Below are 115343 nucleotides of genomic sequence, written 5' to 3'. Positions count from 1 at the left end.
GATCCTGCAATTGCAGGATCTCGGTTTGATCCTGACCATAGCTGATTACCCTAACGAGGTGACCTTCCTTATTAAAAATGGGATAGCCAGTCGACATGACAACATGACCCGTTTTTGTTTCTTGCATTATGCGTTTCGCTTTCTTTTCCTTTAAAACAATCGCATTGATGGAAGGTGCAAGAAGGCCCTCGCTTTCTAATTGATAGACGGAGGTACCGATATAAGAGTCGCTTTTCATACCATAAATCTCCCAAAGCTTTGGGTTGGAATATAAAATGATTCCATCTTGATCGGTAATGAGAATGTTATTATTCGATGTTTCAATAATTTTATTTAGTTCTTCCTCCAGCATATCATCGTACATACGTTACGCTCCTTTGGGTTTTGGGATGCTGCTTAATTAAAATATAAATCAAAAAGTCTAAATAATCAAAATTTAAATCAAAAAACAAGAAAATGATTAAGTTTTTAATCATTTGGTGAAACAAAATAATGAAAAGCCTTATATAACGCAGCGAAATAGTTGGCCTGAATCTTGCTTATGTAAAAGGTAAGAAGAGAATTTCCAAACAAGGGTGTTATGAATATCCATTCTATTAGAATAGATGGAAGTTTGTATGACATCTGCAAATGCAATGGAGTGAAAAAACTAATAGTAGAATTAGAATTTAGGAGGATGTTACATGACGAAGTATCAACCGAAAGACTCATTCAAATCACCCCGTTTTTGTGGAGTGCGTACGTTTATGCGGCTCCCATTTGTTGAACAGATAGATGAAAATATGGATTTTGTCATTACGGGAATTCCATTTGATTCCGGGCAATCGTTTAGGACGGGTGCGAGATTCGGACCAGAAGCCATTCGCGATTTTTCAATCCTTTTACGTCCTTATAATCCAGAACAAGATATTAATATTTTTGACTATATATCAGGAATAGATTATGGGGATGTTCCGATCATCCCGGGGTATATTTCGGAAACATATAAAAAGATCGAAGAAGAGCTTACCCCCGTCATTGAAAAAGGGATCATTCCGATTTCATTGGGAGGCGATCATTCCATTACACTAGGGGAGTTACGTGCAATCGCAAAAAAACATGGACCCGTTGCCCTGCTTCAGTTCGATGCCCACTCTGACACTTGGGATAGTTATTTTGATCAAAAGTATAATCACGGAACCGTTTTTCGCCGCGCAATAGAAGAGGGGCTCATCGATGTATCGCGATCTCTTCAAATTGGTATGAGGGGCGGTCTGTACGGACCCGAAGATCTTCAGGATGCCCGGGATTTAGGTTTGGGAGTTTACACGACAAACGATTATAAGCGTATCGGGGTCGAAAAGATGCTAAGGGTCATTCATGAGCGTGTTGCGAATGGTCCGGTGTTTTTATCTTTTGACATTGATTTTTTAGATCCGGTTTATGCTCCGGGGACGGGGACTCCAGAAGTTTCCGGTGCCAGCATTGATGATGCTTTAGCCTTGGTGAGAGGATTGACGAATATAGATTTTGTTGGATTCGATCTTGTTGAGGTTTTACCATCATACGATCACGGACAAATCACGGCTGCCGCAGCTGCTAATATTGTCTATGAATTCATCACACTCATCGCACTCGCAAAAAAAGGGAAAATGGAGAAGAAAGAGAGAGTAGGAGATTTGGAAACGCAGCTTAATAATTAGTTTCCTCATTTAACTGTAGAGAAGGAAGGAAGCGGTAAAGTCCTTTCTTCCCTCTTTACAAAGCGATAAGAACAATACAAGCCCAAAAGGAGATGTGTACATGCATATTTTGGATATATCGATCATGATTCTATATTTTTCTGTTTTAATCATTGTGGGAGTAATCGGATCCAAACGGGCAAAAACAGCAGATGATTTCATTGTGGCAGGACGCAATCTTGGTCATTTTATGTATTTATCCTGTTTAGCTGCTGTTATATTAGGGGGGGCTTCCACTCTAGGAACAGCAAAGTTAGGTTATCAGTTTGGGATATCCGGTATTTGGCTAGTGGTGATGATCGGGCTCGGCATTATCGCTATTGGGCTGTTTTTAACAAATAAGATATTTAATTTAAAAGTATTGACGATCAGTGAAATGCTTGAGAAGCGCTACAACTCTCAGACAAGATTGATCAGTGCCCTTGTCTCTGTTATCTATACATTCATGCTGACTGTAACGCAAGTGATAGGGATGGGGACAATTTTACATGTTTTGGCTGGTTGGAATTTAACGGTTTCCATGATAGTCGGGGGCGGGATCGTTTTATTTTATACAATATTAGGAGGTATGTGGTCAGTCACCATGACTGATGTCGTGCAATTCGTCATCATGACGATCGGTATTTTCTTTATCATGCTTCCGATGAGCATCTCTAAGGCAGGAGGGTGGGGCTCTCTTAAAGGGAATCTCCCGGCATCACATTTTGAGTTAGGAAATATTGGCGGAGAGACGATTTTTCAATATTTCCTATTATTTACCCTCGGGGTAGTTGTTGGCCAAGATATTTGGCAGCGTTTATTCACCGCACGAACCAAAGCTGTTTCTCGTGGCGGAACGATTGGAGCGGGGTTATATAGTGTTTTTTATGCGATTGCAATCAGTATCATTGGAATGTGCGCCTTTATTATCCTTCCTGATTTAGGCGATCCCCAAAATGCATTTACCAGTATAGCGATGGTAACTTTACCTGCTGGTCTATTGGGGGTTGTCATTGCGAGTGTGGTATCTGCCCTTATGTCCACAGCTTCAGGTACTTTGCTTGCTTCGTCCACTTTAGTTGTTAATGACATCATTAAAAAATATATTGGTCCAAAAATGAGTGAACGACAATTTTTAAAAACATCCCGAATTACAACTTTAACGATTGGTGTATTGACCATAATCGTTTCGATATGGATTCAAGATATTTTAGTTGCATTGGATGTAGCTTACGCAATTTTATCCGGTGCGGTGTTCTTTCCGATCATCCTTGGTTTCTTTTGGAAAAGGGTCACGGCTACAGCGGCATTTTACTCGATTCTCGCCAGCATGATCGTTATCATTGTCGGATTGGTGATTAATGGACCTTCCTCCACTCAACCAATTCTGTACGGGCTCGCTACTAGTTTTGTCGTCATTACTACGATCACTCTCCTAAGTCCGAATAATGATCACAGAAACAAATGTGAAGTACAGCAAGATATAAAGGGCAAAGCAGACATGGACACAATGGCTAATTGATGTTTCAGCAAAAAAACGGAAAAAGATTCGAGGAGGAAAGAAATATGACAAAGACAATTTCCCTGCAACCGGCAACATTCAATACAATGGAAGAAGAACGCAATCACCGGAAGGAACGTTTGGCAGCTTCATTCCGCCTTTTTTCAAAGTTTGGTTTCGATGAAGGGATAGCAGGCCATATTACGGTCCGTGATCCTAAATATACAGACCATTTCTGGGTCAATCCGTTTGGGATGCATTTTAGTCAAATTTCCGTTTCGGATCTTATATTGGTTAATCATAAAGGTGATATTGTAGAGGGTGAACATTCAGTTAATGGTGCAGCCTTTGCCATTCATTCTGAAATTCATAAAGCGCGGCCGGATGCGATTGCAGCGGCACATGCTCATTCGGTCTATGGAAAGACATGGTCTTCCTTAGGGAGATTGTTAGATCCGATTACGCAAGATGCCTGCCAATTTTACAATGATCATGCATTATTTGATGATTTTACAGGTGTGGTTTATGCATCCGAAGAAGGTAAACGCATCGCTAAGGCTTTAGGTCAATTCAAAGCTGTCATCCTCCGCAATCATGGATTGTTAACGGTCGGACAATCTGTAGATTCAGCTGCTTGGTGGTTCATAACGATGGAACGTTCATGTCAAGCACAGATAATGGCTGAATCTGTAGGTAAGCCGATTTTTATAGAAGAAGAGTATGCAAAATTGACTGCAGAACAAACGGGAACGGAATATGAGGGATGGCTGAGTTTCCAGCCTCTGTGGGAAAGGATCAGAAAAGAGCAACCAGATTTCTTGAAGTGACCATGAAGCACGGCATGGTATAATCCCAACGGATTGCCTTCCCGTAAAAGAGGGAAAAAGGAATCGTAGGTTCTTGAGGAGGTTTTATAATGTCCGCTTCTAAGAAAACAGCACCTTCACTTTATATCAGGGTCGATATACCGGAAAAATACATCAATCAGTTTAAGGAGATTTGTTCAGAAGTTGTTGTCGAGCCATGGGAATTCGGCGAACCCGAACCACAGCCAACGGTTGATTTAACAAAGTTTGATGTCCTATATACGCTGGGGCTTCATGATAATCTTAACATTATAAAAAAAGCTCCAAAGATTAAATGGGTCCATTCAGACAGTGCTGGAGTGGAGGCCATGCTGAATGAAGATATACAAAACAGCGATGTCATCATCACCAATGTCAAAGGCTGCACATCTGTCCCGATAGCCGAGCATACAATTGCGATGCTATCTTCGTTAGCAAGAGGCGTACCGACAATGATCAGAAATCAAATAAACAAAATGTGGGTTGAAATTCCAGTGAAAGATCTTGAAAATGCGACAGTGGGGATAATTGGGTATGGTGATATTGGCTATGAGATAGCAAAGAGATGTAAAGCACTGGGTATGACCGTTATTGGGTGCCGTCGGAACCCCTCCAAGAGGAACACAGAATATGAACCTGCTGATTTGATAATGGGAATGGATCAAGTGGATGATGTCCTTTCAAGGTCCGACTTTGTCGTCTTGGCCCTTCCGTTTACAAAAGATACTTCATACTTTTTTAATAAAGAACGCTTAAATAAAATGAAAAAAGGCAGCTATGTAATTAATGTCGGCCGAGGTAATACGATTGTGGATGAAGATTTAATTCATTCCTTGAGCAATGGGCACATAGCAGGAGCGGCTCTGGATGTGTTTGAAGTAGAACCTTTACCTAAGGAACACCCTTTCTGGCAGCTGGAAAATGTCATGGTTTCCCCACATAATGCTTACAACTCTTCCAAGCACCTAGACCGCGTGATGGAATTATTCCTGAGAAATTTAAAGCTTTTTTCTGACGGTAAACCCCTAATGAACGTTGTAGAAAAAAAACTTGGTTATTAACAGCAATCCGTCTTTTGAAAAGAAATTCGAATGGAGTACAAGGGCAGACCCTGATTGGGTTTGCTTATTTTTTGTTTAAAAGCCGCTGCTTCATCTTTTTCTTGTATAGGACAATCTCTGATCAGGAGAAGCTGGATATAAGGAGGCGATGTATGAATGGGTACTTTCGAAGTTATTTCCCTGATGCTAAGCTTTGGCATGTTTGTAATTGCTATTCTTGATTTCAAAAATCATGACAAGAATCCTTGATAATATTGAGGCAGGACGATGTGTTTGATTAATAATGGAAGCGTTTTAAAAAATTCCGGGTTGTTTAGAGAAGGTATTGATTTTCTCGATTTTTTAAACTTGCAGAGAACACCATTATGAGGTGTTCTTTTTTGTTTTGTTTCCAATGAGTTTTAATCGATATTCCATGCATACATAAGTTTCATCTTTGACAAAACAATGATATACAAGTATAGTCTCTAATAGACCGGTTGATATAATTTCAAGGAGTGATCCAGCTATGGCAGAGAAACGAAACTCGAAAGACATTCTTATTGAAGCTGCTTCCAGACTTTTTCGTATACGTGGATATTACGGTGTGGGGCTTAAGGACATTATTGAGGAAAGTGGTATCCCAAAAGGTTCGCTGTATCATTATTTTCCGAAAGGCAAAGAAGAATTGGCGATCGAGGCGATTATTCATACAAAAGAATTCGTGATAGATGAAATTATACGGGGGTTTGATGAAATTGAAGACCCTATTAAAGCCATTCAGTCTCATATTTTTCATTTATCCGAGGTTTTTGGTCATAGTGAAAATCTATTAGGACTGCCAATCGGGACGATTGCAGCGGAAACATATACGACGAGTGAGCAGATAAGAATGGCCTGTCAAGAAGCGATGGAAGATTGGCAATCCATTTATGTGAAGAAATTACTCGAAGCAGACTTCAGTGAGAAACGGGCAAAAGAATTGAGTATCGTAATTAATGCTTTGATTGAAGGCGGTATCCTTTTATCCTTAACGGCGAAAAACGGGGAACCTCTCCAAGCCATTGCGGAACAGATACCATTATTGCTGATAAATAAATAAGTCATGCGGAAAAATTATCTTAAGCTTAGGTCGAACAGTTAGTAATTGGAGGAATTATTTTATGTCAGCAGATGCAACACAGCAACAAAACCCAGTCATTAGGACGACCCCTATATTAATTGCATTTTTAATTGCAGGGTTCATCGGGTTATTCAGCGAGACGGCATTAAACATGGCGCTGGGGGATCTAATTCAAGAATTCAATGTCAGTCCTTCAACCGTGCAATGGCTAACAACGGGTTATCTATTGACATTGGGGATACTGGTTCCCGTTTCGGGACTCTTGATTCAGTGGTTCAATACTCGTCAATTATTCATTGCCTCAATGGTGTTCTCCATCATTGGGACGCTCATTGCAGCAATTGCACCCGGGTTCGGCATCTTGATGCTAGCCCGTGTCATCCAGGCAATCGGAACGGGTCTTTTATTGCCTCTCATGTTCAATACCATTTTATTGATTTTCCCTATTCATAAAAGGGGAGCGACGATGGGATTGATGGGGCTGGTGATCATGTTTGCCCCAGCCATCGGACCGACAGTTTCAGGCTTGATTATTGAAAATCTAAAATGGAACTACATTTTCTGGGTGTCTTTGCCGTTCTTTGTGATCGCTTTACTATTCGGTCTCAAGTATATGCAAAACGTTTCAATAATCACCAAACCTAAAATCGATGTACCATCCATTATTTTATCGACCATTGGTTTTGGGGGAATTGTTTATGGCTTTAGTATTGTCGGAGAGCAAGGATGGAGCAATGCGATCGTTTTATCCTCGATCATTGTTGGACTTATAGCGTTATTCCTGTTTGCTGTGAGGCAATTCAATATGGATATACCGATGATTGACTTGCGCGTTTTTAAATACCCGATGTTCACGTTAGGGTTAATAACCGTCTTCATCACCTTCATGGTCATCATGTCATCCATGATTCTCTTACCGTTATACCTGCAAACCGGGCTTGCATTAGCTGCGTTTTCTGCTGGGCTGGTACTATTGCCGGGTGGAGTGCTTAATGGTATCATGTCTCCGGTTACGGGGCGCATTTTTGATAAGTTCGGTCCAAGAGGGTTAGTGGTTCCAGGCTTCATTATTATGATTGTCATGTTATGGACTTTGACGAACGTAACGACTGAAACGACGATCATAATGGTAATCGTCATGCATTCCCTCCTTATGATTGGTGTTTCGATGGTCATGATGCCGGCCCAGACAAATGGCCTGAATCAACTGCCAAAAAATCTTTATCCGGATGGAACGGCTCTAATGAATACATTGCAACAAGTATCGGGGGCCATCGGTACAACCGTTGCCATTACGATCATGTCAGCATCCCAAAAAAATTATATGGCAAATGCAGAAGATCCGTTCGATCCATCTGCCATTAGCGGTTCATTGACTGCAGGCGTTCAAGATGCCTTTATTTTCGGCCTTGTCCTTGCAATCATTGGTTTGATCGTATCGTTTTTTATCAGAACAGCACGAGACTAATAAGATAAATTAGCCAGCAGGGAATGGAGTTTCTCTGTCTGGCTTTTTTTCTGGTCTTTATTACCATATTTCATCAAAAGTGAAAAAATCAGAGTGAATTATTTGAAAATTAACCACTTATCGGATAATCTTACACAATGAAAGTTACTAAAATTCAGCTCAGGTAAAGCGGTTAACAGGAGGAACTCAAATGAAAACAATAAAAACCAAAATGTTTGAACCTGTAACAATAGGTGCATGGAACTTAAAAACAAGAACGGCAATGGCTCCTATGACTCGGTCGTTTGCCGATAACGAAACTGGTGTTGTGAATGACCTGACCGTAGAATATTACCGAAAGCGGGCTCAAGATGGAATCGGACTCATCATTACTGAAGGTGTAGTGATTTCACCAAGAGCAAAGGGCAATCCTGGGGTTCCCGGAATATATACTCAAGAGCAAATCGACGGGTGGAAAAAAGTAACGGAAGCAGTACATGCAGAAGGCGGAACGATTATTGCGCAAATCTGGCATGTGGGCCGTGCAAGCCACCATGAAATTGCAGGAGGACTTCCTCCGCAGGCTCCGTCACCTATCGCTGCGGAAGGGAAGGTTTCACGATTCGGCAAACCTTTTGGCATTCCTGAAGAAATGACAGAGACGGATATTGCTGAAGTTGTGGACCAATATAAACAAGCTGCAAAGAATGCAATGGATGCTGGCTTTGACGGCGTAGAAATTCATGGTGCACACGGCTACTTAATAGACCAGTTCAATTCTGACACCTCCAATAAAAGGACCGATCGGTACGGTGGTGATTTAAAACAGCGTCTGACATTTATGAAGGAAGTGCTAAAAGCAGTTATTGATGCGGTAGGAGCGGAACGTACCCTTATTCGTTTCTCGGCTTTGAAAATTGACCAGCCGTCTTATATGTGGGAAGACCCTGAAAAAGCGATCCAAACATTTATTGAAGCGTTCAATGAAACAGGAGTCAAAATGATTCACCCATCCACGATGGAATTTACCAAACCGATTGCAAGAGGATTGACCATGCATGAATTGGTACGCAGCCACTGGGATGGAATCATAGTCGGTGTGGGCGGGCTTGATCCTGAAACAGCGGAAGCAGCACTGGAAAAAGGCATCATTGATATTGCGGCGATTGGACGTCCGCTTATCGCCAACCCGGATTATCTGGCACGAATTAAGAAGGATGAAGGACTTGTTGATTACGAGGCAAAGAAACATTTAGGGCAACTGATTTAATAGCGATAAGATAAAAGGCAGGCTTGTTCATGACAGGACAATGCAGTACCCATATTTCCGTTTCTATGACTGATGCGATTCTTCTTCAAGAAGGGTCGCCTTTTCTTATGAACATAAAAGGGGAGAGTGGATGGTATATCAATGGAACGTATCATGGTTATCGGAGTGTCCGCAGGTGTCGGAAAATCTACTTTTGCAAGAAGGCTTGGAGATCTTTTGAATATCGAAGTATATCATTTGGATACATTCTACTGGAAACCTGGCTGGGTGGAGGCTCCTTTAGAGGCTTTTATTTCTGCCCAGAAGAAGGTATTGGGTCATGACAAGTGGATCATGGAAGGCAACTATAGTCATTCTTTTAACCTACGTTCGGAGCTAGCCGATACGATTATTTATTTAGAACTTCCTCTCCGTGTTTGCTTTTACCGTGTGATAAAACGCTTGTTGTCTAATCTAGGTAAAACAAGGCCTGATATGGCTAAAGGCTGCAATGAAAAACTAGACTGGCAGTTTATTAAATTTATCATATCCACTTACTTTCCTCGCAAGAAAGAAATGAAAGCCAGATTTGCCGATCTTCAAAAGAGTGACCCTGAAAAGCTAATAGTTATTTTAAAAAGCAAGCACGAAATTGAAGGATATCTGTTGAATGTGATGGGATAAGCTTTTTACCATTAATTTTTATGACCCTTAGAGATTTGCGAAACTGGGGCTTTCCTGATCTTAACAGCGAGCTCATAAGCACAAATGGAAAAGGGATCTTCCAATCGAAGATCCCTGAGACTTTAGACAAATTCGAAGAAATCGAGTTTGGCTGCGAACAATTTACGATTACGGCAACTCAGTAATCTAGTCTTCATCTTTTTTACTAAAGGTTTTACATCTTGCGGGATAGGGGAGATATAGCTTTTTCCTTGTAATCGTTCTTTTAGTTCCGTTTTTGCCTTTTCAATTAATTCCGGATTTTGAAGTACTTCTACTGCAGTTGCCGCAATAACCTTGCCAGCATGAAGCATTCCTTTATGGGCAATGGATGTTGATCCCAGTGTAACCCACTGCCAGCTATGCAAAGGTGACCCAAGTACAAAACAAGCTGTTGTGCATTGGGCAGTAGGTACAATCCAGCTAACATCACCCACCTCCGAGGAACCTGTTAATGGCGCTTGGATGCCCTCAATGGGTTCTAACCAATTTGCCAGTGCACCATCAATACTGAGAACCCAACGCTAATCGTTGTATGAGCAACGGATAAAACCTGTTCGTGCATCATTTCTACCTAATTACGAAAGCTAAAGTTCCCATCTTACTGTTTGCAAAAAAATATCATGATGATAATGTTTCCACTCTAATAAATATTCTGACGAACCTTTATTAGAGTAATAGTATCAGTATTACAAAAATTCAGAGATTGATTGCAATTATCTTGAAGTTTTCGCACCAGAACTTTATTGGCTACAATGAAGCTGTCTCATCCGTTGACTAGCAGCTTTTCGGCCAGCCTCTTTGTATGCTATTTTTTCATACTAGCCAAATACATTAGCATGTGGAATTTTTCGTTTATTACATGATAATCAAAAAAAGGTCCTGGGTCTGTACAGTAACCGATATTTTCACTCTGCGTGATTTGAAATCCGTTGCCTGATAAATTTTCTTCTAAGTATTTTGGATATAAAATATGCTCGTGGGAATTTGGATATAAGGCAGAAATATTTTTCAAGGATTTGCCCGAGCTATCATAATATGAATACCCGCCGACAATTGTTGAACTGCTATGGAAATAGTTTTTTAGAACATGAATTGGGAACTGCGGATTGAGCAGTGAAAAATCATTTGCAGTAAAACTATCCACAAAAACATCGATGCTAAGCGGCTTCAATGGCAAATTTAAATCAGAATTCAAAATATACAGTACATTTGGCTCTGGATTCATGCGCTCCATTCTTTTTCTAACCTTCTTGAGCATCGCAAGCGAATAGCCACTGAATACATAGGATGCGCTCGTTTCAAGAACATCGATATATTTGGGTAGTGACACAAAAGCGTCAACGTTTGTTTCCACGATTAATTTGTTTTTCAAATCTACATTTTGCAGAACTTTTTGAAACCAAAAATTACTTTTTTCAAATAAGTTAATCATTTTGGGATTGATCTCTTTAATCGTTTCTTTATCGTAAAAGTAAGATGGATAAGGAGAAGTCTCGTACAAGTTCGCGGTAATGATGATACCTTCCTCGATAGCAGCCTCGTATCCACAGGTACAAGTTAAACTCCCCGTTTGAATGTAAACTTTTTTAATCGTTACATCTTTCATTTCAAGTGGAATGTGGCACATCGGACAATAGAGCAGATTTACAAAGGAAAGTGGGACCCCTGTAAAATTCTCCTCTTTGGATGAAGGTAAACTGGTTTGAACCGCTTTTTCAATCAATTTGATAGTTTTTGATATGTCTTCTTTTTTCTTAATCAGATGGTTCTTTTTATCAATGAGTAAGTTGTTGTAGTAGTTGATATCATCATGATCAGAGAAGTTTGTGACTCGCCGATACGATAAAATTTGTTGAATTTCTAGAAGTGAAAAGTGAAATTTTTTCAGCTCAGCAATAAAAGCCATGTCGTCGAGACAAAATTGGTTCATTTGATACTGGGTGTTTTTTTTGTCTGGAATTAATAATCCAAGTTCAATGTAATAACGAACGGTATCGGCCGTAACATGAAAAAGCTTTGCAAATGTACCTATTTTCATATATGCCCCCAATGAAAAAAAGTGGAGTTACTCCACTTTTTTACGAAAATGAATTCAAAAAACTCTCAAATGGCTATTGACGTGGAGGAAACACCAAGTCATATGATGGACTTAATAAGTGTGAATATTGTGAATAAAATTTGACTGTATTATAGCATACATGTCACATAAGGAGAATAACGAGCATGGATAAGATGGATCGAATGGATACTCTATCACTGTGGGCAGCGACTGCAAAAAGCTATGAAAAAGGAAAGTTTCTTAAAGGAAATGAAGAGGCGGATGTTGTCATTATTGGCGCAGGTTTCACAGGTCTTTCTTCTGCGTATCATTTGCAAAAATTAGGGAAGAGTGTCATTGTCCTTGAGCAAGAAACGATCGGATATGGTGCCAGCGGCCGTAACGGCGGGATGGTATTGCCAGGCTATAAGCCAACGATGAAGGAGCTTGCCAAAAAGTATGGTGCCGACGAGGCAAGACAGCTTAACGATCTCTCCCTGTTTAGCGTTGAACTGGTAAAAAAAATCATTGACGAGCATCAAATCAACTGTGACTTTAGAAAGACAGGTCACATTGTGGCGGCTTACAAAGCCAAGCATTTTGAAGAATTGAAAAATGAAAGCGAATTCTTAAACGAAAATTTTGGGTATGATTCAAGCGTGCTTGATCGAAGTCAGTTGCATCAAGAGATCGATTCCCCGATTTATTATGGATGCTTGGTCGACAACTCGAGTTACTCGTTCCAGCCACTGAATTATGCAATTGGTTTGGGAGAAGCAGCTAAATCGATCGGTGCAAAAATCTTTGAGCATTCGAAAGCACTATCTATTGAGTACGGTCAAAACAGAGTGAAAGTTGTAACAGAAAAAGGAGCTGTTACTGCGAAAGACATTATTGTCGCTACAGATGGGTACTCCGGAAAAATCATGAATGAACTGAACAAAGGCGTACTGCCAATTTCGGCACGTATCATTGCTACTGAACAGCTACCAGAATCAGTGGTGAATACCATCATTCCTAAAGATCGCATGGTTTTTGATACAAGCAATTTCCTTTACTATTTCCGACGTACACCAGATAATCGGATCGTATTCGGCGGTGGCGATATTCGTCCAAACTTAGGCGATGCCGTTTATCAAAGTGTTTACGATGCCATGGTTAAAATAATGCCAAAACTAGCAGGAAGCAAGATTGATTTCAGTTGGGGTGGATTTATCGGGGTTACAATTGATACGTTCCCTGTTATCGGCAAATCCAAAGAAGGCGCATATTTCGCAACGGGTTATACGGGCCACGGCGCTTCTCTCTCGACATTGTTTGGCAAGTTATTGGCACAATGGATCGTTACGGGGAGTGCAGGTGGATATCGGTTTGAAAAGGAACGCCTCAAATCATTCCCATTCTATAATCAGAAAACCATTCTGGTAAATCTAGCACATATTGGTTTTAAACTAGTAGATATTATTGCTTAAAGGAGAGTTGTTTATGAAAATAAACATGTTCATTGACGGGAAATGGGTAGAAGCGTTATCCGCTGATAGACGAAACATTATCAATCCTGCAACCGGAGAGGTGATCGCAACATCTGCTGATGGATCAGCAGACGATGCGAAGATAGCAATCAAGGCGGCTCGTAAAGCGTTTGACAGCGGGATCTGGTCGGATTTATCAGCTGATGAAAGAGCTGACTATCTCTATAAGATTGCAAACCGTCTTGAAGAGAAGGCAGCTGAAATTGCACGTTTGGAAACTGCTAATAACGGTAAGGTCATTCGTGCAACCACCTATGTGGATATTCCGGTATCGATTCAATGCTTCCGCTATTATGCTGACTTGATCAAAGGCATGAAAAAGGAATCTTACACTCGTGCTGATTCTTCAGAAACATTTATTATTCATGAACCGATTGGTGTTTGTGGACTTATTGTACCTTGGAACTTCCCGCTTATGTTAGCTGTTTGGCAAATCGCTCCTGCACTCGCCGCAGGGAATACAATTGTACTTAAGCCTGCTGAGGTCACTCCTGTAAGCGCATACATGTTATTTGGAATTTTCGAAGAGATTGGACTTCCGGCCGGAGTGGCAAACTTGGTATTGGGACCTGGATCAAAAGTTGGGAATGAGCTTGCCGAGAACCATGATGTTGATAAGATTGCCTTTACCGGCGGAACAAAAACAGGTCAAAGCATTATGCGTGCAGCTGCGGGCAATATGAAAAAAATCACACTTGAACTGGGTGGTAAATCTCCACTTATTGTGTTTGACGATGTGGATTTTGAAACTGCAGTCGAGAATGCGATGTTTGGTATTTTCCACAATGCTGGGCAGGTTTGTTCAGCTGCATCTCGTTTGCTTGTACAAGAGACGATTTATGATAAGTTTGTTGAAAGATTAGCCGAACGCGCAAACAAAATTGTAGTTGGCAACGGGGAAAGCGAAAACATTGAAATGGGAGCCCTCACAAACGAGCCTCATATGAATGAAGTTTTACATTACATTAAGAGCGGAATCGAAGAAGGGGCAAAATTAGTTTGTGGTGGTAAGCGCTTAACGGAAAATGGGCTTGATCGAGGATTTTTTATTGCCCCAACGATCTTTGCTGATGTAAATGCGAATATGCGTATTGTTAAGGAAGAGATTTTTGGTCCGGTCCTTGTTGTACAGAAATTTAAAGATGAGGAAGATGCCATCCAAAAAGCGAATGATTCCATTTATGGATTAGCTGGTGCGGTATTTACTGAAGATATGGATCGTGCAAAACGTGTCATTAGTAAATTGCGTGCGGGAATTACTTGGATTAATAGTTATCATCTCGCTTATGTTGAAGGTCCTTGGGGAGGATATAAGCAAAGTGGAATCGGCAGAGCGTTAGGTACTGTTGGGCTGGAACACTTTATGGAAACGAAGCAAATCAATATCCACCAGTATGCCAAGCCTGTAGGTTGGTATGCGAATTAATTGAGCTTAACTTACTACATCAATTATTTATAGGGGGACATGCTCATGGAAATAGCAGACAACCGTCCGTCATCGAAGAAAGAGCAAGTAGAAGTAATGAATAAGCCAGCGCATGATTCAGTGCTGGGAACCAAAAGTATTCCGTTACTATATTTACGATTTGCTTTGGCAGGAATTATGGCTAACGCAATTCTAGGAGTTGCAGCGGTTGTCGATGGCTATTTCGTCAGTGGCTTTCAGGAGCTGGAAGTCGAAGGGATTGGAATTGGATTTACGGTCATGGTTATTACCCGTATGCTTGGCGTACTTTTGGGTGTGGGAGCCGGAGCGGTCATTTCACTTCGCCTTGGAAAAGGGAAAATCGAAGAAGCTAGAGGTATTATGGGACAAACCTTATGGTTTACTCTTTTCTTCTCCACTTTGCTAGCTGTAATTGGAGTGGTCTTTGAAAATCAAATCATGACCTTATTCGGAGCAAGTGATGAAGCGCTTCCATATGCGGTGCAATATAGCCGACTGCTATGGATTTCATTGCCATTAACGATATTGGCCGTTGTATTAAGTGTTTTAACCAATATCGATGAAAAACCTGTATTATCAATGAACAGTTGGTTAGTCGCAGCAGTTGTTGGTGGGATTACAGAATGGATTATGGTAACGAAGTATGACATGGGGATGATGGGTTCCTCATGGGCCAATACGATTTCGCAATCGATCCCTGTTTTCCTGATCTTTTATTTCTGGTTTGGTAAAACAAAACTTAAGCCAAAAATGAAAGATATGATGATTAATCTCAAGACGATCGGTGAAGTGGCTTGGACAGGCTTTGCATCTTTCTCGAGTCTGTTCATGATGTTCATTGCCATTATTTTCTTCAACAACATGCTGCAAAGGTACGGTGGTGGGCTGCATGTCGCCGCTTTCACGATTCAAAACGGTTACATCACCAATATGCTCGCCTTAGCAGCGCTCGGTGGGATGACAGGGCTTCAACCGATCATTAGTTATAACTACGGTGCGGGCAATCTTGATCGTGTTAAACAAGCAATTAAGATGGGACTCATTTTTACGGTTGCCTTCTTTGTGATTGTGACATCCATACTAATCATTTTTGCAAATCCAATTGTGTCATTTTTTTCCGTTGGTAATCCTGAATTGCAGAAACTGGGCATTTGGACGACAGTTGTATTCAATTCTTTGTTTACGCTTAATGCAGTCAGCTTGCTTATCTCCGGTTATTTTGAAGCACAAGAGAGAAACTGGTCCGCAACGTTTATTAGTGTTAGCAAAATGCTGTTGTTCATGTTCCCGTTTCTATTTATTTTCCCGAAATTCTGGGGTGTAGAAGGTATATGGTACGCAGGTCCTGCCGCAGAAATTCCAGGCCTTCTCATTGCCATATACTTTATGAAAAAAGAGTTCAAACGTTTAAAAGATACAAATGTTAAGACAGTAAGTTTATAAAACCTATTCCTTCAAAATTACCTATAAGAAAGAGAGAGGATCATCATGTTTTTTGCGAAAAAACTTACAGCCGAAGAAGCACAACAACTTGGTGTTGACACGTGGGAACCATGGGTGGGCGAACCGAATAAAGGAACGTGGCATCTAGAAGAACAGGAAGTTTTCTATGTGACAGACGGTGAAGTGTTTATTACTGTTGATGGAGAAAAGTGTCATATTACAAAGGACTGGGTCGTTTCCTTGGCTAAGGACCTTGTTTGTGAGTGGGATTGTCCAGTATTTTTGAAAAAGAATTATAAAATGAACCATGAGATCAATCTGAAATAATGTGAAATGGGAAGTGGGCATATTTTAAGCAGGTGAATGCTAAATACTGAACTGATCACTCTAAAAGAGTAATTTCGAAAGGGATGAGTGTATGAAAGCTGATGTTGTATTGATAAATGGAGAGGTTATTACAGTAGACCAAAAGAATACAGTAGTCGAAGCTGTAGCAATAAAAGAGAATCGTATCGCAGTTGTTGGTTCAAATCAGGAGGTTAAGAGTTTTATAGGAGAAAAAACGGATGTAATTGACTTGAAAGGAAAAACGCTTCTTCCTGGATTCATTGATTCTCATATTCACCTCATTTTTTATGGGTTGAATCAGTTGGCGGTAAGTTGTAAAGCTGAACATATCGATTCCATCGAGGCTTTGTTAGCTGACCTGAAAAAGAAAGCCTTAGAAACTCCTAAAGGTGAATGGATACGTGCTTGGGGCTTTAATGAAGCCGCAGTGAAGGAAAAGCGTTATCCATCAATCGCTGAACTGGATGGAATTTCAGATGAACACCCCATTATTGTATCCCGTACTTGCAACCATATAAGCGTGGTGAACAGCAAAGCATTAGAAATAGCGCAAATTAATGAGAACACCCCGAATCCTAATGGGGGAGTCATTGAAAAGAATAAGGCAGGAAGGCTTACAGGGAAATTAATTGAAGCAGTAAATATGAGTATGAACGAGTTTGCAAGTTATACAGAAAGTGAACTGATGAAGGCTGTGAAAATTGCATCAGATCATTTCGTTGCAGCGGGCATAACAAGTATACATGAGGCAGGAGGAAATGGTCCTGAGAATTACCGTTTACTGCAACAAGCTGTGAAGAGTAAGGATATTCGTGTCCGAATATATGCAATGATATGTCAGGTAAATAACTCCCATGAATTTGTTAATAAAATGGTCGAAGCTGGTGTGGTAACTGGTACTGGAGATGAGAGATTCAAAGTTGGACCAGTTAAATTGTTTACAGATGGAAGTAGTACCGGGCCTACAATTGCAACTCGTGAGTCGTACTCCAGTGACTCTAACAATTATGGCATTCTTTATTATAGTGAGGAAGAAATCTATCAGGTTTTAGGTGAAGCACATAAAAAAGGCTATCAAATCACTGTACATGCACAAGGTGATAAAGCCATTGAAATGTATTTGAATTGTGTGGAAAAGGCGTTGGAGGAATCACCAAGAAAAAACCATCGTCATCGGATTGAGCACGCGGGAATTTCTTCACCGGATTTACAAGAGAGAATGAAAAAACTCGAGATGGTTCCTATTCCAAATCCTCCATTTCCATATGAATTCGGAGAGATATATGTCCAACACTATGGTGATCGTGTTAATCACATGTATGCTGTTCGTGATTATATTGATTGTGGCATCATGGCTGCAGGTGGATCGGACGCGCCAGTTACTGACTATAATCCTTTATTAGGAATTCATGTTGCTGTCAATAGAAAAAGCCAGTCTGGAATGGAGTTTGGTGCTAATCAATCCATAAACGTAATGGAAGCTATTAAACTATACACCTGGAATGGCGCTTATGCTAGTTTTGAAGAAGAGATAAAAGGAAGCATAGAGGTCGGAAAGTTGGCGGATTTAGTTATATTAAATGACAGCATTTTAAGTGTCAACCCAAACCAAATTAAAGATTTAAAAGTAGAAACAACTATTATTAATGGTGAAATTATCTATCAAGAAGAACTATCAGTGAAAATTTAATATATCATAGTTTGCAAACCACGTAGCCCTTGTAAAGTTACGTGGTTTTTTATCGAAATAGGTACCCAAAATTATATATGTGCTGAAAACCGAATGAGATGGAAAAGTAGTTATGAATCACTTGAATAACGTATACAACGTATTTTTACTTCATGTTGCATGATAAAATGATACATAAGAGAAAAAATTTGGCGTGGGTATGAATACAACTATATATTATAGCATTGGCTACCACATTTTTCTTTTTGCTGCTGATATGATCAAGAGGTAACAAAAAATAAAAACAAGGGCTCATACAAATTGAAACAATAGTTAGACAGCAGAAGAAATAGGATTACGATATCATGACTTGGATTAAACCAGGATATTCTACAAATAACAATGAATCTATTACAGATGGTAAAGGAAGTCGATTACTGGATGTATAAAATCGGACTTGTCGGTCTAAAAACTTCTATAGAACAAATTTTAGTTTTGGCAGAAGAATATAAACATGAGTTGGAATTCATCTCATTGCCCTATGTAAGGACCGAAGAGGTGGAGAATATTGTAAAGGAACATGAATCTCACGTACATGCATGGCTTTTTTCTGGTCCACTTCCCTATGAAATTGCGGGAAAAACAATACGTACAGATAAAATAATGGTCCATGTTCCTGCTACGGAATCAGGTTTTTATAAATCTTTTTTAGAGATGATCTACGAACAAGGGAAAATCATTGAGCATCTAAGTATCGATACTATGTCCTCAAATAATATAAGTGAGGAAGCTTTGTCACAGTTGAATATAAAAACCAAAAAGATTTATACGAAAGTGTTTGAGACAGATGTTGATACCGATGAATTGGTACATTTTCACTTGGATTTATGGAATACGGGAAAGACAGAAGGCGCTTTTTCTTGTTTTCCGTCCGTGTGTGAAGCTTTAAGGGAATATGGCATTCCAGCTTACCGTATGTCGATGAGTAAGATGGAAGTGAGGCAAACGCTTCGAATTCTTTCTGAAAAAGTAAAGACTTCCTACTTTAAGGATACACAAATCGGAGTTGAAATCATTGAAGTCGAATATTTTAACAAAGTTGCAGAGGAAATGAAAACTCCTTATCATTTACAGTACTTGGAGCTACGGCTAAAAGAAATGTTGATTCAACTTGGAGAAAAAATAAATGGTTCCTTTTCAGAGAAAGGGAATGGAAGATACATGATTTTTAGTTCTCGCGGCGCAATTGAACGAGAAATCATTACGCTAGAAGAAACGATTGAAAAATTGGCTTTTGAAGCAGATACAACCGTTGCCGTCGGAATTGGCTTCGGTGAGACTGCCTATTCGGCGGAAATCAATGCTTTTCGTGCTATTCAACATTCAAAAGAGATGAAGAAGCGAGAAATTGTGATTATTCAAGATGATGGCAAAGTTATCGAATCACCAGGCAAAAAGAAAGAACTGCAATATGGTACCCGTACCCACAATAAACCCCTTATAGAAAAGTTGAAAAACGGAAATATCAGTGTTAAAACGTATAAGAAGATATCGGCTCTCGTTCAAAGAATGGGCTGGAGTGATTTTACTACAAAGGACTTAGCGACACATCTTGAGATGACAGAGCGGAATGTACGGCGTATTGTTGCGGATATGTGCGAAGTTGAGTTGGCACAATGTGTTGGTGAAGAGGCTAATGCCACCCGTGGAAGACCGAGTAAAATTTATCGATTATTATAAATTGCAGGCACCCATAATTTGGGTGCTTTTTTAGTGTGAAAAAACAGTTTGGAATTTTCAAAAAATATTGTTATGAAGATCGTATGAGATTATACTCTATTTAAGGAATTTTTTCCTTAAACTAACCTAAATTAAGGGTTGCTGTGTAAAATCAAACGAAAAGGGGTTGTAGCGTATGTCTCAAACCATAATGATTCATGATTTGATCGAGGCTGTTAAAGATGAAGTGATTGCTTGGAGAAGATATTTACATAAGTATCCGGAGCTGTCTTTTCAGGAGGAAAAAACAGCACAATTTGTTTATGAAAAGCTGCAAACTTTTGGTGAATTGGAAATTTCACGTCCGACAAAAACGAGTATAATGGCTCGTTTGATCGGTCAGCAGCCTGGGAAGGTTATTGCACTGCGGGCAGATATGGATGCGCTTCCAATTGTAGAAGAGAATGATTTTGACTTTGTGTCACAGAATTCAGGAGTTATGCATGCTTGCGGACATGATGGGCATACGGCATTGCTGCTTGGCACAGCAAAAACTCTTACACAGTTAAAGGATCAAATTAAAGGGGAGGTGCGCTTTTTATTTCAACATGCCGAGGAACTGCCGCCCGGTGGAGCTCAAGAAATGGTTAGAGCCGGTGTGCTGGATGGGGTGGATATGATCATTGGATCCCATCTCTTGTCGACTCTTCCTTTAGGGAAAATTAGTTTGGGTTACGGTCCAGTGTTGGCTGGAGCTGATACTTTTAACATTACTGTGGTGGGTAAAGGGGGGCACGCCTCACAGCCTGAACTTACCGTCGATCCCATAGCAATTGGAACTCAGGTTGTATCAAATCTCCAGCACATTGTTTCGAGGTATCGAGATGCCCAGGAAGCCCTGGTGATTTCAGTGACTCAGTTCCATGCGGGAAGTGCGATTAATGTTATTCCAAGTAAGGTAAGCATTGGTGGATCAGTTCGCAGCTTCAATCCGGAACTGCGGGAAGAAATCCCGAATTTTATCGAACGGATAGTAAAAGGGATTACTGAAGCGCATGGAGCTACTTATGAATTCGATTATCAGTTTGGTTATGCTCCTACCATTAATGATGAAGAAGTTACCCGATTTATGGACGAAACAGTCTGTGAAATATTTGGTGAAGAAAGTCGAGAAATTTCAAAGCCAATTATGGGAAGTGAAGACTTCTCTGCTTTTCAAAAAGTAGTTCCGGGATCTTATATTGGAATAGGAGCTCGTAATGAAGAAAAAGGGATTATATATCCTCACCATCATCCCCAATTTACAGTCGATGAACAGGCTCTACAAATTGGGGTGAAGTTATTTGTTCATGGGACTTTAAAAATGTTAAATCTAATATACTAGGGGGCTAAGAGAATGAAAAAAATATATTGGCTCGGAATTATCCCGTTTCTTGGTTTTATCGTAGGCACCTTGTTTACAAATAAAGTGACTCCCTATGTTCTGGGTATGCCATTTTTTCATTTTTGGATTGTACTTTGGTCTGTGCTGACCACAGGTATAATGGGGATTATTTATCTACTCGATCCTGCTAATCAGAAGGGAGATTCAAGATGAACATTGCCGTTTTTTTCATCCTGTTTTTTTTCGTCATTTCCGTTTTGATCGGTATCCAGGCCAAAAAAGGGAAAGAAATGAACTTAGAACAATGGTCGGTTGGAGGTCGCGGGATGGGGGCCCTATTGATTTTCCTCTTATCCGCAGGTGAAATGTATACTACCTTTACCTTTTTGGGGGCAAGCGGATCGGCTTATGGGGAAGGCGGTTCCATCTTTAGTATCGTGACATATGGCTGTCTGGCTACAGTCATCTCCTATTGGACATTTCCGGCAATCTGGAGGTATGCAAAGAAACACCAATTAGTTTCCCAATCTGATTTTTTTGTGAAAAAATATCAAAGTCCATATCTTGGTGTGCTTGTTGCTGTAATAGGTGTTATAGCTTGTACTTGCTACTTAGTCCTGCAATTGAAGGGTTTAGGATATATCGTTTCTGCAACATCCTATGGGGTCATTTCTTCTACAGCTGCCATTTGGGTTGGAGCAATTGGTGTTACCATTTTTGTAATGGTTTCCGGTATTCACGGTTCTGCCAGGACAGCTATTTTGAAGGATATTCTGATTCTTGGCGTTGTTGTATTTTTAGGAGTTTATTTCCCACTTCATTATTATGGCGGTCTTCAACCTATGTATGAGGCCGTTGAACAGGCAAAGCCGAACTATACCATACTTCCAAATCAGGGAAAGAGCGTTTCATGGTATATATCGACCGTTGTATTAAGCTCTATTGGATTTTATATGTGGCCGCACGGGTTTTCTCCTATTTATGCTGCCTCTAGCGAGAAAGCACTGCGAAAAAATGCAATCCTAATGCCAATGTACCAATTGATTTTATTGTTTGCCTTTTTTGTCGGGTTTGCAGCGATCTTACAGATGCCTGGATTAAAAGGCGGCGACGCCGACCTTATCTTGCTACAGCTTTCTAAACAAGAATTTGATCCATGGTTTGTAGGCTTAATCGGTGGTACTGGCGTGTTAGCCGCTCTAGTCCCAAGTTCCATGCTGTTGATGTCTATATCAACATTGCTTGCGAAAAATGTATACAGCGTATTCACTCCATCTGCAACGGAAAATCAAATTGCAAAACTGGTGAAATATTTGGTTCCGCTTATTTCTCTAGTAGGGATTTACTTGACCTTTAAAGGTGGAAACACCCTCTTTAGTCTCGCTTTAATCGCCTATAATTTTATTACACAACTTGCTCCTGCCTTTTTCGCAAGTTTGATGAGAAAGAATTTTGTAACCAAACATGGAGCATTTGCAGGGATAATAACAGGAGGAGTACTAGTCTCCATTATGGAACTAGGGAACATAAAAATCAGTCAACTATTTCCTTATCTTCCTCAAGCAATAAAAGACCTGAATGTGGGTATTATCGCCCTATTTGTTAACATTGTTGTTTTAGTGGTGGTCAGTTTGATGACAAAAAACTTTACTTATACTCATCAAGATACTGATGATTTGGAGACATCAACACTAGAGCAGAAGATCTAATGCAAAAAGAATCAAATAGCTAACTCAACATGATTTTTACATTCACTTCCGGTATAAATATGTAACACGAATTCCTTCCAATTAAAACTTTCCTGGGGGCAGTTTTGCAGCACGCCATTTACAGTTTGGAACGCTTTTAAAGAATTGGGCTTTTTGGAATCAAAGTTGGTCCAGTGGACACAGGATAATTCAATGATCGCCCTTTTTTGAAGGGGACCCTTGAGAATTGTTCTTTTTAACAATGAAGAGTGTGCAAATGAAACAAACCGGTCTGAATATGACCGGTTTGTTTCATTTAGTTACTCTGATTTAGAGCTCTGATCTTTATTTCTTTTATTTCCTTTGCTATTGTCCCCACTAACAGGGGTTTGTCCGTGTAATTGCGGCGAATTTTGGTTACGGCTGCCTTTATTGAATTTTTTTGTCATGTCTCACATCTCCTTTCTTTTTTCAAATACAGTTTGTCCCTTTTTGGTGAACTTATGTTTTTCACTTGAAAGGAACAACTTTGTAATATTTTTCATTCACGGCTAGTAAGGTAGCTCAGTAGGGGATAGGTAGAATAATCATTACCTGTTGAAAAAAGCTCAGCCCTATATCGTCATGTTGGTAGGAATGGAGTTACAGAGGACTGAGTTAATGTCTTAAAACGCTTGTCGGGCATCCAGTTTATCAATCTGGAACCAGTAAGGGGAATTGTCATTTCGTCCTTGGGGGATCTTGCACAGACAAGGCGCACAAATTGGCTGTTATGATGGTTGAAAGTGCTAATTATGAAGATAAAATAATCGTAAGGGAATGTTCGAAAACTTGAGGATCCTTTAACATAGTTCATTCAAGGGGTTTTAATTACATAATTCTTACTTTATTTTTAAAAAGCTTACAGTAGTAGTTTGTAGCTCTGAAAAAAAGAACAGTATATACAGATAACTGATTTCAAGGATACATGTGGCATTCTTTTTTAAAGCATGCATGAGTGATCCTTCCTTTCTTATTGTAATTTCATCAATTATACTAATGAATTTATACAAAATCTTCCTCTTTGTTAGATTACCTGCCATTGTTTTTCTGGATGTACGATTTTATTGAAACAGGATCGTTCACATGGCCAACTGATGCCATGTATATGAAGGAGGGCTTTTTTACTTGGCTCAATAAACGCCTCGGTAGAATATATTTAGCTTGCTATTTTGGGAATGACAAAAAATGATTTAGGCTTGTACAAATTTGGACGTTGATTTCCACTTCAGGCACCGCTTTCCGCGGGCGGTCGGGGAGCCTCCTCGGCTTGCGCCTGCGGGGTCTCCCCTGGACGCGCTTTTTCGGCAGGAGTCTCGCACCTTCCGTTCCAATCAACTATGTTTTAATTTTTAGATAGAACCCTATAGAATTTATTTAAAATGCTTTTAACTCATCCAATAAACTATTCAATTCAAGTTCTTAATGATCTTCATTTCTTTTAGTAATACAAACACTTATGGGATAACCAGGGCTAAGATGATATAACCTAAAAAGATTATTCACCCTAGTATTGAAGGCACGAGAATCATTTGAGTGATCTTTGCAAACCCGGGGGAGACACAATTCTCAATTGGTATTTTTATTTTTACTGGTGATGTCATTTTTGTTTAAAAATTCAATGATTCCACTCACCAATCCAGAGGATAATGCCAGTTCAGGATTTGTATAGGTTGCTAAATTCCCTGCTCGATCTGCAGGGGCTTCTTTCAATACATGATTCATCTTTTCGATTATAAGTAATTCTGAATCGCTTTTTTCCTCATGTAACGCTTTTGCATTAGTTGCCGGCACTTGAATGTCTCTATTGCCGTTTACGATTAGAACAGGGATATTCAGTTCCTTTACTGTTTCTAGCGGGTTATATTGAATCCAAGAAATCATGTAAGGTTGAACAGAGGGGCGGAATACACTTTGCAGATGAGCACTGACAGTCTCGACTTGTTTTCCTTGTTTTAGCTTTGCCAGTATATCTTTGGATTCCGTTAATAACGACGGTGTAAGCTGCTCTTCAAGCTGTTTCATGAGAACTTGGTCAATAGGTTCCCCTGCACCCGCCAATGAAATGAATATGTCTGTTTCTGTTTTCTTTGCGGCTGCCATTCCAATTAAAGAGCCTTCGCTATGGCCGATGATGCCGACTTTGGAAAAACGGCCATCCTTTTTGGTAAATTGGACCCAGGCAGCTGCATCATCAATATACTGTTCAAATCTCAGGTCCTCTTCTTTTCCTGCCAATTGCATATTTTCACCAATTCCGCGCTTATCATACCTGATGCTTGCAATCCCTTTTTCTGCAAGACTTTCGGCTAACATTTTCAAACTATTATTTTTTCCGGGAGTTGCAATGGTGTTACCATCTTTATCGGTCGGCCCGGAACCCGCAATTATAATCATCACAGGAAAAGGCCCTGCATGTTTTGGTGTTTCTAAAAGGCCTTTAATGGTTCCGTTCTTTAAGTCGGCCTGCACGATTTCACCTGATTCTTTTTCTTCAACTGCCTGAACGGATTTCTTGAGCAATTCAAAGGGGAAGGCTTGCCCTTTTTGAACAAATGTTCCTGAAATCTTATCCTGATTTACTTTCCCATCAAACGTAATTTGCTGATTTTGGATTTTCATATCAAAAAACAAGTCTGATCCACTTAACCTTACACTTGTTAAGGGGAATTCGTTCAACCCTTGTACAGGAATACTTATCGTTCCATCTTTCTTTGTAAAATGAACAATGATTGGAAGCGGTTGATTTGGGATCTTAATATCTCCTTCCCATCTGCCTTCAATAGCATTCAATGAGCTCACTTCCTTCGATTTCTCTTCCACCTGTACCTCGTCCTTGGTTCTGCAACCTGCCATTAATAAAGCAGCACTTACGATAATACATATAATCGACAAAAGTCTTTTCATTTGAGCCAGTTCCTTTCTTAAAATAATTAGACTCAGTCATTGGATATCCGTCTTCATTATAAGGAGTTTTTAATATAAAATTCCAATATTTCCCCTTGTGTCGCGTTTGTTTCTCTACACTTTTAATTTTTTTGAAGAGGTAGGGACATTCAATCACCATCTTAATCCGGGCGCAAAAGTCGGTGTTGTTTTCATTAGAGATCGGAAAACCAGGTCAAAATTAGAATGATTTGAATCAAATATTGACATCTAAAAGAAACTCTTTTAGAGTGAATGTGTAAATTAAATATCCTCGTTAGGTGAGGCTCCTGTGTAGGAGATACGCTACTGCCCAAAAATGTCGAAAGACGCCAATGGGTCAACAGAAACCATCGACATAAGGTGGTTTTTAATGTAGCTGGCTTTGTCCTATGCCACACAGTGCTAAAGCTCTACGAATGGAGGAACTGGATTTATGCTTGTATTTGTCATTCAGTCATATAAGGCTGTTTGTATTTGTCATCCAGACAATGTACGCATATATACCGTATTTAACACCTTCATTTGTAATGGAGGTGTTTTTATTTTTTTCCTGGAGGTGTGGGATTTGGATAACTATTCACGACGACATACTCGTGAATGGAAGCAAGATTTTGGAAGGGGAATAATAATATTTTTTTTATTCTTAATATTTAAGGGAAATATTTTTTGGCTCCCCTAAAAAGGAGTGAGAGACAAGATGATAAAAGTCCTGACGGAAGATCAAATGACTTTACAAATCATAAAGGTATTAAAAGAAGGAAAAAAGAAAGAATTTCAAGCGATATTGGAAGAACTCCAACCATATGACATTGCGCGAATTTTTGAAGGGCTCCCAGAAAAACACCATACACGCTTCTTGTTGTTACTCGATTCAGAACAAATCGCTGAACTGATTCAAGAAGTTGAGAAAGTCCATCAATTAAAAATTCTTAGTAAATTGGGAATAGAGAAATCCGGCCATGTAATGGATTTAATGGATAATGATGATCTAGCTTCATTGTTAGAGGACCTATCCCCTGGAAAAATCGAAGAACTTCTTTCTGGCATGAAACAAGAAGAATCAAAAATCGTTCAAAATATCATGAATTACCCCCCTGAAACGGCAGGGCGAATCATGACAAACCGTTTTGTATGGATCCCCCAACATTATTCGGTGCGTGAATCAGTTGAAAAACTGAAAATCTTTGCGGAGTTTTCGGAAACGATCAACTATCTTTATGTAATAGATAATGATAAAAAATTAGTAGGTGTTGTCTCATATCGGGATTTAATAATAAATGATGAATCTGAAAAAATTCAAGATATTATGTACAGCCGGGTTATCTCCGTATCCGCATATGAAGACCAAGAAGAGGTAGCTCGTGTTATTGAGCGATATGATTTTTTAGCAATTCCAGTAGTTGAAAAAAATAATGAGTTACTAGGAATTGTAACCGTCGATGATATTATTGATGTTGTCATTAAGGAAGCGAATGAAGATATTGAAAAATTATCGGCATCCGGTAAAGCTATAGACTTTGACACGAAGGCGCACGTGGCCGCGTATCGTCGGCTGCCCTGGCTTATTTTGCTTTTATTTATCGGATTAGTGTCTGGAACCATTATAAGCGGTTTTGAAGAAACCTTGTCCAAAGTTGTTGCACTTGCCTTCTTTATGCCGATGATCGCAGGGATGACTGGAAATACAGGTACTCAATCTTTAGCCGTTGTTGTAAGGGGTCTAATCACTAGTGATACGGATAAAGGAGTCGTGACCAGGCTCATTATACGGGAACTGAAAGTTGGCTTGATAATAGGCATCACCTGCGGAATATTAATTTCCATCATAGCTTATGTTTGGCAGGGAAATCCCGTTCTGGGATTAGTGGTTGGAAGTTCGTTGGTGATGACCCTGATTATCGGGACTTTAGCTGGGACCATTATTCCTTTGATATTATATAAATTCAACATCGATCCCGCAGTTGCTTCTGGTCCGCTAATTACAACACTGAATGATATACTCTCGTTACTTATTTACTTTGGAATGGCAACGATGTTCATTTCAAAATTGATGTAGACTATCCACGAATTAGTTCATTAAACTGGTTAATGAGAAGAAGGGGCAGTAACCCTGCCAAGCAGACAATAAAAATAGATTATTTCAAGCTGCGGCCTTTTCCCGGTATTCAATCGGGGAAAGGCCGTTTAATTTTTCTGGTGAGCGAACCGTTTATCGAAATGAAAAACATTGGACATAATAGGCTGTAGCAAGTTTGAGGTTTTCAGGAAAGGCTACATAAATAGTGTTATGGAAGCGATAGCCAATCATATTCTTTGACCTATGAACTTCATCAGTGATACGCTTCTTTTCGAAATTACGTATTCAAACCAAGGAGGAACAATGATGACACAAACCAAACAACAAATAATCACCCTGGCAAACCGTCCGAAAGGTATGCCTTCGAAAGGGGATTTTAACTTTGTTGAAAGTGAAGTTCCCACACCGAAGGATAATGAGATTTTAGTACGTACACTATATTTATCTGTCGATCCATACATGCGTGGCAGAATGCAAGATACCAAATCATATATTGCTCCATTTGAATTGAATAAGGTCATCACGGGCGGCGTTGTTGCCGAAGTTGTTGAGTCCAAATCGAATTCCTTCAAACAAGGGGATGTCGTTGTTGGGAATATCGACTGGGCAGAATACACAGTTGTCACTGAAAAGGAAATCCGTGTGATTGATCCCAAGGTGGCTCCGGTCACAACTCATTTAGGGATTCTTGGAATGACCGGTTTAACTGCTTACTTTGGTTTGCTTGATATTGGTAAACCTCAAGAAGGTGAAACGGTAGTCGTTTCAGGAGCGGCTGGAGCAGTCGGTTCAGTAGTCGGACAAATTGCTAAGATTAAAGGTGCGAAGGTTGTTGGCATCGCTGGTTCAGATGAAAAACTTGAGTATTTAACGAAAGAGCTAGGATTTGATGGAGCCGTAAATTATAAAAGTGATAGTTTTGCAACAGATTTAGCCAATGCTGTTCCTGATGGAGTCGATGTTTATTTCGATAATGTGGGCGGCGAGGTGTCCGATGCTGTTTTTACACTTTTGAATGCGAATGCCCGAATTCCATTATGCGGGGCGATTTCCTCATATAACGCGGAAGGAAAAGATCTAGGACCGCGTCTGCAATCGGCAATGATCAAAACCAGTGCACTAATGAAAGGTTTCACAGTTGGAAATTATGCCGCTAGATTCCAGGAGGGTGCTACGGAATTAGGTAAGTGGCTTCAAGAAGGAAAGCTGAAGTATGAAGAAACGATTATTGAAGGGTTCGAAAACACACCGGATGCATTTTTAGGTTTGTTTAAAGGAACGAACCTCGGAAAACAGCTTGTAAAAGTTGCGGAACCCGAATTCGCTCAACTATAAGTTTTATGGAAATAAAGCTGAGGAAGGCCCTTCGTTGTGATTTTTAAGCAGCTTATAACAAAAGCGGCCTTTTTTCGTATTCAATCGGGAAAAGGCCGTTTTCCTTTCAAGTTAAAATATGATCCTTCTTACCCTTAGTGGTATCTTTTGATCCATATGAAGGATATTGCTTTGTGCTTGGACATATATACCCTTTGAAGGATGCTCAAAAATCCGCCAGGAAATTTTGGACCTGCAAGGAGCGCTTCAGTTTTGCGGAGAAGCAACTGGCTAATCAATCCAGGAAGGGAGCTCATATTTGACTCCCTTCCTTTTAATGTCGCCCCTGTTAATAGGAGGAAATTGGCAGAATGTTAGAAAAGTCTGTAAAAATGCTGGTTTTCATTATAAAATGTACTTATAAACAGAAAGGTGATGAACCATGTCAAACGTTGCTAAATTTCGTGATTTTTTAACTAGTGAGAAAATCTATATGAATGAGTTGAATGAAGATGGCACCACCTTTTTTAGAGCCGAGCAAAAGTTAAAGGACGGGTGGAAGGTCCTTTTAGTATTTGCTTTCAATCAAGATGAAAATGTGGCGGACTTATTTTGCTTTAATGTCGCCGAGTTGAAGAATCCTGAAAAGAAACAGGATGTACATACACTATTGAATGAATATAATGCTAATTTCAGGTATTCCAAACTGTATGAAGAAAATGGGACCATTTCCATTCGTTATTCATACTCCATTGAGGGGGATATCGTACCTGATCTGGCGTTCAGGAAGTTAATCATGCTGCTTGAAACGGCACAGCAGGTTTATCCGCGGTTAATGGAAGTCATTTGGTCTTAAATCACCATATAGGATGAAAAAGTTCTCTTCAATCAGGGGACTTTTTAACATTTTTACTAGAGTGAATGAATATATTAATTTTACAATACGCTAATTATTATTTTTTTTTTAAAAGAACTATTGCATTTTTTTATATTAGACTATATAATTAATTTTGTTGATTGGTAATTCGACAAACTTCTACAAGAATATGCGGGTGTAGTTTAGTGGTAAAACCTCAGCCTTCCAAGCTGATGATGAGGGTTCGATTCCCTTCACCCGCTCCAATACATACTCATAACGTAGGGTTTCGTTACCTGGAGAACGAAGCTTTGCGTTTAAATATTATTACAAGAATTCTACTGTTTACAGTGGGATTTTTTTTGCATTTCATCGAAGCGGTAATACAGTATGTCATACCCGAAAAATGGACTTTAATTTTTGATTATCCTTCATCCGGGAGTGTGGGGATTTCGATGCACCACAAACTTAGTCAATTTGATTAACTACGTTAGTAGAATCAGTTTGACTAAGTTTGTGCTTTTTTTGTTAATGGGGAAGAGAAAGGCGTGCCAGGCTTATGTAGCATCGATGATTATCAATCGAAAGGCAGAAAGTAACCATTGTAAACCGGCTAGCCGAGACCCCGGAGACGTTTACGTCAAGGAGGCTTGGCGGACAGTCGGCGGAAAGGGAGCGGATTTCTGGAATCGACTGAAATGTAATTTAAGAAAAAACCGTAGGGTGGGCACACCCTAACAAAGTTTAAGACGAGGTGATCCTTGAGGTTTTTTACATTAATCCTTAAAAGATGGAAGAAATTTGCGACACTCCAGCCGAATAACTGGCTAGTCGAGACCCCAGAGGCGCTTGCGCCGAGGAGGCTTGGCAGACAGTCGGCGGAAAGGGAGAGGATTTCTGGAATCGACTGGAATGTAAATTAAGAATAGTCCGTAGGCTAGATTCATCCCAAATCAAGTTTAAGACTTTGTGATCCTTTATGCTCTTAAATTCCAGTGATCTTTATTGCCTTTTTGGTAGGGATCGATTCGGTTGAATAAAAGGATACTAGCGGACTGGTTTTATTAATTGGAAAAATCATAAAAAACCCCTTCCGATTGTGGAAAGGGTTTAATTTCGTTCAATTTTTAATTATCCTTCTACAATCGAGTAAGTCCCTTCACCACCATGGATTTCAAGGAACATGTCCATCAGGGATTTCGTCAGCTGATCTGCTTCCGTGATTGGAGTATTGGGTTGTAAATAAATGATTTGGATAGCTTTTTTCGTTTCTTCGGTGACTTTCGTGCGTTCTGAATCAACGTAAGGACTTCCGAATGCGCCAGCATGATCGGCTGAGGTAATCATATTTTCCATGGAATTCAAGCGGCCGTTCAAACCGTCATACCCATCTGAACCCTCGCCAATCTTAATCGAGATGTCTCCTGTTAATTTTTCAGCATCATAAATGCCGATCGGAACTTCATATAACAGTGAGAAGAAGTTATTCAAATCGATGGCGGAATGGATGGGTGTCAAGTAATTCTGTTTTTTTACGCGGCGGTAAAGGGCTTCCACGGAGGGACGATACCGTGACGGGTTCGTTCCTGTAGCCTTGAAAATTTCCCGCCACACTTTAATGCCGGAAAAGTCGGTCAATTCCTTTTCTTCAAGGTCGAAGAAAAGAGCTTCCTGAAATAGTTGAAGTCTTCCTTTCACCATTTGCGGGGAGGGACCTACTTCGATGTTTTCATATGTAATGACCCCGACTTTGAATTCAGGGATTTTACTGCTAAGATTAGCTGATACGGTAATTTCCAACCGTTTCACCTCCAAAAATGATTGCAATTAGTTTATCATAGATAGCAATGGTTTGAAATGGATTCAAGCTTCAATGGGAATACTGAATGAACGTAGGTGATTAATATGGATATGAACTCATTCAAGCAAGAAGTGATTTTATATAGTAAGGAAATCGGCATCGATAAAATTGGCTTTACTTCGGCTACGGCTTTCACCGAACTGAAAGGTCGGCTGATACGTCAACAGGAACTGGATTACCAGTCAGGGTTTGAAGAAGCCGATATAGAAAAAAGGGTGAGGCCTGAATTGATATTCGATAAACCGCAATCCATCATTTCGATTGCACTTGCTTATCCTTCGAAATTGAAGGATGCTCCGCAAAGTACAAAAAGTGAACGCCGCGGGATCTTTTGCCGGGCGTCTTGGGGAACGGATTATCATACCGTTCTCCGTAATAAATTGCAGTTACTTGAGAATTTCATTAAAGATAAAGTGCCAGGGGCAATGATGAAGTCCATGGTTGATACGGGTGAGTTATCCGATAGGGCAGTGGCTGAGCGTGCAGGTATTGGCTGGAGTGCAAAAAACAGTATGATCATCACACCGGAATTCGGTTCTTATGTATACTTGGGAGACATGATAACCAACCTGCCATTTGAACCGGATCAACCGATGGAAGATCAATGCGGGACATGCAATAAATGTGTCGATGTTTGCCCGACTGGAGCGCTCGTTCAGGGCGGGCAGCTAAATTCCAAGCGTTGCATTGCGTTCTTGACACAGACAAAAGGTTTCCTTCCGGATGAGTTCAGGACGAAAATAGGCAATCGTTTGTATGGATGTGATACATGCCAGACCGTTTGTCCGAAAAACAAAGGAATGGATTTTCATTTTCATGAAGAGATGGAACCCGACCCCGAGCTGGCGAAACCGCTGTTAAAACCCCTGCTTACGATTTCAAATCGGGACTTCAAAGAGACATACGGCCATGTATCTGGCTCTTGGCGCGGTAAAAAACCAATCCAACGAAATGCCATTTTAGCATTGGCCCATTTCAAAGATGAAACGGCATTGCCTCTATTGATACAGGTCATGAAGAATGATCCGCGGCCCGTCATCAGGGGGACGGCTGCCTGGGCAGTTGGGAAAATTGGCCGGGAGCAGGCTGTTTCCGCATTGGAAGAAGCTCGAATGAAGGAAAAGGATGAAGAGGTATTGGCGGAAATTGAGAAAGGACTGCAGTTTACCTTGGAAACAAAATAATATTTAAAATGCAGCCGCCTCGTAAATATAACGGGGCGGCTTTTTTGCTTAAGATATTCCGGCAGCTTCAAGGAAAATCTATATAAAAAGTTTCATTATGGGTAAGGATTGAAACTCCCGCATTTATGAAGTTGTGTTTTTGTCCATGCCCTCGTACATACACATTAGCATAGATGGTAAGAAGGAGGGCATGAACTTGAGGGAACAATTGCAACGCCTTTTACAAGAAAGAGTGGAGTTTTATACTTCAGATGATCTGGAACGGGGTGAAAGGAAGTTACATTTGAAGAAGGAAATGATGAGGAACCGCGCTGCCGAAATTGTTCGGGTGAATGCGGCAGGCAAGGTACATTCGAAAAGAAAGGAAGACAGGGATACAGTCCTGACCTATCATGTCCATCTGCAATATTTATTGAAACAGGAAGATTCATTTTATATAGAAGAAGAAATGGAAGAAAGGGAGGCACGGTTTCGAAATGGGTATATAGTGGATGAAATTGAGTTGATTCCCAGCTTTGAAACTGAAGAGGCACCGCCAAAATGTGATCCAGGCGCAGATCGTCTCGCATATAAGTATGATCGAATGAAGGCCGTTCAATATGCCGAGCGTTGGTGGAATGAATTTAATCCGGCTTATTATAAATTCACCGATGATTGTACGAATTACATTTCACAATGTTTACATGCAGGGGGAATACCGATGTGGGGGGCGCCAAATAAAAATAAGGGCTGGTGGATAAGGGGGAAAAGCTGGAGTTATACATGGACGACAGCCCATTCTTTATATCATCTGCTTAAAGCCGGGAATGCCATCAGGACAAAGCAGGTGGAGTCGGCCAAGGAATTGAATTTGGGCGACATCCTCTGCATAGATTTCGAAGGGAACGGACGGTTTGACCATAACTTGATTGTAACGGCGAAGGATCAGGACGGGATGCCGCTTGTGAATGCACATACGATGAACAGCCGTCACCGATATTGGACGTATGAGGATTCAACCAGATATACACCGAACATCGTTTATAAATTCTTTGTGATTTTGGATGGAGGGTGATTGGTTTTTAGTCTTTTTTGTTTAATGCTATAATTAAGGTGAAGTTCAAACTAGAGGTGAAAATGAAGTGTCAATACATGTAGTTTTATATCAACCACAGATTCCAGCAAATACAGGAAATATCGCAAGAACATGTGCAGGGACGGATACGTCTTTACATCTCATTCGCCCGCTCGGTTTCTCGACGGATGACAAACAGCTCAAACGGGCCGGGCTCGATTACTGGGAGAATGTAAAGATCCATTATTATGATTCGTTAGAAGAGTTTTTTGAAAGAAACGCCGGCGGTGAATTTTATTACTTGACGAAATTCGGGGAGCAGCCGCATTCGAGCTTCGATTACAGTGATCAAGACAGTGAGATATTTTTCATTTTTGGCCGTGAAACGACGGGTCTCCCGAAAGATCTGATCCAAGAGAATATGGATCGGTGCCTGCGGATTCCAATGACGGATAAAGTACGTTCCCTTAATCTGTCGAACACGGCAGCCATCTTGGTTTATGAAGCACTTAGACAGCAAAATTACCGTGAATTGGATTTGAAAACAAAAGGTTGAGTTTCATCAATACTGTCATCGGGGGCATTTCAGCCCCGATGATGGATACTTTACATATTCTTTAGGGGTGGGAGCATTGAATAACATTATTGAGAAGATCTTAGATCACCGTTCCATTCGTTCTTTTGAGGACAAGTTATTGTCTGGGGAGCAAATCAATACGATTGTGGAATGTGCCCAAGCTGCATCGACTTCAAGTTATATTCAAGCGTATTCAATCATAGGGGTAACCGACCCGGAAAAGAAAGCCAAGCTTGCCGAACTTGCCGGACCACAGTCATATGTAGAGAAGAATGGACATCTATTCGTCTTTTGCGCCGATTTATATCGTCAGGATATGGTTTCCAAAATGGAAAACACGGACCTGTCCGAATCGATTGAAAGTACCGAGAAATTCATGGTTGCCTGTATTGACGCGGCTCTAGCGGCCCAAAATGCAGCATTGGCGGCAGAATCGATGGATCTAGGCATTTGCTATATAGGCGGGATCCGCAATAATCTCCCGGAAGTGTCAGCGATTTTGAATATACCGCATCGTGTTATACCATTATTCGCTCTAGCGGTCGGATATCCGAAAAACCGTTCGGATAAAAAGCCGCGTTTGCCGTTGTCCAATATCTATCATGAAAATGGATATCAGGAGGATAAGCAAGAGTTCATCGGACAACTTGAAGAGTATAATGAAACGATTTCCAGTTATTATGAGCTTCGGACTAACGGTAAACGAAAAGACACCTGGACCGGGCAAATGGCAGGAATGCTTGGAAAGAAAAGCAGGCTGTACATGAAAGATTATGTTGAGAAGCAAGGATTTAAGAAACATTGATTAATGAATACGGCCTATTAGGAATATTCTTGCCAAAGTCCTGAGTATGAGCCAAACCTAAAGATCCCGGAAGTGTCCCCGGGGTCTTTACTGTGTTCATTTGTCAGTCGGTAATACGGACCGGCCCCAAAAATGCTGTCAGAATTTCTTCTTATATGCCCATGAAATTACCATTGACAATATATTTAGATAGAATTATAGTAATTAAGTAGTGGATAATGATAATCATTTTCATTTGAGTTTTTACTTACCTATTTTTTCAGTAAATGGAGGTTAAAAAATGGTTCGCCTATATACAGAGAATTTGAATATTGGTTATGGTGAACGTTTAATTGTAAAAGATCTCAGTGTGGAAATTCCAGATAAAAAAATCACAACGATCATCGGTTCAAATGGATGTGGGAAATCGACACTTTTGAAAGCGATCACCAGAATCATTCCAAATCAATCAGGTACGGTTGTTTTAGATGGGGTTAATATCTCAAAAGAAAGCACTAAGATCCTTGCAAGAAAAATGGCCATACTTCCGCAGACACCCGAGAGTGCAAGCGGTTTGACGGTTGGGGAGCTCGTATCATATGGGCGCTTTCCCTATCAAAAAGGTTTTGGGCGCCTGACCCAGAAAGACTATGATGTGATTGATTGGGCACTTGAAGTGACCGGCACGAAAGACTTCAAGTTCCGTCCCGTGGATGCTCTGTCAGGAGGTCAGCGCCAGCGTGTTTGGATTGCGATGGCCCTTGCCCAGGAAACGGAAATCATCTTCCTTGATGAGCCGACCACCTATTTGGATATGGCCCATCAGCTGGAGGTTCTGGAATTATTACAGAGGCTGAATGTAGAACAGGGACGTACAATTGTCATGGTTCTTCATGATTTAAACCAAGCTGCTCGCTTTGCCGACTATATCATTGCCTTAAAGGACGGGGAAATAGTCAAAGCAGGAGATTGTGAAGAAGTCATCACTCATGAAGTTCTTAAGGAAGTATTCCATATTGATGCGGTAATCGGACGAGATCAACGAACGAACAAACCAATGTGCAGCACATACAACTTACTAAAAGGAGATTTGACAACAAATGAAAAAAATATTGATCCCGTTTATACTGCTGTTAGTGTTAATTATTAGTGCTTGTGGTAACGAGTCAGCCGAAAAGGAAAAAAGCTCCGCTTCCAAAAAAGAAAAATCAGGTACCATCACCTATCAATCTGAAAATGGTCCTGTTGAAGTTCCGGCAGATCCTCAGCGTGTTTTAGTGCTATCATCTTTCGCAGGTAACGTAATGGCTTTGGATGTTAACCTTGTAGGGGTTGATTCCTGGTCTAAAATGAACCCGAATTTTAAAGAGTTAAAAGATGTGGAAGAAGTGACGGACGAAAACCTGGAAAAAATCATCGAGTTGAATCCGGATTTAATCATTGGTTTATCGACGATTAAAAATGTCGATAAATTAAAGGAAATTGCTCCAACCGTAACTTATACATACGGAAAAGTTGACTATTTAACACAACATGTAGAAATCGGTAAACTTTTGAATAAAGAAAAAGAAGCTCAAGCATGGGTGGATGATTTCAAAAAACGGGCAAAAACAACCGGTGATGAAATTAAAGCCAAAATTGGAGAAGATGCTACCGTTTCCGTTTTCGAAAAGTTTGACAAACAGTTCTATGTATACGGTGATAATTGGGGCCGTGGAACGGAAATCCTTTATCAAGAAATGAAATTGGGTATGCCTGAAAAGGTAAAAGAAGTGGCGCTGAAAGATGGTTACTTTGCCTTATCATTAGAAGTTCTTAAAGACTATGCCGGTGATTATGTGATTTTGAGCAATAACAAAGATCAGGACAATTCATTCCAACAAACTGACACGTTTAAAAACATACCTGCCGTTAAAAACAATAAACTATATGAAGCTGATGCAAAAAAATTCTACTTCAATGATCCAATAACATTAGATTACCAATTAGACTTCTTTTCCAAAAGTTTTCTTGGAAAATAATACAGCGAGGGAGAGGGATTCCAATTCCTCTCCTTTTATTCTATAAAAAAAGAGATGAGAGAGACAGATGACTAATGAAAATCAACGTTTCATCCCATTTATAAGTAAACTGATCATAGCGATCGTCGCCTTTATAGGCATGTTCATTATTTCAATGGCATTTGGTGCGGCTGATGTTACCGTTAAAGACGTTTGGCAAGCACTGACATCAAATGCTGTCGGTGAAAAGATTTCAATCATTCGGGAAATCCGCTTCCCTCGTGAAGTGGGGGCAATCTTTGTGGGTGCAGCGCTTGCCGTTTCTGGGGCCATCATGCAGGGAATGACCAGGAATCCACTTGCCGATCCCGGGTTGCTTGGATTGACGGCAGGAGCCAATGCAGGTCTAGCCATCACTTTGGCATTCATTCCAAATGCTAATAATTTAGGGATCATGATTGCGTGTTTTATAGGTTCCGCTGTCGGGGCAACCATGGTTTTCGGAATCGGTGCGATGAAAAAGGGAGGATTTTCACCTTTGCGGATCGTATTGGCTGGTGCTGCAGTCTCTGCATTCCTATTTGCCGTTTCGCAAGGGGTCGGCATATATTTCAAGGTATCAAAAGATGTATCGATGTGGACAGCTGGCGGGAATATCGGAACTTCATGGGAGCAGCTTCGTGTAATCGTTCCGTTCATTCTAATAGGCATCCTGATTTCCCTTATCTTTTCCAGACAGCTCACCATACTTAGCTTAAGTGAAGAAGTGGCCGTAGGCTTAGGGCAAAAGACAACACAAATAAAGGCGGTTCTCTTCGTGGTCATCATTCTCCTGGCAGGGGCTGCCGTTGCGCTTGTCGGAAATATGGTGTTCATCGGGTTAATGGTCCCACATATCGTTCGGGCTATCGTGGGTACGGATTATCGATTCATCCTCCCTATGTCTGCAATTTTGGGAGCCACTTTCATGCTGCTTGCCGATACGATCGGCCGTACGATCAATTCTCCATATGAAACACCTGTGGTAGCGGTTGTTGCGATGATAGGTTTACCTTTCTTCCTCCTAATCGTGCGTAAAGGAGGTAAAGCATTTTCATGATCCAGTCAGCTTTAGTCAAAAAACAACGTTGGATAATAGGTGCATTGAGTGCACTCATCATCATTACGATCATTATAGGAACGTGTTCGGGATATTCCAATCTTTCTATAGGACGACTGTTTCCAACGCTCTTCGGGCAAGGGACGTTTAAAGAGGAATTCATATTATTTTCCGTCCGCTTACCGCGAATCATCATCACCCTTTTAGCAGGCATGGCCCTTGCACTGTCGGGAGCCATTCTACAAGGGATCACACGAAATGATTTAGCCGATCCTGGAATCATCGGGATCAACTCGGGAGCAGGTGTTGCCATTGCCGCTTTCTTTCTGTTTTTCCCGCTTGACGCTGGTTCGTTTGTTTATATGGTTCCGCTTGTCGGTTTTATCGGAGCGTTACTGACGGCCTGTTTAATATATATCCTCTCATACAAGAGGAAGAGTGGACTTGAACCCGTCCGGTTAGTGTTGATCGGCGTAGGTTTTTCAATGGCGCTTTCTGGCCTGATGATTGTCCTCATTTCGTCAGCGGAACGAGCGAAGGTCGATTTCATCGCAAAATGGTTGGCAGGAAATATATGGGGCACGGATTGGCCTTTCATTTGGGCAATCATTCCATGGTTAATCATCCTCATTCCATTCACTTTATATAAAGCAAATCGTTTGAATCTGCTTGGTTTAAGTGAACCGGTCGCAATTGGGGTCGGTGTATCGATTGAAAAGGAGCGGATCGTACTGCTGATCTCGGCTGTAGCACTGGCAGCGGCTGCCGTTTCTGTTACAGGCGGAATTGCATTCATTGGACTTATGTCCCCGCATATAGCAAAATCCTTGGTAGGACCTCGAAATCAACTATTCATTCCGGTTGCCATTTTAATCGGTGGATGGCTATTGCTGCTTGCCGATACGATAGGCCGTAATATAATTGAACCCGAGGGGATTCCTGCAGGTATCATGGTTGCATTGATCGGTGCTCCTTATTTCATGTATTTATTGTTGAAAAAATAAGAACTTGCCAAAATCCCCTGAAATCTTCAGGGGATTTTATGTTTTTTGAGTGCTTCCGCAGTTTTTTGTTTTAATTAGGATTATCTATATCTTATGATTTCATCAGGATTCAATCGTTTCGCTTCGAAATAAAATACTTGAATAAACTTTTTTGTATTTACCCGGGTAGGTGTAAGAACTACCGTTGAATCATTTTGCAGTTCTTTCATCTTTTGGCGAACGACTGTGAAATCAAAAAATTTGGAAGCGTAATTTTCAAACTTAGGATTTGAAAAATCCGTTAAACCGAGCGAAGCGAAATGATTTAACGAATGGTTAATCGTTCTGCGAATTCGCTGTTCGGCAGCTTTTATTTCCCGATTGATATCTACCTGCAAAGCTGCTGTGCCGAGCTTTTTTTTGGTGATTTCTACAAAGATATCTTTAAGGGTGGGGAATTGCTTTCCAAAAGTAAAAGTCCGTTCATACATAAATAAATACTGAAGCATTTCCATTAAATCTTTTGCGCCATTTTCTCCAACGACCCCTAATTCCGATAAAAGGAATTCACCCACCTCCCTTATACTTTTTTCATTAAAACTATTGGAATTATCAACCTTTGGCTGTTCAAAGTTCAATACACCATTTAAAGAGGCTTGGATATTTGTGATTGATCTTTCTAAATGAATACGTTCCATAACTTTTCGGATAACTGTTAATATCTCAATCCGATTGATTGGTTTAGTAATATAATAATCGATTCCAAGTGAGTATGCCTCACCAATCAGCTCCTTTGATTCAACCTGCGAAATCATTATTATTTTCCCGTTAAATGTATTTTTTATATGACGAAGTGTCTCAATGCCATCCCGGATGGGCATTAATAAATCAATAAATAAAATATCAATTTGTTTTAAATTCAAAATATGCCCTTCTAATAGACTTCCATCCTCGGCTTCCTCCACCACTTCTCCTAAATCTTCGTTCTCTATAATTTGGCTTAAGTTTGAACGTATGGCACAATCATCATCTGTTATAAAAAAACGCATGGAATCATCCTTTCTGGACCAACTTATGAATGGGTAATCTTATGGAAAAAATGGCGCCGTCAAAACTATTCTCAAATAGGATGTCGCCTCCCAGTTCTTTTACGACCTCTTTTACATATGAGAGACCAATCCCTGTTGAGGGTGTCCCGAAATGATCATATTTTGAAGTGAATCCAGGTTTGAATATCACAGTCTGATATTTTTGAGGAATTCCAGGTCCGGTATCAGCAACTTTAAATTCTACATGGTCATGGACTTCACCCAAACTTAAACGGACGATTCCTTTTTCTTTAATTGCTTCCACTGCATTAGCGACTAAATTATTGAAAAGAGATAACACGGTATACACATGATAAGGTGAATCGTTTTTCCCCTCCAATGAGTATTCAAATTGAATATCCTTTCCTAGTGATAAGGCATATTTTTCATTAATTCGGATAATTAAATGAAAAAGTTCAGCTGCATTCATATAATCTTTAAAACTCTCATTGGAAATCAATTTGGAGAGACCAGCAAAAATCCGTTGATTATCTTTCTTGACTTCATGCATTTCACCCGCAATGCGCAATGCTTTTTGACTATATGGCTCAGGATGAACATGAGGGTGCTTGTCCCGTTTTTCCAGAGCTTTTAAATCTCGATATAAATCATACGATTTCTTAGTAATATTCTCAGCATTCTTTAATGTTTTTTTTAAATGAATCGTTTCCTCGTATAAGTTGGAAATGAGCATAAGCATATGTTCATTTTGTTTTGTGATTTGCCTTTCCCTTGATTGTGCTTCATATAATTTCATCATATTAAAAAAGCTTAAAACGATGAAACTGTGGGCGAATGCGATCATGATCATCTCGTTTAGTGAACCTAACGTAATGGTTGTTTCCAACACAATATATTGAAAAATCAATTCTACAGAGTCGGACAATATTTCGATAATGAGACCAATAAATCCAATCAGCAAAGATCGGTTTTGAAAGCGATTTATTTTCACCAAATAAAAAAGAAAGCAGTAGGTGAAATAAAAGAAAAAACTAGGATAATGAACTTGGAAAGCGGATGCCCAGGAAAAACTATCATGCATGAAAAAATCTATAAGAATACGAAATACCACAACCATTGTTCCTGTGAGGAAGCCCGAAAAAATGGCAGGTGTTTTCTGTAATAATAGTAAAAAGAAGAAAAGGACAGGCGGACCAAAACTTACCCGAAACGTTTCATTTAAAGGATAAAAACTCAATTCGCCTGCTAATGGCACTGTTAACAACATCAAAGCGAGGATGTTGACCTCTTTTTTCATTAACGTACTGAGATTCAAGTCGTCACCTCCCAAGTTGTTTAAAAAATCAGTATACAGTTTCATCGGCTTCAATACAACGCTTACTTTGTTCCTGAATAGAACGGCTTATAATCTATTATGGCAAAACCAATCTGTTTTTCTATCCACAAAAAATGGTAACGGGATACGTTTTTTTAGTGGATTTTTATTTTTTAGTTTTTGTAGGTTTTCGTATGATTATGTAGTTCCCAATTTAAAATTAACGGTAGATATAAATTTTTGAAAGCGCTTAATAATTTTTAGAATATTCATTATTTTTTCACCGGATCTATTATATGTAAGCTTGATGGCATTCGGTAAAACGTTCATTTAGAAAATATAATGATACAACAACTGAAGAGGTGGAAGAATGTGATTGAAGAATTGTCAAAAGAGTATGACATTCACGTTAATAGTCAAAGAAAATCCGACTTAGATGAATGGGTAGCACATTACAGATCCTTTGCTATTGAAGGACAAACCGCTAATTATATACCGGCATTGAGAAATGCACATTTATCGCAATTGGGCATTACCATACTGGAGCCGGGTGGAACAATGATCAAGTCAGGGGATTGGGAAGTTCCTTTCACGCTGCAAAGTATTTCAAAAGTGCTTAGCTTTATTGCCGCATGTTTGGGTCGCGGCATTTCTTATGTGTTAGAGAGGGTCGATGTGGAACCGACAGGAGATGCTTTCAATTCAATTATTCGTTTAGAAATGCATAAGCCGGGAAAGCCGTTTAATCCTATGATAAATGCTGGGGCGATTTCCGTAGCTTCGCTTCTCCCAGGGGATTCTTCACAAAAGAAATTGGAATTTCTCTATGGGCTATTTGAAAATTTGTTAGGGAAGCGCCCGACAATCAATGAGGAAGTGTATCAATCTGAGTGGCAAACCTCTCATAGAAATAGAGCTTTGGCTCACTATTTGAAAGAGACTAATTATTTGGAATCGGAAGTAGAGGAAGCTTTAGAGGTTTACCTCATGCAATGTTCCATAGAAGTGACCACAGAAGACATAGCCCTGCTTGGACTGATTCTTTCTCAAGATGGTTACCATCCCGTTCGTAAAGAACAAGTAATCCCTAAAAAAGTGGCTAAGCTGGCCAAAGCATTAATGCTTACTTGCGGTATGTACAATGCTTCGGGGAAATTTGCGGCTTTTATTGGGGTGCCGGCCAAAAGTGGAGTATCTGGCGGGATCATGGCGCTTGTTCCTCCAAGTGCCAGAAGCGGAATGCCTTTTCAAGATGGATGTGGCATTGGTATTTATGGACCAGCCATCGATGAATATGGGAATAGCGTAGCAGGTAGTTTGTTATTGAAACAAATGGCACAAGAATGGGATTTAAGCATTTTCTGAAATACAGAAAAATTTAGTTCCGGTGTAATTAATAGAAGCAATAAGGGGACATCCTTAAGATTTTCTCATTAAATTTACAAATTTTTACAAGAGGTGATGTAAATGCAGCAATTACTTTAAGATGTAATTGGACGCATTGGCACAAATCATTAATCCAGTTACTTTTAAACGTAAGGAATAATTTTTGGAAAGCATGGTGAAAAATATATGAATAATATGCAGCGAAAGATGGGAACATTTTCGTTAATGATGGTAGGACTCGGGTCAATTATTGGCTCAGGTTGGTTATTCGGGGCTTGGAGAGCGGCACAGATTGCAGGACCCGCTGCCATTATCTCTTGGATTATCGGGATGGTTGTTATTTTATTTATCGCACTATCTTACAGTGAATTAGGGTCTATGTTTCCTGAAGCAGGGGGAATGGTAAAATACACGCAGTACTCTCATGGATCGTTTTTAGGGTTTATTGCAGGCTGGGCAAACTGGATTGCAATCGTTTCCGTAATTCCAGTTGAAGCGATTGCTTCTGTTCAATATATGAGCTCATGGCCATGGGAATGGGCACAGTGGACACACGGTTTAGTAGAAAATGGGAGTCTTACTGGGGGAGGCTTGGCAATTGCCTCTGTATTGCTGATCGTCTACTTTTTATTAAATTACTGGACAGTCAGTTTGTTTTCGAAAGCTAATTCATTTATTACAGTCTTTAAGGTTATTATTCCTGGACTTACGATTGGCTCACTTTTATTTGCCGGGTTTCACGGATCCAATTTTACCTCTGCGGGAAGTATCGCTCCTAATGGTTGGGCAAGTGTACTTACTGCTGTAGCAACTTCGGGTATCATCTTTGCATTTAATGGTTTTCAAAGTCCAATTAATATGGCTGGTGAGGCAAAGAATCCGGGACGTTCGATCCCAATTGCAGTAATTGGCTCCATTTTAATTGCAACGGTCATCTACGTTTTATTACAGGTTGCGTTTATTGGAGCCGTTGACCCGTCCATGATTGTGAATGGATGGCAACATTTGAATTTCAATTCACCGTTTGCTGACTTAGCAATTGTTTTAGGCATAAACTGGTTGGTTATTTTACTATACGTAGATGCTTTTATTTCTCCTTCGGGGACAGGAATAACATACACGGCGACAACGTCACGAATGCTTTATGGGATGGAAAAGAATAAATATTTGCCAAGCGTGTTTGGAAAACTGCATCCTCTTTATGGTATCCCGCGTCAAGCCATGTTTTTTAATCTAGGCGTATCTTTCTTATTTTTATTCATGTTTAGAGGCTGGGGCGTATTGGCAGAGGTTATTTCAGTTGCGACTTTAGTCTCTTATATTACAGGTCCAGTTACTGTTATGACATTAAGACGCACAGGTCAAAACTTGTACAGACCATTACGTTTAAAAGGATTAAGCATCATTGCACCACTGGGCTTTGTTTTTGCTTCTTTGGTTCTATATTGGGCAAGATGGCCGCTGACAGGTCAAGTATTATTTATCATTATGGCTGGTCTTCCCGTTTATTTCTATTATCAATCAAAAATAAAATGGAAGGGATTCCGTCAAAACTTTTCTGCAGGGCTTTGGATGGTTGTTTACTTACTCTGTATGATGACCATTTCATACTTAGGCAGTGAAAAGTTTGGTGGACTAAACATAATCCCATTTGGTTTGGACATGGTCATCATTACATGTTTATCTCTAATGTTTTATAGTTGGGCAATAAAGAGTGGTTTCCAAACGGAATATTTGGAACAAGGACAAAAAGTAAATGAAGACTTGAGATCGATGGAGAACAACGTTGCAGCTCAAACTGATAAAAAGGACGCTGTATAAATGATGAAGCCAATTCGATTGGCATGCTCAATAAGCCATTCGTGAATGACTTCGAAAGTGCTTCTATATTTATATATTCCAAAAAAGGGACGGCAAATTTAATTTGCTGTCCCTTTTTTTTGGAATTTTAGAAAAGGATGTTATTTTTTTTATTTCACACCTGGTTTATCGTCATACCCGGCAGTGAAGATAGCGGCTAAAAATGTTACAGCAACTCCAACGATAATAACTGTGCCCATGTTGTGACCTCCCTTTACCCATATTGTCCCACTTAAGTATAGGCTTAGTATACCCTAATTTTTAGCAGGAGTGCACACAAATTTTCTTGTCAGCATATTTGTCATCAATTCTCAATGATTAAGCCCTTTTCGATACATGGAGAGTCAAAGGGGATTCGAAACAATGCCCGTCCACTTTTTAAAGTCTGACATGTTTGTCAGACTTGGAGCATAGATTTAAGTATTCTCTGAAAGTGACAGGGGGAGGTTCCTTAATGGATATTTTAAAGAAAATCGAAAAATTTAGAGAAGATGAACAGAAGCTGAAGTGGGAAGGCACCTTCGCAGAGTACTTAGAAATATTGAAAGAAACGCCTTTAGTTGCTCAATCTGCTCATTCACGTGTATACAACATGATCAGAGATGCAGGGATAGAAGAAGTAAATGGGACAAAGAAATACAATTTTTTCAGCGGTCAGTTATTTGGCCTTGAAGATTCACTGGAAAGGCTCATCGAGGAATATTTCCATCCGGCAGCAAAGCGGCTGGATGTCCGTAAGCGGATATTGCTTCTCATGGGTCCGGTGTCAGGTGGGAAGTCCACACTCGTTTCTTTACTGAAGCGTGGACTTGAAAATTATTCGTTGAAAGACTCTGGTGCGATTTATGCAATAAAAGGATGCCCGATGCATGAAGATCCACTGCATCTCATTCCGCAGTATTTACGGGATGATTTCTTTGAAGAATATGGCATCAGGATTGAAGGAAACCTTTCGCCGCTGAATGTAATGAGGTTAGAACAGGAGTATGGAAGCAGGATTGAAGATGTGATGGTCGAACGTATTTTCCTTTCGGAGGATAAGCGTGTTGGAATTGGAACATTCAGTCCTTCTGATCCTAAGTCACAGGATATTGCTGATTTGACGGGCAGCATCGATTTTTCGACCATTGCCGAATACGGTTCTGAATCAGATCCGCGTGCCTATCGCTTTGATGGCGAGCTGAACAAGGCGAACCGCGGGATGATGGAGTTCCAGGAAATGCTGAAATGTGATGAGAAATTCTTATGGCATTTGCTATCATTGACACAAGAGGGGAATTTTAAAGCTGGCCGTTTTGCATTGATCAGTGCAGATGAACTCATTGTGGCTCATACGAATGAAACGGAGTATAAAGCGTTCATTTCCAACAAGAAAAATGAAGCATTGCATTCCCGTATCATAGTCATGCCTATTCCATATAACTTGAAGGTTACCGAGGAAGAGAAGATTTATGAAAAAATGATTCGTGAAAGTGATGTCTCGGATGTTCATATTGCCCCGCATACATTAAGGGTGGCGGCAATCTTCAGCATCATGACCCGCCTGAAAGATCCCAAAAAGGGTGATATCGATTTAGTGAAAAAGATGAGGCTTTATGATGGGGAAAATGTTGAAGGATTTAATTCCGCAGACATCAATGAATTGAAAAAAGAATATCAGGACGAAGGCATGAGCGGAATCGACCCGCGTTACGTAATTAACCGGATTTCCTCCACGATCATTCGTAAGGAAAATCCGTCCATTAATGCATTGGATGTACTTATGTCATTAAAAGCAGGTCTTGACCAGCATCCGTCCATTACGAACGAACTTCGGGAGCGGTATTTGAATTTCATTTCACTGGCACGTAAAGAATACGATGCCATTGCAAAAAATGAAGTGCAAAAAGCTTTTGTATATTCATATGAAGAGTCGGCGAAAATCCTCATGGATAATTATCTGGATAATGTCGAAGCATACTGCAATAAATCAAGGCTGCGCGATCCATTGACTGGCGAAGAAATCAACCCAGATGAAAAATTGATGCGCTCGATAGAAGAGCAAATTGGAATTTCCGAGAATGCAAAAAAAGCATTCCGCGAAGAAATATTGATTCGAATTTCAGCATATGCCCGTAAAGGGAAGCGATTTGATTATAATTCCCATGATCGTTTACGGGAAGCGATCCAGAAAAAACTATTCGCTGATTTGAAGGATGTCGTTAAGATCACTACTTCAACGAAGACACCAGACGAAAGGCAACTGAAGAAAGTGAACGAGGTCATCACGAGACTTATAGACGAGCACGGATATAATTCGACTTCAGCCAATGATTTGCTGCGCTATGTGGGCAGCTTGTTAAATCGGTAATCCATACGTTTTTGCCCCTGCCCCGATCGGGCAGGGGTTTATAACCTTTTACGGAAGGTTGGATGAATGAAAAGTGGATTAGAGGAAATCCAGAATTCCCATTGAAATCATGCATCTTTTGAAGGCGTTAAATGGTGTTTATAGAAGGCAAGGGATATTATAACTAAACAAAGCACCGGGCCTTTCTTAATGGAGGAAGCCCGGTGCTATTGATTTCTATTTAGTTACATTCAAGCCATACTGTTCAATAAGTGTAATAAGTTGATTCGGTGATAGTTTTTCTTCGCTATGGTCGATTTTAATTTCCCCATCATCAACATCGATGATCGCACGTTCCACACCTTCCGTTTTCAAAAGTATGGACTCCAGATTTAAAATAGGGCCTTCTGACGTTGCTTCCTTTACATAAAGGGTAGTTGTTTGCATAAATCTTGCACCTCCTTACATTTGCTCATAATGTTTTATCTATACCCCATATTTCCATTAGATATGTTACGTTTCGGATTTGGTAATATTGGGTATCAATAAGTAGAGGTGATGGCAAATGAGCAAAGAGGAACTGAAAAAAGAACATGTACCGGAAAATAGCTCCATGGCTAAGGATTATGAAGAGATGAAAGAACTTGGAAAGCAGATGGAAAATCAAAGGACGAATGAAGAATTGAAAGAGTGGGATAAACGCCCAGGTACAGTTCAACATGAAATAGAGGAAGAGAAAGATTGACGAATATGACAACCAGAATCATTCTATCTGTGTAAAAGGGGTGTCCAGAAAAAACTGCGGGCACCTTATTTGTTGTGTTTCATTGTTTTTATAGATTTCCTTGGAAGCCTTTTGCAGCTCCATTACTTCTGGCTTAAAGTGATCCTACAATCCAATGAATGAAAAAACGAACAGACCTGACAATCATCAGGTCTGTTCGTTTTGTTATATTTCTTTTTTAGAAATAACCTGACAGGACCTTTAACGCCCCTGTCAGGACTTGTCTAGTTCATGGGCAAATATCCATTATTAATTTTGTTGTAAATTATCCTGCGTCGCTGCATAAGATAGAGTAATACTTTTCTTTTCATCCGTTTTTTCGCACTGTATTTTTCAATGGAAAACCGGAATGATGTGGGCATTCCCACACTAACTTATTATATGAAGGAATGATGAAAAGCGTGCAAACAATTTTAAGGGGGGAAGAGAATGTCGGAAGAGAGTAATCAACAGTATGTAATCTCACAGGAAAATTGGACCCTCCATCGGAAAGGCTATGATGATCAACAACGTCATCAGGAAAAGGTGCAGGAAGCCATCAAGAATAATTTGCCTGATCTAATTTCAGAAGAAAGCATCGTAATGTCCAATGGCCGGGATGTCATCAAGATCCCCATTCGCTCCTTGGATGAATACAAAATTCGTTATAACTATGATAAGAACAAACATGTAGGGCAAGGCGATGGAGACAGTAAAGTGGGGGATGTAGTCGCAAGGGATGGCTCACCGTCCGATGCCGGAGCCGGTAAGGGCCAAGGTGCAGGTGACAAAGCCGGCGAGGATTATTATGAAGCCGAAGTGTCGATGATGGAATTGGAGGAAGCCCTGTTCAGTCAATTGGAACTCCCTAATCTTCAGAAGAAAGAACATGCGGAGCACACTCTTGAACATATTGAATTCAACGACATCCGAAAGACAGGCCTAATGGGAAATATCGATAAAAAGAAAACGATGATATCCGCATTCAAACGGAACGCCTTAAGGGGGGACCCAGGTTTTCATCCTATTTATAAGGAAGACTTTAAATTCAAAACCTGGAATGAGGTTCAAAAACCTGATTCCAAAGCAGTTGTACTGGCAATGATGGATACTTCCGGAAGTATGGGGTTATGGGAAAAATATATGGCTCGAAGCTTTTTCTTTTGGATGAACCGTTTCTTGCGGACAAAATATGAAACCGTGGAAATCGAGTTCATTGCCCATCATACAGAAGCGAAAGTAGTTCCGGAAGAGGATTTCTTTTCAAAAGGGGAAAGCGGCGGTACGATTTGTTCGTCCGTATACCGAAAAGCATTAGAACTTATTGATCATAAATATGACCCCGCGAAGTTTAATATCTATCCGTTTCACTTTTCCGATGGTGATAACCTAACATCCGATAACGTCCGATGCGTTAAGCTTGTTGAAGAACTCATGAAGGTTTCCAATATGTTCGGATATGGGGAAGTCAATCAATACAATCGCCATTCGACATTGATGACAGCTTATAAGAACATCGATAATGAAAAATTCAGGTACTATATCCTTAAGCAAAAGGCTGATGTTTTCCATGCAATGAAGAGCTTTTTTAAAGATGAGGAAAGTGAGAAGTATGCTTAAATAAATAAGTTAGCTTGTTCCGGATTGTAGGGAAAGCGTTATTCTCTCTACAATCTTTTTTTATTTATCGATCAATCTGATTTAAAAATATTCAGATCTAGTTGGTGACTAATCGAACGATTTGAACAAATCTCCCTATGAGGCAGATGAATACATTTGTTCATAAATTCAATATATAAAGTTAGGATTTTCGTTCATGACACTCCGTTTCAATCCTAATTTACCAGTTTGATGATATCTTACGGAAGGAGAAATATTAAAAATGGTTTATATCATTTCATTTTTGGAACGATCTGATTTTGTATATGTTATAAAATAAAATAGCAGTGAGGTCCCTTCTTTCCCCTAAACCCCATTGTAAAAGAAGACCCTATTCTCTGAGCGGCTCCAAAACATTGTGCCTTGGATAAACACTCAGGCTGCCTGTTCCCTATGTTCCTAGGGGGCAGGTTGTTTTAATTTCCCTGAATTAAGAATGATTTTTTTGATCTTTTAAGAAATAAAATATTTGCGATTTCCACTCTTTTTTTTTTTTTTTTCTACACGATTTCATTCAAACTTAGTTCCTCTGAAGAAAAATCATCCGCTCACTCTGATTAGCACAAACATGTTCAAAATCTAATGAAAAAAAACAGAGCAAAGTTCCATTTATTAAAAATGAACGGCATTTTTTTTCTGAACCAATGTTTTTACATTATGAAATACCGCCATTCACCTATTTGTATATAATGATGCGAGAATATAAATCTAGATAATATCAACATCATGATAAAGGAGAAAGATGATGTCGAAGCCATTTAACTTTTTTTTACTATGGATGTCACAAATTTGGTCCATCCTTTTGAAATACAGGATCTATTTTATTCAAGCCTTCTTAGTCTTATTTTTGATGTATCTTTTATTAAATGAACAAGAAATAAATAAGCTGAAAATCACCCTCATTTTAATAACGTCACTATCCTTTCTTAAAAGTGCCCAAGGAAAAAAAGGGTGAATAAATGTAAAAGTGATATGTAAGGAGGTTACGGAATATGTACCGGAGTTGCCACTTATGCACTGGATGATAGTTCATGTAATCCGACGGAACGTTGATAAATAGAAGTAACTCTTCAGGGAATGAAACTAATAACCAAATAGGATAAGGGAAAATGTGATAAGAGGGAACCTATGGTTTCTCTTATCACATTTTTAGTTATGTAACCATAATGATTGTAACCCCGGACAGAAAGTTTGAATTTTACGGTGGATTTGATAAGAAGATAGGCTTTTATAAATTGCAGGATCATTTCTCCCGATTAAACACATCGCCATAAATGAAAATAATCACATTAAAATTGATGTTTAATGCTCTAATGTGGTTCCTAAAATGATTTTTTATGAGTCATTATTGGAACGAGGTACTTGTCGAAAAAAAGTATATTAATCTTGTAAGTAAAATTAAGTTATGAGGAGCGTTTCATTTATGAAGAAAAGTAAAATGTTAAAACCTATCAACGTTATGACAACATCATTTCTTTTAGCAAGTTCTCTATTAATCCCAAGTGCAGGATTTGCGGAGGAATCATCAACACCAAATAAGGAAGTTACGAATGCGCAAGAGTCTGAGGCCAAAGGTCAGGAATCGCGTACACAAACAAAGGAAACCCAATCACAGAGTAAAGCGGCAAGAGCTTTGATGGCCAACGAAGCGGTCGTCAACAATTATGCGGAGTTAAAGGCTGCGTTAGAAGGAGATAACGGAATAACGACAGTCAAATTTGGAAGAAATATTGATGTAAGTGGCACAATTAAAATTCAGGCAAAAAAAACAAATATAGTGATTGATGGAAATAACTATACGTTAACGCAAACTGGAAGAACAGGGAATTTGGATAGCATATATTATGGGTATGCATACGAATTACAAAGTACCACTATAAAGAATATAAATATTATAGGTAACAACCCTTATGGTGTAATTGCAATAGGGAATGGATTAAATGGTGTAGAACAAACATTTGAGAATGTAACATATAGTGGACCGCAAATGATTTACAACAAAGGTGGAAAAGCAACTTTTAAAGGATTAAACACCATAAACATTACGGGTCAAGAAATGGCTGAAATAGGAGATGTGGAATTTCAAGGTGACACTTCCATAGTTCATGATAGTGCCTATTCCGTTATTTGGACTGTTGCAAAACTACCTAATTTTGTAGTCGCACCTAATGCGATACTGGATATTTATACTAAAAAAAGTGGGCAAGCAATATTTTATGCGACAAATGATTATGGCAGTTTAGTAATTGGCAAAAATGCAAAAGTGAATATTATTGGGCAAAAAAGTTTTACGTACGATGGGGCATTGCGAGATTTCAAAGTGGATTCAGAGGCAGAATTGAATATGACTAGAGAAGGTACAGATACATCAGCTATGCTCTCGTTTTATAATAATGTAAGGATTAATGAAAAGGCAAAACTTAATGTGCGTACAGAAAATGGAGTTGCAATGTATGCACCATATGCAGCGGATATGTATTTTACCAAACCAAAGCATGTTTTAATATCCTCGCGTAATAAGACGGCCTTTGATAATGGACAAAGCTTGAGTTTTCATGTGGAAACGGATGAGTTTAGAATTTGGGAGGACACGTCCAATACCCCTACCAAAATGTATAAAGGCTGGGGTGGTGACCCTTTTAAATGGGCAGCTAATTATCGCCCAAATGGGTACCTCTGGTCAGAAACTCCTAAAGTAGATATGTACATGTTTAAAACCAAACAGATTGAGTTAAGAGATACACAAGAAGAAAGAGAATTGGCTGATGCGAAGAACAAAGTAGAAAATCTGTTCATGGATAACAAGTTCGACACATTGAAAGGTTCGACGAATCAAGCAGCGATTGACGAAGCCCAAAATGCAGTCAATAAATTACCAGCCGGTCCTGAAAAAAATCGATTACAAGACTTACTGAACAAAGCGAAAGATCTATTGAACAAAAAAGAACAAGCAGAAAAAGACCTAACCGATGCGAAGAACAAAGTGGAAGATCTGTTCACGGACGATAAGTTCGATACATTGGAGGGAACGACGGATCAAGGGGCGATTGACGAAGCACAAGAAGCGGTCAAGAAGCTTCCTGAAGGTGCGGAAAAAGACCGTCTGCAAGACTTACTGAACAAAGCGAAAGATCTATTGAACAAAAAAGAACAGGCAGAAAAAGACCTAACCGATGCGAAGAACAAAGTGGAAGATCTGTTCACGGACGATAAGTTCGATACATTGGAGGGAACGACGGATCAAGGGGCGATTGACGAAGCACAAGAAGCGGTCAATAAGCTTCCTGAAGGTGCGGAAAAAGACCGTCTGCAAGACTTATTGAACAAAGCGCAAGATTTATTGAATAAAAAAGAACAGGCAGAAAAAGATTTAACCGATGCGAARAACAAAGTGGAAGATCTGTTCACGGATGATAAGTTCGATACATTGGARGGAACGACGGATCAAGGGGCGATTGATGAAGCACAAAAAGCGGTCAATAAGCTTCCTGAAGGTGCGGAAAAAGACCGTCTGCAAGACTTATTGAACAAAGCGCAAGATTTATTGAATAAAAAAGAACAGGCAGAAAAAGATYTAACCGATGCGAARAACAAAGTGGAAGATCTGTTCACGGATGATAAGTTCGATACATTGGAAGACACGACGGATCAAGGAGCGATTGATGAAGCACAAAAAGCGGTCAATAAGCTTCCGGAAGGTGCAGAAAAAGACCGTCTGCAAGATTTACTGAACAAAGCGCAAGATTTATTGGATAAAGATATAACGGCTCCAAATGCACCGAAACTAAATGAAGTTACAACAAACAGTAAAGAAGTAACAGGAAGCGGTGAACCTGAAGCAAATGTGACCGTCACCATTAATTCCAAGAAATATACCGGAGTTGTAGGCCCAGACGGGAAATTCGCGGTTGCGATTCCAAATCAACCAGTCCATGCGGTTATTAATGTTACCCTTACAGACGCAGCGGGAAATGTCAGCGATAGCTCATCTGTTAAGGTAGTACAGTTTATGCCGAGTGAACCTGTTAAGCTCAATACTGTGTACCCAAATGCAGAAGTGATATCAGGAACTGCACCTGAAGGAGCAACGATTGTACGCTTGTTGGTAAATGGCGAAGCACTGCGAACGGCGCCTGTCAATGAAGATGGAACATTTAGTATATACAGTAAGTATGTAGGAGTAGATGGGAATGGAAATAATAAAACCCTACAAGTAGGCGATATCGTAACGGTTGACTACGGTGTCCGGACTCCATCGAACCTACAAGCTCATACTACGGTAATCAAGGAAGCGGAGAAACTCCAGGTGAATCCTGTAGCACCTAATGCAGATTATGTTACGGGCAAGGCGCCGGAGGGAACTAAGAGTCTCCGGTTGCTAGTGAATGGAAAAGCGCAGAGAACAGTGTCCCATACTCAGACTGGGGCCGGAACCATTAATCCAGATGGAAGTTACCAAATTTACAGCCGGTTTATTATGGATGAAAATGGGGTTACTCGAAGATTGCAAGCGGGAGATGTCATTGAAGTTGACAATGGACCTCTAGTAGTTGGAGGAGAAATAGCAAAAACAATAGTGAAATAATCAAAGTGATAATGATGTAAGAAGGCCTCTCCTTTTGGAAGTGGGTTCTTCTTAAAGTGATTGAGTATTTTTTCGTTTCAAAATGAAGTCCAATTTTTCAAATGAGATCAAAGGTACTGAAGAATCTCTCATTAAGAAGGATATATATTTTTTTAAAGGAGTGGAATCATGATATTGAAGAGAAGATTCAGAGGTATTTGGATCTGTATATTAACTTTAACCATATTTTTGACAGGCTGCATGTCAGGAGAAAAGGATACTAAGGGTGAACCGGGAGGAGTGCCAAAGCAAACGGACTCCACCGTTAAAGGTGATGCAGGACAGGAGAAAGACATATCTGGCGTAAGTATTTGGATTGAAGAAGCATTGCAGCTCGAGCATCCAGATCAAAAAGGGAAAAAAGTTTTGCAGTTAAAGCTGAAGGCAACTAATAAAACGGCAGAAGAAAAATTTGTAGACGTTTTTGAAATGTCGGTATGGAATCAAAAGGATAAAAAACTACGTATCTATCCAGGAGATAATCTTGGCACGAAACTGGCTCCTGGAAAAAGTGTAAAAGGAAATGGGTACTATGTGATTGAAGGAAAGGGACCTTACAAGGTGCAGTATGAAAATACTGAAACGAAAGATAAGCAGGAATGGATTATTAACAAAGTGAAGGACATGACAGAGGACGCATCTGAAAAGTAGTATGTAATTTACGATCTTGACTGAACATTGGAGTTCCCCCGATGAATGGCACCCCGTTTAAAGGCCATTCAATCGGGGGATTTGCATTTCCTGAACGATAAGAAGAATGGAGTATGGATAGAAAAAGACTATGTTCGTTTTTATCAGCTGTTTGCCAATTTATTTTGAGGGACGTCCATTATAAATGTGAAATGTGTGGGATTAAGTCTGATTCAAAATGAAATATTTAATTATGGATATAGGTGTTTTGGCTAAAAACAGATTTCGTTTAACCCTAACCATGCACTTGTACGGGGCTTTATGGTTTTACCTCACGTCAAAAGAATAGGTGATCCTGGTTAATTAGGTAGATGAATCAAAAACAGAACGCTTCATTCGAAATCTGGAACCAGCAACAAAAATAAATATGATAATTTATTAATGCTGACGATAAAAATTAATGGGAAACTTACAAGGCGAATTTTCAAGGCGGAACTCTAGGTATGTATTTCAATCATAAAAAATGATATATCTGGTCAACTTTGCTGATTAAGAAAGATATCGTTAGGAATTTGCTAGTTTTTTTGTATTGAAATTTCATTGTGGCCTACTAATTTTAAATGTTCGTTATGTTCTGGTAAGGGAAATGGAGGATTGAATCATGATAACAGCGATAAAACGAGAAAGAGAGCAACAAAAAAATAATGGCCAATACTCGCACAAATCAGCTTTGCTAAGAGAATTAAAGAACAAGACCGCTAAAGTCGGAGTGTTTGGATTGGGTTATGTTGGTCTCCCAACTGCTTGCCATTATGCATCTAAAGGTTATAAGGTGACAGGATTCGATGTCTCTGAGACAAAAGTGGAAAGTTTAAATAGCGGAATCAACTATATCAATGATGTAGATAATGACGGGCTTAGAGAATTGATAAGCCAAAAGCAATTTACAGCGACGACGGATATGAAGCTGCTTGGAGACATGAATGTCCTTTTGATTTGTGTTCCGACCCCAGTTAATAATTTGAAGGAACCTGATATCTCGTATGTTAGGGATGTAGGGAGAATTGTCGCTGAACATGTGAAAGAAGGTACATTGGTTATTTTGGAAAGTACAACATATCCAGGAACGACAGAAGAATATATCTGTACACCATTAATAGAAAGAGGCTATGGGATTGGGAAGAACCTTTTTGTAGCATATTCCCCGGAAAGAATAGATCCAGGAAATAAAAGGTTTAATTTGAGCAACACTCCAAAGGTTGTGGGGGGAATGACGGAAACCTGTACAGGTCTAGCTTGCAAGTTCATCGGTCCGACAGCTCATCGTGTTAAGGGGATTCGTGTTGCAGAATTAAGCAAAATCTTTGAGAACACTTTCCGATGGATTAACATGGCTTTGGTCAATGAAATGACGGTTTTATGTAATGATTTGGAAATTGACATATGGGAAACGATCGATGCGGCTTCTTCAAAACCATACGGGTTCATGAAATTCACCCCAGGCATTGGTGTCGGCGGGCATTGCATACCGGTCGATCCATACTACTTGCTCTATAAAGCAAAAGAACATGGTCATCGGACAAAAATGATTGAATTGGCTGGGGATATTAATGACGGAATGATTCACTATTCTTATACGCGCATCCTTGAACTGCTTGCAGCCAATGACAAGCTTATGAAACACTCACATGTTGTGGTTTTAGGTGCAACTTACAAAAGTGATATTGATGATTTAAGGGAAAGCCCGGTCGTCCGCTTACTTGAACGATTACAAAACAAGGTCCAGAATCTAACCGTCATCGAACCCTATGCAAAAGAAATTCGAATCAATGAACAGGTTCTACAGGTGGTAAAATACGATGCTGCCATTCTTCAAAAAGCCGATTTAGTTGTCATTGGAACACCACACAATTGTTTTGACTGGAAAAGTGTCCATGATCATGCTTCATTAATATTCGATTCCAAAAATGTGATGAGGAAAATGGACTGCTTTCTGATAAGGTCGCAAAATTATAGGAATTGGAAATTAGAAAAGGATAAACGGAAAGTATTTTACATGGATTGGAGTTGATTGAATGGCGGAGGCACTCAATATAAAAGATCTTTTTCAAATGATAAAAAAACGCATCGTGCTCATTATCATCTTTACAACCTTATTGACGGCAATGACGGGAATCGTTAGCTTTTTCATTCTTTCACCTGTTTACCAAGCTTCTACACAAATCTTAGTCAATCAATCTAAAGAAAAGTCAGAACTTTACAATGTAGGAGAGATTCAAACCAATATTCAATTGATTGAAACGTACAGCGAAATCATAAAAAGTCCAATGATGTTAGAAAAAGTTAAAGAACGACTGAATCTTGACATATCAAATTCAGCATTATCGGAACAAATCAAAATTGTCAGTAATGGGAATTCACAAATTTTCACCATTAAGGTTGAGGGTGCTGACCCTAAAATTGCTGTTAGTGTTGCAAGTGCAATTACGGATATATTCCAAGATGAAATAAAAACGCTTATGAATGTTGACAATGTCAATGTCTTATCCAAAGCAAATATAGGAGATAATTCCTCACCTATAAAACCGAATCCGATCATGAATACGATCGTTGCATGTTTTGCCGGGTTAGTCATAAGTTTAATTCTTACATTCATGATCGAATTTTTCGACAAGACAATCAAGGTTGAGTCTGATATTGAAGAACATTTAAAGATCCCGATGCTAGGCATCGTAAATTTAATCGAAAATAAAAAAAAACGGAAATTAAAAATCTGTAATCAGAACCTCAAGAGGTGAAAAGCTTGACACGCAATAAACGACATAAAACGATGGAGATAAAAAAAAGAAGCAGTATTTCCATGTTGAAATCGAAGTCACCGGTTGTGGAGCAATATAGGACGATTCGAACGAACCTTCAATTTTCCGCTGTGGAAAAAGACATAAAGTCGATGATTTTTACCTCTGCAAATGCTGGTGAGGGAAAATCGACGACTTCGATCAATGTCGCAGCAGTTTTTTCTCAGCAAGGGAAACGCATTCTCATCATAGATGCAGATTTGAGAAAGCCGAGTGTTCATACTAACTTTAATATGGAGAATTACTTGGGGTTAACGAATATCATATCAAAGCAAAATCAATTGCTTGATGCTGTACAACCTTCCATTTATCCCAATTTAGATGTGTTGACAAGTGGACCAATCCCTCCAAACCCATCGGAGTTGCTTGGGTCTAACGGAATGGTGACGGTGTTGGAGGAAGCAAAGCAGCATTATGATTTAGTAATTCTGGACACACCGCCTGTCAATGCAGTCACAGATGCTCAAGTACTAGCGAGTATGACAGACGGCGTGGTTTTGGTGTTGAGCAGCGGGAGCACTGAAATACATCAAGCACAAAAAGCGAAGGAATTACTTGAGAATGCAAATGCAAAGCTTTTGGGAGCAATCCTAAATAAGAAAAAACAAAAATATCCTGACGAATACTACTACTATGGGAAATAAAATAAGTAGTTTGGAAGTTGTTAAATATAGCATTCGGGTTAGGTTAAAGAGGGGATAACGATGATTGATATTCATAGTCATATTTTACCGAAGATGGATGATGGTGCTGGAGATATCCAAGAAAGTATAGAAATGGCGAGAAAAGCTGTAGATCAAGGGATTTCCAACATTATAGCAACCCCTCATTATAATAAGGGGATATATGAAAATGATAAGCAAAAAGTCGTGAATGAAGCTGCAAAATTGAACCAGGTGCTAGATGAACTGGAAATCCGGCTAAAAGTATGGCCAGGTCAGGAAATCAGGATATCCGATGAGCTTTCAGATGATTATGATAATAACGAAATCATGGGCTTGAATGGTTCGCAGTACATCCTTCTCGAACTGCCTTCAAACCATGTGCCAAGGTATACGGAACGATTAATTTATGATCTGCAATTGAGAAGGCTGACGCCGATCATTGCTCATCCAGAGCGGAACTTGGAAATAATAAAAAATCCGCAACTTCTAAAAGAAATGATTTGGAAGGGTGCGTATTCACAAATAACGGCAGGGAGCATCACGGGTAAATTCGGATGGAGAACAAAAAGGTTTTCCAAATATTTAGTTCAATCAGGTCTTTCTCATTTTATTGCATCAGATGCTCATAATGTTGGTAACAGAGGTTTTCAACTCAGGGAAGCACATAATTTGATTGAAAAGAATTTCGGACCAGAAATAGTCGACGCCTTTAATGAAAATGCCGAGAATGTATTATGCGGGATGAAAGTTAAAGAATTCTTGTTTGACTAAAAATATTAATTTGGGGAGAAGTAGATTTGACATACTATAACCGGCTTTTCACATTAGTCTTTCTGGACGCTTTGGTTGTTGTGATGGCTGTATTTTTAAGTTACTGGTTAATACATCCGTATGATGAAATACCAGCATTTACAATGATAATTACGCTTATTTTGCTTGTGTGTCATTATTTCTTTACTGCTTATTTGAAACAGTATAAAAAGGCTTGGGAATACGCCAGTATCAAGGAAATGTTCAATATATTCAAATTAACAGCCTTTTCTATTACCATTACGGCCGCCTTTCAGCTATACTTTACCCATTTTCTATATAGTAGAGAACTTTTCATTACTTGTATTCTATATATGACCATGATTGGGTGCTCACGTTTGGCATGGAGGATCTATTTTGAAAGATACATTAAGCAATCACCCAATAAAAAAAGAACGTTGGTCGTTGGAGCAGGGTCTGCAGGGACGATGATAACGAGTCGGTTGTTAAAATCCAGCAATATAGACTTAGTCCCGGTTGCATTCGTTGATGATGATAAAGCGAAGCTAAGTTTAGAAATCTTCAATATACCTATAGTAGCAGTAACAAAACATATTTCTCAAGTGGTCGAGCAATACAAGATCGAACATATCGTGATTGCAATCCCTTCTTTGAAAAGAGAAGAAATAAATACGATTCTTTCGGAATGCATCAAAGCTTGCAAAAAGACTCAAATTGTCCCTAGCCTGGAAGCGATTGTCCAAGGCGGGGTTCCAATTAATGAATTGCAAGATATCCAGATGGAAGACTTATTGGGGCGATTACCCGTTCAACTTGATGATGAAGGGATTTCAGAAAAGATTGTTGATAGCACTATTTTAGTAACAGGTGCAGGCGGTTCAATTGGGTCTGAAATCTGTCGCCAGATCATGAAGTATAATCCAGCTAAAATTGTATTGCTCGGGCATGGTGAAAACAGCATATATGCAATCGAGTTGGAATTACGGGAGGTTTATGCAGATACAATTGAGATCGTGACCGAAATTGCAGACATTCAGGACCGCAGGAGGATGTTTCAAGTAATCGACCTTCATCGGCCTAATATCGTTTATCATGCAGCCGCCCATAAACATGTACCCCTTATGGAGTCCAACCCTAAAGAAGCGGTGAAAAATAATATGATAGGCACGATGAATGTTGCAGAGGCATCGGAGGCAGGCATGGTGGATATTTTTGTCATGGTTTCTTCAGATAAAGCCGTCAATCCGACAAGTATAATGGGTGCTTCTAAATGTTTAGCCGAGATGATGATCCAGTCTAAGAGTTTGTCAAGCCATACTAAATTTGTAACGGTCCGATTTGGAAATGTACTTGGCAGTAATGGCAGTGTCATCCCACTCTTCAAAAAACAAATAAAAAAAGGGGGACCTTTGACAGTCACTCATCCGGATATGATTCGCTATTTCATGACGATTCCAGAAGCTTCAAGATTAGTCATTCAGGCAGGAGTTCTGGCAAAAGGCGGGGAGGTATTCGTACTAGATATGGGCGAACCTGTCAAAATTGTCGATTTTGCTAAAAAGCTCATCCAACTGTCAGGCTACACTGTTGAAGACATTGGGATAACTTTTACTGGAATCCGGCCAGGTGAAAAATTATACGAAGAACTGCTTGGGGAAGACGAAGTTTACTTAAATCAGATCTACCCGCAAATCCATATTGGAAAACCAAGAGAAGTAAATTGGAGTGCAATAAAAGATATTATCACGACATATGATGTCTTGAGTGAAGAAACGTTAAAAGATAGAATGTTAAAGTTGGCAAATTATAGGGAGAGAAATGAAATTCCCATACCGTGATAATGGCTTATTTCCGGGTGATGATAGCAATTATCAGAAAGGGTAAAGCAAGTGTTACACATTCAAACAAATTTAATAATTTGTGTTTTTCAATGAATGAAATTGGGCAATATATTCACCTTTTTAAAAGTGTTAAAGCGAAGTAAGAATAAAGATCGAAGAAATTCGTTAACTTGATAACGATACACAATGATAATTTGGGAGGAAAAAATGAAACGGGCTTTTGAATTTTTGATATCTTGTCTTGCGCTTATATCCTGTTCACTTCTTATGCTGTTTATCTTCATCCTCATCCGTTTGAAATTAGGTTCACCTGTCATTTTTAAGCAGGAGCGGCCAGGGCTTAATGGCAAACCGTTTTATTTGTATAAGTTCAGAACGATGACAGATGAAAAAGATGAAAAAGGGGATTTGGTTCCTGATGAGAAGAGATTAACCGATTTTGGGAAATTACTTAGAAAATTAAGTTTAGATGAATTACCTCAATTATTTAATGTCATGAAAGGAGATGTGAGTTTTGTGGGCCCACGGCCATTATTAATGGAATATCTTCCATTATATACTTCCGAACAAGCAAGGAGGCATGATGTCCGGCCTGGAATGACGGGTTGGGCCCAAGTGAATGGACGAAATGCAATCTCGTGGGAGAAGAAGTTTGAGCTTGATGTCTGGTACGTTGAAAATCAATCCTTTTTACTGGATATGAAGATCATATACCATACCTTGATTAAGGTATGTAAACAAGAAGCCATTACTCAGGAAGGACATGTCACAACCCAAAAATTTGTTGGATAATAGGATGAATGATTGTGTGATGTAACAAAAATCAAATGAAATTGAACCTGGAGGAAACAGCTGGATAATGTCCAGGTTCTCTAGATAGTTATCTTAAAGTAACTCCAAATTTGATGATGTGAGAAGTGATTTGAATTGAAGAAAATCGTAATAATAGGTGCTGGCGGGCACTCAAAAGTTGTTCAAGATATTGTTGAAGCAATGGGGGAATATCGTCTCATGGCTATTTTAGATGATCAATACGAAGTGCTGAAAAGAAAGGGAAATGTATATTTTGGTCCCATCTTAAGCTATAGAAGCTTGTTTATTCATTTTGAATATAAGGTAATTATTGCGATAGGCAGGAACGATTTAAGAGTAAAAATCGTCAACGAACTGAATTTAGATGTAATGGATTATGAGACAGTCATTCATCCAACTGCTAAAGTGGGTAAAAATGTCTCGATAGGTAAAGGAACGGTCATTATGCCTAATGTCGTCTTGAACGCTGGCGCTAAAGTGGGGAATCACGTCATTGTTAATACGTCTTCAGTCATTGAGCATGATACCCATCTTGATGACTTTATCCATATAGCACCAAGTGCTACCCTGACAGGAGCTGTCAAGGTAGGAACTGGTACCTTGATAGGAGCTGGATCAACGGTCATACCAAGCATAACGATAGGGGAATGGTGTACGGTTGGTGCCGGGTCAACCGTTATTAAAGACATTTCTGATGCATCTACCGCTGTGGGGTCCCCAGCTAGGATAATATAAATAAGGAGTGTGTGGGATGGAGAATAAAAGATTGTATCTTTCGCCTCCTCATATGAGTGGGAATGAACAAATGTACATTAGCCAAGCGTTCGAGACAAACTGGATAGCGCCACTAGGACCGAACGTAAAAGCTTTGGAAGAAGAGTTTGCTAAATATGCAGGCACTAAGGGGGCGTTGGCAGTAAGTTCAGGAACTGCAGCCATTCATTTGGCCTTGCAAGTATTGGGCGTCACCACTGGTGATACTGTATTCTGTTCTTCATTAACTTTTATAGCCAGTGCAAATCCTATCATCTATCAAGGTGCGAATCCTGTTTTTATTGATTCCGAATCTGATACATGGAATATGTCACCTAAGGCATTGGAACTGGCTTTGGAATATGCGAAGAAAAATCGGGAAATTCCAAAAGCTGTTATTTTGGTCCATCTATTTGGACAAAGTGCAAAGGTAGATGAGATCAAGGGCATTTGCGGGAAATATAAGGTTGCTTTAATAGAGGATGCGGCCGAATCTCTTGGAGGCACATACAAGGGGAGGCAAACGGGAGCGGTTGGTGATATAGGGATTTATTCGTTTAATGGAAATAAAATCATAACAACTTCTGGAGGGGGGATGCTGGTTTCAAATAACGAGGAATACTTACATAAGGCCCTCTTCCTATCTACACAAGCACGTGATCCAGCGCTTCATTATCAGCATAGCTCGATTGGATATAACTATCGTTTAAGCAATATTCTAGCTGGAATCGGCCGTGCCCAATTAGAAGTATTGGATGACCGTGTAAAAGTTCGGAGGGGGATTTTTGATCGGTATAAAAAATCGTTGGGGAACATACCTGGCATTACCTTCATGCCTGAATTAAAAGATACGATGGGCAATCGCTGGCTTACCGCATTAACAATAGACGACAATATCAATGGAGTACGATCCAGTGACGTGATTAATGCGTTAGAAGCAGGAAATATTGAATCCAGACCAGTATGGAAACCATTGCATTTGCAGCCTGTCTTTAAAAATGCAGCATTTTTTGCAGAAAGCGGTGATAAAAGCATTTCAAGTATGTTATTTGACCAAGGTTTATGTTTGCCGTCCGGTTCGGGTATGACTTGTGAAGATCAAGAGCGGGTCGTGGGAATTGTAAAGGAAGTACTTGAACCGTCCAAATTGGCCCGATGATTCTTTCGTCGTGTGATATGGGTCAATTCATTAAAGGAACTGTTTCATGCAGTCACATTTAGCAGATAAGCTAAACAGCCCGATATAAAAGTAACCTTCCTTACAATGAAAAGGAGGCAAACCAAAATATGAGAATTACATTTAAACAGATTTATCAAGATATCGACAATCTAGTGTGTTTAAGCAATAAACGAAATGGTTTGAATTTCAGAGAGATTGAGCTTACAAGAAAAAGGCTGGTTGAAAATATAAAAGCGATAGAGCTGCATACCATCATTTGTGATAAGGAGGATCCTGGATGAATTCCCCTATATCATCCTTATCTTTTGAAAATGATTTCATTTTTGGGGAGCGTTTTTAAATCTACATTAGAAATGAGCGTGCTTATGAAGATTGGTGATAAAGTGATTTATAAATCAAGGGAATATAAAATTATTTATATCTATAGAAATGATTTAAAAGTCGAGCTTCTCTCCTTTGATGCTAAGCATGAGATATTCGAATTAGCGCATATATCCCATTTGATAAAGACTGACCTGGCTTATGTAGAGAATCTACAAAAGGGGTCCACTTATGAAAATTGTTGAGTAGCGGTTGCAATTCTACACAGTCTTTTTCTTGATTCATTACATCAATATAAAGACGATGTATCTTAAATATTCTATTGAACCTTGTTGGGGAATGTATAAAAATTATGAATAATTTGTTCCTCCTCAATATGGATGTCTTCCATGAATTTAACTTTTCATTTTCAAAACCTCTTTACCGATTTTTTACATGGAGCACTGCTTTTGAGGCTTTGCTCATATAAATAGTAAGCACTGCATTCTTTTAAGGTGTATTTCTCTTTAATCCTCTATAAAAGAATGAGGTGTTTTTTTTGTCGGAACAAATGAAAGCTGTAAAGAAAACCATTATTGCTTAACGATTGATAATGCAAAAGAAATTGTTTCAAAAATGAAATGCGTCATTGTTAATTTGGGTTATTTATTTACTGCATCTTCATTTTAAACCTTACAACTACACATAGTTTGTTGATAGTATCCAACTGGTCATGCTTGTTACATCTAAGATAAGTTTCAATAATTGATTTTCACAAACCACATATGAAACGACGCAGGAATAAAATTATGGTAAATTCGGGTAGTAAGTAGTGTGTGTTTTCTGTTACTTTAAAAAAAGGCGTGGGGAAATCATAAATATTAGGCATTAATGCTCAATTCATATATTAATGGTTTTAATAAGAAAAGATATGAAAATCAATAAAGTTAAAGGTGATTTTATGAATCGATTTACTGACCGCTATTCAAAACTGCTGTATCATTTATTTTATGAGGATAACTGGTGTAGTTTAACAGTGCTATCAAAAAAAACTGGTTATTCGAAAAGCACATTATGGCGGGATATATTGCATATGAGTTCAAATCTTCCAACTGAATGGAAACTTGATAAGAATGAAATGCAGGGCGTAAGGTTAATGAAACCTAAAAACGGCACCTTAGAAGAGCTTTGGTTTCATCTTAAAAGTGAAAACACCTATTTTCAAACCTTGGAATTAATTCTTTTTAACAATGGAGTGACGATTAAATATATTACTCAAAAAGTACATATTAGTCGCTCCACAGTGTACCGACAGTTAGAAAAAATAGAAGAAGTATTAAAAAATGCCGAAGTTCAATTATCAAATAGTCCGTTTAAAATTGTTGGGGATGAAATAAAGATTAGAAGATTCATCATGCAGTATGTAGAGTATATGTCCGGCAATTTAAATGATTTTATTACTTCCTTTAATCTTAAGGAGTTTCAAGACACTTTATTGGAGCTATTGAAGGAACATTCAACTTCTTTACACATGGGTGCCATACAAAGACTAGCGATAATCCTTCATATCTCCAACATTCGAATAAATCATAATTGTTTTGTGACATTACCAAAAGTGGTTATAGATGAAAATGTTACATCCACAGCATTCGAAATATCAAAGAAACTATTTAAATTCATGGTGAAATGTCCAAATAGGGAGAAACAGATTTCTGAAATTTTATTTTTTTCTTTATATTTTATGAGCGAAGAAATGTCTTTAAATCGTACCCAAGAACTTCGGTACATTCGTTCCAAACTCAATTCGGATAGCGGTAAGCCTTTAGGTCAATTTTTAAGTAATCTATCAAAGAAAATTGGGCTGGATGTTTCTCAGGATGATATTTTCATGTACGAATTTGCACAAACTCTTCGTGGGATATCGTTTGACTTACAGTTAAAAACGGATACGAGAATAAATAATATTTTACAATTCGTTCCTTATTTTGAGAATAATGAGTTATTTGTAATCATTGACGAAATAGCACAATACATATCGGATGAATTTGCTATTTCTTTTGAAAATATAGAAATATTAGAGATATTCATGTTGGTACAAGCTTCAATTTTAAGAAAACAAAACCAAATGGTTATAGAGACTGCATTAATTTGCCGATCATATGTAGAGAAAGATTATATTCGTGAGATATTAAAACATCATTTCGGAAACAAGCTAAATATTTATGTAATGGATTTTTCCGATATAGACTCACTTTTCAGAAAAAATGGGTTTGATATCTTAATAACCACAGATTTAGGGCAGTTAATTAATATTGAACACATTCCTGTATATAAAGTTTCTTCATTTCCAACTCCCTCTGAATTAAAAGAAATCAAGATGTTCACTCGAAAGAATTTCATTGATCGGTATGGTTTAAATCCTAATATTTTATATCCATTTGAAGAAGACAATGATTGATATGATTGATATAAGTCTTAAGGCATTTATTCACTTTGTACTTACCCCACTGATAAAGAACCGTAATATGCAGCAAATAAATTTACCTCCTCTAAGCCTAGGTCATTTCTTTTTCTCCAAATGGAGAAGGTGAAACTTTCTTATCTGACAGAGTTAAAGGTTGATAATTTTTACTAAAGATAAGGGAGCCGCGAAATGACCAAAGCGAGAACGCCATATATTCCTTCTCTATTTAAACCACAGACCACTCTCTTTATTCGAAATTAAAAACACGGAATAGGAACCTGTCTTACCGCTATCAGTGGCTGGTATGTAAATGGCCCCGGTACAATACCGGGGCCATGGCCGTTTAGGACCTTTTATATCTTTACTGGCTTTATTGAGTCGTTACATATTCATTATTTCCTGCACGCATTCCAACAATGAAAATAAGTGCCGATATAGCGGCCAACATCAGTAAGGGAAGAGTCCAGCTGTGGGTAATGTCATGAAGCAATCCGAATAATACCGGTCCAATGGCAGCTAAGAGGTACCCGAATGATTGTGCCATTCCTGATAATTCAGTCGCTTCATGGGTGCTTTGTGTTCGAAGACTAAAGAACATCATCGATAAACTGAATATGGTTCCGACTCCAATCCCAATCAATATCATGCATACTGGGATGAAGAGAGTGCTTCCGGATAATATGCCGAATATCCCTGATATAAGGAAGATGACAGGCGGGACCACTAACAGACGCTGACTTTGTAAGCGTCCAGCTAAAATTGGCACAAGGAATGTTATGGGAATGACTGCAAGCTGCATGATGGATAGCATCCAGCCAGCTTCATCAGCATTCAGGCCTTTTTGCTCCAGGATTTCAGGCATCCAGGTAATTACTGTATAGAAAATAAACGATTGCAAACCCATGAAGAATGTAATCTGCCAGGCTAAACCAGAACGCCATAAGTTAATCTTTTTATCCTTTTGCGCCGTTTGTACATCCTTACCTGAGTTGAATGGCCGTCTTAATTGCGGCATCCATAAGAAAACTGTAATAAGTGATAAAATCCCCCAACATCCAAGGGCACCAGCCCATCCCAATCCGGATGAAGAAGCAAGGGGAATGCTGATCCCAGAACCTATTGCGCCGCATAAATTCATGGAAACAGCATAGGTTCCTGTCATCAAACCGATGTTCCTGGCAAAGTTATGTTTAATCAGACTGGGTAACAAAACATTGCCTATTGCAATGGCTAACCCGATTAAAATGGTCCCTATGAACAATGTCGGCACTCCGCCAACTGAGCGTATCCCAATTCCGATCGTTAATAATACCAAGGAAAGGAAAAGTGTAAGCTCCATTCCAAAACGCCGTGCTATCCTTGGTGCAAACGGTGATAATAAAGCGAAGGAAAGCAAAGGCAATGTCGTTAATGATCCTGATAATGTATTGGAAATCCCCAAGTTATCACGGATCGAAGTGACAAGGGGTCCAACCGATGTTAAGGGAGCCCTCAGATTTGCCCCAAGAAGAATGATTCCGATGATGAGCAGTCCTACTCTGGGTTTAATATCCATTTTTCTTTGTTCTAGTTGATTTGCCGCTTGATGAATGCCCATAATCTCCTCCTTACTACTCTAAAGATTTTTTGAATTGTGCAATGTATTCATTCACTGTTTCGATTGACCGGTTCACATCTTGTTCGATGATGGCATCTATAAGTTTGCAATGAATGTTCAAATGAAAGTTCACATCAGAACTCATCTCCACTATCTGATGGATGGATTCATGCAGGGAGTGTTCCATATGCTCGTACAAATCAATCAATAAATCATTATGTGATGAAACCATAATCGATTTATGTAACTGTATATCCGCTTCTTCGTAGGCCTTGATATCCTTTGCTTCGGCAGCTCTACTGCATGCTGATATATGAAACCGCAATTGTTCTATATCTTCTTGATTACGTCTTAATGCCGCTAACTGAGCTCCTTCTCTTTCAAGGGCATGACGGACCTCTAACGTTTCTAATATACTTGACTGCTGGATCCTTCTTTCAATTGCAGCCCCCAAGGCACTTGATGACCTTACGAATGTCCCCTTTCCTTGTTTTGTTACTAAAAGCCCTGCATAAACAAGTGATCGTACAGCTTCCCTTAATGTATTTCTGCTTACATCGAACTGTTGGATCAAATCCATTTCAGGGGGAATTTGATTTCCTATTTTCCATTCACCTGATTCGATTAACGATTCGATTTGGGAAACCACTTGCTCTACAAGTGATAAGCGATTTGTTTTAGATATGGTCAAGATACACACCTCGAATTTGTAGGATGATTGGTTCATTGGTTATTTTAACATATGTATGTTGAAAATGAGTATATTCTTGAAAAAATTGCAGTTGATTTCAGAAATCCGCTCCCTTTCCGCCGACTGTCTGCCAAGCCTCCTCGGCGCAAGCGTCTGCGGGGTCTCGGCTAGCCAGTTATTCGGCAGGAGTGTCGCAAATTTCTTCAATCCAATAAGGATTACAAGAAAAAAACATGAAGGATAAACTTATCTTAAACATGCTTCGGGATGAGACCAACTCTCAGTTTTTCTTTGAAAAAGTTGCAGTTGATTTCAGAAATCCGCTCCCTTTCCGCCGACTGTCTGCCAAGCCTCCTCGGCGCAAGCGCCTGCGGGGTCTCGGCTAGCCAGTTATTCGGCAGGAGTGTCGCAAATTTCTTCAATCCAATAAGGATTACAGGAAAAAGCATGTAGGATAAACTAATCTTAAACATACTTCGGGATGAGACCAACCTCAGTTTTTCTTTGAAAAAATTGCAGTTGGTTTCAAAAATCCGTCCCTTTCCGCCGACTGTCTGCCAAGCCTCCTCGGCGCAAGCGCCTGCGGGGTCTCGGCTAGCCAGTTATTCGGCAGGAGTGTCGCAAATTTCTTCAATCCAATAAGGATTACAAGAAAAAAACATGAAGGATAAACTTATCTTAAACATGCTTCGGGATGAGACCAACCTCAGTTTTTCTTTGAAAAAAATTGCAGTTGATTTCAGAAATCCGTTCCCTTTCCATCGTCGGTGTTAGAGTATTCCGATTCTCCTTTGTTATTAGTTTGTAGACAAAAGGTGTTATTTCTTTTAAAACAAAGTTGATTGGAGGGGTGTTCGAGACTCCTGCGGGAAAAGGTGCCGAGGAGGCCTCCGGACCGCCCGCGGTCAGTGGAAATCGACGTCCAATCTGTACTGGCACTAAAAAGACTGAAGGCAAACCCGACTTTCATCGAGTTTGCCTTCAGTCTGAAATCCCTAATAAAATTCAGGGGGATAATATTTCTATTTTTTTTGTTTGACAATAAATGAGAGAAGGATGAATATCACTAACGTGACAAGACATACTGTAGTCCCGATGATGTTTTGCTTATTAAAGAGAAATGCCAAAAAGATAATGCTTAAAGCCGTGATGGCTAATATAGTTGTATATGGGTACCATTTTACCCGGAATCCTGGTTTGCCAGTGTATTGCTTACGCAGTTTCAATTGCGCGGAACAAATACTGATCCACAATAATAAAACCGTGAATCCAGGAATGGCCATAAGGTAGCTTAAAATCAGGTCGGGATACAAATAGGATAAAAACACACCAGCCAATATGCATAATATAGTTAAAAATATACCATTTAGCGGGATACCCTTTTTCGTTGTTTTTAAAAATGCCTTGGGCGCTTCCCCGTTCTGGGAAAGAGTGAACAGTGTCCTTGAGGTAGCGTATATACCTGAATTTGCAGCTGATAAGACAGCGGTTAAAAGAACGAAATTCATGATATCGGCGGCTCCGGGAAGACCAGATAAGCTGAAAACCTGAACGAAAGGACTTACTTCAGTGCTTACTTGGTTCCAAGGTATTACTCCGCAAATGATAAGTATCGGCAAGACATAGAAAAGAATCACCCGCCATACTGTTCCTTTTATGATTTTTGGTATGACTCGCTGACTATCCTTTGTTTCCGTGACGGCTACACCAATTAATTCTGCACCCCCATATGAAAACATGACCACTAAAAGTGCACTTAACATTCCGTCAATTCCTTGGGGGAAAAAACCGCCATGTTCCGTGTAATTAGAAAATGAAGCCGAACTAGGAAAGAGTCCTAGCATGATCAAAGCTCCTAAAATGATAAAAGCAATTAAGGTTATTATTTTAATTCCTGCGAACCAAAATTCGAGTTCTCCATAGTATTTTACTTGAAACAAATTAATTCCTATTATTACTGAAGCGCAAAATATGCTTAACAGCCATAATGGTACTGTAGGAAACCAATATTGTAGGAAACTGCCGGCTGCGACTATTTCTACAATGATTACGATAATCCAATTGAACCAATAGAGCCATCCGACAATGAAGGATAGTTGAAACCCAAAAGCTTTATTAATGAGATGTTGGACGTTCATATTAGGAAAAGCGGTTGCCATCTCCCCTAATGCGGCCATTACAATGAATAACAATAGCCCCCCAATTAAATAGGCTATTACAACACTTGGGCCTGCCATATTTAATGTATCGGAACTCCCTTTAAAAATCCCCGTTCCTATCATTCCGGCTAAAGCAATGAACTGGACATGCCTCGGCAATAGGCCCTTTTTTAGATCTTGATGAGTCTTCTCCATTATATTCATGCCTTTCTTTCATAATTTTAATAAAATAGTCTATCAGTAAAACTTAAAAGTTTCTTCTATTATTGAACGCTTTCACGTGCTAAAGTACTATATTAATATATCATGAATCGGAAAAAAGTCAATTTAGGCCGGTGAACGGGAATGGATTTCCAACCGGCGAAGAAGGTTATCTAAAAATATTGGTTTTTATTAAATAATCAAAGAAAAAAACTGCTAGGTGATTTTTTAGGATGAATTGGCAATTCTTCATTCTTTAAAATACCTATTGAAAAGAGAGAAATATAATTCTGTTTAATGGCATTATTACTGGCATTTGTTTCGTAGATGGAATCAGTTTCAGTACTTAATAGTCGTAGTCGCTTAGTTTATCCTATCAGGATTGTTGCAGCCAGCATTTGCGGCTGCGGGGGCCAGGGTTATGGAACATACTGCAGAATAACAAAAAACCGACCTTTCAAGGTCGGTTTTTCTTTAATATAAGGTACGAAGCGGAAACTATCCGTTCCCATATGAAAAGGGGAGCGGCGCCTGTAGGTATTCGGTTTCTTGTTTCGGTTCAATTTCGCTTAAAAATTGCAGATAACCGGTATATACCTGCGAAGCCATTCCTAAATAGTGCAATTCAGTGTGGATGATTCCCTTTCGTGGTGAATGGAGCAAATACATTTTTTCATCCCTCCTTTCTAAAAGGATAGGCCAGTTATTACAACGATATTTATTAGGAAAAAACCCCTATTACTAAAAATTGGATGCACCAGGTTCAAAGGCTTCTGCAGTTCTTTCTTCTAACACCATGCGCAGTCCATTCTTGGGTCTGAGTGTAAGGGAGGGAAGGGGAGTTACTTCATGATGGTCAGGTGCAAGCTTTATCCTATATCGCTTTACAATGCAGGCCAGGACAAACACTGCTTCCATCATGGCAAAGTGATTGCCAATACAAACCCGCGGCCCTCCGCCAAATGGAAAGTAAGCGAACGCAGGCAGGCTTTTCAAAAAGTTATTTTCAAATCGCTCAGGGATAAATGATTCCGGTTGATCAAAATGCTCTGGGTTATGCTGCATCACATAAGAACTTATTAGTATCATATCGCCTTTTTTAAAGCGATATCCTCCTATTGTGACATCCTCCGTCACATCACGGGATAAGATATACAGTGGCGGGTAAAAGCGAAGTGTTTCATGAATGATATTTTGAGTGTATTGTAATTTCATGAAATCTTCAGGCTTGGGTGTCCGTTGACCGATTATGCTATTGACTTCATTGAAAAGCTTGGCTTGAATTTCCGGATGCTTCGAAAGTGCATACAGTGCCCAGGAAAGAGCATTTGCTGTCGTTTCATGACCGGCAAGAAAAATAGTCATTAATTCATCACGGACCTGATGGCTTGTCATGCCTAACCCGTCGTCGGCATCACGGGCGTCCATCAAGATCCCTAGCATGTCTTCATGTTTTTCTGTGTCGTTCTTCCGTTTTTCAATAATGCCGTAAATCACTTTATCAAGCCTTTGTATCGCCTTTTTATATTCACGGTTGATTTTAGTCGGTACCCATAATGGCATACGGAAAATCTTTCTCATCCTTTTGACTGTTATTCTCAATGCAGTTTCCAGAGGTTTCCCAACGATTTCATATCCATCCTTGAATTCCATGCTGAACATGGTCTTGCTGATTATCCCGAGAGTGATGTTCATCATATCCTTCGTTATAATCCGTTCATCATCATGTTGCCAAGTTGATATATAATCCATTGTGATATCAATCATATCCTTGGCGTATTGGCTGATATGAGTCTTTTTGAAAGAGGGTTGGATAAGCCTTCTCTGTCGCATATGAAAGTCTTTTTCGCTTGTAAGCAGACCTTCACCGATAAGCGGTTTTAAAAGATTGAAGTCCTTGGATTTGACGAAAGATTGTTGTTTTGTTACAAGTATTTGTTTGATTAGATCAGGATTTAAAACGTGATAAACATTTTGGAATGGTCCTAAACGGAATTTAGCGACTTCCCCATATTCCTTGGACAATCGGGTCAGAAACCCAATCGGATCTGTTTGAAACTCTTTTGTATGTCCGGAAACCAGCCTTCCTTTTGGAACCATTTGAGAAGTGCGGAAGACATCATCAGCGTGGCTCAATGAAGTTTTTCCCCTTTCTTTAAAATACTTACATGTAATCATTCTATGAGGATAAGCTAAATTGGTTTGGACAAGTCGTTAAAGAAAGGGCGGATAATTCTATTGAAGAAATAAAGTTACAGAGAAAAGACTCTGGATGAATATAGCCAGAGTTTTTCATGAGAGCTTTAGATTAATGAAGGGGGATTCAATTCAACTTCTTTCATCATCGCCCCCATGTTGGAAACGATCATTTTTTTCATTGATGGGCCCGCCAAATTGTGCATTGATTTCCTTAACCACTTGATCTAAAAATTCATCAGATATTATTGGATTATTGGTTTTATTGTGCATGTGTTTCTCTACAATCCTTTCTGGATATCGTGTTTTGGAACATTCATGAAGGATACGTTATCAACATAACCTCACTTATAGAAAACTATTCTTTCTCTGTTCAACTTTTTCTGCTGTAACATTTTACGGAAGCATAAACGGTTATATTTCACTTGGAGGATTATGGTAATTGGATCATTTTACAACCAAAGGGGTCAATCCGATGTGGAAATAACCCAATCACCTCTTATTGGTAATTGGGCATGGTCTATATTAACTTCATTAAGGAAACAACTGCCTTAAATATTTTATTAGCTGATCACGAAGTTCAGGTCGTTTCATGGCGAAATCTATTGAAGCTTGAAGGAAGCCGAATTTATCGCCTACGTCATAACGATTTCCCTCGATGATATACGAATATAATGGTTCCTTTTCTAACAAAAGGTCTAAAGCTTCGGTAAGCTGGATCTCCCCCTTACGATCAGGCTTTACGTTTTCAAGGATTTCAAAAATCGCAGGTGATAAAATATATCGGCCAATTATCGCCTGTGTTGATGGTGCATCCTCCACTTTTGGCTTTTCCACTAAGTTTCTTACCAGAAATAAATCCTCATATCGTTCTTGGAAGTTTACGATCCCATACTTGGAGACATCGGCTGGTGACACTTCCTTACTTCCGATAATGCTCGCTCGTACCTTGTTATACCGTTCCATTAACTGCTTCAAAGCTGGAACCTGGCTATCCACGATATCGTCCCCTAACAGGACGGCAAAAGGTTCGTCTCCGATAAAAGTTTTGGCACATAAAACTGCATGACCCAGACCTAAAGGTTCCTTTTGTCTTACATAGTGGATATCGACCATGTTGGAAATGTTCTCCACGATCTTAAGCAGATCATTTTGACCTTTCATTTGCAGAAGCATTTCAAGCTCAATCGATTTATCGAAATGATCTTCGATGGCACGTTTGTTTTTACCCGTAACGATGATAATATCCGTAATCCCTGATTGTACCGCTTCTTCGATAATATATTGAATGGTCGGCTTATCGACAATCGGCAGCATTTCCTTTGGTTGAGCTTTCGTAGCAGGCAAAAATCGTGTTCCTAAACCGGCTGCTGGAATCACCGCTTTCCTTATCATAGCCCAGCCCCTTTTTAAGGTTCTTTTATATGCTTATTGCATTTTATGTGGTCATTGGTTGACCTATATCAAAATAGGTTAAAATAAATCCCTTAAAAAGAATAGATTTACCTTCGAAGCCAAATATTATGGATATATGAATTTAATCAAGAGGTGGATATTTTGCCAATTGAAAATCAAGAGAGAAAACAAATCCTTTTTGCCTTACTCATCATTGTTTTATATCTTTCCCCCTTAATCATCCTTGGAGAAAATGCGCATATTCGCGTACATGATAATTTGGATTCCAACCTTGCCTGGTATAAAGTCCTTTCAGAAAGCGGTGAGTTATTCGGTGCAATTGACGCCAGAATTCCGCAGATTATGAATGGCCTGCCCCGTAATGCTTTTGGCAGTGAGTTCAGTATTATCGTGTGGCTTCATGCTCTTTTTCCGACAATGGTTGCTTATGCAATAAGCCAGGCATTAACAAGGTTTATTGCATTCTTTGGTATGTATATCTTATTGAAAAAACATTTGGTTACAGGAAGACTATCAGGTTGGATTAGGGTTGGAACATCCTTAGCCTTTGCCCTTACCCCATTTTGGCCATCGGGAATGCTCAGTACACTTGGGATGCCTTTAGCCCTTTGGGCTTTTTTGAATATCCGCAGCAAGGATCATTCTTGGAAGAATTATTTGGTCCTTACACTTTTACCGCTTTATTCAAGCATCGTACTTGGCTTTTTCTTTTTCCTTGTTGCAATGGGTTTTCTTTGGCTAACGGATGTAATCAGGGGAAAAGGGTGGAATATAAAGTTTCTTCTTTCGATCGTTTATATGACCGTCATTTTTGGTTTGGTGGAGTATCGTTTGGTCGCTTCATTCATTTTTGATTCGGAGCCAAACAGCAGAGATGAATATTTTCACGCAAGGCTGCCGCTCGATTGGGTCGTTAAGCTTACTTTCAAAAATTTCGTTCTTGGACATACGCATGTCATGACTGTACATGCTCTTATCATCCTGCCGATTACAGTCTTTGCCCTTTATATTATTCTGACCAAAAAACTGTGGAGACAGGAGAAGGTATATGTTTTTTTATTCGGCTTGAATTTTATGCTCTCAGCGTGGTACGCATTTTGGTTTTATAAAGGCTGGCTTCCTTTAACGGAAAGGTTCCATACCCTGGATACCTTTAATTTTGCCAGATTTCACTTTTTAAGGCCGATGGTAATTTACTTAGGGTTTGCCCTCGCGATAAAAATCATTTGGGAACACAGCGACTATGCTAAGAAAACCCTTTCTATTTTCATCGCCATTCAAATTCTGATTTTAATGGGTTTTAATGAAGAGATCACTCACAATAAAAAACCCTCTTTTAAAGAGTTCTATTCAGAAAGCCTTTTTCAGGAAATAAAAGATCATATAGACCGTCCACAAGAAGAGTATCGTGTTGCCAGCATTGGGCTGCATCCCGCAATCGCTCAATATAATGGATTTTACACGCTCGATAGCTATAACAATTTTTATCCGCTTTCTTACAAACATCAATTTCGTCAAATAATTGAAAACGAATTGGCTAAGAATAAAAACATCAGAATCTACTTTGATGAATGGGGAGGACGTTGTTACCTGTTTACCGATGAGCTTGGGAAGCATTATATGTTCAAGAAAGGCTCGAAGAAAGAGCTGGAAAATTTGGACCTCAACATGGATGCGTTTAAAGGATTAGGCGGTACGTATATATTTTCTGCCATCCCAATCAACAACGCGAAGGAAAACGGATTGCTGCTGGATAGGGTTTTTACGAAAAAAGGAAGCGTATGGAAAATTCATTTATACAGAGTCATGTGAAAAGGGGGGAATAGAATGAATTCACCGATTGTAACGATTGTTGTACCTTGTTATAACGAAGAAAGCGTTTTGCAGGAAACCATTTCCCAGCTTTGTGGATTGATGAGGGGGTTGGTCGATGAAAATGTTGTTTCCGGTCAAAGTAAAATTTTGTTGGTCGATGATGGGAGCAAGGATCAAACTTGGAGGATCATTTACAAAGAAACGATTAATAATGAATATGTTCGCGGGCTAAAGCTTTCCCGGAATGCTGGACATCAAAATGCACTTCTGGCTGGGTTGTTTACAGCCAAGGAAGCCTCAGATTGTGTGATTTCCATTGATGCAGATTTACAGGATGATATTCAAGTCATCCCGGAATTCATTCGGAAATTCAATGAAGGATGTGAAATCGTATATGGTGTCCGCCAGAAAAGGGACCTTGATTCATTCTTTAAACGAACATCTGCAACAGGTTTTTATAAATTGATGAACAAGATGGGGGTCAACCTTGTCTATAATCATGCCGATTTCCGGCTAATGAGCAAAAGGGCGATCACGGAGTTGGAACGTTTTGATGAAACGAATCTTTTTTTGCGGGGGATTGTACCGCTCATTGGGTTTAAGACGGACTCTGTTTATTATGACCGTAAAGAAAGATTGGCTGGGGAAACGAAATATCCATTTAAGAAGATGGTTGCTTTTGCGCTTGATGGCATTACTTCTTTTTCAGTTACACCGATCCGGCTGGTATTATGGCTAGGATGTCTTTCCTTTTTCATTAGCTTACTCTTTGGGTCTTACTTTTTATGGTTGAAATTTTATGGGCAGACCGAAACTGGATGGACCTCATTGATCACCTCCATATGGTTGATCGGTGGACTACAGTTGATTGCTGTCGGCTTGATTGGGGAGTATATAGGTAAAATCTATAATGAATCCAAACGCCGACCTAAATATATTGTTGATCTTGATCTATTTAATCCGCTCGATTTAAAAAAACGGGAGCAACTAGACAATGAACGGAACAGTATTGAAAAACTATCTAAAACAAACTAACTCCTTTATCCGCTTTTTATTGGTTGGAATAGTCAATACAGCGGTTGGACTTTCCATCATGCTTTTTCTCATGAATGTTCTTGAATTATCTTACTGGATCTCCACCTTTATCGGCAATGGTACGGGAGCTATAACGAGTTTTCTTTTGAACAGGACTTTTACCTTTAAAAGCGATATAGAATGGCGTCGAGGAGTTGCCCGTTTCTTTTGCGTCATCCTGATTTGTTATTCCGCCGCTTATTCTATAGGCCAAGCCATTGCAGAATCACTGGAAGGAACCGTTCATTTATCCATACAACAAAATTTGGCTGTTCTGATAGGAACAATTTTTTATACAGTGCTTAACTATCTTGGCCAGAAATACTTTGTCTTTAAAAAAAGCAATTTGAGGCCAATTCAAGAAGGAAGGAACTGATTAGCGTAGATCAGTGGAATAATGCCCCCGATTGGACGGGAATTAATAATGGAATCGGAAAGAGAAAATTCTGATTTAATGACTATCCAAGCTGGGGCAGATCTGTTTTACTTGATCCATCACGTTTCATGTGGTGATCATTTTTCCTTTTTGGAAATGTATCTTTTGTTCATTGTCCTCTTTAATATCCCTTTTAGACGTTTACTTTCCTCCTTTACTACCTTCGAATCATGTGTATGCATGACTTTTGTTATATAAGTCAAGAATAAAGCCTCGTTTATAAATAATAATTCTATTTCTGTGCAAAATTTTCATTTACTTTTCCATTTCACGGGAGTATGATAATCAACAGTTTCATATTTCTAAATCGCTTAAACCTTATGGTGCGGGGGACCCGTTATTGGGATTGTTTTTACAATCCAAGGGGTGAATCCTTTAAAAGGTAGGGCTACTCTTAGGTCCGAATCCGACAGCTAACCTCGTAAGCGTTATATGAGAAGGAAGGTGGAGCTTGTTAGACAAAAAAATTGATGTCTACAGGTCTATTTAGCTATGACTTGTAGGCATTTTTGTGTTCCGTCTCGTTTTTTGCTACAGCTGGGAAACATAAACTTATAAATTAAACTGGTGGTGAATTCTTAATGTTATCTTCTATAAAGAGGTTCTTGATCGGGAGACCTTTAAAATCGAATGCACTTGGTGAACAAAAGCTTAATAAAACAAAGGCGTTGGCGATATTATCTTCCGATGCTTTGTCTTCGGTTGCATATGGGCCGGAGCAAATATTGATTGTCCTGATCACGGTCGGTGCTGCGGCATTCTGGTATTCAATCCCCATCGCGATTGGAGTATTGATCCTGTTAACCGCTTTGATTTTGTCCTACAGACAAATCATTTTCGCTTATCCACATGGCGGGGGAGCCTATGTGGTTTCAAAAAACAATTTAGGTGTCAATCCAGGGTTGATAGCTGGAGGATCCTTATTGGTCGATTATATATTAACTGTCGCGGTAAGTGTTTCTGCTGGTACGGATGCCATCACGTCCGCTTTTCCCGGCCTGCATGATTATAATGTCCTCATAGCCATTATTTTCGTCATCCTACTTACTATCTTGAATCTTAGGGGGGTTACGGAATCGGCCTCTGTCTTGGCCTATCCGGTGTACCTATTCGTTTTAGCCTTGTTCATCTTGATTGGGGTTGGAATTTACAAGATTCTGACGGGAGGAGTCTCACCGGAATTGCATACGTCAATCGGGACTCCGGTAGCCGGCATCAGTTTATTTATACTGCTAAGAGCATTTGCATCAGGAAGCTCCGCATTGACAGGAGTCGAAGCGATTTCCAATGCAATCCCGAACTTTAAAGATCCAGCACCGAATAATGCTGCGAAAACATTAGTAGCGATGGGTTCCTTACTAGCTGTTTTGTTTTCGGGAATCGTATTCTTAGCCTATTATTTAAGCATTGTTCCTAGCGCAGAGGTAACGGTCGTCTCCCAGATTGCTGAAGGGATCTTTGGACGGAATTTCATGTATTTCTTCATTCAAGGTACAACTGCATTGATCTTGATACTTGCGGCAAATACTGGATATTCGGCTTTCCCTTTGCTTGCGGTAAATCTGGCGAAGGATAAATTCATACCAAGGGCGTTTACGATCAGAGGGGACCGTTTAGGGTATTCCAATGGAATTATCATACTTGGACTTGCATCCATCATCTTGATAGTCGCATTTGAAGGACATACGGAAAATCTCATTCCGCTTTATGCGGTTGGTGTATTCATCCCATTTACTTTATCCCAGACAGGGATGATTGTTAAATGGATTCGCGAAAAGCCAAAAGGCTGGATGATGAAATTAACCATTAATTCAATTGGTGCCATAATTAGCTTTATCGTCACGATGATATTCTTTTTAACCAAATTTAGTCAGGTTTGGCCTGTTTTGATTTTTTTACCTATCATCATTTTAATTTTTCATCGAATTAGAAATCATTATGAAGCAGTTGGAGACCAACTAAGGATTACAACATGTGAGCCGATCTTACCAATTGAAGGAAATATCATCATTGTACCTGTTGCGGGTATAACTCATGTGGTTGAGAACTCTTTAAATTATGCGAAATCTCTATCTGCACATCAGGTCATTGCCGTTTATGTCGCTTTTGAAAGAGATGATGAAAAGAAATTCGAAGAAAAATGGAAAAAATGGCAGCCGGATGTAAGGCTCGTTACACTGAATTCTTATTACAGAAGTATCATTCAGCCACTAACTAAATTTGTGGATACAGTAGAACATAAGGCTAGTGAATCCAATTATAAAGTTACGGTGATCATCCCCCAATTCATTCCGAAGAAGGGCTGGCACAATATACTTCATAACCAATCAAGTTTACTGATTCGCGCTTACTTACTTTATAAAAGAAATGTGGTTGTTACGACAGTGCCATATCATTTAAAGAAGTAAGTTCCATATCTTATAGAACAGAATGTAGACAAATTCGATTTTCATCGAGTTTGTCTACATTTTTTTCTTTTTAAAAAAGTTGCAGTTGGTATCAGGAAATCCGTTACTTTCCGTCGATACTCTGCCAAGCCTCCTTGCCGAAAGCGTCTGTGGTGTCTTGGCTAGTCAGTTATCCGCGTGAGTGCCGCTAATTTCTTCAATCCATTAAGGATTATAAAACAGTAAAAACCATTGATAACCAAGTCTAATTAAAAGTTTTGATTCCGGTTCCATCTGAATTATAAAACAAAGTTGATTGGAACGTAAGGTGCGAGACTCCTGCGGGAAAAGCGTGTCCAAGTGAGACCCCGCAGGCGCATAGGCGCCGAGGAGGCTCACGGACCGCCCGCGGAAAGCGAGTGCCTGGAGTGGAAATCAACGTTGCAGTTGGTATCAGGAAATCCGTTCCTTCCCGCCAACAGTCTGCCAAGCCTCCTCCCGCAATCATCTGTGGTATTGACCATTCCGAACTCTTTTGTTTATAAACTGTGCGAGCCTTGACTACGGTTTGCTTTTTTTATTTTCACAGTTCTGTAAGTTGGATATTGTTTTAAATCTTTCAGTCAAAAGGGATTTGGAAATACTTGTCGAAAATTATAAAAACAACGCTCATATTGATAATGGCCAGGGGTGGGAAGAATGATGAACGGCTCTCCTGACCCGTGTAGTGATGCGGATGACCACTCAGCCAATCGATTACTGTAGTAATTGGGGCAAATGCAAGCTTATTGCAGTGGTAAAAAGGCTTTGGTGACAGTGTAATATAAAAGGAGCGTGATGGTAGCTGAGAATCATTCAGAGTTTCAATAACTTCGACTATTTTCCATTCCAACCGGAATTCGAGATTCTATCAGATTATTATATAGAATATAAACAAAGAAATTCTGACCATTCCACTACATTGTTCTATCAATTTAAAATCAATCGGGATTTAATGAATCCAATGTCCGTCATTCCGGATGGGTGCATCGACATATTATTTTATTGCGATCCCGAAAGACCTTCCGCAGATGTGTACGGGACTGTCCTCAAGTACAAAACGATAAATTTTCAGGCTAATTGTGAATATTTCGGTGTGAGGTTTATGCCTAAGCAGGAAACCCAGCATTTTAAATATTCCATGAAGGAGGTGATCGATCGCCAAATTCCTTTAGCTGATATGTTAAAAATTGAACCTACCATTATGGAAAGGTTAATAACTGAACGGGATTTTCATAGAAGAATAAAGCTGTTCAAAGAAGAAATAGGGATTAATATTTTTACGTGTAACGGTTTGCCGGCAATTATAGAATATTCCTTGAACAAAATATATTCTTCTAAAGGAAATGTAAATATGAATCAATTAGCTGCTGAGACCGGATACTCTACAAGATACTTGCGAAAGCAATTCGATGCCCATGTAGGGATGCCGCCTAAATTATTCAGCCAAATAGTGAGGTTCCAAAACTCCCTGCATATGTTATTGAATAAACAGGCCTTTACAGTTTGGGATGTGATTAATGAGAATGGGTATTTTGATCAATCACATTTAATTAATGAATTTAAAAAATTTGGTTATCTGACTCCTACTGAATTCATCGATGCCGTTTCAAAGAAATCTTCAAACCCAATATAACGTTCTTGTTATATAGTGATTACATTTGAAGGATCCCGTTCATGGTGACGAGGATCTTTTTTGTTTGGTTTTAATGCACGAAAAATATTCTGAATGTTCCGTTTTTTACAATAAAAAAATGGTGCGCAGCCTTATTGTATTAATAGATATGTGTTTGTTGTTTGGAGATTTTAACTAGAAAGGGGAAACGATGATGGGGAAAAACTATCGATTGTTCATTGATGGGAGATGGGTTGATTCAATATCTGGAAGAACATTTGAATCACTTAATCCTGCAACAGATGAAGTGAATGCTGTAGTTGCCGAGGCAGGTCCGGAAGATGTTAATTTAGCGGTAAAAGCTGCACGAAGGGCGTTTGAATCTGGCCCGTGGGCTGAAATGGCACCGGGGGATAGAGGGAGGTTACTGAATAAAGTGGCACAGGCACTGTGGGAGAAAGCCGATATGCTTGCCGAGGTCGAATCACAAGATAACGGGCTGCCAATCAATGAAACAAAATTCATTGCGATGCCAGCCATGATAGATGTACTCGAATTTTATGCGGGATTAGCCAATAAAGTCCAGGGAAGTACCCTTGCCTCTCCCAATAACCGGTTCAATTATACCTTGAAGGAGCCAATCGGTGTCATTGGGGCCATAGTGCCTTGGAACTTTCCGCTTATGCTGACGATGTGGAAGCTTGCCCCTGCTTTAGCGGCAGGCAATACGATTGTGATAAAACCAGCTGAGCAAACTCCTGTAAGCATTCTGGAATTGGTTAAAATCTTTCAAGAAGTCGGAATTCCAGATGGAGTCATCAATGTCATTCCTGGATACGGGAAGATAGCGGGTGATGCCCTCTCCTCCCATCCTGACGTCGATAAAATCGCTTTTACGGGTTCAACTAATACTGGCCGCCTAATCATGCAGGCAGCAAGTAAGAACTTAAAACCAATTAGCCTTGAATTAGGGGGGAAATCACCAAATATAATTTTTGATGATGCTTCCATTGAGAATGCAGTGAATGGATCCATGTTTGGTATCTTCTTTGCACAAGGTCAAGTATGCGCCTCGGGTACAAGACTTTTTGTGCAGGAAAGCATATATGATCGATTCATGGAATCATTCGTGAAGAAAGCACGATCCATCCGTGTAGGGAATCCTTTAGACCATACGACCCAAATGGGACCGCAGGTTTCCTTGCAGCAACTTGACAAAATTCAACAATATGTAGCGGCCGGTCTGGAACAGGGAGCTAATCTTGTCATGGGAGGAGAAAGAAACACGGAGGCAGGAAATGGATATTTCTTTACGCCCACTGTTTTTGAGAACGTTACCAATGATATGACAATTGCCCGCGAAGAAATTTTTGGACCGGTTTTGTCGGTTATCAAGTTCAAAGATGAAGAGGATGCATTGAACAAGGCAAATGACAGTTTGTATGGATTGGCTGCAGGTCTATGGACCAATGATTTAAAACGGGCGCACCGGATGGTAAGGGGGTTAAAAGCGGGGACGGTGTATGTGAACACGTTTAGCATGCTTGATAGTGCAGCACCTTTTGGCGGCAGGAAGCAAAGCGGTTTCGGAAGGGAACTGGGCATCCAAGCGATGGATATGTACACGGAAACAAAAAATGTGTGGATCGATTTGAATGAGCAGGGCTTGAACTGGTATGGAGTTTAAGGGCAGGGACGCGTCCTCATGGGCAGCTTGATTGAGTTGGATTTCCAGCTATCCGCTTGATAAATCGGTATGAGTGGGATGTGTTACTGATATTGGCTATCTTCATCATATTGAATATGTTGGGACAAAGAGTCAACACCAGTTTTCGGGAAAGATGGCGGTAGGCAAATAAAATTTTTGCACTTTATGCACGAGGCAGTTCGAGGGGAAGTTTACTTAATGGATAGAATGATATTTTACCTATAAGGGAGAGGTTAAGATGGAAAAAACATCTAGCATGAAAGTAACGAGGGAAAATCACCCGCTTGATCCATTAACGGCAGAAGAACTTAAACTTACGGTCCAAATTTTAAAACGTGATAAAGGATTGGATGACCATTACCGCTTCGCTAACATCAGCTTACTGGAACCTGCAAAATCCATTGTTCTGGATTATCGTGTTGAAGAACAAATCAATAGGGAAGCATTCTGTATCATTCTTCATAATAAAGAGGGAAAAACATATGAGGCTGTAGTTTCCTTAACGAATGGCAGCATAACGTCATGGAAACTGATTCCTGGAGTGCAGCCATCCATAATGGCTGATGAATTCATGGAGTGTCAGGAAGTCGTGAAAAGCCACCCTGAGATGATAAAAGCCTTTGCCAAAAGGGGGCTTACGAATATGGACAATATCATGGTCGATCCATGGTCAGCAGGGAATTTTGGAATTGAAGAGGAAGTGGATGTACGAATCGTCAGGGCTTTATGTTATTACCGTACATCATTATATGATAATGGGTATGCACGTCCCATTTCAGGAATATATGTCCTTGTCGATTTAAATAAGATGGAAGTCATCAAGATTGTGGATAAAGGTGTCATACCATTTCCGCCGCTTGATGGAAATTATACACCCGATCAAGTAGGTAACATGAGGCAGGATGTTAAGCCATTGGAAATAGTTCAGCCAAAAGGACCCAGTTTCACGACGGAAGGACATGTGATCGATTGGCAAAAATGGAATATCCGCTTTGGCTTCAACTCCCGTGAGGGTCTTGTCCTTCATACGGTCAGTTACAATGATGATGGAGTGCAGCGGCCAATCCTGTATAGAGCTTCTTTATCCGAGATGGTGGTGCCTTATGGTGATCCGACTGATCCGGTTAACAGGAACAATGCTTTTGATGCAGGGGAATACGGCATTGGCATGTTGGCGAATTCACTTGAACTTGGTTGTGACTGCCTAGGTGAGATCAAGTACTTTGACGCGAATCTGGTGGATAGTAAAGGGAATGTAATTCAAATTAAAAATGCAATTTGTCTGCATGAAGAAGATTTTGGAATTGGGTGGAAACATACGGATTGGAGGACAGGTCATGTTGAAGTCCGCCGTTCTAGAAGATTGGTCTTATCGAGCATTTCGACAGTTGGAAATTACGAATACGGATTTTATTGGTATTTCTTTCAGGATGGGACGATACAGTTTGAAGTGAAATTGACAGGCATATTGCATACACAAGCCATCGAACCTAATCGGAAGCACCCGCATGGCAATTTGGTCGCACCTCAATTATTTGCTGCACATCACCAGCATTTCTTTAATATGAGGCTTGATATGATGATTGATGGAATGAATAATTCAGTTTATGAAGTCAATACAAAATGCATGGAAAAGGGACCGGACAACCCATATGGAAATGGTTTCTATCCGGTTTCGACTTTGCTTAAAAATGAATCCGAGGCTGTCCGGGACCTTGATTTACGTACTGCGCGCTTCTGGAAGATCGTCAATCCCGCAAAAACGAATATATTGGGGGAACCTGTTGGTTATAAATTGTTTGCTGGGGAGAATTGTTTCCCGTTCGCCCATGATGATTCGCCTTTATTAAAACGGGCTGGATTTTTAAAACACCATTTTTGGGTGACGCCATTCGATCCTGAAGAACAGTTTGCTTCAGGGCGATACCCTAACCAACATGCGGGGGGAGAAGGATTGGAAGATTGGGTTAAAGCCGATCGCTCCATTGAAAATGAAGATGTTGTGGTCTGGTATAACATGGGACACCATCATATAACACGACCCGAAGATTGGCCAGTCATGCCGACCGCTTATATTAGCTTCATTTTAAAACCGACGGGCTTTTTCAATCGGAATCCAGCTCTTGACGTGCCTCCATCAAAATCAAAGAATTCAGCTTGCCAGATGGACGGTCATTCTTCCTGTCATTAAAATCAGTCGTTTCACTAACTATTGCTCGAAAAGGGGGAAACGAATCGAATGCTGCTGCTGACCAGTTTTATGATAGTCATGGCTTATACAATTTACTTTTCTAAAAAAGCCCATCTGAAAAAAGATCATATTGGTGTTGGCCTTGGTAAATGCATGGTCATGATGTTAAGCATGACGACAAGTTTAACCTTAAGTTTAATGCTGTCATTCCTGATGCCCGGCAAGCTGGCGGTTTTAACCGTTCTAGCCATCGCAATATGTGCAGTGGCAGGTTTCATCATCGGAAGGCCATTCGGTTTAACAGCGGTTATGGAGTCTCTGTCAACAACTCTGATGGGGGCAATGATGGGAGCCATGCTTGGGGTCATGCTGCCTCTTGATTCACAAACTTTCATGCTCGTTTCGATGGATCTGATTTACCTTTGCAGTATATTCATTGTGACTTTTTATATAAAAAGAGCGGGTGTAAAAGAGACAAAAAGTGGGAGGGGGTTTACTCCTTTCTTTCTGACCCTCTTGTTCTCCATCATCATAATCGGAACGTCTGCCGTTTGGGAACGTGATTATTTCAAGGTTGGTGGAGATTCGGAAATGGACATGCAACATCATCAACATGGCGGGTAGCTGCTGCAAGAATATCAATATTATCCAAAAGGGCTGCAGCGGCAGCCCTTTTTGTGTTGAACACTTTTTTTGGAAAGCACTTCATAAAATTACCAAGGGTCATTTCAAATAATGCGAACATATTAAAAGAATACAATGAAATATCCTGCTTAGTTTTGTACTTACATATATGGGGGTTGAAAATGGATATATTATTAGCTCTCTTGCCGGCATTATTCTGGGGAAGCATCGTTTTATTTAATGTGAAACTCGGGGGTGGACCCTATAGTCAAACACTAGGTACAACGATTGGCGCCTTGATTTTTTCAATTGGTGTTTATATTTTTGCCGATATTAAGCTGTCACTTTTGGTGTTTGGAGTCGGAGTCGTATCTGGATTGTTTTGGGCCGTTGGACAAGCTAATCAGCTTAAGAGCATTGATTTAATGGGAGTTTCTAAAACAATGCCGATATCAACAGGATTGCAGCTCATTTCAACCACTTTATTCGGTGTCATAGTTTTTAACGAATGGTCTACAATGAAAGCGATTATTTTAGGCGTTTTGGCATTGATCTTCATTATTATAGGAATCGTCTTGACCTCCTTGGAAGATAAAGAATCGAAAGAGGGCAAGTCGGGAAACTTGAAGAAAGGAATTGTTATTCTCCTCATCTCGACATTCGGTTATTTGGTTTATGTGGTCGTGGCCCGTCTTTTTGATGTTGACGGGTGGTCAGCGTTGTTCCCTCAAGCGATCGGGATGGTGATAGGCGGTCTGTTATTGACTTTTAAGCATAAACCGTTTAACAAATATACGATTCGCAATATCATTCCGGGATTGATATGGGCTGCAGGGAACATGTTTTTATTCATTTCCCAGCCACGTGTGGGAGTGGCCACTAGTTTTTCACTTTCGCAGATGGGCATAGTCATTTCAACTCTTGGCGGGATCTTCATTTTACGTGAAAAGAAAACGAAGCGCCAACTAATTGGAATCGTAATTGGGATTATCTTGATCATCATAGCTGGGATTATGCTGGGATTGGCAAAAAGTTAATTGGAGGGTGATTACATGTATACAGATTTAGAAGGTAAGGTTGTTGTTATTACCGGATCATCCACTGGTTTAGGAAAAGCGATGGCCATTCGCTTTGCTAAGGAAAAGGCAAAGGTCGTGGTTAATTATCGCACTAAATCAGAGGAAGCGGATAGTGTAATGGAAGAAATCAAAACAAATGGCGGGGAAGCCATTGCAGTAAAAGGCGATGTCACCGTTGAAGAAGATGTTATTAACCTTGTTCAATCAGCGATAAAGAATTTCGGGAAACTCGATATATTCATCAATAATGCAGGGATTGAAAATCCGGTACCATCTCACGAGATGCCGTTAAGCGACTGGAATAGGGTAATCGATACTAACTTAACGGGGAATTTCTTAGGCTGCCGCGAAGCTATCAAGTATTTTGTCGAGAACGATATTAAAGGGAATGTAATTAACATGTCCAGTGTACATGAGATGATTCCCTGGCCTTTATTCGTTCACTATGCAGCTAGCAAGGGCGGGGTGAAGCTGCTTACGGAAACCCTGGCTCTTGAATATGCACCAAAAGGGATCCGCGTGAACAGCATTGGTCCCGGAGCCATCGCCACGCCAATAAATGCCGACAAGCTTGAAGATCCCGAAAAGAAAAAGGACCTTGAAAGCATGATTCCGATGGGGTATATCGGAAAGCCTGAAGAAATTGCCGCGGTTGCTGCATGGCTGGCATCTTCAGAGTCCAGCTATGTAACGGGCATCACTCTATTCGCTGACGGAGGAATGACAAAATACCCTTCATTCCAAGCGGGTAGAGGATGAGTTTTGATTAATTCCTCTTATATGATGCAACAAGAATCCCAGCAGGATCAAGCCTGCTGGGATTCTTGTGTAAAGCATTAACGAGTATGATGATTATACCAGCTAATGAAATTATCGACGACCGTATCGATAAACTGGACAGTCGACTCATGTAAAAGGCTGCCTTCGTTATCGATTTTGTCATGCACTGCACCAACATATACTTCATTCCCAGGAAGGAGTGGGGAGGAGATACCTATTGCGAATAAGATTTCACGCAAATGCAATTGAGCTTTTACCGTCCCTAATTGCCCCATTGACGCACCCATGATCCATGATGGTTTGCCGATCAAGACTTTATCGACACGTGATAACCAATCAATAGCATTGCCCAATACACCTGGAATCGTCCCGTTGTATTCAGGTGTTACCCACAAGACTGCATCTGCTTCGGCCACTTTGCTTTTAAATTCTTTTACAACCAATGGAGGATCATTTTCAATATCTTGATCATAAAAAGGTAAATCCCGAATGTTCAAGATTTCGAGATCAAATCGATCTTGATATCTAGTTTGAATATATTTGGCAAGCTTAAGGTTGTATGACTCTTTACGGATACTTCCCACTATGGCAACAACTTTCATCTCCAATACCTCCAATGATTTTATAATGGATAATCATGTAAATGTTCCACTTACCTATTATAATAGGAATGTAATTGAAAGGGAAAAAGGATGCTTGGAAAATAATCATTCGGCGGATGGCTCTTCAATCACACCACGATGAAAATGCTTTTCCATGACATAGCCAAAAAAGGATGCAAGCATTTGTTGAAACAGCATGCCAAGTACAACGGGTACCGCAACGGCAGCAGGGAAATAGGTGGTTGCAAGAACGGCTCCAGCACTGATGTTTCGCATACCGCCTGTAAATGTCAAGGTGATGATATCCGCCTTTTGCCATCTTAAACATGCACCGACCATCCAAGAAAGGGCATAACCTGAAGCGGCTATGAACAAAACCAAGAAGGCCATGATCATTATTTTCTTATCGAAATGGGTTAAGTAAGGCGCAATTTTTGAACTGTTCAATATGACTACGATTCCAACGCTTATCTTGGAGAATGGAGCTAATCGGGGAGATAGTGTATTTTGTATCTTTCCTTTTGTAGCCTGATTCAAGAACATGGCAAGCAAGGAGGGAAGAACGACCATTCCGATTAATCCTTTCACTATCGACCCCAAATCCATTTCGATCGAACCGCCTCCGAAAAGGGAAATACTGTATGGGACGATGAATGGCGAGAGTAGGGTGTCGATTAAGATGATGGTTAGGGCAAGTATGGCATTACCCTTATAAATGGATACCCAGATCATACTGGTGACACCGGTTGGAATCACTACAGCGAGGACTAGGCCGGTAATTGTGAAAGCATCACCATGAAACACTAAATGACCGAGGCCAAAAGCCCAAATTGGCATAAGCATATGAAGGATGATCAATACGATGAAAACGGGTAAAGGGTGGGTGACTGCCTGTTGCAGGGATTTAAAGTTAGAGCCTAAACTCCCGGAAAATGTAATGAAGGCAAATATCCATGGAACAAGAAAGGTATAATCCATTAGATGTTCGGACAATAATACCCCAATAATCACGCTTATCGGCGTGATGAGAGGCATGACTTTATCGAGTTGTTCATTTATTGTTTTCAGCATCATTCATCCACTTCCTCATCCATTCTATTAAGTAAGTTTACCATATTCCAAAACATATAATTTGTAAGACAAGAATTTTGTCAATTTAATTTTTTGGAAATGGTGAAATGCATTTAATGTAAGACTATATAAAATAGGCCAAGTGGGATGCTAATGTATCCATTCTTTTTGTGTTCTCTATTACTTTCACCGCTATGAAACAAAAAGGGTTGCAAGCTTTCCCTGATGGATGGTTTTATAAGGAGGTTTTTAGGCAGGATTGTTCGATGCAGCGTTGTATATTCAATGAAAAATAGTTTAAAGTAGAGGAGAGAGGTGAAAGAAATGTCAGAAAAGGTTTCCAGTATAATGTGGTTTAGTCTTGCAGTACAAGCCCTGCTTGTTCTTGCTGATCATGATGGATTATGCAATAGTAATAAATTGGCCGTTAAGCTTGATTCGGAGTCAGGTTTTCTTAGAAAAATATTAAGTAATTTAGTGAAGGCAGGGCTGATTCAAGCGAAGGAAGGAAGAGATGGGGGATATTCACTTGCCAAAAATCCCGAACAAATCATTCTTGCAGATATATACTCTGCAATTAAATCCGAACCTTTTTCAAAAGGCTTTCTTGATGTGAATGCTAAAAAATGCTTTCAACCATCTTCCCGCGAAGCTTTATGCGGCTTGAAAAACGAGATGGAGAGCTGGATTATACAAGGCTTGGAACAAAAGACGATTGCTGATTTACTATCAAAATCTTAATGTGAAAAACGAAACTGACAAGGTTTCGTTTTTCTTAAACTGTATTTGACAAAAGAACAGTATGCGTTATATACTGTTCCTGTAATAATTACAGTTAAATGGAGGTCATTATCAATGACAAAAAATATAATGAGTAAAGAAGAGTACCTGAATAAAGCGAAAGAATTGAATGTACCGCTTGAAAAGCCGAAAGTCCTTAATGATACGGATTTCATTACGGTAGCAAAAGAACGGAGATCTGTTCGCCAGTACGATGCTGAATACGTGATGACTGAAGAGGAAATTCGTGAAATTCTGGAGATTGCGATTCAAGCGCCTTCTTCTTCCAACTTACAGCCATGGAGATTCCTTGTGATTCAAGATAAGCAAACCCAACAAGAATTGCTACCCATCGCAAATAACCAACAACAAATCGTCGATGCATCTGCTGTCATTGCCGTTTTAGCTGATATAGAAGGTTACAAAAATGCAGAACGGATTTATGGTGAATTAGTCAATAAAGGGATCATGAAGAATGAAATCAAAGAGCCATATGTAGCCTCTATTCTGCATAATTACGGCAACTTTTCCGCTGAGAAGGCTTTAAGCGTAGCCATGATTGACGGTGGCTTGGTTTCCATGCAGATCATGTTGGCTGCAAAAGCAAAAGGATACGATACAGTCCCAATGGGAGGGTTCGATGAAGCCAAATTTGTGGATGCGTTCAATGTACCGGAAAACTTCAAACCTGTCATGTTGATTTCCCTTGGAAAAGGAACTAAAGCAGGCTTTGAAAAAGTCCGTTTGCCACTCGATACTATATTGACTTGGAATAAATTCTGAGGAATAAACTAAGAAAGAGGATAGCTAAAATCGCTATCCTTTTTCTCATGGTTTGAGATTGGCTCTGAAAAATCATTTATTCTCGCGAGCGATAAATGAATGTGTTACAATTTTTCCAGATATTTCTTTGAAATGTCTCCTCTAAAAATCACCGACCGGCAAATTAAGCTAATGAATTCCTTTTGGCGCTGCTAGCCAAAATACAGCAATTATCGTGGGTTTAGCCGTTGACAATGGATGGGAGGGAGTCCGTATGAAGAATATGAAAAGTGAAGTGTTCTCGTGGTTGAAAGCTATCTTATTCGCTTTAATGATCGTGTTCATTTGCCAACAGTTTTTATTTACGCCAGTCACGGTAAAAGGTGAATCAATGGAGCCGACTTATGAAAATGATGACCGGATCGTGGTAGCTAAAATCGGAAAGCCGGAGCGCTTCGATATGGTCGTATTTTATGCTCCGGACGCGGAAGAGAATTATATAAAAAGGGTGATCGGTTTACCAGGGGACAGCGTCGAAATGAAAGATGATGTCTTATATATCAATGGCAAAAAGTATACAGAACCATATTTGAATACAAAAAAAGGAGAAATTCCACCTGAAGAGAATCTGACGGAGAATTTCACCCTAAGTGATTTACTCGGGAAATCCAAGGTACCTGTCGGTCATTTATTTGTCATGGGGGATAATCGAAGGAATAGTTGGGATGGAAGAAGATTTGGTTTTATTTCTGAAAAATCACTTGTGGGCAAAGTGAAATTTCGTATCTACCCTTTAAATGAAATGGGAGTGCCGAAGTAAAAGGATTACAGTGAATTCAAGTGAAAGCCTAGATGATAATGATATGGACTAAGTTGTATTTATAGCAGATGATGGATAAGAACCTTTTCCTATTGGTAAGGTTTTTATTTTGGATTGTGGGGGATTAATATGAAGAATGGTTTATCTGCCATTTCCATCCCGATGCTGGATGAAGAAATGGGACGTCAGGTTAAAGGACATGTCGATTCGCTGACGGTTCCTCAAGGAAGCTTAGGACGGCTTGAAGAATGGATAATTGAACTGGCCAAGATGACAGGGGAGGCATTTCCGGACATTTCGAAACCGGGGGTGATCGTGTTTGCAGCCGACCATGGAATTACGGAAGAAGGGGTTTCTGCGTATCCAAAAGAAGTGACGGAACAAATGGCACTTAATTTCCTGAATGACGGTGCTGCCATCAATGTATTAAGCCGTGCGATAGATGCTTACTTGGACATTGTCGATATAGGGATCGATGCAGATATCGAAGCACCGGGGTTAACTTCCAGAAAAGTCCGTAATGGAACTAGAAACTTTTATAAGGAAGAAGCTATGACAAAGGAAGAAGTAAATCAAGCACTTGACATTGGATATGACCGTGCAGAGAAAATGATTGCCCGTGGTGTGAACTGCCTGATTCTTGGTGAAATGGGAATCGGAAATACGACATCCAGTACCGCCATCATCTCCATCATAAGCGGGAAAAGCGTCGAATCACTAGTGGGGCAGGGAACAGGATTGAAGTCAGAAGGCATTTTACATAAGAGAAGAATAATTGAAGAAGCGATTTCATTAAGAAATCCTAATCCTGATGATCCAATCAACATTTTGATGAATATCGGTGGATTCGAAATTGCAGGTATGGCAGGGGCCATGCTTGCTGCAGCGAATAACCGTATACCCATTCTTGTTGATGGTTTCATTACAACAACGGCTGCTGTATTGGCAAACCTGATTTCCGGACGTGCAGCCGATTATATGTTTGTTGGACATCGATCTGCAGAACCTGGTCATAGAGCGGCCATAGAACTGCTTGGCAAGGAACCGATCCTCGACCTGGGAATGAGAATCGGGGAAGGAACAGGGGCTGCCCTGTCATACCCCATTCTCAAGGCAGCGACATTGGTCATTAAAGAAATGGCAACATTTGAATCTGCTGGCGTGTCAAATAAGTAAGGAAAAGGAGACCTCGATACGCTGGTCTCCTTTTTATACAGGTAAAAAAAGTGGATACTGCATTGAAACATTCTTCCATCCCCCTGTTATTTAATGGGCAGATGATCTTTATATTTCTTCATTTTCCTGACGACGGAAGGCTGGCTGATACCTAAGAATTTAGCCATTTCATAAGTGGACTTGCATTGTTTACTCGCTTTCATCATCATCCATTTTTCGACTTGTTCGAGGGCGGTATTGAGATCACTATCATCAACCATCATATTGTCGATCATTAGGGTATCATCTATTTTCTCCAAAGATTCTTGTCCATGGAAATGGGAGGGGAGAAAGCCTGGGAAAATGATGGAGTCTTCCGAGGTCAAAATGAGCCGTTCAATCAGGTTTTCCAATTCACGCACGTTTCCTGACCATTTATGCTGAATCAGTATTTCGTAAGTGGAAGGGTGCAATTTCTTATCCGACTTGTATTTCTTATTGATGATTTCGAGATTATGATTGATTAAGATGGCAATGTCTTCTTTTCTTTCGCGTAACGGCGGTATTTGGATGGGAATCACATTTAAGCGATAATACAAATCGAGCCTGAATGTTCCCTTCTCCACCATTTCCTCAAGGTTTTGATTGGTTGCCGTCACAAGCCGGAAATCAATCTTATGCTCTTTTTTTCCTCCCACTCTTTTAAAGGTCTTCTCTTGCAGGACATTTAATAACTTCACTTGCATATCGAGGGGAAGCTCCCCGATTTCATCCAGAAATAAGGTTCCGTTATCTGCTTGTTCGATCAGCCCTTGCTTCCCCTGCTTCTGCGCTCCGGTGAAGGATCCCGCTTCATATCCAAACATTTCCGATTCAAAGAGACTTTCTGGGATGGTACTGCAGTTGACTTCGATGAATGGCTCTTTGCTGCGGTAACTCTGATTATGCAGCCGGCGGGCGAATACGCTCTTTCCCACACCGGATTCCCCAAGAAGCATGACTGTCGCATCCGTTTTGGAAACACGGTGTACCGTTTTGGCGATTTGCCGCATTTCCTTGCTGCGATAGATTAACTCCTCCTGTTCCCTTAGTTCCTCGACCTCCGATTGGTATTCTTGAATCTTTTTCTCCAATTGACCGTACTGATCCTGGAGGTTCCTGATTTCAGTTTGATCTTGGGCATAGCTGACGACACGAATCAATTCACCATCATCATCAAAGATGGGATAGGCCGTCGACATGACGATTTTTCCCGTCTTCGTTTGCTGCATGATCTGGATAGGTGTTTTCTCTTTCAATACCATGGCGGAAATCGAAGGTGAAAGGATTCCTTCCGTTTCGAGCTGGTAAACGGACTTTCCAAGGTAATGTTCCGGTTCAATTCCATATATCCACCAATGGTTAGGATTCGTGAATAAAATGAATCCTTTTTCATCGGTCACGGTAATATTATTATTGGATGTGTTGATAATGCATTCCAAAACTCTTTTGACGTTGTTATCACTCATCATTTTCCCCCTTATCCACTGTGCCGGTGATTCAAATATAAATCAAAAACAGAAGCGAAATCAAGAATTTTCAGATATTTTGATTTGGAATTGAATCATTTTTTATAAGAATCATGCCTGGGATAGTCTCACTCATTTCATTTATCAAAGCTAAAACTAGAGTAATAGAGACGCCACCCACATTAAAGTAGATGGATACTTATACGGTTAACCTACTTATGTTTGGGTATAAATAAAGTAGAGAGTAATCGATTGAAGGAGTGATTGACTTGGCTGAAAACACAACCTTGGGACAATATTTATACGACTGCTTAAAAGCAGAAGGCATTACAGAGATTTTTGGTGTGCCCGGAGACTATAATTTCTCATTGCTAGATACTTTGGAAGATTACGATGGGATTGAGTTTATTAATGGACGAAATGAACTCAATGCTGGATACGCAGCGGACGCATATGCCCGGGTGAAGGGCATGTCGGCACTGATAACCACCTTTGGTGTCGGTGAAATGAGCGCATGTAATGCAATCGCTGGAGCGTACAGTGAAAATGTGCCGCTCATCCATATTGTCGGCTCGCCAAAGACCATGATGCAGCAGGAAAAGGAGCTTGCCCACCATACGTTAATGGATGGAGATTTTGATGTTTTCCGTAAGGTTTATGAGCATATTACCGGTTATACAGCAATACTTACACCAGAAAACGCAGCTAGGGAGATACCGGCTACAATCAAAATCGCGAAAGAAAAGAAAAAGCCCGTTTATTTGGTGGTGGCTATCGATCTCGTTGAAAAACCATTGCTTTCTCACGGTAAGACATCAGAAAACATGACCAAAACGAATGTCGATGCTTTGCAGTCAGCAGTGAAGCATATAAAAGGCATGTTAGAACATGTAAATAAAGCCGTTCTGCTTGTCGACGTGAAAACACTTCGTTATAACTTGCAGAAACCCGTACTGCAGCTCGCTGAGAGGTTAAATGTTCCAGTTGCTTCATTGATGCAGGGGAAAAGCGGGTTTGATGAGAGTCATCCCCAGTATATTGGTGTATACGGCGGAGCTTTCGGAAGTAAGGATGTAACTGAGACTGTTGAAGAAGCGGATTTGATCATAGCCGTTGGTGCTGTTTGGTCAGACGTCAATACTTCCAAAGGTACAGCAAAGCTTAACCCGTTGAAAATGGTGGAAATACAGCCTGACACATTAAAAGTGGGGGAAGCCAGTTATATGAATGTCAAGGCGGAGGAAATACTAAATGCGCTCCAGGACATTGGCTACCGTCAGAACGAATCTGTCGGAAACATCTCGTTTCCGTATGACACAATGGTGGAAGACCCGTCAGCACCACTGAAAGCGACTTCCTATTATCCTCGAATTCAGCAAATGTTGAAGGAAAATGATATTGTGGTCACGGAAACAGGAACATTCTCTTATGGCATGTCACAGGTCAGATTGCCGAAAGGGGCGACCTACATAGCCCAGGGAGGCTGGCAAAGCATTGGTTATGCGACGCCCGCAGCTTTCGGTGCTTGTATAGCGGATAGAAACCGGCGTGTTCTTTTGTTTACCGGGGACGGATCGATACAGCTGACAGCACAGGAAATAAGCTCGATGCTGGAAAACGGGTGTAAGCCCATCGTGTTTATCCTCAACAATAACGGCTATACGATAGAAAAATTCTTAAACGTAAAAGTCGATATAGAAAAACAGAAATACAACGAGATACCAGAGTGGAATTATACAAAACTGGCTGAAGCATTTGGTCAAGAGGCATTCACAGCAAGAGTCGAGACGAATGGTGAACTGGATGAAGCCATTACAAATGCCCAAGATATGAACGCCGATAAACTTTGCCTTATAGAACTGGTCGTGAAAGATCAAATGGATGCACCGGATTATTTGAAAAAAATAAGGCAGTACCTTGAAGAGCAAGAGAAACTAAAGTAATTCCATGTTCGAATGCACTCAACCCTGATTAAACACTAGAATGTTTATGAAACCTCACTAGATTGAAGAATTATGAAATACTCCGCCGAATAACTGGTAGCCGAGACACCACAGGCGCTTGCTTTGAGGTGGCTTGGCAGAAAGCCGGCGGAAAGGAAGCGGATTTCTGGAATCGACTGAAATGTAATTTAAGAAAAAAGCGTAGTCTAGGCTCATCCCGAACAAAGTTTAAGACGAGGTGATCCTTGAGTTTTTTTACATTAATCCTTAAAGGATGGAAGAAATTTGCGACCACTCCTGCCGAGTAACTGGCTAGCCGAGACACCACAGGCGCTTGCTTTGAGGTAGCTTGGCAGACAGCCGGCGGAAAGGGAGCGGATTACTGGAATCGACTGAAATGTAATTTAAGAAAAAACCGTAGTCTAGGCTCATCCCGAACAAAGTTTAAGACGAGTTGATTCTTGAGGTTTTTTTACATTAATCCTTAAAGGATGGAAGAAATTTGCGACACTCCTGCCGAGTAACTGGCTAGCCGAGACCCCGGAGACGTTTACGTCGAGGAGGCTTGGCAGACAGTCGGCGGAAAGGGAGCGGATTTCTGGAATCGACTGAAATGTAATTTTAAAAAAAACGTAGGCTGGACACATCCGAACCAATTTAAGACGAGGTGATCCTTGCTGTTTTTTTACAGTAATTCATAAAGGATGGAAGAAATTTGCGACACTCCTGCCGAGTAACTGGCTAGCCGAGACACCACAGGCGCTTGCTTTGAGGAGGCTTGGCAGACAGTCGGCGTTAAAGGGAGCTGATTTCTGAAAGCGCCTGGAACGTTTTTGAAAGAAAAAAGCTCAGGCAAACTTACTCTTCTTATTAGTATACTTTCTGAAAAGGTCTTCTGTGATGAAGGCCTTTTTTTGTTGGAAATAATGTACTTACTTAGATCTGCACGGCCAAATCAAGGACAATAATGCAAGTTGAAAAACTGAACAGGATATATCCAAAAAGACAATACCAATATTGGTAACTGTCATTTCAAAATTGAAACCAAGAATTTTTAAACTAAGAGTATTATGAAGATATCATGAAGTAATAGGAAAAATATTCTTATCGCAATTTCTGTAGAGAAGGAGATCCAAACAATGCGTAAAAATGTATCATTAGCGCGGTTAATAGAGTTTAATAAAGAAAATCTCAATAATAATCAGATGTTCATAGATCTTATAGAAGAAAAAGTCCATAGAAAGCAAGTTGAAATGCAGGAAAGGCATCTAACTAAACAGGCAGGTGAGGGAAATGTTATTAAGAAAGGCTTGGTTATTACAACAAACGATTACCTATCATAGAAAAAAGAAGGATGAAATAGGCCAACGAAAGGAATTATCAAGCTTTGAAGGAGTCCGTATCAGTAATCAACTGAATTATGCGATTGTGGAAATGCAAAGGTTAATGCTCCAGGTATGAGGAAAGAGAGGATAATGTAGTAAATACAATCGGACGGATCTTCGGAGCCCCAATACAATCCGAGAATTCGTATTAACGCTTCCAGGATTCTCTTAATATGAAACGCTTCGACGATGAAATACATAAATAAAAACCTAAGTAACCAAATCAATTTCTTTGCGCTTTGTCAGCATTTACTCGATTAATCAGAGCACGAAGGCATTCCCTTTAACTTTATCGACTGTATAATCGAAAAAAAATAGTATGAATTAGCTAAACGAAAACGATGAGTTTAATAATTATACATAAAATTAAAATATTGGGGGATAATGAGATGATAAAAAAATTTTATAAGAGTACATTTGTTTTAATTTTAGTATTTAGTATAATTACACCAGTGTTTCCCAATAAAACTGCAGAAGCTTGTTATCCGGCATATCAATGTATGTCTAAACCAATTTTGCCAACAAATTACAAATTGTATTTTAGTAATAAGAATAGATCAAAAGGATTATTAGTCGGTTCATTAGCAATAGGAGCTGCTGGTTTGATTCCTGGAATGAGTGTTACATCATTTTTAGCTGGATCTGCATTTGGAATAAAGGAATATTCAAAGGGCTATATGTCATACAAGGTATATATCAAAAGAAGTTCAAAATCTAATAAAAAAGGACAACTTAAATTTGTATATTATAAAGAGAAGAATTTTAAGGGGGCAACTAAAACTACCTATTCAGATTTTTAAAATTGAAAAGAGGTGTTGATAATGAGTAAGTATTGGTCTTATAAAATCTTTTTAACTGGTGTGTTTATTATTGCTACTATTATCTTTTACAAATTCGGGTTTACTAGTGAAGGTTTAGTTTACTTTGTATTTTTTGCAATACTTTTAAGTGTTTTGAGTATTTTTAATCGTAAAATCAACTATAAAAAAAAGACTTAATACTTTAACAAATTAAAAATAAATTTCCAGTTATAAATAATAAACCACAATTGAATTATTGCGCTTTTATGCGATTGTGGAGATGTAAAGGTTAATGCGCAAGAAATGAGTCAAAAAGATAATGATGTGGGAACATTTGTAGGTAACGGTGTAAAATGATTTTTAATTTTTTTGAATATTATATCATTTTATATTGAGAGAGTCTTGGAGCCATTATCTCTACCTATTGTTTTGCCTTGGAAAAGGTAACTGCTCTGAAGTCAGCTAGTTAATATAAATGATAATTGCTGGATAGGAGCCAGGATACTATTTTGTCAGGTGTGTAATTGGCAGAATCGATAATCACTAAAAGTATTTATGCTACAATTTTTCATCATTGCGGGTAATCCAGCAAAAGTGATGAAAATGTTACTTGCTAAAGAGACTAATAGAACTGAAAAAAAATATATTTTTTATGAAAATATGACCAGTATCTGACAGTGGAGGGACTCTCCTTAAGGGACAATCTGAAATGGAAGCTTGTTTTCCTCATTACAAAGGAAATTGTAATATGGAACCTACTAGTGCATTTGTATCGTAACACCAGTTGGCGGCTATTTTACATTATGATACGCAAAAAAGCGTGTATGATATTTTATCAAACCACGCTTTTTTGCTCTTTATCGTTTACTGTCATCATCATTTAGTTAAGAACCCGGACCGCCTTCACAAAGCTAGGTCCCCAGTAGGAATTGTTGATGTTAGCGTAGGAAACACCTTTAGATGTCGAAGCATTCAGCATTTGACCGTTACCGGCATAAATTCCTACATGATTGATTACTCCATCATTATTGGTATCAAAATATACTAAATCCCCTTTTTGCAGGGCTTTCGAGGATACAGCTGTACCAACGTTTGATTGGGCCACTGAATTTCGAGGCAAGGAAATACCTGCACTTTGGAATGCCCTTAATGTGAAGGATGAGCAATCAAATACGTCAGTGCGTGAAGTGCTCGCACCGTAAACATACTTGGCTCCCATGTATTTAGCACCAGCTGCCAAAACTTGATCTGCTTTGGTGGATTTGGACGGTTTATTACTTGCAGATGCCGAGGCCTTCCCTGAAACCCGGATGGTTTGGCCGATACGAATACGATCTGAGTTAGAAATATTAGGGTTTATTTTAAGTAAGGCACTAAGGGAAAGGTTATATCTTTTAGCGATTGTTGATAAGGAATCCCCTAATTTAACGACATAAACGTCTGTTGTATTTTTACTTTTATCCGGGTTGCTGGTAATGGCATTAACCTTCAAGACCTGGCCGGGAAAAATGAGAGTGCTAGTCAAATGGTTTATAGACTTTAATTGTTGGACAGTCATATTATTGACTCTGGCAATTTTGCCCAGTGTATCCCCGGATTTGACTTTATATGTAGCATTTGAACTGTTTTTAGCCGTAGAGCTGGATCCAGAGGCTTGTCCGGAAACCCGGATGGTTTGGCCAATATATATCCGGTCCGAATTAGAAATACTAGGGTTTAATTTAAGCAGGGCACTAACGGATACATTATATTTATTGGCAATTTTAGATAAAGAATCCCCAAGTTTAACCACATATTTTTCGGTTTTATCTTTATTTTTAACTGTACTGTTGTTAAGAGTATTAAATTTCAAGACTTGRCCGGGAAAAATAAGGTTACTAGTCAAATGGTTTTGAGATTTTAAGTGCTGGACAGTTGTATTATTGGCTTTAGAGATTTTATCTAGGGTGTCCCCTGATTTAACTTGATAAGAACCAGCATAAGCAGAAGTGCCGGCGATTAGGGTACCTATAATGGTCCCCGCAAGAATGAAAGAGTTTTTAGAATTGTTCATTTAGGAAAGTTCCTCCTGATGTGGTAAAAAAATATCTAGCATTTATATTATAAAGGTATGGAATATAAAAAACATGGCCCATATCAATAAAATTCAACTTTTTCATCATTTTTCGGGTTATTCTGTTACAGGAAAATGGGAGTTTGGTACATCGGGTGGGTTCATTGGAGTATAAGAGGACCAAATCTTGGAATTTTGCATAAATGGATAGCTAGTAAACTCAAAAGAGCATTTCGTATAATGGAAGTTTGAGTTACGGTAATTAAAAGAAAGGTAAGAATAATAAATCCTTACCTTTCCGTGATTAATTTTTTAATTTTGTACGTAGGGGGCATCAGGCTCACGATTTTACTATGTGATGATACTTTGAGTAGGGGAATGGCTTTTTTGAATGGCTGATTATATATGGATTTCATACCAAACATTTAGATATTATTACCGGGGTAATTGGCTGGATACCTAAAGCTTTCATTCACTACTTTTTGATATATCGGAATGCTTACGGACATAGTAAAATCCCCTCAAAGTTGCGTAACATCCACAGAGTTTATACAGTTCACTTAGAGGGGATAACATCACGGAGACTATTTTGGTCCCCTGTTTTTAATTAAGTTCTTACGGGATATATATGGATTGTCGGTAACCCAGAAACGCCAAGGGTAATCTTTTGCTTCCCCGGAGTTGTCGATTCCGACGCGGGGGCCGCTGGATATGTGGCCAGGCTTTTTTCCTGCAGCCAGATAAAGCGGGGGGTCCGTAAAAGATCGACCATAATCATCCATGGTGATGCCTAGTGCCTTTGTTAGCTTCCCTGGTCCATCGGTCCATTTACGAATATCGGCAATTCCGCGTCTTTCCTGCATTAACTCGAGACCTGAATACGGTTCAATCGCGCGAATTAATATGGCTTCCGGATTTTCAGGTCCGCCGCTTACGACATTGACCAGTGTATGTGTGTCCATGACGTATGTATAGATCAAACCGGAATTTCCGAACATCACTTCCGTCCGTTTTGTCCGTCTATTTCCAAAACTATGTGCGGCCCTGTCCCCAGGTCCAATATAGGCCTCTGTTTCAACAATGAATCCAGAAGCGGTTCCATCCGCTGTTTCTTTTACGATCAGGCAGCCAAGAAGGGATTTTGCCAGTTCAAGCGTGGGCTGCTGATAAAAATCTGCAGGCAAAATTGAATCGTTTATCTTGTTCATAGTATCACCCCATTTAGTCTCATATAGGTAAAATTCCCTTATCAATGAAAAAGAAACATAGGATTGAAGGGATGAAAAAGGCCGGCTGATTATATCAGCCGGTCCCGAGCATATTTTAGCCTAATTCTTTTTCCGTTTCTTGATCTCTTTTGATTCGGCCCGAACCCACGGAAAGTGCCACTAATATCCCTGCGGAAACAAAAAAGATACCGGTGATGAAAACACTGGAGAATGCATCGATCCAAGCATTTTCTATCGTTTTTACAAGGACATTGCTGACTTCTGCGGGCATTTTAAGGTTTTCAGGATAAAGCATGATGTTGAATAACGTATCCGTTTTATCGGCTAATGCTTTCAGTGCTTCATGCAATACAGGGTCCTTTTGACTTACGACCGCATCATCCATATTTTGCTGGAGATTGTGATTCATGACAGCATTCAAAATCGTGATGCCCATCGTTCCACCTATTGATCGGAAGAAAGTTGAAGCCGCTGTAACCGACCCGAGCTGCGATTTTGGAAATTCGTTTTGAACGGCAATCATCAATGTCGGCATGACAAGCCCCATACCTATCCCAAGGATGGCCATGAATGAGTACGCAGTGAATATAGTCGTACTGCCGTCCATCGTACTCATTAGGAAAAAGCCAAGCGTCGCAAAGGCCATTCCAAAGGTAAGCACGGTACGAAAACGGAATTTCAAAAGTAACCGCCCGCCAATGATGCTGGAAAGAATCATACCGATCATCATTGGAGTCATGGTCGATCCCGCTTTTGTTGGTGAAACTCCCAAAACTCCTTGCATGAACAGCGGGACGAACATGATTGCCCCAAACATGCCAAGGCCAAGCAGGAATCCTAAAATATTCGTGGTGGAAAAAACCCTATTTTTAAAGAGGGATAAATCAAGGATCGGTTCGACCGCTCTTCTTTCAAAAATGATGAATAGGACAATGAAGACAATGGTGCTGCCGAAAATCAAGATAGATTCCAGTGATAACCATTCGAATTTATCACCACCGAAGGTCAAGCCAAGCAATAACAGGACAATACCAGGAATCAAGGTGAAGATCCCTAGATAATCGATATTCACTTTCTCGGTTTTCCTTATCGCTTCATGTTTCAGTCCTACATAAATCAAAATGGCCGATAGTAAGCCCGTCGGTACATTGATCAAAAAGATCCAATGCCAGCTGATATGGTCAACGATCAGGCCGCCCAGAAAAGGGCCGATGACAGAACTTAATCCAAAAAGGGCTCCGAATACACCCTGCCATTTGGCTCTTTGTTCCGCAGAGAATATATCGCCGATGATTGTTTGGGATAAAGGCATGATCATTCCGCCGCCGATTCCCTGCAGACCTCTGTAGATGATCAATTGCTCCATCGAAGTGGCTGTGGCACATAAAAACGAACCGATCGTAAATATGATTGTGCCAAGCAGATAAAGGGAACGCCTGCCATATAAATCAGATAGCTTTCCAACAATGGGTACAACAGTCGTTGAGGCTATTAAATAGGCAGTCGTTACCCATGCAAAGATGGTGAAACCATTCAATTCCCCGATAATTGTCGGCATGGCCGTACCGACGATCGTCTGTTCCAATGAACTGAAAAACATTCCTATGATCAATCCTGTTAAGACAAGCTTGGTATTGACCGCTTTTTTTTCCATTTGCATAGCATTTCTCCATTTCTATAACTGTATTTCTTATTCGTTTGTGACTAATAGGTCAAAATTATAAATCTCTAATGACCAATTAGTCAACGATTTTTTTTTGCAAAAGAATTCAATTACTTGACTATATTGCGTAAAGGTGAATATAAAGATTCATCCATATCACTTTAAGTAATTCGACCAGAAACCACCAAATCCTTCCTGATTAATATCTCCAACGTGTTTCCATTTATCATATTCGATATAATAAAGTGGAACATAGATGAACTTATGATTGGAAGTGTAAGATATGAATAAAAAAATCGGGTTTATTGGATGCGGCAAAATGGGTGAGGCAATGCTTGAGGGCATGCTGCATGCAGAGGTCATTTCACCTGAAGGAATCATGGTCAGTACTTCGAGTGCGGAGACCAAAACTAAAATCACCACGAAATATAACGTTAGAGGTACTTTGGATAATAAAGAGGTTGCCGGTTTTGCCGATTTTCTCTTTCTGGGGATCCAACCTGCCATGCATAAGCAAGTACTTGAAGAAGTGAAGAATCATGTTAAAGAAGACACCGTTATCATTACTATGGCAGCAGGGATCACTGTATCTCTAGTTGAGAAAAGTTTCGAAAAAAGAGTGAAGGTTGTCCGGACGATGCCAAACACTCCTTCGTTTGTCGGTGAAGGCATGACTGCCATGTGCATCAATGATGAAATTACCGATGCTGATATAGAGGATGTGACTGCACTGCTGAATAGTTTCGGTAAAACGGAAATCCTGCATGAAGATTTGATGGACGCAGTTCCGGCCATCAGCGGTTCGTCGCCTGCTTATGTTTATATGTTCATCGAGGCGCTGGCTGATGGAGGGGTCCGTGATGGCATTCCACGAAAACAAGCATACCGAATGGCAGCACAAGCTGTAATGGGAGCTGCTAAAATGGTACTGGAAACGGAAAGGCATCCTGCTGCTTTAAAGGATGATGTCTGCACGCCGGGCGGATCAACGATATCTGCGGTAGCGTCTTTAGAAGAGAATCAGCTAAGATCCAGCATTCTGCAAGCAATGAAGGCCTGCACGGATAAAACGAAAGGTTTCAGTAAATGAAGAAAGATGGATTGCCTATTAGCGGGCAATCTCATTCGTGTAATATTTTCAGAATGTTTGGAGAAAAGAGGGGGCTGCAATAATGAAAGGTTATATAGAAGAATTAAGGAAGATACTTTCGGAAGAACAAGTAACGGTGAATGAAACTTTATTGGAACAGCACAGCCATGATGAATCATATCACACCCCTCATTTACCGGATATGGTCATATATCCAAGGGATACTGCAGAAGTAAGCGCAGTCATGCGTTATGCGAATGAGCATGAAATACCAGTCATTCCTTTTGGGTTAGGATCAAGTTTGGAGGGGCATGTCGTTCCAGTCAAAGGGGGTATTTCCCTGGATTTGTCCTTGATGAATCAAATATTGGAAATCAGGGAAAATGATTTCCTTGTTAAGGTCCAACCGGGTGTGACAAGGACGCAACTTAATAAAGAATTAAAAAAATACGGTTTGTTCTTTTCCGTCGATCCTGGCGCCGATGCTACATTGGGTGGGATGGCAGCTACGAATGCAAGTGGGACGACCTCGGTTAAATATGGGATAATGCGCGATCAAGTCAGGGATTTGGAAGTGGTTTTAGCAAACGGTGAAGTGATTCATTCCGGAAGCTTAGCGACAAAATCATCTTCAGGCATTCATTTGAATGGCTTGTTTGTCGGCTCTGAAGGTACGCTGGGTGTATTTACTGAACTGACATTGAAGGTATATGGCATCCCTGAAGTCACAATGGCCGGAAGAGCCTCATTTCCAACCGTCGAACAGGCAGTATCTGCGGTTAATGGGATCATGCTTGCTGGAATCCCGATTGCACGAATTGAATTGGTGGATGCCGAGTCCATAAAAAAAGTTAATCAATTCATGGACAAATCCTATGATGTCCAACCAACTCTATTCCTCGAGTTTCATGGGAATTTTGCCGGACTGGAACAGGACGTCAAATTTGCCAAGGAAATCGTAAGTGATTTTGGCTGTGGAGATATCCAGTTTGAAACCGATTCAAAAGCACGGAACGCCTTATGGGAAGCGCGCCATAATCTCGCGTACGCTTTCATTCATAGTGCACCCGGAAAAAGGCTTATGGTGACTGACGTAAGTGTGCCACTACATGAATTATCGAATGCCATACTGGATACAAGGAAGAAAGTCGAAAAATCCAAAGTGGAGGGTGCGATTGTAGGACATGTAGGTGACGGGAATTATCACGTATTGTTCATGATTGATTTAAAAAATCCTGAAGAAGTTAAAGAAGCGAAGAGGTTAAATGAAGAAATCGTCGAATATGCATTAACAAAAGGCGGTACATGTACGGGTGAACATGGGGTAGGACTTGGAAAATCGAAGTATCAGCGAAGGGAGCATGGAGCTGCTTATGAAGTGATGAAAACGATCAAACAGGCTTTGGATCCGAAAGGAATAATGAATCCTGGAAAGATTTTCATAGATTAAGAGGAATATTCTATTTTGTATGATTAGTAAGAACATCAACCGGGGAAAGGGCAGACTTGATCAAGAAGTGGCATATCTTATATCTCCGGAAAAATCGCCCGTCCGAGCAGATAATCCAACCCATATGAGGATAATTCGACCCTTGTGCGGAATATCCCGGCCTGATCCGGTTATCATACGAAGAAACTCAGCTTCATCGAGGCCCTCGTCCAAAAAAAATAAGACTCCAGACAAGATTCTGGAGTCTTATTTATATTAAGCGTTAATGTTATTCGGGTTTAAGGCGTTTTCAACACTTACGTAATTGTAGCCAAGGTCTGTGGCAACTGCTTCGAACGTGATTTCACCGTTCGCCACATTGACGCCTTTTGCAAGAGCATCATTTTCAAGGATCGCTTTGATGGCACCTTTATTTGCAATTTGAAGAGCAAATGGTACTGTTACGTTAGTTAAAGCTACTGTAGAAGTTTGAGGCACTGCCCCTGGCATATTCGCCACTGCATAATGAACTACTCCATGTTTTACATAAGTAGGGTTATCATGTGTTGTTATGTGGTCGACCGTTTCAAAGATACCGCCTTGGTCGATTGCAACATCGACAATGACTGAACCTGGAGACATCGTTTTAACCATTTCTTCAGTAACGAGCTTAGGAGCTTTAGCACCTGGAATCAATACAGCACCGATTACTAAATCGGCATCTTTGACTGCTTCTGCAATGTTATAAGGGTTGGAGATGAGTGTAGTCAGTTCATTTCCGAAAATATCATCAAGCTGACGCAGGCGGTCAGGGCTTAAGTCAAGAATGGTAACATCTGCGCCTAAACCAATAGCGATTTTAGCAGCATTCGTTCCAACCATTCCTCCGCCGATTACAGCGACTTTACCGCGTTTAACTCCAGGAACTCCGCTTAAGAGTATTCCTTTACCGCCGTTATTTTTTTCAAGGAACTGAGCACCGATTTGTGCAGCCATGCGTCCTGCAACTTCACTCATTGGTGTCAATAATGGAAGTGTGCGGTTTACTGCAACCGTTTCATAAGCAATGGCCAAGACACCGCTTTCTTTTAGTGCCTGAGCTAGTGCCGGTTCTGCCGCAAGATGTAAATATGTGAAAAGGATTAAATCTTTTCTGAAATATTTATATTCAGATGAGATAGGTTCTTTTACTTTCATGATCATTTCTGTACTTGCCCAAACGCTAGCAGCGTCCTCGACTATAACGGCACCAGCTTCTTGATATGCTTCATTTGTGAAACTGCTTCCTAGACCCGCGTTCATTTCGATTAATACTTCATGTCCTGCATTGACTAATGCCACGACCCCAGCTGGAGTGATAGCTACACGATTTTCATTGTTTTTAATCTCTTTTGGAATTCCTATTCTCATCTTAATCCCTCCAATAATATGTTTTACTATTTGTATCACAAGTATAGTTGGAAAAAGAAACAGTTAGTATGTGGAAATCAGAAAAATGAAAAAGGTGTATTTGTGGAATTCCACAAACGCAGTTTCAAAAAACATGGACTTGCCAGGATCAAGACCTTTTTAAAATGAAATCAATACTTTGCAATAGGTTCTTGAATGCGCTCTAGAATCCTTCTTTTCTTGTAAAGCATGATTCCCGTATCGGCGATATCGGCAATCATCGAACGATTTGTAATGGCGCCAAATATTATTCCGGCAACAGGAACCATTTGCAAAAGCTTTTTCCAGCCAAACTGATCGCGGTATGTATAAACGACTTCTCGCCATCCCTGGAGTTCGGAGGCTATTTCCCTTTTTGATTGGGAATCCGTCTGGTTCATTTTCGACAATTCATTTAATAGAGCCTTTTTTCCGACAACATCCGATGTTGTAAATTGCAGACATTTGACGATGAAAATACGTTCTTGGCGGTCTCTAGGATTGAAGCCATATGTGATGGCGATATCCTGAAGGGTTTTGATGGACATCCCGAGAAGAAGCGGGATGTCCATGGCCAAGGTGAAGATTCCGCCAATCCCGGTAGTGGCACCTTGAACCGTTGCCAATTTGCTGCCTGAAGTTTTAATATCCTGACTCACGCTATCCATGATATGGAGGGGGATGCTTGAAACATCTTCCAGGCCATTAATATTCAAATCGGGAACCTTGGCTTGCAGCTGACTTAGAATATGGGCTTCTTTCGTTAAATATTTTCCGCCATTCTGAATGTAGCTGCCGATTTCATCAAGCATGACACCCAATTTTTTCTGAATGAAATCCGGTGTCAACTTATCCAATAGCTTGAAGGGGATGCGCCCAATCCGTTCCCAAAACCATAGTCCTTTCTGATCTTTCTCCCATTTTTCAATGATTGTTAATTCTTTTTCAAGTTCTTCTTTTGTTTCTAATTTCATATGATCAACCTTTCCACACTTCTTTTAGTATTCCATATCTGGGAATATATCATTAATTTTTTTTGAAAAATTCATCATATTGATTAAGTTTAATGTTAAGAAAGAGGGACATTTTTTGAATAGGGTCTTTTAATCGAATATTTCCCACTTCAGAGATTCTTTTTAATCGGTAATTCAATGTATTTACATGGATATGAAGATTTTTTGAAGCTTCATTTGGGTTGCAGTCTTTCTCTAGATAGACGGTGAGTGTTTGCAGCAATTCCGTCTGGTTTTTCATATCGTATGCTTTAAGTTTAAGGATGGAAGGATGAACACGACGCTGTTTGTTGCTTGCGAGTGATTCAATCATTTGAAACATGCCAAGTTCTTCATAATGTAAAATGAGTGCCATGTCATCAGGGAATATATTCTTCATTTTTAGGGTGTATAGAGCTTCTTCGTAACTTGATTTAACATCCATTAAGTTTTTATACATATTGCCAGCCGTTCCAAGGATATGCTCAACACCGAAACGCCGTTTCATCTCCAGAATGAAAAAAGGGATGAACTCATAAATCGATGAAGTGAAAGAAGGGCTGTTTTCCTGGTTGGCTCCCGCGAAAAGAATGAGCTTGTTATGGTCAATGGCAAATAAGGAACTGTTTATCTTTTGAGTGGTCGTTAACATGTATGAAATGTAGCGCTCCACTTCGCGATTGATCTCTTTAGGAAATTCGAATACCAATATGGAAAAAACCACTGGAACATGGATTGAGAATTTCTTGTAATTTTCAATTATTTCCGATTCCTCTTGGTAGTGCCCGGTCAACATGCGCCAAAGAAACTCTTGATGACCTGCTTCTTTCCTTTTCTTTTTCAATTGCAATTGCTGTAACTGGTTCTTTGCCTCCTTGGCAGCGAATTGCAGAAATTTCATATCTTCTTCTGTGAAAGGTTCATTTACTTCCAAGGCCCAAATGAATCCAAGTACTTCATTATTTTTCCGGATGGAAACCGCAACCCTGTTACCGAGACCGACATCATTGATGGCCCCGATTTTAATGGGGGCATCTTCCTTCAATAACGCAGGGATGAAGCCATCTTTCCATAAACTGTTGATAACCTTTTCAGGGACACGTCTTCCGATTATGGTCATGATACGGGCCTGATCCGTAGTATCATCGTGAGTGCTATAAGCAAGTAAGCGGTGGTTACCGTCCTCGATTGTAATGGGGCAACCTAAAACAGAACTGATTCTATCGGCAAACTCCATCATATCTCCATAAAGGTCTTTAAAAATATCTCTATTTTTTTCGAATTCCTTCATTCTTATTTTGCCCCTCGCTAAAAAAATTCCTTCTCCTTGAATTTTAAACGATTTCCTATTGATAAGCATAGATAAATCCTTTGTAAAACAGAAAATCCCTACCGATGGAAACCGGAAGGGATTTTATTTTAGAATAAGAAGTTAATTAAAAGATAAATCAAACCAGCTAATGTTGCCGAGATGGGAATGGTAATGAACCAAGTGATGATCATTCTTTTTGCCGTTCCCCATTTTACGCCCTTGACACGATGCGCAGATCCAACACCAAGGATTGAAGACGAAATAACATGGGTTGTACTGACTGGCATGTGTATTACAGTCGCGCCGAAAATGATGAAGGCTCCGGTTAAATCGGCTGCAACACCATTGACCGGGCGGATTTTCATGATTTTGCCGCCAACGGTCTTAATGATTTTCCATCCGCCGACGGAAGTTCCAAGTCCCATTGCGAGCGCACAGGAGAACTGAACCCAGAAGGCGATATCGGTACTTGATGCATAACCATTTGCAATAAGGGCCATCGTGATGATACCCATCGCTTTTTGTGCGTCGTTCGTTCCGTGGGTATACGATTGAAGTGCTGCAGTAGCAATCTGTATAGTCCGGAATCTTTGGTTTGTTTTTGTCAGGTTATTGTTTTTAAAGACAACTTTAAAGATGCTGTATACGATAAACCCGATTGCAAAAGCAATTAGTGGGGAGAAGATCAAAGCTTGAAGAATTTTCATGAATCCTCCCCAGTTAATTCCAGCGAATCCTGCTGCAGCAATGGCTGCACCAGCAATCGAACCAATCAATGCATGGGAGGAACTGCTTGGTATTCCGTAATACCACGTTAGAAGGTTCCATATGATAGCGGCAAGTAGAGCAGCCATTATTACATATGAACCATTCGGAAGCGTGAACGGATCCACGATATCCTTCGTTATGGTCTTCGCCACTCCAGTAAATGTCATGGCACCGACGAAATTCATGACGGCTGCCATGATGATGGCATGCCTAGGCTTCAAGGCCTTTGTTGAAACGGCAGTCGCTATTGCATTGGCTGTATCATGAAAACCATTGATGAAGTCAAATGCTAAAGCAAAGAAAACGATTAATATTGTTATAATTAATAAAGTATCCATTTATTGGGGTACTCCTTAGGCGTTTTTCATTATGATTGTTTCAAGTGTATTGGCCACCGCTTGACAGTGATCGGCAATCTCTTCAAGGCTTTCGTAAATTTCTTTATATTGAATGATCCTGATTGGGTCTTTTTCAACTGTAAACAAGTTTTTGATTGATTGACGTTGGATTCCGTCACAAACGGATTCAAGATCTTTAATTTTGATTGCATGTTCACGAATCATTGGTAATTTTTTAGTGGATAGTGTATCGACAGCATTTTCAATCTCATACGTACACTGTTTGATTGCATCCACAAACTTAAGCATATACTCATCTGCATTGACAATTGAGTACATTTCGAATAATGCCGCACAGTGTTCCAAACCGTCTATGACATCATCCATTCTCATGGTTAATTCAAGGATATCCTCCCGTTCGATAGGAGTGATGAAAGCATTGTTCAGCTCTTTGATCACATTATGAACCATTGAATCGCCTTTATGCTCATAGTCTTTCATGGTATCTGAAAATACTTTGAGATCGGAGATGTTCTTGAGTTTATAATCCGCGAAATAGTCAGCACCTTCTTTAAGGTTTTGAGCGATGTTAAAAAGCATTACCGCGAATTTGTCTTTTTTTGATTTAAAAGCCATGTTAAAGCCTCCCAATTAGTCATGCAAATTTACGCACTTTAGTCGTACGCTTAGTATTAACAAATTGATTGTAACGAATTCATGTAGTATCCGGGAAGGTTTTTCGACGAAAATTTACAAAATCTTAATAAAACTTTACATAAAAAAACAAGGAAAATTAAAAAAAGGGAAAAACCCTGCATTTATAAGGGGGATTTGTAAAAAAAAAGCCTTTCCGATATGGAAAGGCAAAAGGTTTTATAAAAATAAAGCAATCAAATAGTAAATGATTCCAGCTAAGGAAGCAGAAATTGGCAATGTAATGAACCAAGTGACCAGCATGTTTTTTGCGGTTCCCCATTTTACCCCTTTGATGCGGTGTGCAGAACCGACCCCAAGTATTGAAGAAGAAATGACATGTGTCGTGCTGACCGGCATATGCAGGAAGGTTGCACCGAAAATGATCGCTGCTCCAGTCATATCGGCAGCAACGCCATTAACCGGGCGGATTTTCATGATTTTACCGCCAACGGTTTTGATGATCTTCCAACCTCCGATCGATGTACCAAGCGCCATGGCTATAGCGCAAGATAATTGTACCCAGAAAGGAACTTCAGAGGTAGAGGCATATCCGTTAGCGATCAAAGCCATCGTGATGATACCCATGGATTTTTGAGCATCATTCGTCCCATGTGTATAAGACTGGATGGCCGCTGTGACAATTTGTATTCTCCTGAATCGTGTATTGGTTTTTCCTAAATTATTATTTTTGAATACTACCTTGAAGATACTGTAAACAATGAATCCAAGCGTAAAGGCAAGGATGGGAGATAGGATCAATGCTTGTACAATTTTAGTGAATCCACTCCATTTAATCGCATCGAATCCACTGGCCACGATGGCCGCTCCAGCTATTGAACCAATGATCGCATGGGAGGAACTGCTTGGAATGCCAAAATACCAAGTGATTAAATTCCATATTATTGCCGAAATTAGTGCAGCAAGGATAACATAAGAACCATTATTCAATGTGAAAGGATCGACGATATCCTTCGTAATGGTATGCGCTACACCGGTAAAGGTCAATGCTCCCAATAAATTCATGACCGCAGCCATGATGATTGCATGACGTGGTTTAAGTGCTTTGGTTGATACGGCTGTAGCGATGGCGTTAGCCGTATCATGGAAGCCATTGATAAAGTCAAAGACCAAAGCAAAAATTATTATTAGCGCGGTTAAGATGAGTATGGTATTCATACATGGAGGACTCCCTTGATTTCAAGTATATGAAGTGAATATAGTTTGTGGCCAATGATTGGGCGCAGGACAGTTTGCACTCCTCAATATTTAGAATGGGAGTTTTAGTTTTGATTATTCTTTAAAGATGGCACCTTCTTTTTTACATGGTTTAAAATCGAACTATACTATTGTAACGAATTACATACCTTTAAGGATAGATGTTTCGTCATTTTTTTACAAAATATTTAACTTAGTGAATGATTAAAAAGATAAAATGTTACATTGATATATATAAATGGCCTTTAGGGATGGGTTTTCACTCAAGGGACTATATAAATCCCGATGCTTATGGTTAGAAATAGAAGGTGGAGGGATGTATAATTGGTAAATAAAAGTAAGGGGGAATGATGGAATGATTTCGAATATTGGGGAAACGATCACCTTACATAATGGAGTTAAAATGCCACAGTTGGGTTTCGGTGTATTTAAAGTGAAAAACGGCAATGAAACGGTTGAGTCCGTCAAAAAAGCGATCGAAGTCGGTTATCGGGCGATTGATACAGCGGCCATTTATGAAAATGAAGAAGGTGTAGGCCAAGCGATTCGGGAATGCGGAGTGCCACGTGAAGAATTGTTCATAACCTCCAAAGTGTGGAATACCGAGCAAGGATATGAAACGACGCTCAAGGCATTTGAGAATAGTTTAAATCGCCTTGGATTGGAATACTTGGATTTATACCTGATCCACTGGCCGGGAAAAGATAAATATCTGGAAACCTGGAGGGCATTGGAGAAGCTTTATAAGGATGGAAAGGTGAAATCAATCGGTGTAAGTAATTTCCATGTTCATCATTTGGAAAATTTACTTGCAAACAGTGAAGTGAAGCCGGTCGTCAATCAAATTGAATTGCATCCACTTTTAACTCAAGTCGAAATTCGTGATTACTGTGCAAAACATGAAATAAAGGTAGAATCTTGGAGCCCGCTAGGCAGAGGAAACCTTTTGGAAGAGCCGACAATTAAGCATATAGCAAAGAAGCACGGGAAAAGTTCAGCACAAGTATTGATTAGATGGCACCTGCAACATGATCTAGTTGTAATACCTAAATCGATTACGCCGTCCCGTATCAAGGAAAATGCGCAGGTATTTGATTTTTCATTGAGTTTAAATGAAATGAATCAAATAGATGCCTTGAACAGAAATGAACGTTTCGGCAGCAATCCCGATGAACTTTTGTTCTAAAAAGAATACAGCAAATGAAAGGAGGGTGTCCCGATAATGGGGCACCTTTTTTCTTGTGTGCCAGGCATGGCATCTATCTAGGTGGTGAAAGTCCACTGTGGGGGTACACATCGACCAACCACTAAGGAAGCGCAAGGTACTTATCGTGAGGTAAGGGCTGGAGGAAGCGTGGAATAAAATCTTGGCTCGACGAAC

At 39.8% G+C, this 115343-nt stretch carries 94 protein-coding genes, 1 tRNA gene, 2 pseudogenes and 2 riboswitches (1 of these 99 running past the window's edge); of the genes and pseudogenes, 68 read left to right on the top strand and 29 right to left on the bottom strand.

Going from position 1 to position 115343, the window contains the following annotated elements:
- Positions 1–364 carry the 5' end (the start) of a sigma-54 interaction domain-containing protein gene (locus AC1DIV_RS10490; RefSeq protein WP_252268663.1) on the bottom strand. Its footprint begins 1040 nt before the window's first position, so the window shows 364 of its 1404 coding nt (coding positions 1–364); it begins with the start codon at positions 362–364; the stop codon falls past the left edge of the window.
- 319 nt (positions 365–683) lie between these two features.
- On the opposite strand from AC1DIV_RS10490, the gene speB reads away from it, so the two are divergent.
- From speB to AC1DIV_RS10445, 9 genes are all read left to right on the top strand, one after another.
- Positions 684–1682 (top strand): agmatinase, encoded by a 999-nt coding sequence (speB, locus tag AC1DIV_RS10485; protein WP_251541088.1) that lies wholly within the window; start codon positions 684–686, stop codon positions 1680–1682.
- A gap of 100 nt (positions 1683–1782) precedes the next feature.
- The gene (locus AC1DIV_RS10480) at positions 1783–3222 is read left to right on the top strand and encodes a sodium:solute symporter family protein (protein WP_477576327.1); all 1440 of its coding nucleotides are present in this window, start codon (positions 1783–1785) and stop codon (positions 3220–3222) included.
- Positions 3222–4028 (top strand): class II aldolase/adducin family protein, encoded by an 807-nt coding sequence (locus AC1DIV_RS10475; RefSeq protein WP_318292758.1) that lies wholly within the window; start codon positions 3222–3224, stop codon positions 4026–4028. Before AC1DIV_RS10480 ends, AC1DIV_RS10475 begins: the two co-directional genes overlap by 1 nt.
- An 89-nt stretch (positions 4029–4117) precedes the next feature.
- On the top strand, positions 4118–5107 hold the full coding sequence (locus AC1DIV_RS10470) for a D-2-hydroxyacid dehydrogenase (RefSeq protein WP_477576325.1): 990 nt from the start codon (positions 4118–4120) through the stop codon (positions 5105–5107).
- Positions 5108–5263: 156 nt separating this feature from the next.
- On the top strand, positions 5264–5356 hold the full coding sequence (locus AC1DIV_RS10465) for a putative holin-like toxin (RefSeq protein ID WP_220126990.1): 93 nt from the start codon (positions 5264–5266) through the stop codon (positions 5354–5356).
- Positions 5357–5615: 259 nt separating this feature from the next.
- Positions 5616–6188: a TetR/AcrR family transcriptional regulator gene (locus tag AC1DIV_RS10460; RefSeq protein WP_477576323.1), complete on the top strand. Its 573-nt coding sequence runs from the start codon at positions 5616–5618 to the stop codon at positions 6186–6188.
- A gap of 61 nt (positions 6189–6249) precedes the next feature.
- A complete protein-coding gene (locus tag AC1DIV_RS10455; RefSeq protein WP_340874639.1) occupies positions 6250–7677 on the top strand; it encodes an MDR family MFS transporter in 1428 nt (475 codons plus the stop codon).
- 190 nt (positions 7678–7867) lie between these two features.
- Complete coding sequence (locus AC1DIV_RS10450; protein WP_445670090.1) at positions 7868–8926, top strand: alkene reductase; 1059 nt, start codon at positions 7868–7870, stop codon at positions 8924–8926.
- 141 nt (positions 8927–9067) lie between these two features.
- Positions 9068–9589, top strand: a complete 522-nt coding sequence (locus AC1DIV_RS10445; protein WP_340874641.1) for a P-loop NTPase family protein — start codon at positions 9068–9070, stop codon at positions 9587–9589.
- Between the two features lie 197 nt (positions 9590–9786).
- Here the strand turns inward: AC1DIV_RS10445 and AC1DIV_RS10440 are convergent.
- The 3 genes and pseudogenes from AC1DIV_RS10440 to AC1DIV_RS10430 all read right to left on the bottom strand — a co-directional run.
- Positions 9787–10125: pseudogene (locus tag AC1DIV_RS10440) on the bottom strand (amidohydrolase); the annotation flags it as partial.
- A gap of 80 nt (positions 10126–10205) precedes the next feature.
- A pseudogene (locus tag AC1DIV_RS10435) lies at positions 10206–10278 on the bottom strand (IS6 family transposase); the annotation flags it as partial.
- Between the two features lie 158 nt (positions 10279–10436).
- Positions 10437–11669: a MerR family transcriptional regulator gene (locus AC1DIV_RS10430; RefSeq protein ID WP_340874643.1), complete on the bottom strand. Its 1233-nt coding sequence runs from the start codon at positions 11667–11669 to the stop codon at positions 10437–10439.
- A 185-nt stretch (positions 11670–11854) separates the two neighbouring features.
- On the opposite strand from AC1DIV_RS10430, the gene AC1DIV_RS10425 reads away from it, so the two are divergent.
- From AC1DIV_RS10425 to AC1DIV_RS10385, 9 genes are all read left to right on the top strand, one after another.
- Positions 11855–13141 carry an NAD(P)/FAD-dependent oxidoreductase gene (locus AC1DIV_RS10425; protein WP_477576321.1) on the top strand — a complete coding sequence of 429 codons (1287 nt, stop codon included), beginning with the start codon at positions 11855–11857 and terminating at the stop codon, positions 13139–13141.
- 13 nt (positions 13142–13154) lie between these two features.
- On the top strand, positions 13155–14627 hold the full coding sequence (locus AC1DIV_RS10420) for an aldehyde dehydrogenase family protein (protein WP_477576319.1): 1473 nt from the start codon (positions 13155–13157) through the stop codon (positions 14625–14627).
- 45 nt (positions 14628–14672) lie between these two features.
- A complete protein-coding gene (locus AC1DIV_RS10415) occupies positions 14673–16091 on the top strand; it encodes an MATE family efflux transporter (protein ID WP_477576317.1) in 1419 nt (472 codons plus the stop codon).
- 45 nt (positions 16092–16136) lie between these two features.
- Positions 16137–16418: a cupin domain-containing protein gene (locus AC1DIV_RS10410; RefSeq protein ID WP_340874653.1), complete on the top strand. Its 282-nt coding sequence runs from the start codon at positions 16137–16139 to the stop codon at positions 16416–16418.
- Positions 16419–16509: 91 nt separating this feature from the next.
- A complete protein-coding gene (locus tag AC1DIV_RS10405; RefSeq protein WP_477576316.1) occupies positions 16510–18129 on the top strand; it encodes an amidohydrolase in 1620 nt (539 codons plus the stop codon).
- A gap of 420 nt (positions 18130–18549) precedes the next feature.
- Positions 18550–19848, top strand: coding sequence for a helix-turn-helix domain-containing protein (locus AC1DIV_RS10400; RefSeq protein ID WP_340878441.1), 1299 nt, complete (start codon positions 18550–18552; stop codon positions 19846–19848).
- 175 nt (positions 19849–20023) lie between these two features.
- Positions 20024–21211: a M20 family metallopeptidase gene (locus AC1DIV_RS10395; protein WP_477576314.1), complete on the top strand. Its 1188-nt coding sequence runs from the start codon at positions 20024–20026 to the stop codon at positions 21209–21211.
- A gap of 12 nt (positions 21212–21223) precedes the next feature.
- Entirely contained in the window at positions 21224–21424 is a 201-nt protein-coding gene (locus AC1DIV_RS10390; RefSeq protein ID WP_340874658.1) for a DUF3311 domain-containing protein, read from the top strand.
- Positions 21421–22920 (top strand): sodium:solute symporter family protein, encoded by a 1500-nt coding sequence (locus tag AC1DIV_RS10385; protein ID WP_477576312.1) that lies wholly within the window; start codon positions 21421–21423, stop codon positions 22918–22920. The genes AC1DIV_RS10390 and AC1DIV_RS10385 overlap by 4 nt, the downstream gene beginning before the upstream one ends.
- 299 nt (positions 22921–23219) lie before the next feature.
- On the opposite strand, the gene AC1DIV_RS10380 is transcribed toward AC1DIV_RS10385, so the two are convergent.
- The gene (locus AC1DIV_RS10380) at positions 23220–23348 is read right to left on the bottom strand and encodes a hypothetical protein (RefSeq protein ID WP_258832991.1); all 129 of its coding nucleotides are present in this window, start codon (positions 23346–23348) and stop codon (positions 23220–23222) included.
- A 1159-nt stretch (positions 23349–24507) separates the two neighbouring features.
- Positions 24508–25845 (bottom strand): alpha/beta hydrolase family protein, encoded by a 1338-nt coding sequence (locus tag AC1DIV_RS10375; protein WP_477576310.1) that lies wholly within the window; start codon positions 25843–25845, stop codon positions 24508–24510.
- 284 nt (positions 25846–26129) lie between these two features.
- A riboswitch (M-box (ykoK) riboswitch) is annotated at positions 26130–26295 on the top strand.
- A gap of 268 nt (positions 26296–26563) precedes the next feature.
- Between AC1DIV_RS10375 and mgtE the strand changes: the two genes are divergently transcribed.
- The 4 genes from mgtE (at position 26564) to AC1DIV_RS10355 (ending at position 30379) form a co-directional block, all read left to right on the top strand.
- Positions 26564–27922 carry a magnesium transporter gene (mgtE, locus tag AC1DIV_RS10370; RefSeq protein WP_176702821.1) on the top strand — a complete coding sequence of 453 codons (1359 nt, stop codon included), beginning with the start codon at positions 26564–26566 and terminating at the stop codon, positions 27920–27922.
- 327 nt (positions 27923–28249) lie between these two features.
- The gene (locus AC1DIV_RS10365) at positions 28250–29278 is read left to right on the top strand and encodes an NADP-dependent oxidoreductase (protein ID WP_048684398.1); all 1029 of its coding nucleotides are present in this window, start codon (positions 28250–28252) and stop codon (positions 29276–29278) included.
- Positions 29279–29699: 421 nt separating this feature from the next.
- Entirely contained in the window at positions 29700–30113 is a 414-nt protein-coding gene (locus AC1DIV_RS10360; RefSeq protein WP_063235961.1) for a YbjN domain-containing protein, read from the top strand.
- Between the two features lie 192 nt (positions 30114–30305).
- Positions 30306–30379: transfer RNA gene (locus AC1DIV_RS10355), tRNA-Gly, on the top strand.
- A gap of 865 nt (positions 30380–31244) precedes the next feature.
- Here the strand turns inward: AC1DIV_RS10355 and AC1DIV_RS10350 are convergent.
- Positions 31245–31913 carry a B3/B4 domain-containing protein gene (locus AC1DIV_RS10350; RefSeq protein ID WP_072272455.1) on the bottom strand — a complete coding sequence of 223 codons (669 nt, stop codon included), beginning with the start codon at positions 31911–31913 and terminating at the stop codon, positions 31245–31247.
- A 105-nt stretch (positions 31914–32018) separates the two neighbouring features.
- Here AC1DIV_RS10350 and queG point away from each other — a divergent pair, with 105 nt between their 5' ends.
- From queG to AC1DIV_RS10310, 8 genes are all read left to right on the top strand, one after another.
- Entirely contained in the window at positions 32019–33158 is a 1140-nt protein-coding gene (gene queG, locus AC1DIV_RS10345) for a tRNA epoxyqueuosine(34) reductase QueG (protein ID WP_034315181.1), read from the top strand.
- A gap of 196 nt (positions 33159–33354) precedes the next feature.
- A complete protein-coding gene (locus AC1DIV_RS10340; protein ID WP_063596687.1) occupies positions 33355–34212 on the top strand; it encodes an amidase domain-containing protein in 858 nt (285 codons plus the stop codon).
- 67 nt (positions 34213–34279) lie between these two features.
- Entirely contained in the window at positions 34280–34768 is a 489-nt protein-coding gene (gene trmL / locus AC1DIV_RS10335) for a tRNA (uridine(34)/cytosine(34)/5-carboxymethylaminomethyluridine(34)-2'-O)-methyltransferase TrmL (protein ID WP_048689880.1), read from the top strand.
- A 76-nt stretch (positions 34769–34844) separates the two neighbouring features.
- Positions 34845–35594, top strand: coding sequence for an oxygen-insensitive NADPH nitroreductase (gene nfsA / locus AC1DIV_RS10330; protein WP_477576308.1), 750 nt, complete (start codon positions 34845–34847; stop codon positions 35592–35594).
- 280 nt (positions 35595–35874) lie between these two features.
- Positions 35875–36723: an ABC transporter ATP-binding protein gene (locus AC1DIV_RS10325; protein WP_063596690.1), complete on the top strand. Its 849-nt coding sequence runs from the start codon at positions 35875–35877 to the stop codon at positions 36721–36723.
- Entirely contained in the window at positions 36674–37594 is a 921-nt protein-coding gene (locus tag AC1DIV_RS10320; RefSeq protein ID WP_202315362.1) for an iron-hydroxamate ABC transporter substrate-binding protein, read from the top strand. The genes AC1DIV_RS10325 and AC1DIV_RS10320 overlap by 50 nt, the downstream gene beginning before the upstream one ends.
- Before the next feature lie 67 nt (positions 37595–37661).
- Complete coding sequence (locus AC1DIV_RS10315; protein ID WP_063577251.1) at positions 37662–38672, top strand: FecCD family ABC transporter permease; 1011 nt, start codon at positions 37662–37664, stop codon at positions 38670–38672.
- Complete coding sequence (locus tag AC1DIV_RS10310; protein WP_252268679.1) at positions 38669–39676, top strand: FecCD family ABC transporter permease; 1008 nt, start codon at positions 38669–38671, stop codon at positions 39674–39676. The genes AC1DIV_RS10315 and AC1DIV_RS10310 overlap by 4 nt, the downstream gene beginning before the upstream one ends.
- An 80-nt stretch (positions 39677–39756) precedes the next feature.
- On the opposite strand, the gene AC1DIV_RS10305 is transcribed toward AC1DIV_RS10310, so the two are convergent.
- Together AC1DIV_RS10305 and AC1DIV_RS10300 are read right to left on the bottom strand one after the other, a co-directional pair.
- The gene (locus AC1DIV_RS10305) at positions 39757–40704 is read right to left on the bottom strand and encodes a response regulator (RefSeq protein ID WP_251541106.1); all 948 of its coding nucleotides are present in this window, start codon (positions 40702–40704) and stop codon (positions 39757–39759) included.
- A 4-nt stretch (positions 40705–40708) separates the two neighbouring features.
- Positions 40709–41971, bottom strand: a complete 1263-nt coding sequence (locus tag AC1DIV_RS10300) for a sensor histidine kinase (RefSeq protein WP_318291168.1) — start codon at positions 41969–41971, stop codon at positions 40709–40711.
- Between the two features lie 423 nt (positions 41972–42394).
- Between AC1DIV_RS10300 and AC1DIV_RS10295 the strand changes: the two genes are divergently transcribed.
- From AC1DIV_RS10295 to AC1DIV_RS10285, 3 genes are all read left to right on the top strand, one after another.
- Positions 42395–43384 carry a glutaminase gene (locus tag AC1DIV_RS10295; protein WP_477576375.1) on the top strand — a complete coding sequence of 330 codons (990 nt, stop codon included), beginning with the start codon at positions 42395–42397 and terminating at the stop codon, positions 43382–43384.
- 207 nt (positions 43385–43591) lie between these two features.
- On the top strand, positions 43592–45226 hold the full coding sequence (locus AC1DIV_RS10290; RefSeq protein WP_063596693.1) for an APC family permease: 1635 nt from the start codon (positions 43592–43594) through the stop codon (positions 45224–45226).
- A gap of 493 nt (positions 45227–45719) precedes the next feature.
- Positions 45720–47615: a PrkA family serine protein kinase gene (locus AC1DIV_RS10285; protein ID WP_034315159.1), complete on the top strand. Its 1896-nt coding sequence runs from the start codon at positions 45720–45722 to the stop codon at positions 47613–47615.
- Between the two features lie 216 nt (positions 47616–47831).
- Here AC1DIV_RS10285 and AC1DIV_RS10280 read toward each other — a convergent pair whose 3' ends face one another.
- A complete protein-coding gene (locus AC1DIV_RS10280; RefSeq protein WP_034315156.1) occupies positions 47832–48041 on the bottom strand; it encodes a metal ABC transporter ATPase in 210 nt (69 codons plus the stop codon).
- 118 nt (positions 48042–48159) lie between these two features.
- Here AC1DIV_RS10280 and AC1DIV_RS10275 point away from each other — a divergent pair, with 118 nt between their 5' ends.
- The 15 genes from AC1DIV_RS10275 (at position 48160) to AC1DIV_RS10205 (ending at position 66909) form a co-directional block, all read left to right on the top strand.
- Positions 48160–48339 (top strand): hypothetical protein, encoded by a 180-nt coding sequence (locus AC1DIV_RS10275; RefSeq protein ID WP_034315155.1) that lies wholly within the window; start codon positions 48160–48162, stop codon positions 48337–48339.
- A 468-nt stretch (positions 48340–48807) separates the two neighbouring features.
- The gene (yhbH, locus tag AC1DIV_RS10270; RefSeq protein ID WP_323599560.1) at positions 48808–49977 is read left to right on the top strand and encodes a sporulation protein YhbH; all 1170 of its coding nucleotides are present in this window, start codon (positions 48808–48810) and stop codon (positions 49975–49977) included.
- 1462 nt (positions 49978–51439) lie between these two features.
- Positions 51440–54601, top strand: coding sequence for a toxin Cry1Ac domain D-VI-related protein (locus tag AC1DIV_RS10265; protein ID WP_477576306.1), 3162 nt, complete (start codon positions 51440–51442; stop codon positions 54599–54601).
- 168 nt (positions 54602–54769) lie between these two features.
- Positions 54770–55291 carry a hypothetical protein gene (locus AC1DIV_RS10260; RefSeq protein ID WP_477576304.1) on the top strand — a complete coding sequence of 174 codons (522 nt, stop codon included), beginning with the start codon at positions 54770–54772 and terminating at the stop codon, positions 55289–55291.
- A gap of 45 nt (positions 55292–55336) precedes the next feature.
- A complete protein-coding gene (locus AC1DIV_RS10255) occupies positions 55337–55459 on the top strand; it encodes a hypothetical protein (RefSeq protein ID WP_421161757.1) in 123 nt (40 codons plus the stop codon).
- Positions 55460–55931: 472 nt separating this feature from the next.
- On the top strand, positions 55932–57341 hold the full coding sequence (locus AC1DIV_RS10250) for a nucleotide sugar dehydrogenase (RefSeq protein WP_477576303.1): 1410 nt from the start codon (positions 55932–55934) through the stop codon (positions 57339–57341).
- Between the two features lie 4 nt (positions 57342–57345).
- The gene (locus AC1DIV_RS10245) at positions 57346–58068 is read left to right on the top strand and encodes a YveK family protein (RefSeq protein ID WP_421161759.1); all 723 of its coding nucleotides are present in this window, start codon (positions 57346–57348) and stop codon (positions 58066–58068) included.
- Positions 58065–58772, top strand: a complete 708-nt coding sequence (locus tag AC1DIV_RS10240; protein WP_477576302.1) for a CpsD/CapB family tyrosine-protein kinase — start codon at positions 58065–58067, stop codon at positions 58770–58772. The genes AC1DIV_RS10245 and AC1DIV_RS10240 overlap by 4 nt, the downstream gene beginning before the upstream one ends.
- A gap of 60 nt (positions 58773–58832) precedes the next feature.
- Positions 58833–59564, top strand: coding sequence for a tyrosine-protein phosphatase (locus tag AC1DIV_RS10235; RefSeq protein WP_477576301.1), 732 nt, complete (start codon positions 58833–58835; stop codon positions 59562–59564).
- 26 nt (positions 59565–59590) lie between these two features.
- On the top strand, positions 59591–61402 hold the full coding sequence (locus AC1DIV_RS10230) for a polysaccharide biosynthesis protein (protein ID WP_477576299.1): 1812 nt from the start codon (positions 59591–59593) through the stop codon (positions 61400–61402).
- A 210-nt stretch (positions 61403–61612) separates the two neighbouring features.
- Positions 61613–62197, top strand: a complete 585-nt coding sequence (locus tag AC1DIV_RS10225) for a sugar transferase (RefSeq protein ID WP_323597792.1) — start codon at positions 61613–61615, stop codon at positions 62195–62197.
- A 135-nt stretch (positions 62198–62332) separates the two neighbouring features.
- A complete protein-coding gene (locus AC1DIV_RS10220) occupies positions 62333–62953 on the top strand; it encodes an acetyltransferase (protein ID WP_340874699.1) in 621 nt (206 codons plus the stop codon).
- Positions 62954–62969: 16 nt separating this feature from the next.
- A complete protein-coding gene (locus AC1DIV_RS10215) occupies positions 62970–64130 on the top strand; it encodes a DegT/DnrJ/EryC1/StrS family aminotransferase (protein ID WP_477576298.1) in 1161 nt (386 codons plus the stop codon).
- 128 nt (positions 64131–64258) lie between these two features.
- Positions 64259–64432, top strand: coding sequence for a hypothetical protein (locus AC1DIV_RS10210; protein ID WP_202315312.1), 174 nt, complete (start codon positions 64259–64261; stop codon positions 64430–64432).
- A 950-nt stretch (positions 64433–65382) separates the two neighbouring features.
- Positions 65383–66909: a BglG family transcription antiterminator gene (locus AC1DIV_RS10205; protein ID WP_477576296.1), complete on the top strand. Its 1527-nt coding sequence runs from the start codon at positions 65383–65385 to the stop codon at positions 66907–66909.
- A 376-nt stretch (positions 66910–67285) separates the two neighbouring features.
- Here the strand turns inward: AC1DIV_RS10205 and AC1DIV_RS10200 are convergent, their stop codons facing one another.
- The 7 genes from AC1DIV_RS10200 to galU all read right to left on the bottom strand — a co-directional run bounded on the left by AC1DIV_RS10200 (position 67286) and on the right by galU (position 75154).
- On the bottom strand, positions 67286–68512 hold the full coding sequence (locus AC1DIV_RS10200) for a CynX/NimT family MFS transporter (protein ID WP_421161763.1): 1227 nt from the start codon (positions 68510–68512) through the stop codon (positions 67286–67288).
- Positions 68513–68525: 13 nt separating this feature from the next.
- Positions 68526–69203 carry a FadR/GntR family transcriptional regulator gene (locus tag AC1DIV_RS10195; RefSeq protein ID WP_340874708.1) on the bottom strand — a complete coding sequence of 226 codons (678 nt, stop codon included), beginning with the start codon at positions 69201–69203 and terminating at the stop codon, positions 68526–68528.
- 1022 nt (positions 69204–70225) lie between these two features.
- Positions 70226–71557, bottom strand: coding sequence for an amino acid permease (locus tag AC1DIV_RS10190; protein ID WP_477576294.1), 1332 nt, complete (start codon positions 71555–71557; stop codon positions 70226–70228).
- Positions 71558–72061: 504 nt separating this feature from the next.
- The gene (locus tag AC1DIV_RS10185; RefSeq protein ID WP_153246180.1) at positions 72062–72232 is read right to left on the bottom strand and encodes a hypothetical protein; all 171 of its coding nucleotides are present in this window, start codon (positions 72230–72232) and stop codon (positions 72062–72064) included.
- A 72-nt stretch (positions 72233–72304) separates the two neighbouring features.
- Positions 72305–73699, bottom strand: a complete 1395-nt coding sequence (locus tag AC1DIV_RS10180; RefSeq protein ID WP_340874711.1) for a cytochrome P450 — start codon at positions 73697–73699, stop codon at positions 72305–72307.
- A 192-nt stretch (positions 73700–73891) separates the two neighbouring features.
- A complete protein-coding gene (locus AC1DIV_RS10175; protein ID WP_095391400.1) occupies positions 73892–74032 on the bottom strand; it encodes a hypothetical protein in 141 nt (46 codons plus the stop codon).
- Between the two features lie 261 nt (positions 74033–74293).
- On the bottom strand, positions 74294–75154 hold the full coding sequence (galU, locus tag AC1DIV_RS10170) for a UTP--glucose-1-phosphate uridylyltransferase GalU (protein WP_340874714.1): 861 nt from the start codon (positions 75152–75154) through the stop codon (positions 74294–74296).
- 168 nt (positions 75155–75322) lie between these two features.
- Between galU and AC1DIV_RS10165 the strand changes: the two genes are divergently transcribed.
- From AC1DIV_RS10165 to AC1DIV_RS10120, 10 genes are all read left to right on the top strand, one after another.
- Positions 75323–76987, top strand: a complete 1665-nt coding sequence (locus AC1DIV_RS10165) for a DUF6044 family protein (protein WP_477576374.1) — start codon at positions 75323–75325, stop codon at positions 76985–76987.
- 15 nt (positions 76988–77002) lie between these two features.
- Positions 77003–78025 (top strand): glycosyltransferase family 2 protein, encoded by a 1023-nt coding sequence (locus AC1DIV_RS10160; protein WP_340874715.1) that lies wholly within the window; start codon positions 77003–77005, stop codon positions 78023–78025.
- Entirely contained in the window at positions 77985–78440 is a 456-nt protein-coding gene (locus AC1DIV_RS10155; RefSeq protein WP_340874717.1) for a GtrA family protein, read from the top strand. The genes AC1DIV_RS10160 and AC1DIV_RS10155 overlap by 41 nt, the downstream gene beginning before the upstream one ends.
- A 358-nt stretch (positions 78441–78798) precedes the next feature.
- A riboswitch (cyclic di-AMP (ydaO/yuaA leader) is annotated at positions 78799–78944 on the top strand.
- A 137-nt stretch (positions 78945–79081) separates the two neighbouring features.
- Positions 79082–80908, top strand: coding sequence for an APC family permease (locus AC1DIV_RS10150; protein WP_477576292.1), 1827 nt, complete (start codon positions 79082–79084; stop codon positions 80906–80908).
- A 940-nt stretch (positions 80909–81848) separates the two neighbouring features.
- On the top strand, positions 81849–82562 hold the full coding sequence (locus AC1DIV_RS10145; RefSeq protein WP_477576291.1) for a helix-turn-helix domain-containing protein: 714 nt from the start codon (positions 81849–81851) through the stop codon (positions 82560–82562).
- A 193-nt stretch (positions 82563–82755) separates the two neighbouring features.
- Entirely contained in the window at positions 82756–84228 is a 1473-nt protein-coding gene (locus tag AC1DIV_RS10140) for an aldehyde dehydrogenase family protein (RefSeq protein ID WP_477576290.1), read from the top strand.
- A gap of 259 nt (positions 84229–84487) precedes the next feature.
- A complete protein-coding gene (locus AC1DIV_RS10135) occupies positions 84488–86440 on the top strand; it encodes a primary-amine oxidase (RefSeq protein WP_477576288.1) in 1953 nt (650 codons plus the stop codon).
- Positions 86441–86488: 48 nt separating this feature from the next.
- Positions 86489–87064 (top strand): hypothetical protein, encoded by a 576-nt coding sequence (locus AC1DIV_RS10130; protein ID WP_477576286.1) that lies wholly within the window; start codon positions 86489–86491, stop codon positions 87062–87064.
- A 182-nt stretch (positions 87065–87246) separates the two neighbouring features.
- On the top strand, positions 87247–88101 hold the full coding sequence (locus AC1DIV_RS10125) for a RhaT/GlcU family sugar-proton symporter (RefSeq protein WP_054397517.1): 855 nt from the start codon (positions 87247–87249) through the stop codon (positions 88099–88101).
- Positions 88102–88116: 15 nt separating this feature from the next.
- The gene (locus AC1DIV_RS10120) at positions 88117–88902 is read left to right on the top strand and encodes a glucose 1-dehydrogenase (RefSeq protein ID WP_048689825.1); all 786 of its coding nucleotides are present in this window, start codon (positions 88117–88119) and stop codon (positions 88900–88902) included.
- A gap of 77 nt (positions 88903–88979) precedes the next feature.
- Here the strand turns inward: AC1DIV_RS10120 and AC1DIV_RS10115 are convergent, their stop codons facing one another.
- Both AC1DIV_RS10115 and AC1DIV_RS10110 read right to left on the bottom strand, forming a co-directional pair.
- Entirely contained in the window at positions 88980–89525 is a 546-nt protein-coding gene (locus tag AC1DIV_RS10115; RefSeq protein WP_477576284.1) for an NADPH-dependent FMN reductase, read from the bottom strand.
- A 105-nt stretch (positions 89526–89630) separates the two neighbouring features.
- Entirely contained in the window at positions 89631–90596 is a 966-nt protein-coding gene (locus tag AC1DIV_RS10110) for a bile acid:sodium symporter family protein (RefSeq protein ID WP_323597966.1), read from the bottom strand.
- Between the two features lie 324 nt (positions 90597–90920).
- On the opposite strand from AC1DIV_RS10110, the gene AC1DIV_RS10105 reads away from it, so the two are divergent.
- From AC1DIV_RS10105 to cobT, 4 genes are all read left to right on the top strand, one after another.
- A complete protein-coding gene (locus tag AC1DIV_RS10105) occupies positions 90921–91337 on the top strand; it encodes an RrF2 family transcriptional regulator (protein WP_048689820.1) in 417 nt (138 codons plus the stop codon).
- A 114-nt stretch (positions 91338–91451) separates the two neighbouring features.
- Positions 91452–92159: a nitroreductase family protein gene (locus AC1DIV_RS10100; protein WP_057275637.1), complete on the top strand. Its 708-nt coding sequence runs from the start codon at positions 91452–91454 to the stop codon at positions 92157–92159.
- Positions 92160–92412: 253 nt separating this feature from the next.
- A complete protein-coding gene (gene lepB / locus AC1DIV_RS10095) occupies positions 92413–92958 on the top strand; it encodes a signal peptidase I (RefSeq protein ID WP_053533917.1) in 546 nt (181 codons plus the stop codon).
- 129 nt (positions 92959–93087) lie between these two features.
- On the top strand, positions 93088–94134 hold the full coding sequence (gene cobT, locus AC1DIV_RS10090) for a nicotinate-nucleotide--dimethylbenzimidazole phosphoribosyltransferase (RefSeq protein ID WP_081088517.1): 1047 nt from the start codon (positions 93088–93090) through the stop codon (positions 94132–94134).
- Between the two features lie 86 nt (positions 94135–94220).
- On the opposite strand, the gene AC1DIV_RS10085 is transcribed toward cobT, so the two are convergent.
- The gene (locus AC1DIV_RS10085) at positions 94221–95621 is read right to left on the bottom strand and encodes a sigma-54 interaction domain-containing protein (RefSeq protein WP_445670099.1); all 1401 of its coding nucleotides are present in this window, start codon (positions 95619–95621) and stop codon (positions 94221–94223) included.
- 269 nt (positions 95622–95890) lie between these two features.
- On the opposite strand from AC1DIV_RS10085, the gene AC1DIV_RS10080 reads away from it, so the two are divergent.
- From AC1DIV_RS10080 to AC1DIV_RS10070, 3 genes are all read left to right on the top strand, one after another.
- Positions 95891–97564 carry an alpha-keto acid decarboxylase family protein gene (locus tag AC1DIV_RS10080; protein ID WP_477576282.1) on the top strand — a complete coding sequence of 558 codons (1674 nt, stop codon included), beginning with the start codon at positions 95891–95893 and terminating at the stop codon, positions 97562–97564.
- Positions 97565–98703: 1139 nt separating this feature from the next.
- Positions 98704–98907 (top strand): hypothetical protein, encoded by a 204-nt coding sequence (locus AC1DIV_RS10075; protein WP_340874742.1) that lies wholly within the window; start codon positions 98704–98706, stop codon positions 98905–98907.
- A gap of 431 nt (positions 98908–99338) precedes the next feature.
- Positions 99339–99749, top strand: a complete 411-nt coding sequence (locus AC1DIV_RS10070; RefSeq protein ID WP_340874744.1) for a hypothetical protein — start codon at positions 99339–99341, stop codon at positions 99747–99749.
- Between the two features lie 880 nt (positions 99750–100629).
- Here AC1DIV_RS10070 and AC1DIV_RS10065 read toward each other — a convergent pair.
- The 3 genes from AC1DIV_RS10065 to AC1DIV_RS10055 form a co-directional block, all read right to left on the bottom strand.
- The gene (locus tag AC1DIV_RS10065; RefSeq protein ID WP_477576280.1) at positions 100630–101802 is read right to left on the bottom strand and encodes a C40 family peptidase; all 1173 of its coding nucleotides are present in this window, start codon (positions 101800–101802) and stop codon (positions 100630–100632) included.
- Positions 101803–102386: 584 nt separating this feature from the next.
- Positions 102387–103010, bottom strand: a complete 624-nt coding sequence (locus AC1DIV_RS10060) for a DNA-3-methyladenine glycosylase (protein WP_477576278.1) — start codon at positions 103008–103010, stop codon at positions 102387–102389.
- A gap of 115 nt (positions 103011–103125) precedes the next feature.
- On the bottom strand, positions 103126–104691 hold the full coding sequence (locus AC1DIV_RS10055) for an MDR family MFS transporter (protein ID WP_340874751.1): 1566 nt from the start codon (positions 104689–104691) through the stop codon (positions 103126–103128).
- Between the two features lie 286 nt (positions 104692–104977).
- On the opposite strand from AC1DIV_RS10055, the gene proC reads away from it, so the two are divergent.
- Complete coding sequence (proC, locus tag AC1DIV_RS10050) at positions 104978–105784, top strand: pyrroline-5-carboxylate reductase (protein WP_340874754.1); 807 nt, start codon at positions 104978–104980, stop codon at positions 105782–105784.
- A gap of 82 nt (positions 105785–105866) precedes the next feature.
- Positions 105867–107234: an FAD-binding oxidoreductase gene (locus AC1DIV_RS10045; RefSeq protein ID WP_323597814.1), complete on the top strand. Its 1368-nt coding sequence runs from the start codon at positions 105867–105869 to the stop codon at positions 107232–107234.
- 255 nt (positions 107235–107489) lie between these two features.
- Here the strand turns inward: AC1DIV_RS10045 and ald are convergent, their stop codons facing one another.
- From ald to AC1DIV_RS10015, 6 genes are all read right to left on the bottom strand, one after another.
- A complete protein-coding gene (gene ald, locus AC1DIV_RS10040; protein WP_034315093.1) occupies positions 107490–108623 on the bottom strand; it encodes an alanine dehydrogenase in 1134 nt (377 codons plus the stop codon).
- 170 nt (positions 108624–108793) lie between these two features.
- Positions 108794–109615: an EcsC family protein gene (locus tag AC1DIV_RS10035; protein ID WP_340874757.1), complete on the bottom strand. Its 822-nt coding sequence runs from the start codon at positions 109613–109615 to the stop codon at positions 108794–108796.
- 52 nt (positions 109616–109667) lie between these two features.
- A complete protein-coding gene (locus AC1DIV_RS10030) occupies positions 109668–110924 on the bottom strand; it encodes a PucR family transcriptional regulator (RefSeq protein ID WP_034315574.1) in 1257 nt (418 codons plus the stop codon).
- Positions 110925–111052: 128 nt separating this feature from the next.
- Positions 111053–112051: an inorganic phosphate transporter gene (locus AC1DIV_RS10025; protein ID WP_048689777.1), complete on the bottom strand. Its 999-nt coding sequence runs from the start codon at positions 112049–112051 to the stop codon at positions 111053–111055.
- Positions 112052–112066: 15 nt separating this feature from the next.
- Positions 112067–112687 (bottom strand): DUF47 domain-containing protein, encoded by a 621-nt coding sequence (locus AC1DIV_RS10020; protein WP_048689774.1) that lies wholly within the window; start codon positions 112685–112687, stop codon positions 112067–112069.
- Positions 112688–112924: 237 nt separating this feature from the next.
- On the bottom strand, positions 112925–113923 hold the full coding sequence (locus AC1DIV_RS10015; protein ID WP_072272470.1) for an inorganic phosphate transporter: 999 nt from the start codon (positions 113921–113923) through the stop codon (positions 112925–112927).
- 394 nt (positions 113924–114317) lie between these two features.
- Here AC1DIV_RS10015 and AC1DIV_RS10010 point away from each other — a divergent pair, with 394 nt between their 5' ends.
- Positions 114318–115148, top strand: a complete 831-nt coding sequence (locus tag AC1DIV_RS10010; protein ID WP_340874765.1) for an aldo/keto reductase — start codon at positions 114318–114320, stop codon at positions 115146–115148.
- The last annotated feature ends 195 nt before the right edge of the window (positions 115149–115343 follow it).

Source organism: Peribacillus sp. 05N428, assembly GCF_056397085.1.
This window is presented reverse-complemented; position numbering and strand designations above follow the sequence as displayed.

Bases quoted from the DNA above. Each gene is read 5' to 3' on its own strand.
- AC1DIV_RS10250 (WP_477576303.1), top strand. From the start codon at position 55,932: ATGATAACAGCGATAAAACGAGAAAGAGAGCAACAAAAAAATAATGGC.
- AC1DIV_RS10125 (WP_054397517.1), top strand. From the start codon at position 87,247: ATGGATATATTATTAGCTCTCTTGCCGGCATTATTCTGGGGAAGCATC.
- AC1DIV_RS10420 (WP_477576319.1), top strand. From the start codon at position 13,155: ATGAAAATAAACATGTTCATTGACGGGAAATGGGTAGAAGCGTTATCC.
- AC1DIV_RS10110 (WP_323597966.1), bottom strand. From the start codon at position 90,596: ATGCTGAAAACAATAAATGAACAACTCGATAAAGTCATGCCTCTCATC.
- AC1DIV_RS10320 (WP_202315362.1), top strand. From the start codon at position 36,674: ATGAAAAAAATATTGATCCCGTTTATACTGCTGTTAGTGTTAATTATT.
- AC1DIV_RS10390 (WP_340874658.1), top strand. From the start codon at position 21,224: ATGAAAAAAATATATTGGCTCGGAATTATCCCGTTTCTTGGTTTTATC.
- cobT (WP_081088517.1), top strand. From the start codon at position 93,088: ATGAAGAATGGTTTATCTGCCATTTCCATCCCGATGCTGGATGAAGAA.
- AC1DIV_RS10460 (WP_477576323.1), top strand. From the start codon at position 5,616: ATGGCAGAGAAACGAAACTCGAAAGACATTCTTATTGAAGCTGCTTCC.
- mgtE (WP_176702821.1), top strand. From the start codon at position 26,564: ATGATAAAAGTCCTGACGGAAGATCAAATGACTTTACAAATCATAAAG.
- AC1DIV_RS10185 (WP_153246180.1), bottom strand. From the start codon at position 72,232: ATGTATTTGCTCCATTCACCACGAAAGGGAATCATCCACACTGAATTG.
- speB (WP_251541088.1), top strand. From the start codon at position 684: ATGACGAAGTATCAACCGAAAGACTCATTCAAATCACCCCGTTTTTGT.
- AC1DIV_RS10415 (WP_477576317.1), top strand. From the start codon at position 14,673: ATGGAAATAGCAGACAACCGTCCGTCATCGAAGAAAGAGCAAGTAGAA.
- AC1DIV_RS10475 (WP_318292758.1), top strand. From the start codon at position 3,222: ATGTTTCAGCAAAAAAACGGAAAAAGATTCGAGGAGGAAAGAAATATG.
- AC1DIV_RS10045 (WP_323597814.1), top strand. From the start codon at position 105,867: ATGAAAGGTTATATAGAAGAATTAAGGAAGATACTTTCGGAAGAACAA.
- AC1DIV_RS10395 (WP_477576314.1), top strand. From the start codon at position 20,024: ATGTCTCAAACCATAATGATTCATGATTTGATCGAGGCTGTTAAAGAT.
- AC1DIV_RS10325 (WP_063596690.1), top strand. From the start codon at position 35,875: ATGGTTCGCCTATATACAGAGAATTTGAATATTGGTTATGGTGAACGT.
- AC1DIV_RS10075 (WP_340874742.1), top strand. From the start codon at position 98,704: ATGCGTAAAAATGTATCATTAGCGCGGTTAATAGAGTTTAATAAAGAA.
- AC1DIV_RS10365 (WP_048684398.1), top strand. From the start codon at position 28,250: ATGACACAAACCAAACAACAAATAATCACCCTGGCAAACCGTCCGAAA.
- AC1DIV_RS10445 (WP_340874641.1), top strand. From the start codon at position 9,068: ATGGAACGTATCATGGTTATCGGAGTGTCCGCAGGTGTCGGAAAATCT.
- AC1DIV_RS10175 (WP_095391400.1), bottom strand. From the start codon at position 74,032: ATGCACAATAAAACCAATAATCCAATAATATCTGATGAATTTTTAGAT.
- ald (WP_034315093.1), bottom strand. From the start codon at position 108,623: ATGAGAATAGGAATTCCAAAAGAGATTAAAAACAATGAAAATCGTGTA.
- AC1DIV_RS10060 (WP_477576278.1), bottom strand. From the start codon at position 103,010: ATGAACAAGATAAACGATTCAATTTTGCCTGCAGATTTTTATCAGCAG.
- AC1DIV_RS10400 (WP_340878441.1), top strand. From the start codon at position 18,550: ATGTATAAAATCGGACTTGTCGGTCTAAAAACTTCTATAGAACAAATT.
- AC1DIV_RS10210 (WP_202315312.1), top strand. From the start codon at position 64,259: ATGAGAATTACATTTAAACAGATTTATCAAGATATCGACAATCTAGTG.
- AC1DIV_RS10300 (WP_318291168.1), bottom strand. From the start codon at position 41,971: ATGTTGTTAACAGTGCCATTAGCAGGCGAATTGAGTTTTTATCCTTTA.
- AC1DIV_RS10120 (WP_048689825.1), top strand. From the start codon at position 88,117: ATGTATACAGATTTAGAAGGTAAGGTTGTTGTTATTACCGGATCATCC.
- AC1DIV_RS10245 (WP_421161759.1), top strand. From the start codon at position 57,346: ATGGCGGAGGCACTCAATATAAAAGATCTTTTTCAAATGATAAAAAAA.
- AC1DIV_RS10025 (WP_048689777.1), bottom strand. From the start codon at position 112,051: ATGGATACTTTATTAATTATAACAATATTAATCGTTTTCTTTGCTTTA.
- AC1DIV_RS10225 (WP_323597792.1), top strand. From the start codon at position 61,613: ATGAAACGGGCTTTTGAATTTTTGATATCTTGTCTTGCGCTTATATCC.
- AC1DIV_RS10450 (WP_445670090.1), top strand. From the start codon at position 7,868: ATGAAAACAATAAAAACCAAAATGTTTGAACCTGTAACAATAGGTGCA.
- AC1DIV_RS10285 (WP_034315159.1), top strand. From the start codon at position 45,720: ATGGATATTTTAAAGAAAATCGAAAAATTTAGAGAAGATGAACAGAAG.
- AC1DIV_RS10310 (WP_252268679.1), top strand. From the start codon at position 38,669: ATGATCCAGTCAGCTTTAGTCAAAAAACAACGTTGGATAATAGGTGCA.
- galU (WP_340874714.1), bottom strand. From the start codon at position 75,154: ATGATAAGGAAAGCGGTGATTCCAGCAGCCGGTTTAGGAACACGATTT.
- queG (WP_034315181.1), top strand. From the start codon at position 32,019: ATGGATATGAACTCATTCAAGCAAGAAGTGATTTTATATAGTAAGGAA.
- AC1DIV_RS10380 (WP_258832991.1), bottom strand. From the start codon at position 23,348: ATGACAAAAAAATTCAATAAAGGCAGCCGTAACCAAAATTCGCCGCAA.
- AC1DIV_RS10290 (WP_063596693.1), top strand. From the start codon at position 43,592: ATGAATAATATGCAGCGAAAGATGGGAACATTTTCGTTAATGATGGTA.
- AC1DIV_RS10405 (WP_477576316.1), top strand. From the start codon at position 16,510: ATGAAAGCTGATGTTGTATTGATAAATGGAGAGGTTATTACAGTAGAC.
- AC1DIV_RS10465 (WP_220126990.1), top strand. From the start codon at position 5,264: ATGGGTACTTTCGAAGTTATTTCCCTGATGCTAAGCTTTGGCATGTTT.
- AC1DIV_RS10035 (WP_340874757.1), bottom strand. From the start codon at position 109,615: ATGAAATTAGAAACAAAAGAAGAACTTGAAAAAGAATTAACAATCATT.
- AC1DIV_RS10470 (WP_477576325.1), top strand. From the start codon at position 4,118: ATGTCCGCTTCTAAGAAAACAGCACCTTCACTTTATATCAGGGTCGAT.
- AC1DIV_RS10360 (WP_063235961.1), top strand. From the start codon at position 29,700: ATGTCAAACGTTGCTAAATTTCGTGATTTTTTAACTAGTGAGAAAATC.
- AC1DIV_RS10305 (WP_251541106.1), bottom strand. From the start codon at position 40,704: ATGCGTTTTTTTATAACAGATGATGATTGTGCCATACGTTCAAACTTA.
- AC1DIV_RS10315 (WP_063577251.1), top strand. From the start codon at position 37,662: ATGACTAATGAAAATCAACGTTTCATCCCATTTATAAGTAAACTGATC.
- AC1DIV_RS10135 (WP_477576288.1), top strand. From the start codon at position 84,488: ATGGAAAAAACATCTAGCATGAAAGTAACGAGGGAAAATCACCCGCTT.
- AC1DIV_RS10430 (WP_340874643.1), bottom strand. From the start codon at position 11,669: ATGAAAATAGGTACATTTGCAAAGCTTTTTCATGTTACGGCCGATACC.
- yhbH (WP_323599560.1), top strand. From the start codon at position 48,808: ATGTCGGAAGAGAGTAATCAACAGTATGTAATCTCACAGGAAAATTGG.
- AC1DIV_RS10115 (WP_477576284.1), bottom strand. From the start codon at position 89,525: ATGAAAGTTGTTGCCATAGTGGGAAGTATCCGTAAAGAGTCATACAAC.
- AC1DIV_RS10215 (WP_477576298.1), top strand. From the start codon at position 62,970: ATGGAGAATAAAAGATTGTATCTTTCGCCTCCTCATATGAGTGGGAAT.
- AC1DIV_RS10055 (WP_340874751.1), bottom strand. From the start codon at position 104,691: ATGCAAATGGAAAAAAAAGCGGTCAATACCAAGCTTGTCTTAACAGGA.
- AC1DIV_RS10150 (WP_477576292.1), top strand. From the start codon at position 79,082: ATGTTATCTTCTATAAAGAGGTTCTTGATCGGGAGACCTTTAAAATCG.
- AC1DIV_RS10205 (WP_477576296.1), top strand. From the start codon at position 65,383: ATGAAAATCAATAAAGTTAAAGGTGATTTTATGAATCGATTTACTGAC.
- AC1DIV_RS10260 (WP_477576304.1), top strand. From the start codon at position 54,770: ATGATATTGAAGAGAAGATTCAGAGGTATTTGGATCTGTATATTAACT.
- AC1DIV_RS10155 (WP_340874717.1), top strand. From the start codon at position 77,985: ATGAACGGAACAGTATTGAAAAACTATCTAAAACAAACTAACTCCTTT.
- AC1DIV_RS10085 (WP_445670099.1), bottom strand. From the start codon at position 95,621: ATGAGTGATAACAACGTCAAAAGAGTTTTGGAATGCATTATCAACACA.
- AC1DIV_RS10070 (WP_340874744.1), top strand. From the start codon at position 99,339: ATGATAAAAAAATTTTATAAGAGTACATTTGTTTTAATTTTAGTATTT.
- AC1DIV_RS10200 (WP_421161763.1), bottom strand. From the start codon at position 68,512: ATGGGCATTCATCAAGCGGCAAATCAACTAGAACAAAGAAAAATGGAT.
- AC1DIV_RS10190 (WP_477576294.1), bottom strand. From the start codon at position 71,557: ATGGAGAAGACTCATCAAGATCTAAAAAAGGGCCTATTGCCGAGGCAT.
- AC1DIV_RS10100 (WP_057275637.1), top strand. From the start codon at position 91,452: ATGACAAAAAATATAATGAGTAAAGAAGAGTACCTGAATAAAGCGAAA.
- AC1DIV_RS10480 (WP_477576327.1), top strand. From the start codon at position 1,783: ATGCATATTTTGGATATATCGATCATGATTCTATATTTTTCTGTTTTA.
- AC1DIV_RS10130 (WP_477576286.1), top strand. From the start codon at position 86,489: ATGCTGCTGCTGACCAGTTTTATGATAGTCATGGCTTATACAATTTAC.
- AC1DIV_RS10425 (WP_477576321.1), top strand. From the start codon at position 11,855: ATGGATAAGATGGATCGAATGGATACTCTATCACTGTGGGCAGCGACT.
- AC1DIV_RS10140 (WP_477576290.1), top strand. From the start codon at position 82,756: ATGGGGAAAAACTATCGATTGTTCATTGATGGGAGATGGGTTGATTCA.
- AC1DIV_RS10455 (WP_340874639.1), top strand. From the start codon at position 6,250: ATGTCAGCAGATGCAACACAGCAACAAAACCCAGTCATTAGGACGACC.
- AC1DIV_RS10020 (WP_048689774.1), bottom strand. From the start codon at position 112,687: ATGGCTTTTAAATCAAAAAAAGACAAATTCGCGGTAATGCTTTTTAAC.
- AC1DIV_RS10235 (WP_477576301.1), top strand. From the start codon at position 58,833: ATGATTGATATTCATAGTCATATTTTACCGAAGATGGATGATGGTGCT.
- AC1DIV_RS10385 (WP_477576312.1), top strand. From the start codon at position 21,421: ATGAACATTGCCGTTTTTTTCATCCTGTTTTTTTTCGTCATTTCCGTT.
- AC1DIV_RS10410 (WP_340874653.1), top strand. From the start codon at position 16,137: ATGTTTTTTGCGAAAAAACTTACAGCCGAAGAAGCACAACAACTTGGT.
- AC1DIV_RS10275 (WP_034315155.1), top strand. From the start codon at position 48,160: ATGAGCAAAGAGGAACTGAAAAAAGAACATGTACCGGAAAATAGCTCC.
- AC1DIV_RS10010 (WP_340874765.1), top strand. From the start codon at position 114,318: ATGATTTCGAATATTGGGGAAACGATCACCTTACATAATGGAGTTAAA.
- AC1DIV_RS10160 (WP_340874715.1), top strand. From the start codon at position 77,003: ATGAATTCACCGATTGTAACGATTGTTGTACCTTGTTATAACGAAGAA.
- AC1DIV_RS10255 (WP_421161757.1), top strand. From the start codon at position 55,337: ATGGCACCCCGTTTAAAGGCCATTCAATCGGGGGATTTGCATTTCCTG.
- AC1DIV_RS10015 (WP_072272470.1), bottom strand. From the start codon at position 113,923: ATGAATACCATACTCATCTTAACCGCGCTAATAATAATTTTTGCTTTG.
- AC1DIV_RS10030 (WP_034315574.1), bottom strand. From the start codon at position 110,924: ATGAAGGAATTCGAAAAAAATAGAGATATTTTTAAAGACCTTTATGGA.
- AC1DIV_RS10280 (WP_034315156.1), bottom strand. From the start codon at position 48,041: ATGCAAACAACTACCCTTTATGTAAAGGAAGCAACGTCAGAAGGCCCT.
- proC (WP_340874754.1), top strand. From the start codon at position 104,978: ATGAATAAAAAAATCGGGTTTATTGGATGCGGCAAAATGGGTGAGGCA.
- AC1DIV_RS10375 (WP_477576310.1), bottom strand. From the start codon at position 25,845: ATGAAAAGACTTTTGTCGATTATATGTATTATCGTAAGTGCTGCTTTA.
- lepB (WP_053533917.1), top strand. From the start codon at position 92,413: ATGAAGAATATGAAAAGTGAAGTGTTCTCGTGGTTGAAAGCTATCTTA.
- AC1DIV_RS10105 (WP_048689820.1), top strand. From the start codon at position 90,921: ATGTCAGAAAAGGTTTCCAGTATAATGTGGTTTAGTCTTGCAGTACAA.